This is a genomic window from Duffyella sp. Ts4, from assembly GCF_051851875.1.
GTDB lineage: Bacteria > Pseudomonadota > Gammaproteobacteria > Enterobacterales > Enterobacteriaceae > Duffyella > Duffyella gerundensis.
Window position 1 is genome coordinate 1 of sequence record NZ_JBLYPN010000001.1, and the last position, 114,161, is coordinate 114,161.

The window sequence follows — 114,161 nt, forward strand, 5'->3', positions numbered from 1 at the left end:
GCAGGTTCGAGTCGAGCGAAAGCGAGACAACGTTGCGACAGCAACGGTCCGCAGGGCAAGGCGAAGCCGGGTAATCCTGCACGACCCACCAATGTAAAAAGGCGCCCTAAAGGCGCCTTTTTGCTTTTCTGTTTTCTGGACTTACAGGATGTAAACCTGCTGCAGGTTGGGCTACCTGGCCGCGAGCTACATTAGCTGGTGCATCAACATCACCCGCAAGACGAGGCGCATAACGCGCACAAGCCTGCGCTCTTCTGCACACCCACCAGGCGCACAAAGGCTCCCTGAAGAGTTGTTTCTGCGTTTCACGCTGCGACCGCTTATCATCGCTACTTCCTGATGCCGTTTTTCCCCAGGCTGCGCCAGATGTGCATTACGGCGTAGCTGCGCCAGGGGCGCCAAACTGCCGAACGCTGCTCTGCCTGCTTCGCGGTCATGCCACCGAGATTATTACGAATCACGATATCCCCCGCCGGAAAAGCGTCCGGCCAGCGCAGCGCGCGCATGGCAACATACTGCGCCGTCCAGTCACCGATGCCCGGCAGCGCTTTAAGCTGGGCGATAATTTTTTGCGGCCATGGGCAGGCATCGAGGATCAGTGCGCCGCTGCTGCACGCTTCGGCCAGTGCGAGAATACATTTTGCCCGGGCGCTGATAATGCCCAACGAGGCGATCTCATCCAGCGTGGCGTGATGAATGCGCGTGGCGCTGGGCGGCAGTCGGCTAAGCGTCGGAAACGGCGTCTCAATCTTATCGCCAAAGGCGTTGGCAAAACGGCCACCCAGCGTGGTCGCCGCTTTTACGGTAATTTGCTGACCAAGAATAGCGCGCACCGTCAACTCAAAGCCATCAAACGCGCCGGGAATGCGCAGGCCCGGAAAATCAGCCACGCTTTTAGCCAGCAACGGATCCTGACGCAGCGCTTCATCGATACAGGCGGGTTGCGCATTCAGATCGAAAAGATTACGCAGGCGGCGCAGCAGGGCAGGCAGTACCGGCAGCAGCGAATGGGTAAACTCAACCAGCAGCACCGGCTTTTTCTGATGATGAGTAACCCGAATCCAGCCCTGATGCTGACCCAGCGCAACCGTGCGGCTGTAGCTGATATCATCAACATGCTCGATATGCAGCACCGCATGGCCCCGCAGAAAGTCGAGCATAATCTGCCAGTCAAATGGCGGACGATAGCTTAGCTCCAGCGTCGAGGTGCTGTTTAGCGGCGGCGCGTGCTCATCCACCACGGTTTTACGCAGCTGACTGGGAGACATACGATAACAGCGCTGAAACACGTCGTTAAAACGACGCAGGCTGGCGAAACCGCTGGCATAGGCGATATCGGTCACCGGCAATGCGGTCTCGGTCAGCAGCTGTTTAGCCAGCAGCAGGCGACGCGTCTGGCGCAGTTCAAGCGGCGAAACGCCCAGCTCTTTATGAACAATACGGCGCAGCTGACGCAGGCTGAGATCAAACTGCGCGGCAATCTCTTCCAGGCTTTCGGTCTCATCAATGGCGCCTTGCTCAAGCCGCTGAACCAGCAGATCGGCCACCCGATGGCTGTTATCGACCGGCGCATTTCCCGGCGCCAGTTCAGGACGACAGCGCAGGCAGGGGCGAAATTTCGCCTTCTCGGCCGCTTCAGCGTTAGCAAAAAACAGGCAGTTTTTTTGTAGCGGCGCTTTTACCGGGCAGATGGGACGGCAGTAAATCCCGGTCGAGGTGACGCCGACAAAAAACACACCGTCAAAGCGCGTGTCGCGAGAAGTAAGCGCCTGCCAGGCGATATCAGAATCGATCATGCCGTTCTCCTTGCGGCGGTAGTGCCGGACACTAAACATAGCTGGGGTTTCATCCTCGCACTCGCTGTTTTCGGACATTTAATCCTGATGACCGAAAACAGCCAGCCGGGCGAAAGAAAAAGGTAATAATAGAGGAAAAGCCCAGCAGGAGAGCACCATGTCCTATTACTACAAAATCACCACTACCCCGGTTGGCGTGCTAACGCTGATCGCCAGCGATCGTGGCCTGGCCGCGATTCTCTGGCAGGATGATTCACCGCGGCGGGTCAGGCTCGATCCCCGGATTGAAAACGCCGACCATCCGCTGCTGCTACAGGCGGAGCAGCAGCTACAGGAATATTTTGCCGGTACGCGCCAGCGTTTTGATCTGCCGCTGGATTTTGCCGGCACCGAATTTCAGCGCAAGGTGTGGGCCGCACTGGTCAGCATTCCGTTCGGTGAAACGCGCAGCTATAAGCAGATCGCCGAGCAGATTGGCCACCCCAGCGCCATGCGGGCGGTGGGCGCCGCTAACGGCAGAAATCCAGTGTCGATCATTGCGCCCTGTCATCGTGTTATCGGCGCCAATGGTAAGCTGACTGGCTTCGCTGGCGGGCTGGATATCAAAGCGTTCCTGCTCAGTCTGGAAAGCGGCGCATCGCAGGTGAAATAGCAGGACAGCACGCCATTATTTGGTTATCTTGTTTAGCATATAAAACAGTGGCGGCAAAAAACCGCATTTCAGCCACCATAAATGCCAACTTCGTTAAGTCGAAGAAACGAGAGCGCCTGATGAGCCTGATGTTTGATCCTGAATCTGCTGTCTATCCTTTTCCGCCTAAACCCGCGCGTCTGAACGCTGAGCAGAAGGCGGACTACCGCACGCGCATTAAAGCGCTGCTGAAGGCGCGAGATGCGGTAATGGTTGCCCACTATTATACCGATCCTGACATTCAGTCGCTGGCCGAAGAGACCGGCGGCTGCGTGGCGGATTCGCTGGAAATGGCGCGCTTTGGCAGCCAGCATCCCGCCAAAACGCTGCTGGTGGCGGGCGTGCGTTTTATGGGCGAAACGGCAAAAATTCTTAGCCCGGAAAAAACCGTATTGATGCCGACGCTGGCGGCAGAATGCTCGCTGGATCTGGGCTGTCCCATTGAGGCGTTCAACGCCTTCTGCGACGCGCATCCCGATCGCACCGTGGTGGTTTACGCCAACACCTCAGCGGCGGTAAAAGCACGCGCTGACTGGGTCGTTACCTCCAGCATCGCCGTTGAGCTGATTGAGCATCTCGACAGCCTCGGGCAAAAAATCATTTGGGCACCCGATCGTCATCTTGGTCGTTACGTTACGCAGCAGACGCAGGCCGACGTGCTCTGCTGGCAGGGCGCGTGTATCGTGCACGATGAGTTTAAGGTGCAGGCGCTACGACAAATGAAAGCGCTCTATCCGCAGGCCGCGGTGCTGGTGCACCCGGAGTCGCCGCAGGCGATTGTCGAACTGGCCGATGCGGTGGGTTCCACAAGCCAGCTGATTCAGGCAGCAAAGGCGCTGCCGCATCCGCAAATAATTGTGGCTACCGATCGCGGCATCTTCTACAAAATGCAGCAGGCGGTGCCGGAAAAGAAGCTGCTGGAAGCGCCAACCGCCGGAGAGGGCGCGACCTGCCGCAGCTGTGCGCACTGTCCGTGGATGGCGATGAATGGCCTACAGGCGATTGCCGACGGGCTGGAGCACGGCGGCGCGCAGCATGAAATCCATATTGATGCAGCGCTGCGCGAAAGGGCGCTGGTGCCGCTGAACCGCATGCTATCCTTTGCGGCGGAACTTAAACTCAAGGTCAAAGGCAACGCCTGAGACCCTTCTGAAGGTGCGCTATGGATTTCTTCAGCACGCAAAATATTCTTGTTCATATCCCTCTGGGCACCGGCGGCTACGATCTCTCGTGGATTGAGGCGGTCGGCACGCTGGCCGGACTGCTCTGTATCTGGCTGGCCAGTAAAGAGAAAATCATCAACTATCCGTTCGGCCTGCTGAACGTGGTGCTGTTCGCCATTATCTTTTTCCAGATTCAGCTTTACGCCAGCCTACTGCTACAGCTCTTTTTCTTCGCCGCCAACCTTTATGGCTGGTATGCCTGGAGTCGGCAAACCAGCGATAATCAGACGGCGCTGCGCATTCGCTGGCTGTCGTTGCCCAGCGCCATTGGCTGGGGTCTTGCCTGCGTGGTCGGCATCGGCCTGATGACGCGCTATATCAATCCGGTATTTGGCTTTTTGACCCGCATCGCCGTGAACCTGATGCAGGGCATGGGTATGAAGGTGGCGATGCCGACGCTGCAACCCGATGCGTTTCCGTTCTGGGATGCCTGCCTGATGGTGCTGTCGATTGTGGCAATGATTTTAATGACGCGGAAGTATGTGGAGAACTGGCTGCTGTGGGTGGTGGTCAACGTGATCAGCGTAATGATTTTTGCCCGTCAGGGCGTTTGGGCGATGTCGCTGGAATATATGATTCTCACCGTGATCGCCCTGAACGGCACACGGCTGTGGATGCAGAGCGCCCGCAAACAGGGTTCACGGGCGCTGTCGACTCAGTGATGGGCGTGGGCATGCGCATGATCGTGATGCGCATGTTCCTGCGCTGCGCCAAGGTCACAATCGTGACCGGCACAAGCCTGATACTCCATCTGCACCGTGGCATGCGCAATTTGGCAGGTTTCATGCAGGTAGTGATGAATGCGGTGCAGCAGCGCGTCATGGTCGTGCGGCGGAATCACCTGCACATGCAGCGTTAATACCGGCTTCTCGCCAACCTGCCACAAATGCAGATGGTGCACGTTACGCACTTCAGGGATATTACGCGTGATATCGCGCGCCAGTTTATCAACGTTAATCGACGCTGGTGCGCCTTCCAGCAGCTCATGCAGGCTTTCGCGCAGCAGCGCCCAGCCACTACGTAACACCAGCAGCGACACCAGAATCGACAGAATCGGATCGGCAGGCGTCCAGCCGGTGTACATGATCACCAGCGCCGCAACAATGGCACCCACCGACCCCAGCAGATCGCCCATCACATGCAGCGCCGCCGCGCGCACATTCAGGTTTTTCTCTTCACTACCGCGATGCAGCAGCCAGAAAGAGAGCAGATTAGCCAGCAGCCCGGCAATGGCGATACCGAGCATCATGCCGCCTGCTACCGGCTGAGGTTGATAAAAACGTCGAACCGCTTCCCAGACGATCAGTGCGGTAATCACCAGCAGCGCCAGCGCGTTAACAAAGGCCGCCAGCGTGGTCAGGCGCAGCATGCCAAAGGTATGACGCGCGTTGGGTTTGCGCCGGGCGAACTGCACGGCCAGCAGCGCCATCAGCAGCGCGGCGGCATCGGTAAGCATATGACCGGCATCAGCCAGCAGCGCCAGCGAGCCGGAAAGCCAGCCGCCAACCACTTCGGCAACCATAAACAAGGCGGTAACGGAAAATGCCGCCAACAGGCGTCCACGGTTAGTGTCGCCTTCACCGTGGGAATGAGTGTGCGCCATAAGACTCCAGAGTAAGTAACAATCGATCGGTTAATGATATCAGTAATTTCGCCTCTGCCTGGCTGAGGTTGTGCTGTTTAGCACAATCGATCAGCTGCTGACAGAGCCGCTCTCCCTGCGACTGGCCCAGCAGTAACCAGCTGCCTTTCATGCGGTGTGCAGCCTGTTCAATCGTCGCATAGTCGTTCTGAGCGATGGCAGCTTGCAGCGCCTCGCGGTCGGCAAGAAAGGTCTGATGCAGCGTCTGGCAAATGCGCGGAATAAATGCCTCGTTATCACTGGCCAGACGACGGATATCCGTGCTGAGATGCTGCAAAGGATCGCCAGGCAGCGTGTGCAGAATCGCCGCCAGCGCTTTCTGGCTTACGGGTTTCAGCAGCAGATGATCAACGTGCCTCATCGCCGCCGTATCATCAGGCATCTGCGCATCGGCGGTACACAGCACCAGCAGCGCGCGCTGCGTGCGCTGGCGTTCACGCCGCCGCAGCAGGGCGGCGAGCAGCAGGCCGTCGGGGCGCGGCATCATGCGATCGATAAACAGTAGATCAAACGGCTGACGAGCATCGGCGGCTAGCAGCGCACGGCCATCCGCGTAACATTCAGCATTTACGCCCAGCGCCGCCAGCTGCTGCGCCATCACCAACAGGTTGGTGGGATTATCGTCGACAATGGCGATGCGGCAGTGACTGCGGTCAGCGAATGACAACGGCGCTTCCTCTGCGGTTGGCGCCATGGCGGGAGCCAGCATCAGCGGCAGAGTCACGCTGACCTCGGTGCCGCTGCCCGGCGCGGAGGTGAGGGCGATGGTGCCACCCATGCGCGTAACCAGCTCCCGACAGATCGACAGGCCAAGCCCGCTCCCCTGCACGCGCCGGGTTTTGCCCGAGGGCGCCTGATACCAGGGTTCAAACAATCGTGCTTGTTCTTCCCGCGCAATACCAATGCCGCTGTCAACCACCCGCAGGCTGATCTGTTCATCAACACTCAGCGTCACAGTAATCGAGCCGCTACGAGTAAATTTAATCGCGTTGCCGATCAGATTCACCGCGATCTGCTGCAGTCTGGCACTGTCGATCCACACCGCAGGCGGCAGCGCTGAGCCTGGCGCAACGATCAACCGCGGGCCGTCGGCTGGCATCAGCGGCTGATAAAGATCGTTGAGCTGCTCCAGCCAGCGGCGAAGATCCACCACTTCCGGCGTCAGGCTAAAGGTGTTGCTCTCAATTTTTGCATGATCCTGCAGATCGTTCAGCAGCGTCATCAGCGAGCGGGCGCTGCTGTGCACGATCGCCAGCCGCTTGCTGGCATCTGGCTGCTGGATCTCCAGCTCCAGCAAGCCGAGAATCGCCTGCATCGGCGTGCGCAGCTCATGGCTGACCGTAGCCAGAAACTGACTTTTCATCTGGCTGGCGCGCTCCGCTTCCGCCCGCTGGCGCTCAAGGGCGAGACGCTGCTGCTGTTCCCGGCGCTGTTGCAGATAACGGCGCGCCAGCAAAATCAGCAGGATGACAATCGCCAGCAACGCAGCCAGCAGCAGCAGCTGTGATACCGAGCGCATCATGGTATCCCCGGTATTGATGCGGCTATTGTTGCTCCAGTAGTCGCGCAGGCGCTGCTGCGTATCAGCAGGCACCCGCAACAAGCCTTTATCCATAATCTGCCGCAGCAGCGGTGCCTGTGCGCTGACGCCAAAGGCGATCGGCCAGGCGGTATCGCTGGCGGCAAAAGCGAGTTGTAGCGTGGCGTTATAGCGTGCGGCAATCAGCCAGCGCGCCGATAAGACATTATCCACTACCGCATCGATCTGTCCGCTGTTCAGGGCATCATAAAGCGCGGTGGGCGTATCGAATTCACGCACCTGAATGCCCGCGGGCACCAGCTCACGTCCCAGATCGCCACGCCGCACGCCGACGCGCTGACCCTGCAAATCCTGCCAGCGCGCCGCGCGCGAGGACGGCATGCGGGTATAAACGCCCCATAACGCTCGCCACACCGGCAGGGTGGCGTTATTGCCTTCGTTGCCAGTGAGTGGGTGCATCAGCTGGAGATCGACGCGTGACTGGCTCAGCAGCTCAGCGGCCTGCTGCGGGTTATCCACCCAGTGCGGCTGAAAAGTCAGGCCGGTGGTTTGTGCGACCGCATTCAACAGCTCCACGCTGTATCCGCGCGCCATGCCGTTGCTGTCACGGTAGCTCCACGGATAATCATCGCGTAGCGCGGCATAGGTGGCCTGCGGATGCTGCTGTAACCAGTTCTGCTCCAGCGCGGTCAGCGGGCTGGTGCGGGTATCCTGATAACGCGGCTGCGGCGTGTTCCAGCGGTTTTCAATCGCGTTGACCATATCCAGCGGCAGCTGGCGTAACGTGGTATTCAGCCGCGCAATTAACGCCCGATCGCTGGCGGCCGCCACCAGATCGCGCTGACCTGGCTCGAGCGACGAGGCCAGCTGATAAATTTGCCCCTGCTGCAGCTGGCTAAGCAGAAAGCCTGCGGTGGTTTCATCGGCCACCACATAATCGCTGCGCTGATTCAGCAGCGCATAGAGCGCCTGAAGATCGTTATCAAACAGTCGCCAGTGATGGCTGGCGGCAAAGTCCGGGTTGAGCAGCGCGTAAGATTTCCGGCTGATCGCCAGCTGCGCCTCGCGCGAGTTAAACATCACCGGACGCTGATTGCTGCGGCTGCGATAGATACGCAACGGGCTGGAAAACCACGGCTGGCTGATGGCAAGCTGCGTGGGTAACAGCGGTTTGGGTACGCCGAAGATCAGATCAATTTTGCCTTGTTGCAGTGCAGCCAGCAGAGCAGGCAGGTCGGCGTAGCCGTTGATGGTGAGCTGCAGGCCGTGATGATGAGCGATGGCGTTCAGATAGTCGGCGTTGACGCCGTAAAGATCGCTGCCCACCACGATATTCCACGGTGAGCCGTTGTCCTGCAAAATGCCGACGTGCAGATTTTTCTCCGGCCAGCTGATCTTCTCCTGCGCGGGCAGCAGCATCTGTGGCGGCAGCGTGATGCTGCTCACCGCATGCAGTGCGGCCTGAGCACAGAAACACCACAGCAGGAGCAGCCAGGCAATGTGTCTCACTGCTGTGCTTTCCAGATTTCAGCCAGCTCAACCACCGAACGGGCGCCGGTTTTATCCAGAATGTTTTTCTTGTGGGTGCTAACGGTTTTATTGCTGATGTGCAGCTGTCCGGCAATTTGCAAATTAGAGAAGCCGCGGGCCAGCAGGCTAAGAATCTGCTGCTCTTTCGCGGTTAACAGCGAAGACGCCTCTTCCGGTTCAGCCAGAGGTGGAAAGGCAAGATGGCCGCCGAGCACGGCGAGAATGGCCGACAGCAGCTGCGCCATGGTCTGACTTTTTACGATATACCCGGCTGCGCCCGCCGCCATAGCGGTACGAATGGCGTGCTGATCCTGTTGGGCTGAATAGATCAGCACCTTCTGCTGTTCGTCATGCGCTTTGATGCGGCGCAGCACTTCCAGGCCATTACTGTCAGCCAGGCTGACATCCAGAATGATCAGATCAACGGCGCACGTGCTCAATACTTCACGTGCTTCAGCGGCGGTAGCCACGGAAATCAGGGTCAGCGGAACAGGAGAATGAGGCAGGGCGGCTTCTAATGCGACATGTACCAGCGGGTGATCGTCAATTAACAACAGAACGGCCATAGCGATGTTCCAGCAATCTTTGGGGCATCAGCATAGCGAAAAGCGGAGGGGCAATAAAGCAAACGGAGAGCTTGCGCTCTCCGTCGGGGAATTACTGGGTGGTGCCGTCAGTTTTGGTGTTCACTTCACCGCCGCCAACCTTGGTCTCAACCTTACGGTTGATGTTCGGGCATTTGCCATCTTTGCACTGCGCATTCTGATCGATTTCATCAGCGGTCATGTGCTTGCTGCTGTGCGTGGAGCTGCTGTGAGAAGTACCACTACCGTTGTTGATTTTGCTGTTATCAACGTTGTTCGGTGGCAGATTCTCTTTTGCGCCTGGCGCCACGGCACCGGCATCTGCAGCCTGATTAGACGTCCCGTTGTTGCCGCCTGCGGCCATCGCTGCACCACTACCCAGAGTCATTGCTGCTGCCAGACATACCATTGCAATCTTATTCATAATTATACTCCCGTTAATTATTCATTGTTGCTCTGCCAAACCCGTGCGTGCAGTTTGCCGAGAAATCAGGCGCCCAACGAGCGTATGGCCCGCTATGGCTGACAAAGAAGATAAAAGATGATTAAAACACCGTGTTCCAGAGTGCTTACGCTTAAAAGTGTAGTAAACGGCGGCAAAAGTGCAAATCAGCCTGCGAATCAACGCCGGTAAAGTGCATTTACAGCGCGGGATCGAAGAGATAAATTGAACGGGTTGTGCCCGGACGCATCGGGTAAGAAAATCAATGGAAACCCTATGAACTATCAAAACGATGACTTGCGTATCAAGGAGATAAAAGAACTTCTTCCTCCTGTTGCGTTGCTTGAAAAATTTCCCGCTTCTGATAAAGCGGCCGAAACCGTGGCGCAATCGCGACAGGCAATTCACAATATTCTGCAAAAACAGGACGATCGCCTGCTGGTGGTAATCGGTCCCTGTTCTATTCACGATACTGAGGCGGCGAAGGAGTATGGCGCGCGCCTGCTCGCACTGCGCGAGGCGCTGCGGGGCGAGCTGGAAATCGTCATGCGGGTCTATTTTGAAAAACCCCGTACCACCGTTGGCTGGAAAGGGCTGATTAACGATCCTTACATGGATGGCAGTTTTCAGATTAATGATGGCCTGCGCATCGCGCGTAAGCTACTGCTTGATATCAACGACAGCGGCTTGCCGGCAGCGGGCGAATTTCTGGATATGATCACGCCGCAGTATCTGGCCGATCTGATGAGCTGGGGCGCAATCGGCGCACGTACCACCGAATCGCAGGTGCACCGTGAGCTCTCTTCTGGCCTCTCCTGTCCGGTAGGCTTTAAAAACGGCACCGACGGCACCATCAAGGTTGCTATCGACGCCATTGGCGCCGCCAGCGCGCCGCACTGCTTTCTTTCAGTGACCAAATATGGTCATTCGGCGATTGTGGAAACCCGCGGTAATGGCGATTGCCACATCATTCTGCGCGGCGGCAAAGAGCCAAACTACAGCGCCTCTCACGTTGAAGCGGTGAAAGTGGGCCTGGAAAAAGCGGGCCTGCCGGCGCAGATCATGATCGACTTCAGCCATGCCAACAGCAGCAAGCAGTATCAGAAGCAGCTAACCGTTGCTGAAGATGTGGCGCAGCAAATTGCGGGCGGTGAGCAGGCGATCATGGGCGTGATGATCGAGAGCCATCTGGTTGAGGGTAATCAGAGCCTGGAGAGCGGTGAACCGCTGGTCTACGGTAAAAGCGTGACCGATGCTTGTATTGGCTGGCAGGATACGGAAAACGTACTGCGTCAGCTGGCGCAGGCAGTGAAACAGCGTCGGGAAGGGTAAACAGACGGGTGTTAAAAAGCGGTTGCCGGATGGCAACCGCCAGATCAATTACTTCGCTTTACCCTGATTCGCAACCGCTGCAGCGCGCGCAGCAATTTCATCGGCATCGCCAAGATAGTAGTGCTTGATCGGTTTGAAGTTTTCGTCGAACTCATACACCAACGGCACGCCGGTTGGGATATTCAGCTCAAGAATCTCTTCTTCGCTCATATCATCAAGATATTTCACCAGCGCACGCAGTGAGTTGCCGTGTGCCGCGATGATCACTTTCTCGCCGCTTTTCAGACGTGGCAGAATCGTTTCGTTCCAGTATGGCAGAACGCGATCGATAGTCAGCGCCAGGCTTTCGGTGGTTGGCAGCTGCTCAGCGCTGAGGTTAGCGTAGCGCGGGTCGTGGCCAGGGAAACGTTCGTCTCCGCGATCCAGTTCCGGTGGCGTGACCGCGAAACCACGGCGCCACTGTTTAACCTGCTCATCGCCATATTTATCAGCGGTTTCAGCTTTGTTCAGACCCTGCAGCGCACCGTAATGACGCTCGTTCAGACGCCAGGATTTTTCAACCGGCAGCCAGGCCTGATCCAGTTCGTCGAGGATGTTCCACAGCGTATGGATAGCGCGCTTCAGTACCGAGGTGTAGGCGAAATCAAAGGTAAAACCTTCTTTTTTCAGCAGTTGACCCGCGGCTTTGGCTTCAGTGCGGCCTTTGTCAGAGAGATCAACATCATACCAACCGGTAAAGCGGTTTTCGTTATTCCATTGGCTTTCGCCGTGACGAACCAGAACCAGCTTAGTTACAGCCATAGCTTCACTCCTTAATACGTGACGTTTCTATGATAACAGCACCGCCGGCATAGCCTGCCCGACAATGTTCCTGCCCGTTACCATAGCTGAAATATGCGCAAGGCGTAAGACTGTCGCCAACGCAGTGCGCGTTTTTCAACCCGTTAGCCGATCGCGATCAATTGATAGACGGTTTCTGCCTGGTACTGTTGACCTGGCTGCAGCCAGCAATCAGGCTGCGGCCAGTCGGCGTGATTCGGCGAATCTGGCAGAAATTCACTCTCCAGCGCGATGCCCTGATGCGCGGCATACTGCCCCTGTTCACGTGCTGGCGTACCGGCCAGATAATTGCCGCTGTAAAACTGCAGTGCGGGTGCCGAGGTGTGCACGCGTAGCTGCAGCTTGCCATCCGCAGAAGTGAGCTGCGCGGCGGTCTGGCTGACATTGCCGGCGCTGTCGAGCAGAAAGGCGTGATCGTAGCCTTTAACCCGGCGCTGATGCTCATCCTGCAGGAAATCGGTAGCGATAATTTTGCCATCGCGGAAATCGAAGCTGCTGTCAGCCACCGGCTGCAGGCCGCCATCAGGAATGCCGCTCTCATCCACCGGCAGATAGTGCGCGGCGTGCAGCTGCAGGTGATGCTGACGCGCATCACCGTGCTCAGCATCAAGATTGAAGTAGGCGTGATTGGTCAGGTTAACCGGGCAGGGCCGATCGACGGTGGCCTGATAGTGAATGCTGAGCCGATTTTCATCATCCAGCCGGTACCAGAGATCGACCAACAGATTACCTGGATAGCCCTGATCGCCATCTGGCGAATCCAGACGATAGTGCACTTCGCTGTCGCTCTGGCTGATCATCTGCCAGCGACGGCGATCGAACCCTTGCGGGCCGCCGTGCAGCTGATGTGGGCCCTGATTGGCGATCAGCTGAATATTTTCCTGCTCCAGACGCGCATTGGCGATGCGATTGGCATAGCGGCCTACCGTCGCGCCAAGATAGGCGGTCTGTTCCAGGTAATCAGAAGGGGTGGCGCAGCCGAGCAGCGCTTCGCGCACCTTGCCATCCTGCATCGGCACGCGGGCCGACAGCCAGGTGGCACCCCAATCCATAAACGTTGCAACCATACCGTTACGGTTGCGCAGCACCGTGATGTGCCATGGCTGGCCATCGGGTGCGTGAGAATTTAGCATTGGCCCGCTCCTGCTGACGCTTTACAGACGTAGAAGGTCTCTTTGATGCCGGTTTTCGCTTCATACTGTGCGGCCACTGCGGCTTTCACGCCTTCCACCAGCTCTTCCGGCATCAGCGCCACGACACAACCGCCGAAACCCCCGCCGGTCATGCGCACGCCGCCGCGATCGCCAATTTCCGCTTTCACAATCTCAACCAGCGTATCCACCGGCGGCACGGTGATTTCGAAATCGTCGCGCATTGAGGCGTGCGATTCCGCCATCAGTTCGCCCATACGTTTCAGATCGCCTTTGCTCAGCGCGTCGGCCGCTTCCAGCGTGCGCGCGTTCTCGGTCAGCACGTGACGCACGCGTTTGGCGACGTCGGCGTCCAGCTCATTTTCCACCGCTTTAAACTGATTGATATCGACGTCGCGCAACGCAGGCTGCGAGAAGAAGCGGGCACCGGTTTCGCACTGCTGGCGACGCGTATTGTATTCACTGCCCACCAGGCTGCGACGGAAGTTGGTGTTGATGATCACCACGGCAACGTTGTCTGGCATTGGCACCGGGCGCGTACCCAGCGTGCGGCAGTCGAGCAGCATCGCGTGATCCTGTTTGCCCAGCGCGGAGATCAGCTGATCCATGATGCCGCAGTTACAACCGACAAACTGGTTTTCCGCTTCCTGGCCATTTACCGCCACTGCCGCGCCGTCAATTGGCAGGTGCCACAGCTGTTGCAGAACGGTACCCACCGCCACTTCCAGCGAGGCGGAGGAGCTCAGACCGGCACCCTGCGGCACGTCGCCACTGATCACCATGTCCACACCGCCAACTTCCGGGCAGCGCTGCTGCATATGCTTCACCACGCCGCGCACGTAGTTGGCCCACATTGGCTCCGGCAGGCTGAGAATCGGCTCATCCAGCGAGAAGTGATCCTGCTGATTGTCGTAATCCACGGCGATAACGCGCACCTGCCGATCGTCGCGTTTCGCGCAGCTGATCACCGTCTGATAATCGATAGCGCAAGGCAACACAAAACCGTCGTTGTAATCGGTGTGCTCGCCAATCAGGTTCACGCGGCCCGGCGCCTGAATAGTGTGGGTTGGCTGATAGCCAAACTGCTCGTTAAAAATATTGTTGGTCAGGGTCTTTAAGCTCATGGTCACTCAGGCCTCGCGGAAGTGCAGATCGCTGACGGAACGCAGGCGCTCAGCTGCCTGCTCCGCCGTTAAATCACGTTGGGTTTCGGCCAGCATTTCATAGCCAACCATAAATTTACGCACCGTTGCTGAACGCAGCAGCGGCGGATAGAAATGGGCATGCAGCTGCCAGTGCTCATTCTCTTCACCGTTGAAGGGCGCGCCGTGCCAGCCCATGGAGTAGGGGAATGAACACTGGAACAGGTTGTCGTAGCGGCTGGTTAGCTTTTTCAGCGCCAGCGCCAGATCGGTGCGCTGCTCAGCGGTGAGATCGGTCAGGCGCAGAATGTGGCTTTTCGGCAGCAGAATGGTTTCAAACGGCCACGCCGCCCACCACGGCACCACGGCCAGCCAGTGATCGGTTTCCACCACGGTGCGGCTGCCGTCGGCCAGCTCGCGCGCGGCATAATCCACCAGCATTGGGCTGTTGTGTTGGGCAAAGTAGGCCCGCTGCAGATCGTCTTCACGCTGCGCTTCGTTAGGCAGGAAGCTGTTCGCCCACACCTGGCCGTGTGGATGGGGATTGGAACAGCCCATCGCGGCGCCTTTGTTTTCAAACACCTGCACCCAGGGATAGTGCTGACCCAGTTCGGCGGTCTGCTCCTGCCAGGTGCGCACCACTTCAGCCAGCGCGCTCAGCGTCAGTTCCGGCAGGGTTTTGCTGTGATCCGGCGAAAAGCAGATTACGCGGCTGGTACCACGTGCGCTTTCACAACGCATCAGCGGATCGCTGCTCTGTGGCGCATCCGGCGTATCGGTCATCAGCGCGGCAAAATCATTGGTAAACACGTAGGTGCCGCTGTACTGCGGGTTAGTGTCACCGGTGACACGGGTATTGCCCGGACAGAGGAAGCAGTCAGGATCGTGCGTGGGCAGCTGATTCTGCGACGGCGTTTCCTGAGCACCCTGCCACGGACGTTTGGCGCGGTGCGGAGAGACCAGCACCCACTGGTCAGATAACGGGTTATAACGGCGATGCGGATGATCGACCGGATTAAATTTTTCCATGAGAAATCCTGGTAACGAGCCAACTTGAGAATTATTAGGGTAAACGTAGCACAGCTATTGCCACGAAAGCGTGATCAAGCCTGGATAAATGGAATCGTTTACACAAGCTTTAATTTCTCAGAGAGAGCGATTTCAGGCTTATTCCTGGTATCTTGTGGTGAGAAGCACGGAGAAAAGTGGTAGCGCTTACATAGCGACTGGCCATGTTAAATCGCACCGCCGGGAAAGCAGCGGGCCGTAGCCCGTCGGATCAGCGAATTTTCTGCTGCTGATAACGGTAGCGCTCACCCTCTGCGATAAAGCTCAGACGATGGGTGATGCAACCAGGCGCATCTTCCGCATGGTGAGAGACAAACAGCAGTTGCGTGGCGCCTTCGCCAATCAGCACGTCGATAAACCGGCGCACCAGCTGGCGATTAATCGGATCCAGTCCCTGTAGCGGTTCATCCAGAATCAGCAGCGTCGGATGCTTTACCAGCGCGCGTGCAATCAGCACCAGCCGCTGTTGGCCCCACGACAGGCTGTGAAAGGGTGCATCGCCAAGTGTCTGCATGCCCAGCAGCGCCAGCCATTGATTACTCAGCGCCACCTGGCGATCGGAAACCGCATTGTAGAGGCCAATCGAATCAAAATAGCCAGAGAGCACCACATGGCGAACGCTGACGCTGACCCGATAATCGAGATGCAGGCTGCTGCTGACGTAGCCGATATGCTGCTTGATATCCCAGATGGTTTCGCCACTGCCGCGACGCACGCCAAACAGCGTAAGGTCGTTGCTGTAACCCTGCGGATGATCGCCGGTGACCAGGCTCAGCAGGGTGGATTTACCGGCGCCGTTGGGGCCGGTAATCTGCCAGTGCTCACCGGCGTTCACCTGCCAGCTAAGCTGATGCAGCACCGGACGATCGTTATAAGCCACCACGCCATCGCGCAGCACGATGCGCGGCGTCTCTGTGGCGAGGGCGTTAAGTGGCGTCAAATCCGCTTCCGGCAGGGTCATGCCCATCAACTGCTCACTGTGCGCCAGCTGCGCCACCAGCGCTTCGGCCAGAATAGCCTCGCGCGCACCAACATGGGTCAGGGTGCATTCGGCCAGCACGCCAACCTGCTGCACAAACGGCGGAATATCATCGAACCGGTTAAGCACCAGAACCAGCGTATAACCCTGCTCGCTGAGCCTGGCCAGTAGCTCACCCAGATTTTCACGCGAACGCTGATCGAGGCCATCAAATGGCTCATCGAGAATCAGCAGGTCGGGCTGCGCCATCAGCGCCTGACAGAGCAGCGTTTTGCGGGTCTCGCCGGTTGAAAGATATTTAAAGCGTCTGGTCAGCAGAGACGTAATGCCGAACAGGCTGGCCAGTTGCTCACAGCGCGCCGCATCTTTTACTTCCGCCTGAATAACTTCAGATGACAGCAGGCCGGTATCCTCTTCGCCTTCGCTGACCATATCGGTGTTATTACGCTGCCACTCTTCACTGACCAGCTGTTGCAGCTGCTCCAGCGATAAACGCACCGGACGCTGAAAATCGCTGCGCACCTCGCCATGCATCGCGGTCAGCTCACCAGAAAGCGCTCGCGCCAGCGAGGATTTACCGCTGGCATTGCTGCCAACAAAGGCCCAGGCGTCGCCACCTTGTAGGGTGAGATCGTGCAGAGAGAGGATTTTTGTATCACTAAGACGAAACGTGCCTTGCGTAATTTGCAACGTAGCCATGTTGTGTTCCATATTATGCACCGTACTGCTGGTTTTAACGGCTGCCTGAACGAATGTCAAACCAGCGGTCTACAGCAGCGAGGCGATAATCACCTGCTCGGCGGCAAAATACGCAATCGCCTGCATGCCGGGACGCAGCGCTTCACGGTCGACGTCGGCGTTGCTTAGCGTGGCGCACAGCACCTCGCCACCGGGCAGCGTCAGCAACAGTTCGCTGTGGCTGCTGCCGGTTTCAATCTGCGTCAGCGTGCAGGCCAGCTGATTTTCCGCCTCAACCGGTTGTGTCGTCACGCCGATCCACGGCGCCTTAATCAGTACCAGCACCTCTTTGCCAGGCTGCAGCTGTAGCCGCTCGGCACTGTGCTCGGTGATCGCCGCGTTCACCACGGTGATGCCGTCGTTGAGCATCACGGCGATATGCTGCTGCACCGGCTGGTGGTCGCGCTGCATCACGTGACCAAACAGCTGATTGCGGGCGCTGGTTTGCAGCGAAAAACGGGAAATCGCCGCCAGCAGGCTGTCGAGCGGCAGCCGATCGTCCTGCAGCACGTCAAACGCCTTTTGCTGCACCTGTTCCAGTAGCGCAAAAAGCTGAATTAGCCGCTGGCCCCAGGCGGTTACCGTGGCACCGCCGCCGCCTTTGCCGCCGGTCGCGCGTTCAACCACCGTGTGATCCGCCAGCTGGTTCATCTCATTGATCGCATCCCAGGCGCTTTTATAGCTGATGCCCGCCAGTTTTGCGCCCTGACTGATCGAGCCGGTGTGCTGAATCTGCTGCAACAGTGCGATGCGGCGCGGATCGGCAAACAGTTTCTGCCGTAGCCGAATGATAAGAGAAATGTCTGCCTGCATGGCCGCTCCAGAGGGTCGATAAAGGGCAATTGTATGGGAGCCAGAACAGGCTGTCACGGCGCGCTAAAGGGCACAAAAAGCACAGTGCACTTTTTTTCGTTGTCGCTACAATAGCTTCTTTCAGAAAAGAGTGAGGCTGGCATGCTGGAATTACTTAAAAGCCTGGCCGTCGCCGTCATTATGGTGCCGGTTGTGATGGCAATTATGCTTGGACTGATTTATGGCTTTGGCGCGTTCTTTAACGTCATTTCCAAGTTTGGTCATTCTAAAGATCACACTGCAAAAAACCGTTCGTAATCCCCGTTTTTCCATTGCCCGCCGTGCGCGGGCGATACGCTCTCCTGGCAGTTAACCCCCTGATGACTAAAGCGCATGACACCTGCAGATGCTACGCTGTATGATTCTTTATACAACGAAACCGGGAGAAGAACATGTCTGTTAACTGGAGCCGCTGGCTCGCGGGTGCGGCGCTATTGACCGCTGGCGGTCACGCCGTCGCCGCAGAAAATATTACCGTGTTTGCCGCCGCCTCGCTGACTAACGCCCTGCAGGAGATTGCGCAGCAGTATCAGCAGGATAAGCCGGAGAAAATCGTCGCCTCTTACGCTTCGTCTTCCACACTGGCGCGGCAGATTGAGCAGGGCGCGCCAGCCGATCTGTTTATCTCTGCCGATCAACAGTGGATGGATTATGCGCAGCAGAAAAATGCGCTGGATAATGCCAGCCGCACGACGTTGCTGGGCAACGATCTGGTGCTGATCGCGCCCAGCGCAGAGAAGCCGCAGCCGGTTACCCTGAACGCGCAAACCAACTGGAAAACGCTGTTGCACGGCGAACGGCTGGCAACCGGCGATCCCGATCATGTGCCGGCGGGCATCTATGCCAAAGAGGCATTGCAGACGCTGGGCGCCTGGGATCAGCTGTCACCTTCGCTGGCGCGTGCCAACAACGTGCGGGCGGCACTGGCGCTGGTGGAACGCAATGAAGCGCCTTACGGCATCGTTTATGGTTCCGATGCGGTCGCGAGTAAAAAAGTGACCGTGGTGGGCGTTTTTCCTGAATCGAGTCACAAAGCGGTGGAATATCCGCTGGCAATCGTTAAAGATCGCGGCACACCGGCCGTTACTGCTTTTTATCAGTACCTGAAAAGCCCGCAGGCTTCCGCTATTTTTAAACGTTATGGATTCACGCCTCGTAGATGATGCTTAGCGATGTTGAATGGCAGGCTGTTGCGCTCAGCCTGCAGGTTTCCCTGTTGGCGGTGGCCTGTAGCCTGCCGCTGGGGATTCTGTTCGCCTGGATTCTGGTGCGCTGCCAGTTTCCGGGCAAGGCGTTGCTCGACAGCCTGATTCACCTGCCGCTGGTGCTGCCGCCGGTGGTAGTGGGGTATTTGCTGCTGATCGCGCTGGGCAGGCGCGGATTTATCGGCAGCTGGCTGTGGGATCTGTTTGGCATTAGCTTTGCCTTTAGCTGGCGCGGCGCGGCGCTGGCCTCAGCGGTGATCGCCTTTCCGTTGCTGGTGCGCGCCATTCGTCTGGCGCTGGAAGCGGTGGATGTGCGGCTGGAGCAGGCGGCGCGCACGCTGGGCGCCGGACGGCTGCGGGTTTTCCTTACCATTACCTTGCCGCTGACCCTGCCGGGCATTATTGTCGGCACGGTGCTCGCCTTTGCCCGTTCGCTGGGCGAATTTGGCGCCACTATTACCTTTGTTTCCAATATTCCCGGCGAGACGCGCACCCTTCCGCTGGCGATGTACACGCTGATTGAAACGCCAGGCGCGGAGGGCGCGGCGGCGCGGCTCTGTGTGATTGCCATCGTGCTGGCGCTGGCCTCGCTGCTGGCCTCTGAATGGCTGGCCCGCTGGGGCCGCAAGCGGTTGGGAAATTAACATGCTTGAACTGCATTTTTCACAACGGCTTGGCGATCATCAGCTGACGCTGGATGTCAATCTGCCCGCCAGCGGCATTACCGCCATTTTTGGCGTCTCCGGCGCCGGTAAAACCTCATTAATCAACGCTATCGGCGGCCTGACGCAGCCGCAGCAGGGCTATATCCGGCTTAACGATCGCCTGCTGAGCGACAGCGAACAGCGGTTGTTTTTACCGCCGGAGAAGCGGCGCGTAGGTTATGTCTTTCAGGATGCCCGCCTTTTTCCCCATTATCGCGTGCGCGGCAACCTGCATTACGGCATGGCGGCCAGCATGAAGCCGCAGTTTGACGAGCTGGTGGCGCTGCTCGGTATCGAAGCGCTGCTGGATCGTTTTCCTGCCTCGCTCTCCGGCGGCGAGAAGCAGCGGGTGGCGATCGGTCGGGCGCTGCTCACTGCGCCCGATATTCTGCTGCTGGATGAGCCGCTGGCGTCACTGGATGTGCCGCGCAAGCGTGAGGTGCTGCCGTATCTGCAGCAGCTGGCGCGCCGCGTACAGACGCCGATGCTCTACGTGTCCCACAGCCTCGACGAAATTCTACAGCTGGCGGATAACGTGCTGGTGCTGGATCAGGGCAGGGTAAAAGCCTGGGGGCCGCTGGAACAGGTGTGGGCCAGCAGCACGATGCGTCCCTGGCTACCGCGCGCCGATCAGAGCAGTGTGCTGCGCGTGCAGCTGCTGGAGCAGCATGCCAGCTATGCGATGACCGCGCTGGCGCTGGGCGATCAGGTGCTGTGGGTCAGTCGCATTGATGCGCCGCTTAAAACGCCACTGCGCATTCGCATCAACGCGGCCGACGTCTCGCTGGTGCTTCAGCCGCCGATCAGCAGCACCATTCGCAATATTTTACCGGCTCAGGTGCTGGAGCTGATTGAGATAGACGATCAGGTCGAGGTGAAGCTGAAAACCGGCAACAGCGAGCTGTGGGCACGGATCTCGCCGTGGGCGCGTGACGAGCTCAATATCCGCGTCGGCCTGTGGCTCTGGGCGCAGATCAAAAGCGTGTCGATCAGCGCCTGATTACAGCACTTCCTGATAGAGCATCTCCGCAATACCCGGTTCCAGGTTCGTGCCGATCACCCGTTTGGCACGCGCCTGAATTGCCGCGTCGGCGTTGCCCATTGCTACGCCAAGGCCGACGTTTTCCAGCATGCTCAAATCGTTGTAGTTATCGCCAAAGGCGATGACGTCGCTCATCTGCAAACCTATGGACTCCACCCACTGCGCCAGCCGGCGGCCTTTGCTGTTGCCGCGCTGGGCGATATCCACCTGATCGTGCCATGACCATTCACAGGCGAGACCCAACTCAGCTTCCACGCCATCGGCAAACTGTTGCAGCGCCCGCGTATCAGGATGGGAGAGCGCAAACTTCCAGATAGCCGTGGCTTCCCGCGCCGCCTGCGCCAGATCCGGCACCTGAATAAAGTTCGGCCGTTGCGCTTCCGGCAGCGACTGCGCCCAGTTCAGGGTGCGCGTCACATGGCCGGTGGCGGTTTGATACAGCATGGCGTCATCGACGTAGAGCAGGCCATGAATCGCGTTCTGCGCCAGCTTGTCGATCACCTGCAACGCCTCGGGCTTGCCGAGCGGATCGGCCGCCAGCACCTTTTTCGCCTGATAATCATACAAATAGGTGCCGTTACAGCAGATAGCAGGTGTATCCAGCTGCAGCGCCTGATAAAAAGGGTGAATAGCACAATGGTGACGTCCGGTCACAATGATCACCTCCACGCCAGCCTGCTGCGCAGCGGCCAGCGCCTGCAGCGAAGCGTCAAGGATGGTTTTGTTGGGAGTGAGGAGGGTGCCGTCCAGATCGAGCGCAATAACGCGGTAACTCATCTCTTCTTACCTGTAGTGTCAGCAAAGCGTTGAGTCTACACCCGGTCACGGACGCCACCAAACCATCAGCGTACAAATCAATTTTTTCCGCCCCGGTGGCAACCAGGCTACGCTTTGCCACAGCCATTAACGAATATGAAGGAGAATTCATGAACCAGGTCGTTTATATCGCCAGCCCGGAAAGCCAGCAGATTCATGCGTGGCAGATGGATGAGCAGGGTGCATTAACGCTATTGCAGGTGGTCGACGTTGCCGGTCAGGTACAGCCGATGATCGTCAGCCCGGATAATGCCTTTCTCTATGTGGGTGCACGACCCGATTTTCGTGTTATCGCCTTCCGCATTGCGCAGGATGGCACGCTGAGCGAAGCGGGCCATGCGCCACTGCCGGGCAGCCCGACGCACATCTCCACCGATCGCGACGGAAAGTTTGTCTTCGTGGGCTCCTATAACGATGCCTGCGTCAGTGTCAGCCCGATCGGCAGTGATGGCGTGCCGCAGGCACCCGTGCAGGTCGTTAAGGATCTGGCGGGCTGCCATTCGGCGAACATCGATGCGGCAAACCAGACGCTTTACGTCCCGGCATTGAAGCAGGATCGCATCTGCCTGTTTAGCCTCGCCGCCGATGGCACGCTGACGCCGCAGTCCCAGCCGCAGGTCACCACGCCAGAAGGCGCAGGTCCGCGTCACATGACCTTCCATCCTAATCAGCAATATGCTTACTGCATCAATGAGCTCAACAGCACCGTTGATGTCTGGCAGCTGCGTAATGCGCACGGTGAAATGGCCTGCGTGCAGACGCTGGATATGATGCCCGCAGGCTTCAGTGATACCCGCTGGGCGGCGGACATTCACATCACACCTAATGGCCGCCATCTGTACGCCTGCGATCGCACCGCCAGCGTCATTGCTATTTTCAGCGTCAGTGATGACGGGGCGCTGTTAACGCTGGAAGGCCATCAGCCAACAGAACAGCAGCCGCGCGGCTTTAACATCGACCATACCGGCCGCTTCCTGGTCGCCACCGGTCAGAAATCGCATCACATTCAGGTGTATAAAATCAGCGGCGAGCAGGGGCTGTTACAGCCGATGGCGCGGTATGCCGTGGGGCAGGGTCCGATGTGGGTAGCCATTCGGCCGTTATAAGCCAGAAGATAAAAAAAAGCCCTCATACGAGGGCTTTTTTGATCAAAGGTAATACGCGGTAAGCGTGGCGCTGGCTAACGCATGGAAATGCACGTTGAAGCCCACCATGGCGCCGCTTGCGCGCTCATCGACATCAATTCTGTCGATACCCAGCGCGTGTACGCTGAAGATATAACGATGGCGCTCGCCCGGCGGCGGCGCTGCGCCACCATAGCCCGGTTTACCGAAGTCAGTGCGGCATTCCACCGCACCGGCAGGCAGCTCGGCGCTGCCTGAACCTGCGCCCTGCGGCAGCATCGTCGCGCTGCCGGGCAGGTTCGCCACCACCCAGTGCCACCAGCCTGAACCGGTTGGCGCATCGGGATCGTAGCAGGTTACAACAAAACTTTTGGTGCCCGCAGGCACCTTATCCCAGGCGAGGTGGGGCGAAAGATTGCGGCCCTTATAACCCATACCGTTAAACACATGGTTTTCCGGCAGGGTGTCACCATCGTTAAAATCCTGACTGAACAGGTTCATTACAACTCCTTGCGTTATTGATGGAGCAACTTCAATAGCGCCTCGGCGGTAACTTCTGATGATCCCGGGTTCTGTCCGGTGACCAGATGACCATCGGTAAGGGTAAACGCACCCCAGTCATCGGTACGTTCAAACTGGCCGCCAAGCCGCTTGAGCTCATCTTCAACCAAAAACGGCACCACATCCAGCAGACCCACGGCTTTTTCTTCGCTGTTGGTAAAACCAGTTACGCGTTTTCCCTGCACCAGCGGCGTGCCGTCAGGTTTGCGAACGTGACGTAAAACGCCCGGCGCATGGCAGACGGTGCCCACGGGCTTCTGATTGGCATAAAAGGTTTCGATCAGCGCAATGCTGTGTTTGTCTTCGGCTAAATCCCACAGCGGGCCGTGGCCACCCGGATAGAACACCGCATCAAACTCACTGCTGTCAATCTCAGCCAGTTTAAGGGTGTTAGCCAGTGCCTGCTGCGCGGACTCATCATTGTTAAAACGCTCGGTGACCTTACTCTGCGCTTCCGGCTGTGAGCTTTTCGGATCGAGTGGCGGTTTGCCACCGGCGGGCGAGGCCAGCACCACATCGATATCCGCATCGCGGAATACGTACCACGGCGCGGCCAGCTCCTCCAGCCAGAAACCGGTTTTTTCGCCACTGTCGCCCAGCTGGCCATGCGAGGTCAATACCATCAAAATTTTCATTATTTGCTCTCCGGTTGGTCATCAGCGATGCGCACAACCACTTTGCCAAAGTTTTTACCCGCCAGCAGGCCAATAAAGGCCGGCACGGCATTCTCCAGTCCTTCAACGATATGTTCGCGGAACACCAGACGATCTTCCTCCATCCACTGGCTCATCTGCTTAAAGAAACCGTCAAAGTCGTTCGGGTAATCCTGATTGATAATAAAGCCCTGCACGTGCAGACGCTTACGCAGAATGGCGCTCTGGAACAGCGGCAGGCGGTTTGGTCCTTCAGGCAGGTCGGCGCCGCTGTTGTAGTCAGCAATCAGCCCGCACACCGGAATACGACCTTTGGTGTTCATCAGCGGCAGCACGGCATCAAATACTTTGCCGCCAACGCTTTCGAAATAGACATCAATGCCCTGCGGACAATGCTGTTTCAGCGCATTGGCCAGATCGTCGCTGCGATGGTCGAGGCAGGCGTCAAAGCCCAGCGTCTCGGTGGCATAACGGCATTTCTCTTCGCCACCGGCGATACCAATCACCCGGCACCCTTTGATTTTGGCAATCTGGCCAACCATTGAGCCGACGGCGCCGGTGGCGGCGGCCACCACAACGGTTTCGCCCGGCTGCGGTTTGCCGATATCCAGCAGGCCCATGTAGGCGGTGAAACCGGTCATGCCCAGCATGCCCAGCGCCCAGGAAGGGTGCTTCAGCACCGGACCGCTGAGTTTATACAGGCCTTCGCCATTTGAAATGGCGTAATCCTGCCAGCCGCTCTGGCTGACGACCCAGTCGCCCGGCGCATAATCATCATGCTGCGACTGTTCGACCACGGCAACGGTGCCCGCGCCAGGCACGTCACCTATCTCGTAAGGGGCCACGTAGGAAGGGGCGTCGCTCATGCGGCCGCGCATATAAGGATCAAGCGAGAGCCAGATGGTCCGAAGCAGAATCTCTCCTTTGCCAGGCTGTGGAACCGACTGCTGCTCCTGGCGAAAATTTTCTTGTGTGGGTGCACCCTGTGGGCGCGACGCCAGCACAATTCGGCGATTCATCTCTGTTGACTGCGGCATACTTCGCTCCTTGGTTATGGTTTGCATAGAAGCGTAGTGCATACCGCTGCGCTGCGCCTGCCATTACATTTTTTGAAACAGCTGCGGGCGATCAAGTGCAGCCGCAATAGCAGCGGTCAGTGCGGTGAGCGCCTCGCGGCTGATGATGTATGGCGGCATCAAATAAATTAGCCGGCCAAAGGGGCGGATCCAGACGCCACGATCAACAAAGAACGCCTGAATCGCTGCGGTATCCACCGGCTGATGAGTCTCAATCACGCCGATGGCACCCAGCACGCGGGCATCGGCCACGGCAGGGTGATCGGCCAGCGGTAACAAGGCCTGGCGCAGCTGCGTTTCAATGGCGCTGACCTGCTGCTGCCACTGATTCTCCTGCAGCATCGCCAGGCTTTCGCTGGCCACGGCGCAGGCGAGCGGATTAGCCATAAAAGTAGGGCCGTGCATAAAGCAGCCCGCCGCGCCGTTGCTGATGGTATCCGCCACCGCGCGCGTGGTCAGCGTGGCGGAGAGCGTCATGGTGCCGCCGGTCAGCGCTTTACCGACGCAGATCAGATCCGGCACGACTGCCGCATGTTCACAGGCGAATAGCCGACCGGTACGGCCAAAGCCGGTGGCGATCTCATCGGCAATCAGCAGCACGCCATGTTGGTCGCACAGCTCGCGCACCCGTTGCAAATAGCGTGGATGATAGAAGCGCATACCACCCGCGCCCTGCACAATCGGCTCCAGAATCACCGCGGCCACCGCGCTGCCGTGCTGTTCGAGCAGCGCGGCAAAATCGTTAATGTCTTCATCGTGCCAGGCATCGCCAAAAGCGCACTGCGGCTCACGGGCAAACAGGTGCGTGGGCAGATAGCCCTCATAGAGGCTGTGCATCGAATTTTGCGGATCGCACACCGACATGGCGGCAAAGGTATCGCCGTGATAGCCGCGGCGCAGGGTCAAAAAGCGCTGCCGCCGTTCGCCGCGTGCCTGCCAGTATTGCAGCGCCATCTTCATCGCCACTTCTACCGCCACCGAGCCGGAATCGGCCAGAAACACGCACTCCAGCGGTGCGGGCGTCATCGCCACCAGTTGCCGACAGAGCGCCACCGCTGCCGGATGGGTAATGCCGCCAAACATCACGTGCGACATGGCGGCAATCTGGTTATGCATCGCTGCATTCAGCCGCGGATGGTTGTAGCCATGAATCGCCGCCCACCATGACGACATGCCATCCACCAGCTCACGGCCATCGGCGAGTTGCAGTCGGGTGTCGCGTGCGGCCACCACCGGATAGCAGGGCAGCGGTTCAGACATTGAGGTGTAAGGGTGCCAGATATGCTGGCGATCAAATGCGAGATCGGCGGGTGTCATCAGGGAGTTGTAAACCAAATTAAAAAGATTTAGTTTACAAGTATAACCACGATTGTCAGGGTTAATCACCCCTTTTCTGGAGTTCGCAATGACACAACGCTGGAGCCTGGCACAAACCCAGGCGCTGTTTAACAAACCCTTTCTTGAGCTACTTTTTGAGGCGCAACAGGTGCACCGTCAGCACTTTGATCCGCGTCAGGTGCAGGTCAGCACGCTGTTATCGATCAAGACCGGCGCCTGCCCGGAAGACTGTAAATACTGCCCGCAGAGCGCACGTTACAAAACCGGGCTGGAGTCGGAGCGGTTGATGGAAGTGGATGAGGTGCTCGCCTCGGCGCGCAAGGCCAAAGCTGCCGGATCCAGCCGTTTCTGCATGGGTGCCGCATGGAAGAATCCGCACGAACGCGACATGCCTTATCTGGAAAAAATGGTGCAGGGCGTGCGTGAACTGGGCATGGAAACCTGCATGACGCTGGGCACGCTCAGCGACCGTCAGGCGCAGCAGCTGGCCGACGCCGGACTCGATTTTTACAATCACAACCTCGATACCTCGCCGGAGTTCTATGGCAACGTCATCACTACCCGCAGCTATCAGGAACGTCTTGATACGTTGGATAAGGTGCGCGATGCCGGAATCAAAGTCTGTTCCGGTGGCATTGTGGGCCTTGGCGAAACGGTTACCGATCGGGCCGGATTGTTGATGCAGCTGGCCAACCTGCCGGTGCCACCTGAAAGCGTGCCGATCAATATGCTGGTGAAGGTCAAAGGCACGCCAATGGCGGATAACGACGACGTCGATCCCTTTGATTTCATCCGCACTATTGCGGTGGCGCGTATCATGATGCCGCGTTCTCATGTGCGGCTCTCCGCCGGGCGCGAGCAGATGAGCGAACAGACGCAGGCGATGTGCTTTATGGCCGGAGCCAACTCCATTTTTTACGGCTGCAAGCTGCTGACTACGCCTAATCCGGAAGAAGATACCGACCTGCTGCTGTTCCGCAAACTCGGCCTTAATCCGGAACACACCACCACCGTTCATGGCGACGTGGCCCAGCAGCAGCAACTTACCGAGCAGCTGACCCACGGCGACAGCGAACAGTTCTACAACGCCGCTCTGTCATGAGTTGGCAGCAGCGCATTGGCGCCGCGCTGGAGCAGCGTCAGCAGCAGCAGGCGCTGCGGCGTCGGCAGCCGACCACCGCCAGCGGCCCCGGCTGGATTGAGGCCGACGGCCAGCGGCTGCGTAATTTCTCCGCCAATGATTACCTCGGCCTGGCGCAGGATACGCGCCTTGCCGCCGCCTGGCACGACGGCGCGCTGCGCTACGGCAACGGCGCCGGCGGCTCGGCGCACGTCACTGGTTATCATCCACTGCAACAGCGCTTTGAAGCCCGGCTGGCGGAATGGCTCGGCTATCCGCGCGCGCTGCTGTTTATCTCCGGTTTTGCCGCCAATCAGGCGATCGTGGCGGCGATGATGGCCAAAGGCGATCGGCTGCTGGCGGATAAGCTGGCGCACGCGTCAATTCTGGAAGCAGCGCACCTCAGTCCGGCAGAGCTGCGCCGCTTCAGCCACAACCAGAGCGCCAGCCTCGATCGCCTGCTGGCGAAACCGTGCGCCGGAGAAACCCTGGTGATCACCGAAGGCATTTTCAGCATGGATGGCGACAGCGCGCCGCTGGCCGAACTGGCGGTCAGCACTCACGCCGCCAGCGGCTGGATGATGGTTGATGATGCGCACGGCATCGGCGTGGTCGGCGAGGGCGGACGCGGCAGCTGTTGGCAACAGCAGGTCAAGCCGGAACTGCTGGTGATCACCTTTGGCAAAGCATTTGGCTGCGGCGGCGCGGCGCTGCTGTGCAGTGAGGATGTTGCCGATTACATGTTGCAGTTTGCCCGCCATCTGATTTACAGCACTGCCATGCCGCCCGCGCAGATCTGTGCGCTGGATGCGGCGCTCAGCGCCATCAAGCTGGCCGACAGCGAACGGCAGCGCCTGCAAGACAATATTCAACATTTTCGCGCCGGTGCTGCCGAGCGCGGCCTGAGCCTGCTTGATTCCTCAAGCGCCATTCAGCCCCTGCTGGTCGGTGATAACGCCGCGGCACTGGCGCTGGCACAGCGGCTGCGTCAGGCGGGCTGCTGGGTCAGCGCGATTCGGCCGCCCACGGTGCCGCCGGGCAGCGCCCGTTTACGCATTACTTTATCCGCTGCGCATCAGCCTGCGGATATCGATTATCTTCTGGAGGCGCTTGATGCAAGCCACGATCGATAAGCGCGCGGTTGCTCGTGCTTTTGGCCGGGCGGCCAGCGCCTATGACCAGCACGCAGCGCTGCAGCGTGCGGCAGGCGAAAAGCTGATGTCGCTGGTGACCCTACCGCCTGCGCAGCGAGTGCTGGATGCAGGCTGCGGCACCGGCTGGTTCAGCCAGCGCTGGCAACAGCAGGGGCACGAGGTGATCGCACTTGATCTCTCGCCGGGCATGCTGGCGCAGGCGGCGGGTCAACAGGCGGCCAGCAGCTATCTGGCAGGTGATATTGAACAGCTGCCGCTGGCTGACCGCTGTGTTGATCTCACCTGGAGCAATCTTGCCGTACAGTGGTGCAGCGATCTGCGTCGGGCACTGGACGAGTGTCGCCGCGTCACGCGCGTCGGCGGCAAGGTGCTGTTTTCCACCCTGACCGCCGATTCACTCAGCGAGGTGCATCACGCCTGGCAAGCGGTGGATGCGGCGCCGCACGCTAACCGTTTCCTCACGCAGGCACAGATTGTCGCCCTCTGTACCGGTTTGCCGCTGCACTGGCAGCACGAAACGCTGACGCTGGCCTTTCCCGGCGTGCTGCAGGCGATGCGCTCGCTGAAAGGCATCGGCGCCACCCATTTACCGCAGGGCCGTACGCATACGCTGCTCACGCGCTCGCGCCTGCAACAGCTGGAAGCGGCATGGCCACAGGATGCCCGCGGCTATCTGCTGACCTATCATCTGTTTTATGGAGTAATTGATGGTGACTAAACGCTGGTTCGTTACCGGAACCGATACTGAAGTGGGTAAAACCGTGGCCAGCAGCGCCCTTCTGCAGGCCGCCAGCCGGGCGGGACTGCGCTGCGCGGGCTACAAACCGGTGGCTTCAGGTTGCGACATGACTGTGCAGGGGCTGCGCAACAGCGATGCGCTGGCGCTGCAACGCTACGGTTCTGTGGTGCTGAGTTACGACGAGGTTAACCCACTGGCATTTGCTGAACCTACCGCGCCGCATATTCTCAGCGCCGAAGAGCAACGCCCGATCACCGCTGCGCGGCTCTCAGCCGGGCTGGCACACATTGCTGAGCAGGCTGAATGGGTGTTGGTGGAAGGCGCAGGCGGCTGGTATACGCCGCTGGCAGAGAATTTGACCTTTGCAGACTGGGTGAAGCAGGAGCAGCTGCCGGTGATTCTGGTGGTCGGCATCAAGCTCGGCTGTATTAATCACGCGCTGTTGACCGCCGATGCCATCCGCGCCGCCGGGCTGCCGTTTGCTGGCTGGATTGCCAACGGCGTGACGCCGCCGGGCAAGCGGCATCAGGCCTATTTGCAGACGCTGCACGCGCGGCTCGCTGCACCCTGTCTGGGCGAAATTCCCTGGCTGCCAGACAGCGCACAGTTTGCGGAAGCGGGGCAGTGGCTGAGCCTGCCGCAGGCGTAAACAGCATCAGACGGCCAGCCATTTATTGATGGTGAGGTCGTCGAGCTGGGCCATTTTTCCTTGTGCCACGTTACGTCCGCGGTGCAGCAGCAGGAAGTAATCCGCCACGCGGCGAATAAATGAGAGCCGCTGTTCCAGCAGCAGAATCGTCAGGCCAAAATCGTGGTTCAGTCGGTACAGCAGGTTGCCCATCTCCTCTTCCAGCCAGGGCGACATGCCTTCGGTGGGCTCATCCAGAATCAGCAGCTTGGGTTCAAGCACCAACGCACGCGCCAGTGCCAGCTGCTGTTGCTGTTCAATCGGCAAATCACCGCCACGCTTCTGGCGCACTGAATAGAGCGTAGGGAAGAGATCGTAAACCATGGCCGGAATAGCACGGTGGCGATCGTCCTGACCGGCCAGCAGCGCAATCAGCAGGTTATCTTCCACGCTCATCTGGGAGAAGATCTGTCGCCCCTGCGGCACATAGCCAATCCCCATGCGCGCCCGTTTCTCCATCGGCAGCAGCAGCATATCTTCCGGCGGCGAATCTTTCTCCTGCCAGGTCATGCTGCCGCTGTTCACCGGCAGGTTACCCATAATGCAGTTAACCAGCGTGGTTTTCCCCATGCCGGGACGCCCTAAAATGCCGGTACAGGTGCCGGGCGGCAGTTCGAGATCAACATCCCACAGGATATGATTAGGACCGTAGAATTGATTTACCGAACGTAAACGTAGCATCAGACACCTCTCTTTCTGTTTCATGTTGAATCAGTCGCCGCTGCGTTGTGCCGTCAGGCTGCAACCTCTGCTGTCGGGCCGATGGACGCGGTTGCTGTCGCTCGTGCCAGGCTGAACCAATAGTGCAAAAACCAGGCCAATGCTGACGAGAGTATAAAACCGACGCCGCCCCGCCAGGACACGGCTGAAATGGTCAGAGAAATTTATCAATTACCGGCGTAAATAATTTCCTGCACTTTTGCGGTGCCTGGGTAATGACGCTGGTGGTGCAGTGCGGTAACAATATGGACTAAAAAAAGTGCGGTACGGGGATTGACGCCACGCTACGAATCAGTTTCAGGCCGCATGACGTATAGCATTTGGGCGGGTTACTCTGACAAGAAAGTGCAAAGAAAGACGAAAAAAAATAATTTTGCCTCGATGGCCAGGGCGGGGGAAGATTTATACACCCCATATGCCATGGGCGCTAAAATCAGTTATCCACCATTCCTGTGGATAACCATGTGCATTAGTGTCTGAAAACATTCTACAAGCGAGAGGGGACGCGGCTTCAGCCTGAAGTGGCGGGAATCTGGCCTTTAAGAACAATGCATTTTCTTTCAATATGTTAGTTAAAATCAAGCCCGTCTGAGCCGGTTAATATTCGCAGCCAGAGATCTGCTGTCACACTATTGACAAATGTTAAAAGTCCATCCCGTTTGGGGATAAGATTGCGCAACAACGCAGGTTGTGCGGTTATTCATCACGCCGGAATCAGGCACAGCCGCACGGCACAATGCAGTATGGATAAACACTGGTATTACATCCAGTATTTTTAACTGGAAAAATTTCAAATGGCGAGTAAAATTACTCTCCGGCTCGCGCATTTCATCTCCAGGTAACCCAGCAATGAGCAAAGTATTTAAACTTAATTCCGCTTTTAAACCCTCCGGCGATCAGCCAGAAGCGATTCGTCGTTTGGAAGAGGGGCTGGAATCGGGTCTTGCCCACCAAACGCTGCTTGGCGTAACCGGTTCAGGTAAAACCTTTACCGTGGCCAACGTGATCGCGGATCTCAACCGCCCGGCCATGGTTTTAGCACCCAATAAAACGCTGGCGGCCCAACTCTATGGTGAGATGAAAGAGTTTTTCCCCGATAACGCCGTGGAATACTTTGTCTCTTACTACGACTATTACCAGCCGGAAGCCTATGTGCCCAGCTCCGACACCTTTATCGAGAAAGATGCCTCGGTTAACGAACACATCGAGCAGATGCGTCTCTCAGCGACCAAAGCGTTGCTGGAACGCCGCGACGTTATTGTGGTGGCCTCGGTATCGGCAATTTACGGTCTGGGCGATCCCGATCTCTATCTGAAAATGATGCTGCACCTGACGCGCGGCATGATCATCGATCAGCGTAGCATTTTGCGCCGACTCACCGAGCTGCAATATGCGCGTAACGATCAGGCTTTCCAGCGCGGCACCTTCCGCGTGCGCGGTGAAGTTATCGACATCTTCCCGGCGGAGTCCGATGACATTGCGCTGCGCGTTGAGCTGTTTGATGAAGAGGTGGAGCGGCTGTCGCTGTTTGATCCACTGACCGGCCAGATTGAGTCGGTGGTGCCGCGTTACACTATTTATCCTAAAACGCACTACGTGACGCCGCGTGAGCGCATTTTGCAGGCGATGGAAGATATTAAAGTTGAGCTGGCCGATCGGCGGCAAACGCTGCTGGCCAACAACAAGCTGCTGGAAGAGCAGCGTATTTCCCAGCGTACCCAGTTCGACCTCGAAATGATGAATGAGCTTGGCTACTGTTCGGGCATCGAAAACTATTCGCGTTATCTCTCTGGCCGCGGACCGGGCCAGCCGCCGCCAACGCTGTTTGACTATTTGCCGGCTGACGGCCTGCTGATTGTCGATGAGTCGCACGTGACCATTCCGCAAATTGGCGGCATGTACAAAGGCGACCGGGCGCGTAAAGAGACGCTGGTGGAGTATGGCTTCCGCTTGCCGTCTGCGCTGGATAACCGTCCAATGAAGTTTGAAGAGTTTGAGGCGATGGCGCCGCAGACCATCTACGTTTCGGCCACGCCTGGTAAGTATGAACTGGAGAAGTCCGGCGACGAGGTGATCGATCAGCTGGTGCGCCCAACTGGCCTGCTGGATCCGCTCCTTGAAGTCCGCCCGGTCGCTACCCAGGTAGACGATCTGATGTCGGAGATCCGCAAGCGCGTGGCGGTTAACGAGCGTGTGCTGGTGACGGTGCTGACTAAGCGAATGGCGGAAGATCTCACGGAATACCTCGAAGAGCACGGTGAGCGCGTGCGCTATCTGCACTCCGATATCGACACCGTTGAACGTATGGAGATCATTCGCGATCTGCGCCTCGGCGAGTTTAACGTACTGGTCGGTATCAACCTGCTGCGTGAGGGGCTCGATATGCCGGAAGTGTCGCTGGTGGCCATTCTGGATGCCGATAAAGAGGGCTTCCTGCGCTCGGAGCGTTCGCTGATTCAGACCATCGGTCGTGCGGCGCGTAACATCAACGGCAAGGCCATTCTCTACGGCGATAAGATCACGCCATCGATGGCGCGCGCCATTGAAGAGACCGAACGTCGCCGTGAAAAACAGCAGCAGTACAATGCCGAAAATGGCATTACGCCGCAGGGCCTGAACAAGAAGATCACTGATATTCTGGAGCTTGGCCAGGGCATGAGCAAGCCGAAAGGCCGCGGCGGCAAAGGCACCGCCAAAGGCGCGGCAGAAACCGAAGCCAATTACCTGGCACTGACGCCGCAGGCGCTGCAGAAGAAGATTCACGAGCTGGAAGGCAAGATGCAGCAGCACGCGCAGAACCTGGAGTTCGAAGAGGCAGCACAGACGCGCGACCAGCTTCACCAGCTGCGCGATCTGTTTATTGCTGCCTCCTGACGGGGACAACGGCGGCGCAGGCGCGCCGCCGGTTTAGATCGCCTGCAATACGTGCTCCAGCGCCACGCGCAGCAGCTGGCGGTCGTGGCGATAGCGAATGTCGGCGGCTTCGAGCGGATGCTGCACGATCAGCCGATCTTCCACGCCCTGGATATCGGCGTGCGGGCTGACCACCGCGGCATCAATCACGCGTTTACCAATATATTTTTCCAGCAGCGCCAGCTTATCCGCAAGGGTCAGGCTGGCGGCGGCTGGGCTCAGCTCACGCCCCAGGTTGCCGATAAATACCATGGTGGCTGAAGTACGGCGCAGCGCCTGCGCCATTTCCGGCATCAGCAGAATCGGCATCAGGCTGGTGTAAAAACTGCCCGGCCCGATCAGAATCAGGTCCGCCTGCTTGATGGCCTCCAGCGCTTCGCGGGTGGGCTGCACCGCCGGATGCAGCATTAACTCCTGCGGCGGCTGTTTCATGGTATCGATCTCAGTTTCGCCCCAGATCATATTACCTTCCTGATCCATCGCCACCAGATCCACCGGCTGCTCCGACATCGGGATCAGAAAAGCGTCTACCTTGAGCAGGTTGCGAATGATGTTGATCGCCTCCAGCGGCCGCACGCTGAGATGATCCAGCGCCTTTAGAATCAGGTTGCCGAGGTTATGGCCCGCCAGCTCGCCGTTGCCGGTAAAACGGTACTCGAACATCGCCGAACCGACGCTGGGCTCGGTGATCAGCTGGTTGATACAGTTACGCATATCGCCCCAGGCGATACCGCCTTCGGAGCGGCGAATGCGGCCAGTTGAGCCGCCGTTATCAGTGGTGGTCACAATGCCGGTTAATCTCGATCCCAGCGGCGAGAGGGCAGACATGACGCGCCCCAAACCATGGCCGCCGCCCAGGGCAACAACGCGATCAAGATCTGCCAGTGTACGATTCATAAAACTCCTTGCCTGCGCGCATCAGGGCGTGGCGACTGAAAACTGACTGTTGTGCTTTTTGACATGCTCAGACGCGAAAAAGTGTGACAACAAGCGGTACGAAAATTCCTGGTTATCTTAACGTAACTGGCGGAGAAAATGCGTTGAAAAAGCGATATGTACATAAATATACAGCGAAAAGTCGCGTGGCGAGTCACAGAATTTAGCGCTATTATTTGTCTTCAACGTTTTTGCCCGTCGGCAATCACACTATAGCCTTCCCGCCTACGTCTTCGGATAGGGTGTGCTGGCCGCAGCCATCGAGCTGCCAGGGTGCAGAAAGAAATGCCTGCATCTCCCGAATTTGGAAAGGTGTACTGGTGCCACAATTAACTGATGCTTTTGAGCGCAAGTTTTATTACTTGCGCCTGTCGATCACGGACGTTTGTAACTTCCGTTGTACTTACTGCCTGCCTGACGGCTACAAGCCCAACGGCGCGGCCAACAAAAGTTTCCTCTCTCTGGAGGAGATCCGCCGTATTACCCGTGCGTTTGCCGAATCCGGTACGGATAAAGTGCGCCTGACCGGCGGCGAGCCTTCGATGCGGCGCGACTTTACCGACATCATCGCGGCGGTGCGTGAAAATCCCGGCATTCGTCAGATTGCGGTCACCACCAACGGTTACCGTATGGCCCGCGATGTGGCCGAGTGGCGCGATGCCGGGCTGACGTCGATTAACGTCAGCATCGACAGCCTCGATCCGCGGCAGTTCCACGCCATCACCGGCCAGGATAAGTTTCATCAGGTGATGGCCGGTATTGACGCCGCGTTCGAGGCTGGATTTGAGAAGATCAAAGTCAACAGCGTGCTGATGCGCGATCTGAACCACAACAGCCTGCAAAGCTTTTTGAACTGGATCCGCGAACGACCGATTCAGCTGCGGTTTATCGAGCTGATGGAGACCGGCGATCACAGTGCGCTGTTCCGTCGTCATCATATTTCGGGAGAAGTGATCCGTGATCAGCTGATTATGCAAGGCTGGCAGCGTCAGCCGCGCGCGCGCAGCGATGGCCCGGCGCAGGTATTTACTCATCCCGAATACCGCGGTGAGATCGGCTTGATCATGTCCTATGAGAAAGATTTCTGCGCCAGCTGCAACCGGCTGCGCGTGTCGGCGGTAGGCAATCTGCATCTCTGTCTGTTTGGCGACGGCGGCGTGCCGCTGCGCGATCTGCTTGCCTCTGACGATCAGCAGGATGAACTGCAGGCGCGCATTGCCCGCAGCCTGGGACAGAAAAAGCAGACGCACTTTCTCCATCAGGGGAATACCGGCATTACCCAGAATCTCTCTTTTATCGGTGGTTAACGCAGGAGCAAACCATGAAAGCGCCCGTTGAATTTATTCCTGTCGCCGTTGCGGTGCTGACCGTTTCCGACAGTCGCGATGCCAGTGATGACACCTCCGGCGATTACCTGCGTGCAGCGGCGAAAGAAGCGGGTCATCAGGTGGTGGATCATGCGATCGTCAAAAACGATCTCTACCGCATTCGCGCCATCGTCTCTCGCTGGATCGCCAGTGAGGATGTGCAGGTGGTGCTGATTAACGGCGGCACCGGTTTTAACCGAAAAAACACCACGCCAGAGGCGCTTTTGCCGCTGTTCGATCGGCAGATTGAGGGGTTTGGCGAAGTGTTCCGCATGCTCTCCTGGGAGGAGATCGGCAGCAGCACGCTGCAATCACGCGCGGTGGCTGGCATGGCTAACGGCACGTTGATTTTCGCTATGCCCGGCTCGGAAAGCGCCTGCCATATCGCCTGGGATCGTATCATTGTCGATCAGCTCGATGCCCGCACTAAACCCTGTCACTTTGTTTCGCATTTGAAGACGCTATAACTATGTCGCAATTTACCCATATTAACGCCTCGGGCGAGGCGCACATGGTGGATGTATCCACCAAAGCAGAAACGGTACGCGAAGCGCGCGCCGAGGCGTTTGTTGTCATGGCGCCCGCCACGCTGGCGATGATCCTGCAAGGCAGTCACCATAAAGGCGACGTCTTTGCCACCGCGCGTATTGCCGGTATTCAGGCGGCCAAACGTACCTGGGAGCTGATTCCGTTATGCCATCCGCTGATGCTCAGCAAAGTGGAGATTGCGTTGCAGGCTGAGCCAGAGAAAAATCGCGTGCGCATCGAATCGCTATGTCGACTGACCGGCAAAACCGGCGTTGAGATGGAAGCGTTAACCGCCGCCTCGGTGGCGGCGTTAACCATTTACGACATGTGCAAAGCGGTGCAGAAAGATATCACCATTGAACAGCTGCGGCTGGTGAGTAAAAGCGGCGGCAAATCAGGTGATTTCCAGGCGGTGCCTCATGATTAAGGTGCTGTTTTTTGCGCAGGTGCGTGAACTGACCGGCACCGCCAGCCTGACGGTGCCAGCGGAATATGCCACCGTGGCCGAGCTGCGCACGGCGCTGGCCGCCCGTGGCGATCGTTGGGCGCTGGCGCTCGATGCAGGCAAGCTGCTGGCGGCGGTAAACCAGACGCTGGTGTCGCCCGACCACGCTATCCGCTCGGGCGATGAGGTAGCGTTTTTCCCACCGGTGACCGGAGGCTGATATGCAAACGCGGATTCGGGTCGAGCAGGCTACTTTTGCCATGGCGGAGGAGTATCACTGGCTGGCGGCCGATGATGAAGATGGCGCCGTGGTGACCTTCACCGGCAAGGTGCGTAATCATAATCTCGGCGATGACGTTGCGGCGCTGTCGCTGGAGCACTATCCCGGCATGACCGAAAAGGCGCTGGCGGAGATTGTCGACACCGCCCGTGATCGCTGGAGGCTGGGTCGCGTCACGGTGATTCACCGCGTCGGCGAAATGTTTCCCGGCGACGAGATTGTGCTGGTTGGCGTCAGCAGCGTACACCGCGGCGACGCCTTTGCCGCCGCTGAATTTATTATGGATTATCTGAAGACCCGCGCGCCGTTCTGGAAGCGGGAAAAAACGCCGGAAGGCGAACGCTGGGTGGACGCCCGCGACAGCGACCAGCAGGCCGCTGCGCGCTGGGCGTAAATCAGTGCTGGTGGCTGTCGGCGGAGAGCTGCTCGGCCGGGCCAAAGCCGGTGCTGCCCCGTTTCTGTTCGCCTGCGCCTTTCACGCGCTGTAGCTGGTAGGTTTCGCCATCCTGCCAGGCGTTAGCGCCTTTCACCGGCGGATGCGCAATAATATCGGCACGCTGTGCCTTGATCGCCTTGCTGTCGACCTTGAAGCGCTTATCGCGGTCCGCTAACAGACGCGGATCGAGTTGACCGTCGGCGGTAAAGCCCATCATCAAGGCCGGTACGCCCAGCGGCAGCGTTTTGTCGCGATCGGTGTGCCAGGTGTGCCACGTTTTGCCGTAGGTGTTGACGATTTTTTTCATCAGCGCGTTATCAGCGACATCCGGCAGGCCAGGCGCGATCAGCGTGCCCGATTTCACCTCATACTGATGGCTGTGCCACAGCTTTTTCTCATCGTCCGGCAGCGTTTTATAGAGCCGTTCGCTGATAATGTATTCCACGCCCATTAAGCGCGCGTCGGCGGTATTGCCGTCATAGATCAGCGCCTGCATCACATCGTCATTCAACACGGTGACGTAATGGTGCGCTTCCATCTGGCCATTTTTATCGCCGCTGTAAAAATGAAAACCGTCGAGATAGGTGCTGATGGCATCAATCGGCGGACGTGACTGCATCAGCGTCGCGCCGGTAGCAAGGGTTTTCATTTTGGCTGAGGTCGGCGCACCGGGCGTGTTGACCTGTGCCGGCGTGTTGTTGGCGCCGCAGCCGCTGAGCAGAAGTGCCAGCGCCGCGGTAAGACATAGCGTTCGCATTGCATAACCTTTTGTTACCTGTTGGAACCGCTAAACATAGTTCAACTTCGGCGGCTTAACAGGCGCAACGGCAGTGAAAAATCCGTTTAATCTGCTGGATTGCGCGGCAGGGAGTGGTAAGGTTCTTCACTTTGAGCTTGCCAGGGAACAGGAATGTCATTGACCACCATAAAACGCCTTGCCGCCGTGTCCACGGTGCTGCTGCTTGCCGCCTGTAGCAGCAGTAAAAAAACGCCAGAGGCGCCCGCACGTCAGCCGCAGGATGTGAAGGCGCAGATCGAAAAGCTGCTGCCGGCAAAAGTCAGCGATAAAGCGGGCTGGGCGACCGATATCTATACCGCGTTTCGTACGCAGCAGCTGGATGCCAGCGCCAGCAATATCTGTGCGGTCATTGCGGTGGCCGATCAGGAATCGGGCATGAATGCGGAATCTTCCGTGCCGGGCCTGGGGAAAATAGCTTGGGGCGAGATTAACCGCCGCGCGGCAAAGCTGCATATTCCGGCCTTTCTGGTGCGTACCGCGCTGCAGATCCCTTCGTCAAACGGCAAAAGTTACGCCGGGCGCCTCGATAAAGTGCGCAATGAGAAAGAGCTGAGCGAAATTTTTGATGACTTTATCAATATGGTGCCGATGGGGCAGACGCTGTTTGGCAACCTGAATCCGGTGCATACCGGCGGGCCGATGCAGGTCAGCATCGCTTTTGCCGAAGCGCACGCTGCGGGCTATCCGTGGCCGGTTGACGGTTCCATTCGTCGCGAGGTGTTCAGCCGTCGCGGTGGCGTCTGGTTTGGTACCAAACATCTGCTAGGTTATCCGGTGGACTACAGCGCGCCGCTCTATCGCTTTGCTGATTTTAACGCCGGCTGGTACGCCAGCCGCAATGCGGCGTTCCAGGCCGCGGTTGCGAAGGCAACCGGCATGGATTTAGCGCTGGATGGCGACCTGATCCTCTATGACAGCGATAAGCCAGGCACCACTGAACTGGCGGTGCGCACGCTGGCGAAGCAGCTGGATATGAGCCAGAGTGAAATTCGTCGCGATCTGCAGCAGGGCGACAGCGAAAAGTTCAGCCACACCACGCTTTACAAGCAGGTTTATCTGCTGGCTGATAAAATGGCTGGCCGTAAGCTGCCGCGAGAAATGCTGCCCGGCATCAAGCTGAAGAGCCCGAAAATCACCCGAAATTTGACCACCGCCTGGTTCGCCCAGCGTGTTGATGGCCGTTATCAACAGTGCATGCAGCGACGTTAACGCTGGCTGGCGCAGGGCAGAAAAACTGTGCCACACTTAGTGCTGTTTCTCCTTAGCTAACAGAGGTGCATCATGGATCGATATCCACGTTCAAATGGTTCCGTTGCTTCACAGGCCAGTGCCGGTCTGCAAACTTATATGGCCCAGGTTTATGGCTGGATGACCTGCGGCCTGCTGCTTACCGCGTTTGTTGCCTGGTTTGCCGCCCGCACGCCAGCGGTTATGGAGCTGGTGTTTGCCAGCCGCGTGACCTTTTTTGGGCTGATTATTGCTCAGCTGGCGCTGGTTTTTGTGCTTTCCGGGCTGGTGCATAAGCTCAGCGGCGCCACCGCGACCGCCTTGTTTATGCTCTATTCAGCGCTGACCGGCGTCACCATGGCGAGCATCTTTCTCGTCTACACCTATTCATCGATTGCCAGCACCTTTGTGGTCACCGGTGGTATGTTCGGCGTGATGAGCTTTTATGGCTATACCACCAAACGCGATCTGAGCCGCATGGGCAGCCTGCTGTTTATGGCGTTGATCGGCATTGTGCTGGCGTCGCTGGTGAACATTTGGCTGAAAAGCACGCCGCTGATGTGGGCGATTACCTATATCGGCGTACTGGTGTTTGTTGGCCTGACCGCGTATGACACGCAGAAGCTGAAGAACATTGGGGAAGGCATCGACGTTGACGATCGCGAGAATCTGCGTCGTTACTCAATTCTGGGTGCGCTGACGCTTTATCTCGACTTCATCAACCTGTTCCTGATGCTGCTGCGCATTTTTGGCAACCGCCGCTAACCAGCGGGCAGGGCAGCAACAACAGAAAGGCCGGCATAATGCCGGCCTTTTTATTTACTGCGACTGCTCCATTTTCCGCTCATTATGCTGTCGCAAATGCTTCGCCCGACTCTCCAGCCAGAGATAAAGGATCAACGCCAGCAGCAGCGGCAGAATGAAGTAGAGCACGCGGTAGGCGAGCAGTGCAGCGATAATGGTGCCATGAGAGACATTCTGGCCGCTGAGCAGCGCCAGAAACACCGCTTCCAGTACGCCAATACCGGCAGGAATATGAATAATCACGCCCGCAATACTGCTGATCAGCAGCACGCCCAGCACAATCTGATAGTCCACCTTCTGGCCCAGCAGCAGCCAAATAATCGTGCCCATCACCAGCCAGTTGGCGCTGGACACCGCATACTGAAACAGCGCCATGCGCAGTGACGGCAGCGCCAGCTTTTGCCCTTTGATTACCCAGCGACGGCGTTTAGAAAAGGCGCAGAAGCCGAGATAGACCACCACGGAAATCAATAGCAGAATACCGATCAGCCGCAGCGTGCCTTCACCTACAAACCAACCGGGTGGAATCGGCACCATGCTGGCGCTAAACACCACGCCCGCCACCAGAATATAGCCCAGCCAGTTGGTAGCGATACTCAGCGAAAAGATACGCGTAATGGTGCTGCCCGACAGGCCGAGCCGCGAATAGAGGCGATAGCGCATGGCGACACCGCCCACCCAGGTGCTCAGCGTCAGGTTAAAGGCATAACAGATAAACGACACCAGCATGACCTGACTTTTTGCCAGCTTGTGGCCACAGTAGGCCTGGCCAATCAGGTCGTAAATGCCGTAGGTAAGATAGCTGACGATCACCAGCCCAACGGCGCTGAGAATGGCAATGCGGTTATAGTTGATGACGACGTTATACACGTCTTCCCAGTTTACCTTGCGGGCGTACACGACCAGCAGCACGACAACCGCGATAAAAAAGAGCCAGGTCAGAATTTTTTTGGCCACTCGCCATGTCGAATGTCTCTTTGCCATCAGGGTTTGGCTCCTTCGTTATTGGGGGTTACGCGATCCTGGGTTTCCATCTCAGGCTGCACTGGCGGATCGACCTGCGCCAGCTTCGGCGTATGCGCCGGCAGCCAGCCGGCAATCGCCGGGAAATGGCGCAGAAAATGGAATACCAGCACGCCGCGCGTGAGTTGCCACCAGTTACGCTTCGGCAGTTTTGCTTCATCGACGCGCACGCAATCCTCCGCAATCAGCCGATCGAGGTTGCTGCTCAGACGCTGGTTAAAATCGCTGTCGTGAATAATCAGGTTAGCTTCAAGGTTGAGCGACAGACTCAGTGGATCGAGGTTGCTGGAACCCACCGTCGCCCAGTGGTTATCCATAACCGCTACTTTGCCGTGCAGCGGGCGGCGAATATATTCGTATACCTCCACACCGCCTTCAACCAGATAGTTATAGAGCAGTTCTGCTCCCACTTTCACAATCGGCATATCCGGTTCGCCCTGCACCACCAGCCTTACGGTGACGCCGCGCTGCGCGGCATTGCGCATTTCGCGCAGCATGTGATAACCAGGGAAAAAGTAGGCGTTGGCGATGGTAACTGAGGTTTTGGCCTCGCGCAGCATATCGAGATAATGCTGCTCAATGTCGTCGCGATGCTCATCATTGTCGCGCCAGACAAACAGCGCCTGCGCGTCACCCGGCGTGCTATTGCGCGCGGGCCGATGGTGACGATGATAGCGCCAGCGGCGCGTAATCTGTTCGCTGCCCATCGCATCCCGGACATAGCGCGTGATGTCATCGACAATCGGGCCTTTGACCTCAATGGCGTAATCCTGTTTTGCCTCGGGGCCAAAGCTGATGTTGTGCTCGGCCGAGAAGTTAATGCCGCCAACAAAGGCGATATCGCCATCGATCGCCACGATTTTACGGTGCAGGCGTCGGAAGACGTTAGTGCGCATGCCCATCACCAGCGGTCGCGGATCGTAATAGACAAAGCGCACGCCAGCAGAGGTCAGGCTGTTGACGAATTCAGGCGAGAGATCGGGCGAGCCGTAACCGTCAACCATCATTTCTACTTTGACGCCGCGCTGTGCGGCTTCCAGCACGACTTCATGTAGCGCATTGCCAACGTTATCTTCAAACAGAATAAAGGTCTCCAGCAGCAGGAACTGCTGAGCCCGCCGGATAGCTTCAAACACGCGCGGGAAAAATTCCTCGCCGTTTTCAAGCAGGACGATACGGTTACCGTCGCGCCATTCAACACTCATAAATGGATCTCCACGGCCAGCGGGGCGTGATCGGACAGGTGTGACCAGGGTTTAGCTGGTAGCGCCCACGGATGACTGATGCCCGCATTGCGCACATAAATGCGGTCAAGACGTAAAATGGGGAAGCGGGCAGGAAAGGTGCGCGCCGGACGGCCATTGACGCGGCTGAACACCTCTTCCAACCCGGCACCGCGTTTAAGAAAAGCGTTGGCTCGTTGTTGCCAGTCATTGAAATCGCCAGCCACCACCAGCGGGGCATCGGGCGGCAGATCGGCGATCATGTCGCACATCATCTGCATCTGTGCATTGCGATGCGCGTCGCGCAGGCCGAGATGTACGCACATCACGTGCACTTCACTGTCGCGATCCGGCACCTGAATACGGCAGTGCAACACGCCGCGTTTCTCACTGTCGGGCACCGAAATGTCGCGGTTTTTATAGTCAATAATGGGAAAGCGCGACAGCACCGCGTTACCGTGATGGCCTTCGGGGTAGACCGCGTTGCGGCCGTAGGCAAAATCGTTCCACATGGTGTCAGCAAGAAATTCATAGTGTGACGCGCCTGACGGACTCTCCTCGTGCAACGGATGAATCGCCTGCGTACCCATTACTTCCTGCAAAAAAACAATGTCGGCGGAGGTGGCGCGTACTGCTTCACGCAGTTCCGGCAAAATGAACCGCCGGTTGAAAGTGGTGAAACCTTTATGCGTATTGATCGTGAGGACTTTGAACGAAAATCCCTGCGCGTTATGTGACATACCTGAGGCGCTCTCCATTTCTTTTTTAATAAGGATAGAGTGTAGCGCCCGTCACAAAAAATGCTGACCAAAGCAAATAATACGCGCGCGTTTATCCCGCGTTGAATAACGGCTCAGGGCAAATTTGGCGGACGAGTTAACCAGGGCAAATGCACAGCGGAAGAAATTTATGTCTGAATGTGGCATAATAGCGCCGCGATTTGCTGCGACCGCAGAATAAACTGTAGTGCTGCTCACAAACAGCGCACGTCGGCAGCAGAATATTGCGTATTAATCTGAATTTGCGTTAATCTGAAAAAATTCGTCATCGGCACATCCGCCGGTTGCACTTGGGCGACCCGCAGGGTCTGCCAGGAGAAACTGATGAAATGGTCTAACCGTATCCAGATTGTCACCGGACAAACTTGTGTACATATTGCCCTGCATTTGCTGCTGATTGCGGCGCTGGTTTGGGGCTGGAAACATCAGGCGCTGATTGAAGTCAGCACGGTCTTGATTTCCGCTTATGTCACGGTCTGTCTCGCGATGATTATCACCCAGCGCATTGAACACCTGCGCACCCTTGGGGACTTTCTGGAAGAGGCAACTACCACCTATTATTTTGGCGCCGCGATGCTCACGCTGTTTCTGGTATCGCATGTGGTTCACAACAACCTGCTGGTCGGCGGTTTAGGCATTATTATGCTGGCTGGCCCGGCGGTGGTCTCGCTGCTGGCAAAAGAGCCAGCGCGTCACATCGTTAAAAAACGTTCCTGACGGGTCTTTCCCGCCGTAACAAGGGCCACCATCGTGTGGCCCTTGTTGTTTCTGTTTCGCCTTCGCTGCCTGTTTTTCTCTGCGGTTTAAGAAAGTTAGCCCATCGTCCGCTTTTCTTTGACAGGACAGGGCGGCTGTACGCCGCGCCACAAACAGGGACGTTATTAAAGGGCAGCAGGCTATGGCGACAAGACACCATGCATTTACCATCCGTATTGCCATTCTCGACGATCACCCCATCGTGCGCTGGGGCATGCAAAACTTTCTCAGTATGGAAAAAGATCTGGAGCTGACCGGCAGTTTTGGTCAGTCTACGGAACTGCTGGCCGCGCTGCGTGACAGCTGCCCGGATGTCTTGCTGCTGGATTACATGCTGGAAGAGGGCGAAATCGATGGTCTGGCGCTGATTCGCAATTTGATGACGCGCTACCCACGGCTGAAAATCCTGCTGACCTCCTCGCTGGAAAGCCCGGCGGTCATCCGCATGGCGATGAAGGCGGGCATCAAGGGGTTTGTCGGCAAAAGCGAACATCCGCAAACCATCGTTAAGGCGATTCGCTACGTGGCGCAGGGAAAAATCTTTCTCACCGATATGCTCGACTGGGAGATGCAGGATGTCCGCAAAGAGATAGGCGAGCCCAGCGGCACCAGCCTGGCGGTTGCCGCGCTCAGTGCGCGTGAATCGGAGGTGCTGCGCTGTTTTCTTGATGGCATGAGCGTTGGTGAAATTGCCCTGAAATATAAACGCAGCCGCAAAACCATCAGTGGGCAGAAGCAGTCGGCGCTGCGCAAGCTCAGCATCAAAACCGACGCCGAGCTGTTTCGTTATCGCGAAAGTTTGTTTACGCAACCCTGACTCGCGGAGCGTTGCGAAAGCTGATATACTCCGTCGCTTACGCACCGTAGTTTGTGCCCCCTTTCAAACGTCAGCTCAGGCTGGCGTCATTTTTCCCCCTGGAAACTACGCCGAGAATATCGGTCAGGGCGGAGACCGGAGTTAGCCTCATTTATGTCTTTTGATTCTCTCGGCCTGAGTGCCGATATTCTGCGTGCGGTTGCCGAGCAAGGCTACCAGGAACCTACTCCTATCCAGAAGCAGGCCATTCCTGTAGTTCTGGCAGGTCGCGACCTGATGGCCAGCGCACAGACCGGCACCGGTAAAACCGCGGGTTTTACCCTGCCGCTGCTGCAACTGCTGAGCAATGCCGACGAGCAGCCAAAAGGGCGTCGTCCGGTACGCGCGTTGATCCTCACGCCAACCCGTGAGCTTGCCGCCCAGATCGGTGAAAACGTCAGCGATTACAGTAAATACCTTAACCTGCGTTCACTGGTGGTTTTCGGCGGCGTGAGCATTAACCCGCAGATGATGAAACTGCGCAGCGGCGTTGATGTGCTGGTTGCCACCCCGGGCCGTCTGCTCGATTTGGCACAGCAGAACGCCGTAGACCTGTCGAAGGTCGAAATTCTGGTGCTGGATGAAGCGGACCGTATGCTGGATATGGGCTTTATTCACGATATCCGTCGTGTGCTGTCCCGACTGCCTGCGCGTCGTCAGAACCTGCTGTTCTCCGCGACCTTCTCCGATGAGATCAAGTCACTGGCTGAGAAGCTGCTGACCAATCCTGAGGAAGTCTCGGTTGCCCGTCGCAACACCGCCTCTGAGCAGATTACCCAGAACGTGCATATGGTGGATAAGAAGCGTAAGCGCGAGCTGCTCTCTTTCCTGATTGGCCGTGATAACTGGCAGCAGGTGCTGGTGTTTACCCGCACCAAGCATGGCGCCAACCATCTGGCTGAACAGCTGAATAAAGATGGCATCACCGCCGCAGCGATCCACGGCAACAAGAGCCAGGGCGCACGTACCCGCGCATTGGCTGATTTCAAATCAGGTCAGATTCGCGTACTGGTAGCAACCGATATTGCGGCGCGTGGCCTCGATATCGAAGAGCTGCCGCACGTGGTGAACTATGAACTGCCTAACGTACCAGAAGATTACGTGCACCGTATTGGCCGTACCGGCCGTGCCGCCGCAACCGGTGAAGCGTTGTCGCTGGTATGCGTCGACGAACTGAAGCTGCTGCGTGATATTGAGCGCCTGCTGAAGCGTGAAATCCCGCGTATGGCTATCGACGGTTACGAGCCCGATCCAAGCATCAAAGCTGAGCCGATCCTTAACGGTCGCCAGCAGCGTGGCGGCGGTGGCGGTGGTAACGGCGGCGGACGCGGTCGTGCACCACAGGGCGGCGGTCGTGACCGTTCCGCTGGCGGTGAGCGTCGCAGCAGCAGCGGCGATCGCAGTGCGGCAGGCGGTGAACGTCGTGCTTCCTCCGATCGTCCGGCAGCGGCCAGCGGCCAACGTCGTGCGCCACAGGCAACGACCGCTGACGGCGCACGCCTTACGCGTCCGCGCCGTGCCGCCAACGGCAATACCGGTAACCGCGGCAACGAATAATGCGTGTTTTGCTGGCGCCGATGGAAGGCGTACTCGATTCACTGGTGCGGGAATTACTCAGCGCCGTCAACGATTATGACCTGTGCATCACCGAGTTTTTACGGGTGGTGGATCAGCTGTTGCCAGCAAAATCGTTTTATCGTCTCTGTCCGGAGCTGCATCAGCAGAGCCGGACGCCCAGCGGCACGCGGGTACGCATCCAGCTGCTTGGACAACATCCACAGTGGCTGGCTGAGAACGCCGCGCGTGCGGTTGAACTCGGTTCCTGGGGCGTCGATCTGAATTGCGGCTGTCCGTCGAAGCTGGTTAACGGCAGCGGCGGCGGCGCCACCTTACTCAAAGATCCCGAACTGATTTATCGCGGCGCAAAAGCGATGCGTGCAGCGGTACCAGCGCATCTGCCGGTCACGGTGAAAATTCGCCTTGGCTGGGATTCCGCTGCGCGGCAGTTTGAGATTGCCGATGCGGTGGAGCAGGCGGGTGCCAGCGAGCTGGTGGTGCATGGCCGGACCAAAGAAGATGGCTACCGTGCCGAACGCATCAACTGGGCAGCGATTGGCGAGATTCGTCAGCGGCTACAGATTCCGGTGATCGCCAACGGTGAGATCTGGGACTGGCAAAGCGCGCAGGATTGTCTGGCGGTCACCGGCTGCGATGCGGTGATGATTGGCCGTGGCGCGCTCAATGTGCCGAACCTCAGTCGCGTGATTAAATACCGTGAACCACCGATGGCCTGGCCAGAAGTGGTGCAGTTACTTCAGCGTTACAGCGTGCTGGAAAAGCAGGGTGACACCGGGCTTTACCACGTCGCACGCATCAAACAGTGGTTGGGCTATCTGCGTAAAAACTACGTTGAGGCAGATTCCCTGTTCACGACCATTCGCACTTTGCGCACCTCCGGCGCCATTGCGGACGCGATCAACCAAACAGCGATGCAACTCAGCAGAGAAAAATCCACGACCCATTAGTCTGCTAAGTGTATGATGGCCTTTCCTTCACACACTCATAACATCTGTTACGTTTTCGCTATGACCCAATCAGCCTTCCTCAGTAATGCCCAGCTTAACCGGCGTATTCTCTCCGTTATTATTTTTACCTTCTTCTGCTATCTCTCCGTTGGCCTGCCGTTAGCGGTATTGCCAGGTTTCGTGCATAACCAGCTTGGCTACAGCTCATTTATGGCTGGCCTGATTATCAGCATTCAATATTTTGCCACGCTTCTCAGCCGCCCGCAGTCGGGTACGCTGGCCGATAAGCTCGGGCCGAAGCGCGTGGTGATGCTGGGACTGGTCTGCTGTGGCCTCAGTGGCCTGCTGACTATCGCTGCGGCGCTGGCCGCCTCGTTGCCCGCGCTGAGCTTAGGCCTGCTGGCGCTGGGCCGCGTCTTTCTCGGCATCGGCGAAAGCTTTACCAGCACCGGTTCAACGTTGTGGGGCATGAACATTGTGGGTCCGCTGCAAACCGCACGCGTTATCTCCTGGAACGGCGTGGCGACCTATTTTGCCATGGCGCTGGGCGCACCGCTGGGGGTGTTGCTGAACACGTTTTTTGGCCTACACGGCTTCGCTGCGCTGGTGCTGCTGATGGGTGCGCTGGGTTTTGTGCTGGCCAGCGGCAAACCGGCGGTAAGCGTAGCGCTCGGGGAGCGAATTCCGTTTCACAAGGTGTTCAGCCGCGTCTGGTTTTATGGCCTCGGATTAGGTCTTGGCACCATTGGTTTTGGCGTCATCGCCACCTTTATCACCCTCTATTATGCCAGCCGCGACTGGCAGGGCGCCGCTTTTGCGCTGACGCTGTTCAGCCTGGGCTTTGTGGTAATTCGGCTGCTGCTGGGCCGCTTTATTACCCAGTATGGCGGCCTGAAGGTCTCGCTAATCTCGTTCATGGTGGAGTGCGTTGGCTTGTTGATTATCTGGCAGGCAGATGCGATCTGGCTGGTGGATTTCGGCGCTTTCCTCACTGGCGCTGGTTTTTCACTGGTCTTTCCGGCGCTGGGCGTTGAGGCGGTCAAACAGGTTGAGCAGCAGAATCAGGGATCGGCGCTCGGCACCTATTCCGCTTTCCTCGATATGGGACTGGGATTAACCGGCCCGGTTGCCGGTTTATTGATTGGCCGCTGGGGTATCGCCTCGGTCTATCTGGCCGCCGCGTTGATGGTAGTTGGCGCAATGGCGCTGATTCTGCGGCTGATGCAGCAGCAGCGTATCCTCGCTAAAAGCCACTGAAAATCAGGTAAAGCAGCGCCGCCAGCAGGATCGACACCGGTAGCGTTAACAGCCAGGCCACGGCGAGCCGACGCAGTGTCAACATTTGCAGGCCTGCACGGTTAGCCACCATGGTGCCCGCCACGCCGGACGTCAGCACGTGCGTGGTGGAAACCGGCAGACCGGCGCTGTCCGCCATGCCGATGGTCGCCATTGCCACCAGTTCAGCGCTGGCGCCCTGCGCATAGTTCAAATGCTGGCGACCGATGCGTTCGCCCACGGTAATGACGATGCGACGAAAGCCAACCACCGTACCCAGGCCCAGCGCCAGCGCCACGGAAATTTTTACCCACAGCGGAATGGCCTGGCTGGCGCGATCCATCTCAACCTTCACCTGCATCAGGCTATGTGTGGTCTCAGCGGGCAGCACCAGCGTGCTGCGCTGCAGTTTGCCAATGGTGTCACTGGCGAGCAGCATGGCATCACGCAGCGCCAGCGCTCTGTCAGGGGGGCTGTCGGCTGACGAACCAAACTCCCGCAGCTCGGCGGCGATGCGGCTGAGCAAACCCACCAGCGCAGGCAGTGTTTGTTGATCAAGGGTATCGCGCTGCAGCACGCTTTGTGGATCGCCCAACAGTAACTGATTCGGCACGACCCGGCTGAGCTGCAACTGGCTCTCCTGTACCTGTACAGCGAGCTGGCTGTTCTGTTCAGGCGAGAGTGCGGCATTCATCGACATGCCAACCGGCAGCGTGGTGGCCAGAATTAACATCATCAATCCCATGCCTTTCTGCCCGTCGTTAGAGCCGTGAGCAAAGGAGACACCGGAACAGGTAAGAATCAGCATACCGCGGATCCAGAAAGGTGGCGGCTGATTGCCCTGCGGCGCCTGAAACAGCTGGCGATCGCGTAGTACTGCTTTTCCCACCAGCAGCAGCAGCGCGGCACAGCCAAAGCCCACCAGTGGTGAAAGCAACAGTGCGTAACCCACTTTGATCGCCTGCTGCCAGTCAACGCCCTGCGCCAGGCTGTGATGGTGCAACAGCGCATTGGCCATGCCGACGCCGAGGACAGAGCCGATCAGCGCATGAGAAGAAGAAGAGGGCAGGCCAAAATACCAGGTGGCGAGGTTCCAGCTCAGCGCTGAGAACAGCAGCGCGAACACCATCGCCATGCCGTCGCCGCTGGCAGAAGCGTGCAGCATATCAGCAGGCAACAGCGCGATAATGCCGAAGGCCACCACGCCGCTGGAGAGCAGCACGCCGAGAAAGTTGCAGATACCGGACCAGATCACCGCCGCGGTGGGCGACAGCGAGCGGGTATAAATCACCGTGGCTACCGCGTTGGCGGTATCATGAAAACCGTTAACAAATTCAAAGGCCAGTGCGGTCAGCAGCGCTAACAGCATCCACGGCAGCGCGGCATTTCCGCCGCTTTGCTGCCATTCCTGCAACAGGCTGAAGGCAGCATAAAGCAGCGTGGCAATAATCAGCAGCGCAATAACGGTGGTGGAACGGCGGCGCGGCGCGGTAGCGCGTCCGGCAATCAGGCTGTACTGGCTCATCAGGACCCTTGAATTCGGTTAGCTCTGCTTCTGATACGCCTTTTTTGTGACAGTAAAATGACGCATCCAGGCCTCTGCCGCAGAGCAGAAAGCGAAACAAATTGATTTTGCTACAGTCTTTCGCTGTTTCAGATGATCTCCGCTGTCAGTTGCCGCCGGTTACTGGCAGGCTTAACGCAGCACAGCGCCGATGAGGAAACGATCCGCTAATGAGATGTTTAGTTGTTTTGACCGGCCTGTTGTTGATGGTGCTAAGCTCTGGCGTCCAGGCCGATACGGTATGGATGCGCAACGGCGATCGGATTAACGGCACCATACGCTCATTGAGCGATGGCAAGCTGGTTATGGATACCACCTACGCAGGCACGCTGTCGATTAACTGGACGGAAGTGAGCACCCTGGCGAGTAACAACGCCATTGAGCTGCGCAACTCCACCACCAAAGAAGCGTACCGCGTGCGGCTCATCGCCTCCGATCCTGGCTATATCGACGTGCAGCGCGACGATGCCATTGAAACGGTGTCGGTCAGCCGGGTGGATGAATTTATGAAGGCGAAGGTGCGCAGCGACCAGCTCAACTGGGGCGGCAATGTTGACGTCAATATCAAGCTGCTGAAAGCCTCAACCCGTACACAGGATTACAATTTTGCGCTGAATAACAAAATTACCCAGGGCCGCTGGCGGCACGATTTCGGCAGCACGTTCAATCGCGAAAAAGAGAATGACTCGATCAATACCGATAATTACAGCCTGCGTTATGCGCTGGACTATCGCTTTCGCGAGCAATATTTCTGGCAGGGCCGCCTGAACTGGCGGCGCGACTGGGTTGAAGATCTCTCGCATCAGGCGGTAACAGGCACCGGGCCGGGCTATCAGTTCTGGGATAATGAGCTGGGATCATTCTCGCTGTCATTGCTGGCCGGGGTATTCGAATATGGTTACAGCGACGGCAGCCGCGATCGCAATTTTGGCGGCACGCTGCACTGGGATTATGAGCGCTACCTTCGTGGCAAAACGCTGACGTTGTTCAGCCATGGCGACGTGACGCATTCCATCGATGAAGACGGCATTTTTACCTTAAACGGCGAAGTGGGCCTGCGTTTTGCCCTGACCAGCTGGTCAACGCTAAATGTGGGTTATGGACATAATCTGGTGAGCGGTACGCGGGATACGCTGAATGAACGACGCTTTACTACCGGGCTGGGCGTGAAGTGGTAAGGCACAGGCCTCTTCCGCGGGTGCGGAGGAGGCCGAAAAACATCAGGAAGGGTTGCTGCCGTTAAGCACTGGCGGCTGCGGCACGGTGTCTGGCGCTGCGGCGTTGCCATTGCTGACTGGCGCCGGCTGCTGGCCGTTGGTCGCTGGCGCAGGCTGTGAAGGCTGCTCACCGTTCATGACTGGCGCAGGTTGTGAAGGCTGTTCACCGTTCGTCACCGGGGCTGGCTGTTCACCGTTCATTACCGGCGCAGGCTGTGCTGGCTGATCACCGTTCATCACTGGCGCAGCATCACTGTTAATGATGTTGGCACCCTGCGTAGTGGCCGGTGTCATTGGCTGTTCCTGCGGCTGGGCGCCAGGCGCCTGCGCGACCGGAACCGGTACATTGTTGATGTCGCTGGCGGCAGCATTCACTTTCACCGGCATACCGGTACGTGCCTTCAGCGCGGCATCAATCTGAGCCTGATCAACGCTGGCATCCACCACCACTTTGCTGACCGCTGGCGTGATGCTTAACGGCACCGGCTCGCGGGAAGTGAACTGCTCTTCGGTGGTGGAGAGCGGGTTGTGCACTTCAACGTAGCGCGAACCGTCCGGCTCTACGCTGGCTTTGATCGGCTGATCGATGAACTGAACACGCGTGCCAACCGGCACATTGTCGAACAGCCATTTGATGTCGTTAGCACGCAGACGTACACAGCCGTGGCTGACGCGCAGGCCGATACCAAAGTTAGCGTTGGTACCGTGAATCGCATAGAGACGACCGATGTAGAGCGCATACAGGCCCATCGGGTTATCCGGACCAGCCGGGAAAACCGCTGGCAGCGTTTCACCGCGTGCCTGATACTCTTCGTGCATTTTTTTGGTTGGCGTCCAGGTTGGGCCATCCTTTTTACGCTGCACGGTAGTGGTCCAGTTTACTGGCGTATCTTTGCCCAGTTCACCGATACCAATCGGCAGCACCACCACGGTTTTGGTGCCTTTCGGGTAGTAGTAAAGACGCATTTCGGCGCTGTTGATCACAATGCCTTCACGCGGCGCGTCAGGCAGAATCAGCTGCTGAGGAATAATGATTTTCCGGCCAGCCTGCGGCAAATAGACATCAATACCTGGGTTGGCTTCCAGCAAGTTGCTCAGGCCCATTTGATACTGCGCAGCAAAAGCTTCCAGCGGAAGTTTGCTGTCCTGCGGAACGGTAATTTCGAGGTTATCGCCGATCAGGCGGCTGTTAGCCGGCGGAAGGGGATAAACCACTGCAAAAGCGGACTGGCTAAAAGCCAGGGCGGCGATGGCTACTGTGAAGAACGCGCGAATACTTTTTTTCATGTTTTTTCAGGTAGTTAATGCCTTTTTCAGGCTTGTTAGAGAGTCAACCCAATTTCGGCTGCTGTGACCGGCTGCACATTATATGTGCATTGAGACGCGTTGGAAATCAACAATATTAAGATCTTAAATGACTTTGCGTAAATTATCGTAAAACACCCCGAATAAACGGGGTGCAGAACGGGATTACGGCTGCCACTGCGTGGTTTCACCGCTGAGTTTACGATTGAGGAAAAACGCCGCGCTGATCAGCGCCAGGTGGGTTAATCCCTGTGGAATATTGCCCAGCGGATAACCCTGTACGTCAAACTCCTCGGCATAGAGGCCCAGCGGATTGGCATAGCTCAGCAGCTTTTCAAATTCGAAATGCGCTTCGTCGATGCGGCCCGCGCGCGCCAGGCACTCGACGTACCAGAACGAACAGGCGGCAAACGCGCCTTCACCGCCGCTAAGACCATCGGCAGGCGTTTCGTGAATGTTATAGCGCTGCACCATGCCGTCGGAGACCAGATCGCGTTTGATCGCATCCAGCGTCGCCAGCCAGGCAGGATCGGTGGCGCTAACAAACCGCACCAGCGGCATCAGCAGCATCGACGCATCAAGAAAATCGCCGTGGCGGGTAGCGGAGAAATGGCCTTTTTTCTCATTCCAGAAGTTCTGCCAGATATCATCACGGATTTCACTGCGCACACGATCCCAGCGATCGTACGGCATCGATAACGAGCGCTTCATGCCCAGTCGCAGTGCGCGATCCAGCGCCACCCAGCACATCAGTCGCGAATGAAGAAAGTGTTCCGGCTCACCGCGCATCTCCCAGATGCCGGCATCGGGCTCCTGCCAGCGCTCGCACAGATGATCGATCATCTGCACCACATAATCCCAGCCGCGATGGCTGATCGCCTCGCCATATTTATTGGCCAGATAGATGGCGTCCATCAGCTCGCCGTAAATATCGAGCTGCGTCTGATTCCAGGCTTCGTTGCCGATGCGCACCGGCGTTGAACCGGCGTAGCCAGAAAGATGCGGCAGGGTGGTTTCATGCAGCTCGGTGCCGCTGTCGATGCGGTACATCACCTGCAAATGATCGCGGTCTTTATGGCTGTTCTGAATGCAGCGTCCGACCCACTGGGTAAAGTGCTGCGCTTCCTCGGTGTAGCCCAGGCGCATCAGCGCATACATGCTGAACGAGGCGTCACGGATCCACGAGGCGCGATAGTCCCAGTTGCGCTCGCCGCCCAGCTCTTCCGGCAGACCAAAGGTCGCGGCGGCGGCAATAGAACCGTGCTGCCAGCTGGTCAGCAGCTTCAGCGCCAGCGCCGAGCGGTTGACCATCGCCTGCCAGCGGCCACGATAGTTGCTTTTTTTGCTCCAGCTCTGCCAGTAATGCAGCGTCTCCTCGAAGCAGGTCAGGGTGGTTAACTGCTCAAGATGGGCATCGCCATGGCTGCCAAACATAAAGGTGGCGTGCTCGCCCGCTTTCAGCGTGAAGGTGGCCACCGCGGCGTTATCCTCTATCGACATCGAGACCGTGGCGGAGAGTCGCAGCGTGGGCTGCTCGCTGGCGCTAAAGGCGATACTGCCGTTGACCACTTTTGCCGTGGTTTCGGCACGGGCGTAATCCATTTTAGGCGCACAATGCATCTTGTAAGTTGCCTCACCGCGCACCATTTTCACCCGACGAATAATGCGCGGCAGGGTATCTTCCTGCTGGCAAATCGGCATGTAATCGGTGATTTCCGCCACGCCCTGTTCATCCAGCCAGCGGGTTTGCAGAATATTACTTTCTGGCAGATAAATTTGCTGGCGGCGGGCATTTTTCCACTGTGGGGCGATCTGAAACAAGCCGGCTTTATCGGTATCAAGCAGCGCGGTAAACACCGATGGGCTGTCGAGATTGGGCCAGCAGAAATAGTCGATAGCACCATCGTTTGCCACCAGAGCACAGGTGCGCAGATCGCCGATGACGCCGTGATCGCCAATAGGTCGTTTTGGAGCCGTCATGATATTCCTTGCCGGAGGGAGAAAAGTTAACTATAGCCAAACAGCCACAACGGGATGTCAATGGTGGGTAAATGGTCCTGATTCCTGCACGCCAGAGGATGAAAGCGCAGGCGGCGGCGCACACCGCCTGCTGATCAAAAGTATCTCAGAACGTAACCGTGTCGCTTATTCACTGCGGCGATGGTGCCAGCGGCGAATAAAAAAGCGCACCAGCATGGCGAAAATCGCCGCCGCCACCAGCCACAGCAGCGGCTTGAGATGCTGGTCGAGCTTATGTAACCACGGGGTAACGATCTCACCAGCAAAGTAACCAAGGGTGACAAACAGTAGCGCCCAGATCGCTGCGCCAGTCACGTTGAGAATAAAGAACTTCAGCGGCTTAAGATGACTGGAGCCAATAATGATCGGCCCGACCAGGCGAAAGCCATACATAAAGCGCGCGCCAATCACAAACAGCTCCGGGCGGCGGCGAATCATCTTGTTGGCCTTGACGATTTTGTCCTGATGCTTGTGCATTTTATCCAGGATGCGCGAGCCATAGCGCCGCCCGACATAAAACAGCAGCTGATCGCCAATAATGCCGCCCGCCATCGCCGCCAGCACCACGCCGGTAAAATGTAGCAATCCCTGATGCGCCGCTACGCCGCCCAGCAGGGTAAAGGTCTCTCCCTCGGCGATACAGCCAATCACCAGCGCGATATAGCCGTACTGCGCAATAACTCCATTAATATCAATGTGCAAAATCTCTCTTCCTGTCGTTGCGCCTGAAGCAGTAAGTCTATACGCCGTCACAGGAAGCGCGCAGCGAGAGCGAAAATATTCTCTGACTGCTTTTTTTTTGCACAACAGGCGCTCCTGGCGCGCAAAAGCCGCAGCGGCTCGTATACTCAAAGAGAAGCCGCCTGGCGCCACGCCGACGGCAAGTCGTTTCAGAGGAGTGATTTTATGAATCATGTCTGGGGACTTTTAGCGCATCCCGGCCAGGAGATGCGTAGCATCAAGCAAGAAAACGAAACCGTTTCTCACCATTACACCCACCATGTTTTGTTGATGGCAGCGATTCCGGTGATCTGCGCCTTTATCGGCACCACGCAGATTGGCTGGAATCTTGGCAGTGGGCAAAACATCCCTGTTAATCTAATGACCGGCCTTGGACTCGGCGTGCTCTTTTATCTGCTTATTCTTGGCGCCGTAGCGGTAATGGGGCGGGTTATTCACTGGATGGCGCGCAGCTATCCACAGCGTCCGGGACTGGCGCGCTGCACCGTTTTTGCTGGCTATGTGGCAACACCGCTGTTTCTCAGCGGTGTTGTGGCGCTCTATCCGCTGGTCTGGCTCTGCCTGCTGGTGGGCGCGGTGGCGCTGGCCTATACCGGCTATCTGCTGTTCGTTGGCATTCCCCTGTTCCTGAATATCGATCGTGATGAAGGATTGCGCTTTTCGGGCTCGACACTGGCTATTGGCGTGCTGGTGTTTGAGGTTCTGCTGGCCCTGACCGTGGTGCTGTGGGGCTACGGCTATCACCTGGTGTAAACGCAAGGTTGCCGCCGCTCAGGCTGGCGGTAACCTGTTACCCACTGAAACAATCTCCTGTAGGAATTTACCTGGTGGCCGGAGTATGATGCCTGCGTTAGCCCCCGCCATGACTGGATTTCGGCGGTGGCGGCCTGTCTGAGACAGAGCATCATTTTAACCGGTAAAGATGTGCCACCATGCCTGCAAAAATCCGCTTTTCCCTGTTGAGCCTGGCGCTGCTGTTTGCCAGCCAGACCCTGTTGCCTTCTGCCGTGGCCGCGCCAGTTTCAGGCGATATCGCGCCGCTGAATCAGCCGCAAATTGCCTCTGGCAGCGCCATGATCATCGATCTCAACACCAACAAGGTGCTGTTCGCCAGTCATCCCGATCTGGTGCGCCCGATGGCCTCGATCACCAAATTAATGACCGCGCTGGTGGTGCTTGATGCGCATCAGTCGCTGGATGAAAAGCTGTCGGTGGATATCAGCCAGACGCCGGAAATGCGCGGCATCTATTCACGCGTGCGGCTTAACAGCGAAATCAGCCGCCGTAATATGTTGCTGCTGGCGCTGATGTCGTCAGAAAACCGCGCCGCGGCCAGTCTGGCGCACCATTATCCCGGCGGTTACAACGCCTTTATCCGCGCGATGAACGCCAAAGCGCGTGCGCTCGGCATGACCCACACGCGCTACGTTGAGCCAACCGGCCTGTCGATTCACAACGTCTCAACCGCCCGCGATTTAACGCGGCTACTGATGGCAACCAAACAGTATCCGCTGATTGGCCAGCTCAGCACCACGCGTGAAGAGATGGCGACCTTTAGCAACCCGCCTTACGTGCTGCCGTTTCGCAATACTAACCATCTGGTTTACAAAGCCGACTGGCGCATTCAGCTAACCAAAACCGGCTATACCGATGAGGCAGGACACTGCCTGGTGATGCGCACGGTGATCAACAATCGTCCGGTGGCGTTGGTGGTCATGGACGCTTTCGGCAAATATACCCACTTTGCCGATGCCAACCGTCTGCGCGACTGGCTGGAAACCGGTAAATCGGCGCCGGTGCCCGCTGCGGCGCTGGCCTATAAAAAACAGAAGGCATCGCAGGTGGTCAGCAACCGCACCGCAGGCGCTGACGGCGAGTAATGCTCTATGGCCCGCCGACGCGGGCCGTTTTCAGAACAAAAACGCTTATCGTTTCACCGCGCATTTTCACCCGTCAATCCTATAGTCTGCGCGCCGTCAGGCGCATACACTTACGCGCTTACGGCGGTGGGGGATATCGCCATTTTTTGTCACAGTTGGAATGCTTCATGACCCGGACTTTCACTTTTCTTCGACTATGCCTGCTGGCGATGCTGCTGGCAGCAGGAGTGCCCACGCTGAGCGTTGCGGCCGATGCTGACGACAGCGCCCAGACTAGCGCTGACAGCGACGCACCACCGAAAATCAATGCGGCGGTTGAACTGCCAAAAATGCAAAAAATACTCGATAAGATCAAAGGTCAGGTCTCGGGTGAAAACAACGACGCCAAGCTGGAGCCGCTTAACGAAATGGCGCTGGAGCTCTCCGGCAATGCCGATACGCTGGGTCAGACGCTGATTCCACAGCGCCAGCAGGTATTGGCTCAGCTGGCCGTTCTCGGTCCGGCTCCTCAGGCGGGCAGCGGCGTGAAAGAGACCGCCGAAGTGGTGCGTAAACGCGCCGCGCTGGAAAGCCAGAAGGCGAAACTCGACGATCAGATCAAGCAGGCCGAGGCGATCAAAAATGGCTCGCTGAACCTCTCTGGTCAAATCGTTAACCTGCGCCGTGAGGCGATCAAAAATCAGCTGGCGCTGAATTCTGGCACCATCTTCGGGCCACGTTTCTGGAGCCCGCTGTTTGGTGGCCAGGAGCTGGACGGCGCGAAAATCAGCGCCTTCGCTGATGAACTGCAGGCGACCGCTGCGCTCTCCTGGGAACCGGGCTGGCGCTTTGGCACCCTGGCCTGGACCATCGCCGCGATTCTGGTGGCGACCTTAGGCCGTCGCTATGGCGAGGAGTTTCTGGCGTGGGTCAGCATTAATAAGCTGCCGGAAGGGCATTTGCGTCGCAGCTTTTTGGCCGCGGCGATCGCCCTGACCACGCTGGCGGCGGTAGTGCTGGCCTTTAACTTCCTCGATCTCGCCTTTACGCGCCGGGCAGAAGTCTCTGACGATGTGCAGGATTTCATCAATAAGCTGGTGAAACTCAGCGTGTTCTGCGGGCTGATTGCTGGTCTGGGTCGCGCGTTTCTCTCTACCCGTCGCCCATCATGGCGGCTGCCGGCGATCTCTAATGAAGTCGCAATGGCGCTGAAGCCTTTCCCACCGATTACCGCGGTACTGGTATTTATCTTCCAGTCCATTGAGGCGTTTAATAACAGCGTCGGCACCAGCGTATCAACCACCATCATGGCCAACGGCATGACCGCCTTGCTGATTGGCCTGACGGCGGTGTCGATCAGCATGCGCATCAAGCGTGCCCGCCATCGCGCGGCGGAAAACGCCACCACTACCGAAGTGAAGTCGACCTTTGCCGGGCTGCTGCAAATCGCCATGACGCTGGTTGGCATTGCCATTCTGGTGTCGCTGGTGATCGGCTACGTCACCTTTGGCCGCTTCCTTAGCTACGAGCTGGTCTGGTTCAATATTGTAGTGGGCTCGTTCTATCTGCTCAGCCATCTGGTCAACGACTTCTGCGAAACGCTGCTGTCGACCAGTAACCCCACCGGTAAGCGTATTCAGAATCTGCTTAATCTGAACGAGCGGCATCTGCAACAGGCCGCCTCGTTGCTGGCGGCGTTGTGTAAAACCGTGCTGATCCTGGTGATGGTGGTGGCGCTGCTCAACGGCACCTTTGGTTCCTCCACACCGATTGAGCTGCTGCAGAAAGCGGCTGAGTTCTGGGGCGGCAAAGGACTGGAGTCGCTGAACATTGTACCGGCGCATCTGGTTAACGCGCTGATCTGCCTGGTGGTCGGTATCTACGTGCTGCGTTCGGTACGTCGCTGGCTGGACAACGAGTTCCTGCCAAAAACCACCATGGACACCGGCATGCGCGTGTCGCTGGTGACGCTGTTCAGTAACCTCGGCTATGTGCTGGTGATTCTGCTGACGCTTTCCACCATGGGCCTGCAGTGGAACAAACTCGCGTGGATCGTCAGCGCGCTGTCGGTGGGTATCGGTTTTGGCCTGCAGGAGATCGTGAAGAACTTTATCTCTGGCCTGATTCTGCTGACCGAGCGGCCGGTGAAAGTGGGCGATCTGGTGAGCCTCGGCAACGTCGAAGGGGATATTCGCCGTATCAACGTGCGCGCCACGGAAATTCAGCTGGGTGATAAATCCACGGTGATCGTGCCTAACTCGCAGCTCATCTCGCAGAACGTGCGCAACGCCACCATGAATAACGCGCAGGGCGTGGTCACGATTGTGCTGACTTTCCCGCTAAATATCGATCCGGTGCAGGTGCGTGAGATTCTGCTCGACGTTTACACGCAGAACGAGCGCATTCTGGAGACGCCGGAGCCCTCGGTGACCTTCAAAGATTTAACGCCGCAGGGCATCGTGCTCAGCGTCACCGGCAACGTCTCGGGTCAGCGGCAGATTGGCGGCGTTAAAAGCGATCTGCTGTTTGATATTTTGACCCGGCTGCGCAAAGAGGGCGTCGCGCTCTCCTTGCCGCAGACCATGGTTATTGAGCGCAAAGGCCAGCCGGTCGTGGTGGAAGAGGAACCGAAACCGCTTTCATGATGGTTCGGCGCTCTCCTGTTGCGGAGAGCGCCGTGCGGTTACGGCTTCAGTTTTTCTTCGCCGCAGCCGCACTCTGCCCAGTGCTTCTGCTTGCTGGTTTTGCCAATTCCCGGATTAAAACTGTTGGTGGGATCGATCTGCTGATAAAAGTGCTTCAGCGCCGGTGTCGCCGCATAGAGATGCCCGACGTTATGCTCCGCCGGGTATTCCGCACCGCGCGCATTCAGTCGCGCCAGCATCTTCTCTTTCAGGGCATGCACGTCGACGCCTTTTTTCACGATGTAATCCTGATGAAAAACATGACACAGGAAATGGCCGTAATAAAGGCGATGCAGCAGGGCGTCATTAAACTCTTCGGGCAGCACTTCAAACCAGTCGCGATCGTTGCGCCGCAGGGCGATATCCAGCGCCAGGATCTCCTCCACCTGTTGATGGTGTACGGCGTGATAGCGCACCGCCGCGCCCGCCGCCGCATAACGATGCAGAAAGGCCGCTGCGCCCTCTTTATCACTGCACAGGAAGAACTCGCCGCCGCCCTCTTTAAAGTAATCGCGCAGATAGTCGTTCGCCTCTTTCACACCGTCGCCGGACATTTTCAGCATCAGGTGATGGGCATAGCGATCGCGGTACTGCTTGATGCGCGCAGGCAGATGAGCGGGAAACAGGCCGCTGACACGCTGCAACAGCCGATCGGTCAGATGCGGCTTCACAAAGCGAAACTTCTCCAGCCAGCTGTCGACGCGGCCTTTTAAGCTGAAAAACAGCGGCATCCGCTCGGTGCCGAATTTGTCGATCATCAAAAAGGTATCTTTGCCGTAGACCTCGGCGATATCGAAAATATCGCGGTGCATGTACTCCCCAGCCACCGGCAGATGGGTGAATTCACCGAGAATATGGCGGCGTATCTCATCCAGCACCGCGGTGTCGTTGGTGCCAATGTAGAAAACCTGCTGTTCTGGCTCTTTCTCGAAGGTATCCAGCCGCACCGCAAACACCGCCAGCTTACCGGCACAGCCGCTGGCCTCATGCAGACGCCGCGCATCGGCGTTGAAACGGGAAGGGGTATCGGCATCAATGTCGCGCACCCGTTCGGCGTACTCATGATCGGAGGCGTGACGCTGGTCGTGCCGTACATCGCTGTCGCGCCAGCGCTCATCATCCAGCGCGCCGAGGATCTGCTCAGGCGTGCTGCCGAGATCGATGCCAAGGTGATTCACCAGCTGCAGCTGGCCCTGCTCAGTGACCTGCGCATAGAGCGCCATTTCGCTCCATGCCGGGCCGCGCTTCACCAGCGAGCCACCGGAATTATTGCAGATGCCGCCAATAATCGAAGCGCCAATGCAGGATGAGCCGATCACCGAATGCGGCTCGCGTCCCAGCGGCTTAAGCAGCTTCTCCAGCTGCCACAGCGTGCTGCCGGGCAGCGCCAGCACCTGTTTGCCCTGATCGATCAGCTGAATGCCGTCGAGGCGACGGGTGCTGATAATCACAATCTCCCGATCGTAATCATTACCGCTGGGCGTTGAACCTTCGGTCAGGCCGGTGTTTGCCGCCTGCATCAAAATAATGCGATCGGCCGCCACAATCAGCTGCAGCGCACGCCACAGCTCCAGCAACGTGCCGGGAAAAATCACCGCGATGGCATCGCCTTCGCCGGAGCGAAAGCCACGGCGGTAACGGGCGGTTTGCTCCGCATCGGTGAGCAAATTCGCGCCGCCGAGCAGCCGACGCAGATCGTTTATCAGGGTATGACGGGTCGTCTCTTCAGCATGTTGCATAGCATTTTCCTGTGGCTCTGATCGCTGAAACTGTAGCACGCGTAGCAAAAAGGCTGTACTGCTCCACTACCTGCTATTCTGTTCTTGTGGCACACTCAGTGGCCGCTGTTTACCCGCTTCGCATTGAAACTTAAGAGACCCCAATCTGATGAAATGGATTTACTCTGTTAGCCTTGCCGTCACGCTGGCGATGCAACCTGCGCTGGCTGAAATTGCCCACCCGTTAACTGAACAGGCACGCGACGCTTACGTCAGTGAGCTGCTGCAAAAGATGACGCTCGATGAAAAAATTGGCCAGCTGCGTCTGATAAGCGTAGGGCCGGGAACGCCAAAAGAAGCGATTCGCGAGATGATCAAACAGGGCCAGGTGGGGGCGATTTTCAACACCGTGACGCGGCAGGATATCCGCGCGATGCAGGATCAGGTGATGCAGCTCAGCCGCCTGAAAATTCCGTTGTTCTTTGCCTATGACGTGGTGCACGGCCAGCGCACGGTGTTCCCGATTCCGCTGGGCATGGCTGCCAGCTGGGATCTTGATGCGGTTGCGGAAGTGGGTCGTGTGTCAGCGTATGAAGCGGCGGACGACGGGCTGAACATGACCTGGGCACCCATGGTCGATGTCAGCCGTGAGCCGCGCTGGGGCCGGGTCTCCGAAGGCTTCGGCGAAGATACCTATTTGACCTCAGAAATGGGGCGCACCATGGTGGAAGCGATGCAGGGAAAAAGTCCTGCCGATCGTTACGCCGTGATGACCAGCGTTAAACACTTTGCTCTCTATGGCGCAGTGGAAGGCGGGCGTGATTACAACACCGTTGATATGAGCCCGCAACGCATGTTCCAGGACTATCTGCCGCCGTACAAGGCGTCACTGGATGCAGGCAGCGGCGGCGTCATGGTGTCGCTGAACGCCATTAACGGCGTGCCGGCCACCGCAGACAGCTGGCTGCTGAAAGATCTGCTGCGTGACGAATGGAAATTCAAAGGCATTACCATCAGCGATCACGGTGCCATCAAAGAGCTGATCAAGCATGGCGTTGCCAGCGATCCGCAGGAAGCGGTGCGCATTGCGCTGAAATCCGGCATCGACATGAGCATGAGCGACGAGTATTACAGCAAATACCTGCCGGATCTGGTGAAAAGCGGCGCGGTCAGCAAGGCGGAAATCGATGACGCCGCGCGCCACGTGCTGAACGTCAAATACGATATGGGCTTGTTTAACGATCCCTACAGCCACTTAGGCGCGAAAGAAACCGATCCGGCTGATACCAATGCCGAAAGCCGCCTGCACCGCGCCGAAGCGCGTGACGTGGCGCGTAAAAGCATGGTGCTGTTGAAGAATGAGCAGGACACCCTGCCGCTGAAAAAATCGGGCACCATCGCACTGGTCGGGCCGCTGGCCGACAGTCAGCGTGACATCATGGGCAGCTGGTCAGCCGCCGGTCTTGCCCGTCAGTCGGTGACCCTGCTGCAGGGCATGAAAAATGCCACTGCCGGCAACGCGACGGTAATCTACGCCAAAGGCGCCAACATCAGCGACAACAAATCCATTCAGGATTTCCTCAACCTTTATGAGCAGGCGGTCAGCGTTGACAGCCGCACGCCTCAGCAGATGATTGATGAAGCCGTTGCCGCCGCGCAAAAAGCGGATGTGGTGGTGGCCGCGGTAGGCGAAGCGCAGGGCATGGCGCATGAAGCGTCGAGCCGCAGCGAACTGACCATTCCAGCCAGCCAGCAGAAGCTGTTGGCCGCGCTGAAAGCCACCGGCAAACCGCTGGTAATCGTGCTGATGAATGGCCGCCCACTGACGCTGGCAACAGAAGATGCGCAGGCCAGCGCGCTGCTGGAAACCTGGTTCAGCGGCACCGAAGGCGGCAACGCCATCGCGGACGTGCTGTTTGGCGAATACAACCCATCAGGCAAGCTGCCGGTCTCCTTCCCACGTTCAGTGGGTCAGATTCCAATCTATTACAACCACTTGCCTACCGGTCGCCCGTACAATCCGGCTAAGCCGAATAAATACACGTCGCACTATTACGATGCGCTTAACGGCCCGCTTTATCCGTTCGGTTACGGCCTGAGCTACACCACCTTTACCGTTTCGCCGGTGACGCTGTCATCAAAAACCCTGGCGCGTAACGGTAAGCTGGATGCCAGCGTTACCGTGACCAACAGCGGTAAACGCGACGGCGCCACGGTGGTGCAGCTCTATCTGAACGATCCGGTTGCCAGCATGAGTCGTCCGGTGCAGGAGCTGAAGTCGTTTAAATGCATTATGCTGAAAGCGGGCGAATCGCAGACGGTGAGCTTCCCGATTGACGGCAACGCGCTGAAATTCTGGAATGCAAAAATGCAGTACGTCATGGAACCAGGCAAAATCAACGTGATGATTGGCCTCGATTCTGTGCATACGCAGGATACCTCGTTCGACGCCCTTTAATACCCCCGCGCGGCAGAGCCAGCCTCTGCCGCGCCAGAGAAAATCGTGTCACGCCTATGCAATCACTCCGTAACCGTATTCAACAACAGGTCTTTCGTCTGAATGGCCTCTCTCTCAACGAGTTTGACCTGTCGCAGCCGCCTGGCGATCCGGGACTGTTTGGCCCGGACAGCGTGATTTGGCGCGTTCACGGCGACTTTACCTCCATGCTCTGCGGCGGCATCAGCGCGCTGCTGATGCAGATGCTGCATCCCTCGGCGCTGGCGGGCGTTTGGGATCACTCCAGTTTTCGCGAAGATATGATGGGCCGCCTGCGACGCACCAGCCAGTTTATCGCCGTTACCACCTTCGGTAATCGTTCTGATGCCAACACGCTGCTCGAGCGGGTTAAACGCATCCATCTGCAGGTTTCGGGGGTAGATGCTTACGGCACGCCGTATCAGGCCAGCGATCCGCAGCTGCTCACCTGGGTGCACGTCGCGGAAACCAGCCGCTTTCTGGCGGCGCATCTGCGCTACAAAAACCGGCTACTCAGCGGGGCAGAACAGGATCGTTACTACGCCGAAGCCGCGGTCGTGGCGGAAGCGCTGGGTGCAGAACAGGTGCCGAAAAGCCGTCAGGCGGTGGCGGACTATCTTGTCGCCATGCGTCCGCAACTGCGTTACGACGAGCGTACCGCGGAGGTGACGCGCCTGCTGATGAGCGCGCCTGCGCCGAGCTGGCAGGCAAAACCGGCGATGAAAACCATGATGCTGGCGGGCATCGGCCTGCTGCCGGAATGGGCTCAGGCGCAGTCCGGCTATCACTTTACGCCGCTAAAGCGCTGGCAAATTGATCGGCAGATTGACCTGCTGGCTGTTGGGTTGCGCTGGTCGATTAGCCAGGGCGCACACCATCGCGCCATGGCTCGCGTTGGCCGGTCACTTTGAGAGTTTTACCCTTGTTCGGCCGTGGCGGCGTGCGGCATCCTGCACTACTCTCGGGATAAGTATCCCTGCCCAGGACGTCGAGGCATTATGACCTATTCACACCGGATTGCTGAGGTTGCTAATCAGCAAAACACGCTGATTGCCACCGTCGAGCAGGATGAGCGCACCGCCTATTTTTATATCTGGCCCGCCGAAGCATTTCGCGGTCAGTATGCTGTACGCGGCTGCTGGCTGCGCAATCTGCTGCCCGCGCCGGCGCAGGAAGACAATGATGCGCTGGAGCAGGGTGTGCCACCGCTGTTAAGCGCGGCTTTCTGCCGTACGCTGGAAGCGGAGCCGCCGCTGGATAGCGCTGGACTGCAGGTGCTGTGGGAACCCACCGACGATGGCGCCGCGCTCTGGTATCAGGGACAGCTGTTGGCAGTGATTCCCGGCTGGAGCCTGTATCAGAACAAGCAGGTCAGCTTTTCGGCCAGTTGTATCAAAGAGAATCGCCTGACGGCGCCGCTCGGCTCCGCTTCCACCAATGAACACTACGCGCAGGCGGAGAAATTTCGCCACTTCTGGCGTGACTGGCACGATGGCCATCTCTGGCCGCTGGTGGAGCATGAGTTTCTCAGCTGCTATCAGCAGCAGTATGGCGAGTCGCTGAAGTATTACAGCATCGATCAGTCGGGCTGGCCGCCGATGGCAATTTCTCAGCATTACCATGAGGGCATCTGGTATTTCCTGACCCTCGGCATGAGCACGCGCGCCATGCCGTGGGTTGATCATCTCTACGCCGATCTCGCGCCACAGCACCGGCGAATCGAGCTGGGCATGGCGATCGATGCACAGGTGATGAGCGAAGAGAATGCGGTGCAGATGGCGAGTGCGCTGGCCAGTTTTGCCCATTTTCCCTGGGCGCAGCTCAACTGGCTGGGGGAAGGGCATCTGCTCTCTTCCGATGTGGCACCGGTCGGCTTTGACGCCTTTCTAATCAGCGGCGAGTTGGCCAGCAGCAGCGGCCAGTTTTTGCTGCCCAAACGCGACGGTGAGCGGCCGCGATTGCTGTGGACCACGCCGGTGACACCAGCGGAGCGGGAATTTGCCGCTGCCAGCAGCAGCGGCGGCACCGAACTGGTAGCGCTGCTGCGCGAACAGGCGTGCGATCATATCTTTCGTCCGCGTCAGCAGGTGGTGGCAGAACCGGTGTAACGGTGGCGATAGTTACGTTGCGAAATTTTTTACATCATTTTCACATTTTGCTCTCAAGATCTCTTCTTCCGCGCCGTTAATTCGGATCAGGCAATCACGCCTGTTCCGAGTTAAGTGGTGCTCCCATGCTAAAAACAACCCAGGCCCGCTTTACCGCTGCACTTATCGGCTTTTTTGCATTGCTGATGATCGTCACCGTGGTGGTAATTAATCTTTTTGTCGCACCGCAGCTCACGGCGAATGAAAGCCGTCTGGTGCGCTATGAAGTTGACTCGCTGGCGGCACGCATCGTCGAACAGATGAACCGTGTGCAGGCGCAGCAACGTACGATCACCGAAACGGTCAGCGCCCTCGACAGCGCCAGTATTGACACGTTACTGCCGACGCTGGTTAACCAGTATCAGGACAGCAACGTGTTTGGCGGCGGCATCTGGCCACTGCCCAATGTGCGCGATCCGGCACGGGCTAAATTCAGCACCTTCTTTGCTCGCGACGCCAACAACGAACTGAAAGTTAACACTTACTGGAACAGCGACGCGGCCGACAATTACTACGATCAGGCGTGGCATAAAGCGGGTCAGGCAGCGCCGAAGGGGCAGTGCGCCTGGGCCAATGCCTATCAGGATGCTGCCAGCCCGCAGCCGCGCACCAACTGTGCGATGGCGATCTGGCGCGACGGCAAAGTGTGGGGCGTTTCCACCATCGACGTGACGTTGGGCTTCTTTAACCATCTGGCCAAAGAGATGGGCGAGGCAATCAAAGGCAACGTCCTGATCGTTGAAGCGGACGGCAAAATTGTCGGTAACGCTGCGCTGGTAGATGGCACGCCTAAATTGGAATACCTCAGCGATCTGAAAAACGGCATGGCCGCACCGCTGAAAGCATTGCTGAGCACGGCCAGCGACAAGCCGATGGAAAGCCGCTATCAGGGCGACGATGGCGATCACACGCTGTTTGTGCAGCAGATCAGCGGCAGCCCGTGGTATTTGGCCAGCGACGTACCAACCAGCCTGTTAATGGCGCAAACCAACGGCATGCTGATGCGTCTGGGCCTGGTGCAGATCCCGCTTGCGTTGGTGCTGTTGCTGGTGCTGCTGGGCTTTATTCGTACCACCATGGGCCAGCTGCGCGGACTGAACGATAACATTGTTGCGCTCTCCACCGGCGGTGCTGATTTAACCCAGCGCCTGCCTGCCAGCAAGAGTCCGGAGTTCAACGCGGTGGCGCAGAGCTTCAACCAGTTTATTGAGTATTTGCAGGGGCTGATGCGTCAGGTTGGCAGCAGCGCGCTGGCGATTACGGCCGCGTCACGCGAAATCGCCAGCGGCAACTCCGATCTCTCTTCACGCACGGAAGATCAGGCCAGCTCGATCGTCGAAACCGCTGCCAGCATGGAAGAGTTAACCGGCACCGTGCGCCAGAATGCCGATAACGCTACGCATGCTAACCAGCTGGCAGGTGACGCCTCTAAAGTGGCTGAACGCGGCACGCGCGTGGTGCGCGAAGTGGTTGCTACCATGGGCGCAATCAATACCTCATCGCGTAAGGTGGTTGATATCATCAGCGTGATCGACAGCATCGCTTTCCAGACCAATATTTTGGCGCTGAACGCCGCGGTGGAAGCCGCACGCGCCGGTGAGCAGGGTCGTGGCTTTGCGGTAGTCGCCTCCGAAGTGCGTAACCTTGCTCAGCGTTCGGCCAACTCAGCACGTGAAATCAAGAAGCTGATTGAAGAGTCGGTGGCCAATATTGACGCCGGTAGCGGACTGGTGGAACAGGCCGGTCAGACCATGGATGAGCTGATGCAGGGCGTCAGCAGCGTTACCACGCTGATGAGCGAGATCATGTCCGCCAGCCGTGAACAGAGCATGGGCATCGATCAGGTTAACGTGGCGATTACCCAACTCGACAGCACCACCCAGCAGAACGCTGCGCTGGTGGAGCAGGTCTCTTCCGCCGCCCAGGCGATGGAAGAGCAGAGCGTCCAGCTGGAGCTGGTGGTGAATAGTTTTAAACTGTAAGGGGGGCCGTTGCGCAACGGTGGGGGCGTTTTGCCTGGCAGGCGGCTTTAAGGTCAACGTCTTGAGGTCAACGTCTTGAGGTCAACGACTTGAGGTCAACGTCTTGAGGTCAACGTCTTTAAGGTCAACGTCTTAAGGTCAAAGGCTATTTCGTTCTGCCTAAAGGCAGCCCGAGCAGGGCCGGCAGTCGCCCCGGCCCTGCACCCGCGCTATCCGGCAAACACAACCGCCCGCCACAGGCGGGTACCTTCGTCGGTTCACATTTCTTCACGGACCGCTCGCGATTCGCTCCTGCTCAGCGCTCCCTTGTCCCGCCATCCATGGCGGGCCATCCTGAAATGTTCACCTCCTCAGCGGTGGTGATGCCTCCTCAACGTCAACACCCAGGCCAAAACCCAAAACAGAAACCAAAAAATCTCTAAAACAAAGCCAAAGCCAAAGCCAAAGCCAAAGCCAAAGCCAAAGCCAAAGCCAAAGCCAATTCGATTTTCCAGATTTTGGGTTTTGGGTTTCCTTTTTATATTTTGGGTTTTCTTTTAGATTTTGGTTTTAGTCTTTTCGGTTTTGACGTTGACCTTGAGGAGGCATCACAAACGCCGAGGCAAAAGCGTTTTCCAGGGCGAGCCGCAGGGATGCGGCGAGAAGGTGCGTTGAGCAGGAGCGAATCGCGCCTGGTCCGTCAGGAAAACGCTTTTGCTGAGGGCACCCGCGCAGCGGGCGGTTGTGTTTGCCGGATAGCGCGGGTGCAGGGCCGGGGCGACTGCCGGCCCTGCTCGGGCTGCCTTCAGGCAGAACGAAATCGCCTTTGACCTTGACCTGGGTTTTGACCTTGAGGAGGCATCACAAACGCCGAGGCAAAAGCGTTTTCCAGGACGAGCCGCAGGGATGCGGCGAGAGGGCGCGTTGAGCTGGGAGCGAATCGCGTCCGGTCCGTCAGGAAAATGCTTTTGCTGAGGGAACCCGCCTGTGGCGGGCGGTTGTGTTTGCCGGATAGCCGGGGTGCAGGGGCGGGGCGACTGCCGCCCCTGCTCGGCCGCCTGAAAGGCGGAAGAAATCGCTTTTGACCTAAGCGCCTTTGACCTAAACGCTTTTGACCTTAAAAGCGCCCGGCAATCGCCATTGTTTAAAGCGCCCGGCAATTGCCATTGCCTAAAAGCGCCCGGCAATCGCCATTGCCCAAAGCGTCCGGCAATCGCCATTGCCTCAACGCGCTGCTGCCGTTATTTATTCAGCCGGTAATAGAGATCGTTCCAGCGCAGCGTATCTTTAAACCCGTGCATGGTAGTGTGTTCGTCGATCACCACAATCTCAATGTTATGCATCTCGGCATACAGACGCATATCGTCAAGATCCAGCGCCTGGCTGAACACCGTGTGGTGCGCGCCGCCGCCGACAATCCAGGCTTCTGATGCGGTGGCCAGGGAAGGCTGAGCACGCCACAGGGCGCGGGCGACCGGCAGCTTCGGCAGAGGCTGTGGCTGATCGATGGCATCCACCACGTTAACCAGCAGGCGGAAACGATCGCCGAGGTCGATTACGCTGGCGTTCACCGCACGGCCCGCTGGTGCGGAGAAGATCATGCGCGCCGGATCGGCTTTATTACCGATGCCAAGGAACTGCACATCAATCAACGGCTTCTTCTCTTTGGCGATGGAAGGACAGACTTCCAGCATGTGCGAGCCCAACACCAGATCGTTACCCGGCGAGAAGTGGTAGGTGTAATCTTCCATAAAGGAGGTGCCGCCAGGACGATCGCCAGCCAGCACTTTGAACACGCGCAGCAGCGCGGCGGTTTTCCAGTCGCCTTCACCGGCAAAGCCGTAACCCTGCGCCATCAGGCGCTGTACCGCCAGCCCCGGCAGCTGCGTCATGCCGTGCAGCGTCTGGAAGTTGGTGGTAAATGCCTGGCAATCTTCCGCTTCTAAAAAACGCTTCAGGCCCAGCTCGATACGCGCTGCATCCAGCACGTTCTGACGCTTTTCGCCGTTAACTGCTGCTACCGCGCTGAATTCGTACAGGCCTTCATATTCGTCAATCAGCGCATTGACGTCGCCATCGCTGACCTGATTGATCACCTCAACCAGATCGCCGACGCCCCAGCCGTTCACCGCATAGCCGAACTGAATCTGCGCGGAAACCTTGTTGCCTTCGGTCACCGCCACTTCGCGCATGTTGTCGCCAAAACGGGCAACCTTCAGCTGTTGGCTCGCCTGTTTGGCTATCGCGGCGCGCATCCATTTGGCGATACGTGCCAGACTGGCACTATCCTGCCAGTGGCCGGTCACAACGCTGTGCTGCAAACCCATGCGGGCGCCGATGAAGCCAAACTCACGGCCGCCGTGCGCGGTCTGATTCAGGTTCATAAAGTCCATGTCCATGGAATCCCACGGGATCTCGGCGTTGAACTGGGTATGAAACTGCATCAGCGGCTTGTTCAGCACGCTCAGACCGCCAATCCACATTTTGGCTGGCGAAAAGGTGTGCAGCCAGGTAATGATGCCGACGCAGCTGTTATCGTGATTAGCATCTCGGCAGAGCGCCAGCGCTTCATCCGGGCTTTTCACCAGCGGTTTTACCACCAGTTTTAGCGGCAGCGCCGACTGCTGATTCATACCATCCACCACCTGCTGAGCATGCTGCTCAACCTGGCGCAGCGTCTCCGGGCCGTAAAGATGTTGCGTGCCAATAACAAACCAGACGCTCAGGGAATCGAGAGAGTGCATAAAAACTCCTTAAAGTTCAGTGGAAGGGCGCGGCGCATATTGTGGTTCAGCAGCGGCACACCAATGTTGATAACGTTCATAAAGCGCCTGATAGCGCGGCACGCGGCTGGCATCGGGTTGCAGTGTACGTTCAACCGCACAGGCCATGCTCTGCTGCGCGGTAGGCACATCCGGATGCACGCCCGCGGCGACGGCGGCGAAAATGGCCGCGCCGAGCGCGCAGCACTCATCCGAGGCGACGATATCCAGCGGACGGTTCATCACGTCGCAGCAGACCTGCATAATCGCCGGTGACTTACGGGCGATGCCGCCCAGCGCCAGGATGTTCTCGACCGGAATCTGCTGGCGCTCAAAACATTCCATAATGGCGCGAGCACCAAAGGCGGTGGCCGCAATCAGGCCGCCAAACAGCGTAGGCGCATCGGTACCGAGGTTGATATCGGTGATCACGCCTTTCAGGCGCTGGTTGGCATCCGGCGTACGACGACCGTTAAACCAGTCGAGCACCACCGGCAGATGATCGAGCTGCGGATTGGCGATCCAGGCATCGGTAAGCTGACGCAGCAGATTTTGCTGCAGCGCGTTGAGTTCGGGTGCCAGATGCGGATGCTGTTGTGCCGCCTGTTGCAGCGGCCAGCTGAGCAGCCGGTTATACCAGGCGTAAATGTCGCCAAAGGCGGACTGGCCCGCTTCGAGGCCGATGGTGCCCGGCGTCACGCTGCCATCCACCTGACCGCAAATGCCGCTGATAGCGCGATCGCCAACCTGCTGGCTGTCGGCAATCAGAATGTCGCAGGTTGAGGTGCCGATCACTTTCACCAGCGTATAAGGCTGCGCACCGGCGCCGACCGCGCCCATGTGGCAGTCAAAGGCGCCGCCCGACAGCGTTACCGCGGTGGAGAGGCCCAGACGCTGCGCCCATTCTGCGGTCAGCGTGCCGACCGCAATATCCGCCGTCCAGGTATTGTGGAACAGCGGGAAATCGAGATCGCGGGTGAGCAGGGGATCGAGCGCATTGAGGAACGCGGCGTCCGGCAGGCCGTCCCACTGCGGATGCCACAGGGATTTGTGTCCGGCGGCGCAGCGGCCACGACGAATGGCCGCGGGCGCGGTAGTGCCGCTCAGCAGTGCCGGTACCCAGTCGCACAGCTCAATCCAGGAGCTGGCTGCTTCACGCACCGCGGCATCTTCGCGCGACACGTGCAAAATTTTTGCCCAGAACCACTCCGAAGAGTAGATGCCGCCGATGTAGCGGCTGTAATCGGGAAACTCGCCGCTGTGGCACAGGCGGTTGATCTCCTCGGCCTCTTCAATGGCGGTATGGTCTTTCCACAACACAAACATCGCGTTGGGATTGTTGGCAAACTCCGGACGCAGCGCCAGCACGCGACCTTCTGCATCGATCGGTGCTGGCGTCGAGCCGGTACTGTCGACGCCGATTCCAGTGACGTTGTCACGTTGTTCCGGCGTTAAGGCGCTCACCACGCTGACAATCGCCTGCTCAAAAGCATCAATGTAATCCTGCGGATGGTGGCGAAAGCGGTTACGAGCGGGATCGCAAAATAATCCCTGCTGCCAGCGGGAATAGTTCACCACCGCCTTCTGTAATTCCACGCCGCTCTGGCAATCGACCGCCAGCGCGCGCACCGAGTCGCTGCCGAAATCGAGACCAATGGTAATTGCACCTGCGCGCATCGTTTATCTCCCTCATGAACGTTTTCCACATCCTGAGCGGGTTACGCCAGGCGAGTTAGTCCGCGTTGGCTGCAAATATGCACTTTTCTGTCATCTGCAAAGAAAGCGTGACCCCGTTCAAAAGTTAATGGTTGGTTAAATTTGCTAAATCTATGGACGAAATTGCCGAATGCTGACGATGTGATAGCGCTCTACATTTTGTAAGGCGATTGCGGATAAAACTAGCGCTGCATTAATGCTGCTGGCGTGAGAGACAGGGTTAACATCTTGATTTCAGGCTTGCGCAGCGAAAAGAAGCACGCTGAAACCGTTTACACAGAACTGCCGATACGACCCTGAAAACATCATTGAGCCGGAGAGCATCATGCATAAATTCACTAAAGCGTTAGTCGCCGTCGGGCTGGCTGCCGTTATGTCACAATCCGCTATCGCCGAGACCATGAAACTCGGTTTCCTCGTCAAACAACCGGAAGAACCCTGGTTCCAGACCGAGTGGAAATTTGCCGATAAAGCAGGCAAGGATCTGGGATTTGACGTGATCAAAATTGCCGTACCCGATGGTGAAAAAACGCTGAACGCTATCGACAGCCTGGCCGCCAGCGGTGCAAAAGGCTTCGTTATCTGTACGCCCGATCCCAAACTCGGTTCGGCGATTATGGCCAAAGCGCGCAGCTACGATATGAAAGTGATTGCGGTTGATGACCAGTTTGTCACCGCCAAGGGCAAACCGATGACCACGGTGCCGCTGGTGATGATGGCTGCCACCAAAATCGGTGAGCGTCAGGGTCAGGAACTCTATAAAGAGATGCAGAAACGCGGCTGGGATGCGAAAGAGACCGCGGTGATGGCGATTACCGCTAACGAACTTGATACCGCCCGTCGCCGTACCGGTGGTGCCATGGACGCGCTGAAGGCAGCGGGTTTCCCGGAAAAACAGATTTATCAGGTTCCCACCAAATCCAACGATATCCCGGGCGCCTTTGATGCCGGCAACTCGCTGCTGGTTCAACATCCTGAAGTGAAACACTGGCTGATCGTTGGCATGAATGACAACACCGTGCTGGGCGGCGTGCGCGCCACCGAAGGCCAGGGCTTTAAAGCACCGAACGTCATCGGCATCGGCATCAACGGCGTTGACGCCATCAGCGAACTGTCGAAAGGCCAGGCCACCGGCTTCTACGGCTCACTGCTGCCAAGCCCGGATGTCCACGGCTACAAAAGTATCCAGATGCTCTACAACTGGGCCAATAAAGGCGAAGAACCTGCCAAATTCACTGAAGTCACCGATGTGGTGCTGATCACCCGCGATAACTTCAAAACTGAACTGGCGAAAAAAGGCCTGATGTAAGGCACAACGGGAGGCTCCATGAGCACTGATTCTGCATTTCTGTCGTTTCATGGCATCAGCAAAACCTTTCCCGGCGTCAAAGCGTTGCAGGAGATTAGCTTCTCCTGCAATGCAGGCGAGGTGCATGCGCTGATGGGTGAGAATGGCGCCGGTAAATCGACGCTGTTGAAAATATTGAGCGGCAGCTACCAGCCGACCGCTGGTGAAATCCACATTCGGGGAGAGGCGCAGCGCTTCTCCCATACCACCGACGCGCTCGACGCCGGTGTCGCCATCATCTATCAGGAGCTGCATCTGGTACCTGAAATGAGCGTGGCGGAAAACATCTATCTTGGCCAGCTGCCACGCAAGCACGGCATGGTTAATCGCAAGCTGCTGCGCTACGAAGCGGGGCTGCAACTGAAAAACCTCGGCATGGATATCGATCCCGATATGCCGTTGAAATACCTGTCGCTGGGTCAGTGGCAGATGGTGGAGATCGCCAAGGCGCTGGCACGTAACGCCAAAATTATCGCCTTTGATGAGCCCACCAGTTCGCTCTCATCGCGGGAAATTGAACAGCTGTTCCGGGTGATTCGCCAGCTGCGCGCGGAAGGGCGCGTGGTGCTTTATGTCTCACACCGCATGGAAGAGATTTTTGCCCTCAGCGACGCCATTACCGTATTTAAAGATGGCCGCTACGTGCGCACCTTCACCGATATGCAGCAGGTCGATCACGATCAGCTGGTGCAGGCGATGGTTGGGCGCGGCATTGAGGATATTTATGGTTACAGCCCGCGTCCTACCGGCGCGGTGCGTCTGCAACTGGAGAATGTTGAGGCGGTTGGCGTGCGTAAGCCGATCTCCTTGCAGGTCAAAGCGGGCGAAATTGTCGGATTATTTGGCCTGGTCGGGGCGGGCCGCAGCGAGCTGATGAAAGGGCTGTTTGGCGCCACCAAACTCAAAGCGGGACAGGTGTTTCTCGACGGTGAGCCGCTGCGCATCACCGCGCCGATTGACGCCATTCGCGCCGGTATCATGCTCTGCCCGGAAGATCGCAAAGCGGACGGCATCATTCCGGTGCACTCGGTGCGCGACAACATCAACATCAGCGCGCGGCGTCACAACCTGCACGCGGGCTGCCTGATAAACAACGGCTGGGAAAGCGATAACGCGCAGAGCCACATTCGCTCGCTGAACATCAAAACGCCGTCGGCGGATCAGCTGATCATGAACCTTTCCGGCGGCAACCAGCAGAAGGCGATTCTCGGCCGCTGGCTGTCGGAAGAGATGAAGGTGATCCTGCTGGACGAGCCGACGCGCGGCATCGACGTGGGCGCCAAGCATGAGATTTACACGCTGATTTACGCGCTGGCCAGCCAAGGCATCGCAGTGCTGTTTGCCTCCAGCGATCTGCCGGAAGTGATGGGGCTGGCGGACCGGATTCTGGTGATGCGCGAAGGGGAAATTGCTGGCGAACTGCTTCATGACGAGGCCACCGAACAACGCACGCTCAGTATGGCGATGCCAAAAACTACACAACAGGCCGCTGTGGCCTGATGCAGGAGAATAACATTATGTCCACGTCCACAACCTCGAATACGCCACCGGCGGCCCGCGGCGGCCTGAAGCTCGGGCGCATCTGGGATAATTTCGGCATGCTGGTGGTGTTTGCGCTGCTGTTTATCTGCTGCACGATCTTCGTGCCGAACTTTGGCTCGTTTATCAATATGAAAGGCCTGGGGCTGGCGATGTCGATGTCAGGCATGGTGGCCTGCGGCATGCTGTTCTGCCTGGCCTCCGGCGATTTTGACCTGTCGGTGGCGTCGGTTATCGCCTGCGCTGGCGTGGTCACCGCGGTGGTGATCAACATGACGGAAAGCCTGTGGATTGGCATTACCGCGGGTCTGCTGCTCGGCATGGCCTGCGGTTTCATCAACGGCTTTGTCATCGCCAAACTGAAAATCAATGCGCTGATCACTACGCTGGCGACCATGCAGATTGTGCGCGGCCTGGCGTATATCTTCTCCGACGGTAAAGCGGTGGGTATCGAAGATGAGCGCTTTTTTGCGCTGGGTTATGCCACCTGGTTTGGCCTGCCGGCACCGATCTGGCTGACCGTGGGCACGATGATTGTGTTTGGTTTCCTGCTGAACAAAACCACCTTTGGCCGCAATACGCTGGCGATCGGCGGCAATGAAGAGGCGGCGCGTCTGGCGGGTGTACCGGTGGTGCGCACGCGCATTATCATCTTTATTCTCTCTGGCCTGGTATCAGCGGCGGCGGGCATTATTCTGGCATCGCGTATGACCAGCGGCCAGCCGATGACCTCGCTGGGCTATGAGCTGATCGTGATCTCTGCCTGCGTGCTGGGCGGCGTGTCGCTGAAAGGCGGTATCGGCAAAATTTCTTACGTGGTGGCGGGGGTATTAATTCTCGGTACGGTAGAGAATGCGATGAATTTATTGAATATCTCGCCTTTCTCACAGTATGTCGTGCGCGGTTTGATATTGTTGGCGGCGGTGATTTTTGACCGTTACAAACAGAAAGGCAAGGTCTGATCGCGGCGTTGCTCTCTCTGCCGTTTGCCGCTTTCCCCCCGGAAGGCGGCAAGAGAGCAATGAAAACCCCACTGAACATTCTGAGGCTGCTATGTATCATCGACAACTGCCTGTGGCGCAGCAAAATCCCCTGCTGCCCGGTTATCCTTTTAACGCCTGGCTGGTTGCCGGGCTGACGCCGGTCAGCGCCGACGGTCCGCTCGACTTTTTTGTCGATCGCCCGCACGGCATGAAGGGCTATATTCTCAACCTCACCATTAAAGGCCAGGGTAGGGTATTCGAAGGCGAAAATGCCTTTGACTGCCGCCCTGGCGATCTGCTGTTGTTCCAGCCAAAAACCGCCCACTATTATGGTCGTTCACCGGAAAGCGACTGCTGGTTTCACCGCTGGGTCTATTTTCGGCCGCGCGCCTACTGGAGCGACTGGCTGCAGTGGCAGGACTTGCATCAGGGCGTTGGCCGTTTGCGCCTGTCGGAAACCCTGCTGGCGGAATTCGATCGCCTGTTCGCCAGCATTGAACAGACACATACCTCGGGCCGCCGCTTTGCCGAAGAGCTGGCGATGAATCTGCTGGAACGCTTGCTGCTGCGCGCGGTGGAAGAAGATCCACGCAGCCATCAGCAGGTACGCGATCCGCGCGTGATCGAAGCCTGCCAGTATCTGACCAGCCAGCTGGCCAGCGAAGTGAAAATAGAAGAGGTGGCGCGCTATGTTTGCCTGTCGCCCTCGAGGCTGGCGCACCTGTTCCGCGAGCAGATGGGGGTCAATCTGCTGCGCTGGCGCGAAGACCAGCGTGTCATTCGGGCGCGTCTGTTGCTGCAAACCACGCAGGAGCCGATAGCGGCGATCGGCCGTCAGGTCGGCTACGACGATCAGCTCTATTTTTCGCGTGTATTTCGCAAACGGGTCGGCATCAGCCCCAGTGATTTTCGCCGCCGAAATCAGGATGCGCACGACGAACTTGTGCAGCAGGAAACATTTATGGCAAAAGGCGCCTGAAATTAGGGGGATTCCACCTTGTCCTCGACCGATTAATCAACTTAAATCTGTCAGGTAAATGGACAAGAGGAAGAACCAATGAGTGAAAAAATTCGTGTTGGCCTGGTCGGTTACGGCTTTGCCAGTAAGACCTTTCATGCGCCGCTGATTGCCGGTACCGCCGAACTGGAACTCGCGGCGGTCTCCAGCAGCGATGCAGCCAAGGTTCACGCCGACTGGCCCTCTGTTGATGTGGTAGCGGAAGCCCAGACCCTGTTTGACGATCCTTCATTACACCTGATTGTTATTCCAACCCCTAACGACACCCACTTTCCGCTGGCCAAAGCCGCGCTGAATGCCGGTAAACACGTGGTGGTGGACAAGCCGTTCACCGTGACGTTGTCACAGGCTCGCGAGCTGGATGCGCTGGCTAAAGCCAAAGGGCTGATGCTGTCGGTGTTTCATAACCGCCGCTGGGACAGTGATTTTCTGACTCTGCAAGGGCTGATCAACGAAGGTCGCCTTGGCGAAGTTCGCTACTTTGAATCGCACTTTGATCGCTTTCGTCCAGAAGTGCGTCAGCGCTGGCGTGAGCAGAAAGGCGCCGGCAGCGGCATCTGGTTTGACCTCGGCCCGCACCTGATCGATCAGGCGCTGCAGCTGTTTGGCCCGCCGGTCTCCATCTATGTTGATCTGGCCGAGCTGCGTCCTGGTGCGCAAACCACCGACTATTTCCATGCCATTTTGACCTATCCGCAACGCCGCGTGGTGCTGCACGGCAGCATGCTGGTGGCTGCTGAATCGGCGCGCTATCAGGTACACGGCACGCTGGGCAGCTTTGTGAAATATGGCCTCGACCCGCAGGAAGATCGCCTGAAGGCGGGCGAGCGTCCGCCGCAGGAAAACTGGGGTTACGATATGCGCGACGGCACGCTGACGCTGGCCGATGGTGAAGGCGTGAAGGAAGAGACGCTGCTGAGCGTGCCGGGCAATTACCCGGCTTATTACGCCGCCATTCGCGACGCCATTAACGGTAACGGCAAAAACCCGGTCTCTGCCGAAGAGGCGATTCAGGTGATGGAGCTGATTGAGCTCGGCCTGCAATCTGCAGAAAAGCGTCAGGCCGTTTCGATGAAAGGGCTGTAACCAGCCAGTTGCACGCGGTTAAAAACGGGCCATCTGGCCCGTTTTTTTATGCGTGGCGCTGACGCACTTTTTCGCGAATGGCCGCTTTTTCACTGTCGCTGAGGAAGGCGATGGTCAGTCCGTTTTCCTGCGCGCGACGCAGATGTTCGCTGTTAAGACCGGCCTGCGGGGCGGCAACCTGATATTCATGTGCCAGTTCGATACCCTGAACCGCCGGGTCGTCGGTGTTCAGCGTGGCCAGAATGCCGTGATCGAGGAACTTCACCAGCGGATGCTGTGCCAGACTGGCCACGGTGCTGGTCTGAATATTTGAGGTCAGACAGGATTCAATACCGATACCTTGCTCTGCGAGGAAATCCATCAGCGCAGCATCGTCAATCGCCTTCACGCCGTGACCGATGCGCTCGGCACCCAGTTCACGGATCGCCTGCCAGATGCTTTCGGCACCTGCCGCTTCACCGGCGTGGACGGTCACGCGGAAACCGGCGTCGCGGGCGCGGGTAAAGTGGCTTAAAAATTCACTGCCGGGAAAGCCCAGTTCATCGCCGGCCAGATCCACAGCAACGATGCCGTCGCGGTGCGCCAGAAAACCGTCGAGTTCCTGCAGGCAGGCTTCTTCGCCAAAGGTGCGGCTCATGATACCAATCAAACGTACGTCGATATCATGCTGCTGGCGACCCGCGCGGATACCGTCAATCACCGCTTCGACCACACCGGCAATCGGCAGGTTATGGGTCATGGCCATGTAGCCAGGTGAAAAACGCAGCTCGGCATAATCAATTCCGGCACGCGCCGCATCTTCAACGTTTTCCATGGCGATGCGTCGGCAGGCGTCCAGCGAACCCAGCACTTTCACGCCCCAGTCCAGCTTCTGTAAAAAGCTCACCAGGTCCGGCTCATTTTTGGTCACCTGAACGTGCGGGCGCAGCGCAGTGAGATCGTCAGCGGGCAGGGCGAGGTTAAACTGGCGACCCAGATCAAGAATGGTCTGGGCGCGAATGTTGCCATCAAGGTGACGGTGAATATCGGTTACGGGCAGGTGGGAATTGAACATGGCGCACTCACTTAATTATTCGTCTGGTAAAGTGCAGAGCAGTATAAAAACATCTTGCGCAACAGCGCCAGCAGTTTGCGCAAACCAGCATGCCGGATGCTGACAATTTACGCGGTCAGCCAGTAAAATCGGAAACGTGAGCTAAGCGACAACCCCAACATATACCCGGCCCGTGAAGGGCTGATAACCGATCGGGCAGGGCAGGTCACCTATACTGTAATGACCCATAAGGGTAACTGGAGGTGAGTATGTCAGAACGTCCTGAACCAACCGATCCGTTAACGGATGATGAACCGGTGCCGCAAACTCCCGAGGATATTGGTGAAGATGACGATGAGGACGATCCCTTATCGGATGACGAGCGCGGGCCTGACCCGACCACCATTGTCTGAGCCATCACCTAAACCGCCCACCGGGCGGTTTTTTTATGTCCCGCAGAGCGATTTTTCTCCCGCCATGGCTGCATCCAGTGCAATAAAACCGCCTTATTACTTTGGTTTTACCGCTTCGCTGCGGTAAAAAAATCACCAATAGATTCAACGATTATTATTTTGGTAAAACGTTTTACCTGAGCTGCGATATTTCAAATTCCTTATTAGCGTGTATTATAATTTTATTAATAAATTCAGCGTGGTGTAACGTTTTACCACCTGTTATCAAGGCAGGAATTTGCGCTTATGTCACTGAAAAAAACCACAATTAATGATGTTGCCGCGCAGGCGGGTGTCTCAGTCACTACCGTGTCGATGGTGTTGTCAGGTAAAGGCCGAATCTCTTCGGTGACCTCAGAACGGGTTCACGAAGCGATCGAATTACTCGGTTATGTGCCTAACCGCTCCGCCACCATGCTGCGTGGCGGCGGCAGCGGTGCGGTGGGATTGATCGTGCGTGACCTGTGCACGCCGTTTTATGCCGAGATGATTGCCGGTCTTAGCGATGCGCTGGAACAACAGGGCAAGCTGCTGGTGTTGGCGCAGAGCGGTGCAGAAGGCCATCAGCTGCAACGCAGCTTTGATATGCTGGTGGCGCAGGGCGTGGAAGGCATTGTGCTGGCAGGCGGCGTGGAGGGCGCTGGCGAACTGAGTCTGCGTGCTCAGGAGCTGGGTGTGGCCATGGTTTGCGCCTCGCGGGCCAGTACGCTGGAAGAGTTGGACGCTATTCGTCCCGACAACATGCAGGCCGCCAAAATGGCAACGGAATATCTGATCAAACGCGGCCATCGCGCTATCGCCTGGCTCGGTGGCAGCGCGGGCTCAGTAACGCGCGCCGAACGCGTTGGCGGCTACTGCTCAACGCTGATGCAGCACGGTTTGCCGCTGCGGAGCGAATGGGTTATCGAATGCGCCGACCAGCAGCGCGACGCCGCCGAGCGGGCGCATACTCTGCTTCAGCACCATCCGGCGATTACCGCCGTGCTCTGCTATAACGCCGCGGTGGCGATGGGCTGCTATTTTGGTGCGCAGCGGGCGGGACGTCGCATCGGCGGTGAGGTGTCTGCCGCCTCGCTGGCGCTGGTAGGATTTGGCGATGCGCCGGAAGCGGAGCTGACCGACCCGCCGCTGACCTTTATCACCAGCTCGGCGCGTGAAATTGGTCGCAACGCTGCTATCCGCCTGCTGCGTCGCATTCAGGATCCGCTGGAGCCGGTGCAGAACGTTATCGTACCGGCGCGGCTGGTGGAGCGCCTGTCGGCGTAAAGCGGGCGGTGAAGCATAAAAAAGGGTCGCCTGAGCGACCCTTTTTGTTGCAGCGAACCGAAATGGCTTACTGCGGCATGCCAGCGGGAATACCCAGCATGTAATGGGCGAGGAACTGATCGAGCGGCATTTTGTCGCCGTTCATCGTCACCTGACCGGTGGCATATTGCAGGCTGGTGACAATGTTGTCGTCCTGCTGGGTGGTCAGACGGAACATCTGGCCCATCGCGGCAAAACCTTTTACCTGCTGCTCAGCCAGCTTGTTGGCATCGGCTTCATTGTAACCCTGAGACATGCCGACGCGGCGCATCACTTCGGTGGCCATATCCATATTGATCACCAGCTTGCCATCCACGGTTTTCAGCACGCGATCCACGGCATCACCCAGCGTCTGCGGTTCGCCAGTCACGGTAGCCGGATCTTTGAAATTCACAGCAAAGTTAAGCGTGCTTTCGCCTTTGCTGTTTTTCCAGCTCAGCGGGGCGACGTTGACCACCGGGCTGCCTTTCAACAGCAGCGGCAGGTTATTCGCCAGCACCTGGCGTACGCCCAGCTGATAACGCAGCGGATCCTGCGCGATGCCCGGCTGGTTCATCAGCTGTTCCATCTGCGCGTTGTAGCTGGTCTGGAACGCCTTGAATGCGTCACCATCAAGCTGTGACAGTTTCAGCGTCAGCTTAGCCTGGCCGAAATCCTGATTCAGCAACATGATTTTGTCTGCGGCCAGATCGGTATCACCGGCGATCAGGTTATCTTTAGCATCAAACGCCGATTTCAGTTTCACGCCCTGTAACGCAAACGCATCCTGACCGTTGACGCTGGCGGTGAGTTTATCCAGCTTGAGGTTCTGATCGCCAATGCGCACGCCCTGCGCGGTCAGATGAGTGTTACCGGACATCTCCATACCGTTAAGGGTAAACAGCACCGGCTGGTCCATCTGGTTTTTACTGGTCACTGCCAGGCTGCCAATCGAGCTGTCGAAAGAGACTTTATCGCCTTTGCTGTCAGCGCTGATGTTGAACTGACCGCCGTTGGTGGCCAGGCGCTCGCCGCTCTGCGCGTTCTGGTAATCCACCGGCAGCATATTCACGGCGGTATCGGTCGCGCCACTGTAGCCAATACGCGTTTCAGCCTGCACCAGCGATTTGCCCTGGGTCAGCTCAAACAGGCGTTTTAGCGCTTCGGTGTTTTCCAGCTGGCTGTGTACCGACGCCATGCTGGGAATCAGGTTAAACTTTTTCAGCTGGGCAAAAGGAAAGGGGCCGTGATCGATATTTTCATTGAGCACGATGCTCTGGCCCGGGCGCAGAAAGGCGTTATCTTCGGTCTGTGAACTGGCCTGAATCACCACTTTGGCCTGGCTGCTGAACACGCCGCGCTGATAATCCTGATAGCTCACCTTGAGGCGGCTCAACGGGGCGATCTGATTCAGCTGGGCGTTGGCCTGCTGCACCAGCTCATCGCGATGATTTTCCAGCTGCTTGCCGGTGAACCAGGCGGCGCCTGTCCATACCACGCCGAGCGCAACGATCACGCCAACGGCTATTTTGCTTTTGTTCATGGATTCATCCTTTTACCGTGTCATTCGCCCGCTGGCTGCCGTTGGGCGAAGAAAAGCGCCCCAGGGGCGCTTAGTTAATTTCTTGAATAATAATAGCATTTGGCAGGCAGACAGTCAGCCGCCGTCAGCAATCATTATAGACCTGTGCCAGACGACCACTGCCGCTGACTGAAACGGGCCAGTGGTTGGCCGCTACGAAGCAGGATTCACCCGCTTTCAGCGTGATGTTGCCGTGCTGCGCGGTCAGCGTCGCCTCGCCTTCGATGCAGAACAGAATCGCTGCGCTGTGCAGGCTAACAGCCTGCGGCTGCGTGTTCAGCGTGTGAATCGCAAAGGCGAAATCGTCCACCGGAATCGGGAAATGCAGGCTGTTGCCCTGCGCCTGCGGCGTGGTCAACAGCGTCGTGGCCGGGCTGGCGCTGAACCTGACGTTGGCCAGCAGCTCGGGAATATCGATGAACTTGGGGGTCAGTCCGGCACGCAACACGTTATCGGAGTTAGCCATCACCTCCAGCGCCATACCGTGCAGGTAGGCGTGCGGCGTTTCCGCAAACAGAAACATCGCTTCGCCCGGCTGCAGCTCAATCACGTTGAGCAGCAGCGGCGAAAACAGGCCGCTGTCATCGGGATATTCGTCGTCGATAAAGGCGATCGCCTGCCACGGCTGACCCTGATGGTTAAGCAGCGCCGATTTCAGCACCGCCAGCGCGCGCGATTTTTCCTCATCGCGCAGCGACAGCAGGCGGGAGAACAGCTCAGCCAGATGCTTCTCGTTGGGCTGCTGCAAAAAATGGGCGATGGCAGGGTGCGCGCCCGCCACCGGCTGCAGCAGCGAAACCATCTCAGGCAGTTCGCGAAAGCCGTTCATCGCCAGGAACGGCGTCAGGGCATAAACCAGCTCCGGCTTGTGGTTGGCATCTTTGTAATTACGATGGGCGGCATCAATCGGCACGCCCTCGTGATCCTCTTTGGCAAAACCGGCTTCCGCGGCGGCTTTGCTCGGATGCACCTGAATCGACAGCGGCTTGTCGGCGCACAGCACCTTAAACAGAAAAGGCAGTTCGCCAAAACGTTTTGCCACGGTATCGCCCAGCATCGATGACCTGTCGTTATCGATCAGCGTGCGCAGCGACGTGGGCTGACCGTTGATTTCAACCTGCGACGGGCTCTTTGGATGGGCACCCATCCAGAGTTCCGCCACCGGCTGCTGCTGAGGATTGGCTATGCCGTAGCGTTTAGCCAGCGCCGTTTTGCTGCCCCATGCGTAATGTTGCAGCGTATTGATCATTTTTTGCATCACAACTCCCTCGTAACCGATTTTTCTGGCGTTATTAAAGCAGAAAGCCAGATGAAAAAACCTGACTAAATGCAATAAGGACGAGCGGCTCGCATAATGTTAAATTATTGTATGTAACACTCATGCCCGCCCGTGGGGCAGAGAATCAGGAACACCACCCTCAGACCGTACAAAAGGAGACGTAGTCATGGCAGCCAACCGCATTGAAAAAGATTCAATGGGCCCAATCGACGTACCGGATGATAAATTATGGGGCGCGCAAACCCAGCGTTCACTTGAGCATTTTCGTATCTCCACCGAGAAGATGCCGGTCGAACTGGTGCATGCGCTGGCGCTGACCAAGCGTGCTGCCGCAAAAGTAAACAGTGACCTGGGATTGTTACCGCAGGAGCGCGCCGAAGCGATTATTCAGGCCGCCGATGAAGTGCTGGCTAACCAGCATAAAGATGAGTTTCCGCTGGCGATCTGGCAGACCGGTTCCGGCACGCAAACCAACATGAACATGAATGAAGTCCTCGCTAACCGCGCCAGCGAAATTCTTGGCGGCGAGCGCGGCATGTCGCGGCTAGTGCATCCCAACGATGACGTTAACAAGAGCCAGAGCTCCAACGACGTTTTCCCGACCGCTATGCACGTTGCCGCGGTCATTGCGGTGCGCGAACATCTGATTCCGCAGCTGCAGGTGCTGAAGCAAACCCTGCACAGCAAGGCAGAGGCGTTCAAGGATATCGTGAAAATTGGCCGTACTCACCTGCAGGACGCCACGCCGCTGACCCTCGGCCAGGAGATTTCCGGCTGGGTCGCGATGCTCGAGCACAATCTCAAACATATCGAACAGAGCATTCCGCACGTTGCTGAGTTAGCGCTGGGCGGCACCGCAGTGGGCACCGGGCTGAACACCCATCCGGAATATGCGGTACGCGTGGCCAAAGAGCTGGCAGAGCTGACGAAACAGCCGTTTGTCACCGCACCGAACAAATTTGAAGCACTGGCCACCTGCGACGCGCTGGTGCATGGGCACGGTGCGCTGAAAGGACTGGCAGCCTCGCTGATGAAAATTGCCAACGATGTGCGCTGGCTTTCATCAGGCCCGCGCTGCGGCATTGGCGAAATTGCCATTCCCGAAAATGAGCCAGGCAGCTCAATCATGCCGGGTAAAGTCAACCCGACGCAGTGCGAAGCGTTGACCATGCTCTGCTGTCAGGTGATGGGTAACGATGTCGCGGTGAATATCGGCGGCGCCTCCGGTAACTTTGAACTGAACGTGTTCCGTCCAATGGTTATTCATAACTTCCTGCAATCCATTCGCCTGTTGGCTGACGGCATGGACAGCTTTAATCACCATTGCGCCGTGGGCATCGAACCTAATCACGACCGTATCAGCCAGCTGCTGAACGAATCGCTGATGCTGGTGACCGCGCTGAACACGCACATTGGCTACGATAAAGCGGCGGAAATCGCCAAGCAGGCGCATAAACAAGGCCTGACGCTGAAGGCCTCTGCCCTGAAGCTGGGCTATCTCAGCGAAGAGGAGTTCGACCGCTGGGTGCGTCCGGAAGAGATGGTTGGCAGCATGAAGCAGTAACGCTGATTCTGCTGATAATGGCGGCCTGCGGGCCGCCTTTTTTTATGCTAAAACGGTTGCTCACTGAAGAGGTAAAGCCGCGGAATCAGGCTGTATAGCGGAATCGACTGCGGTTTATGCCGATGCTGCACGTTGGCGGCATCGTAATCCAGCAGCTCGCCCGGTACCGGCACGCGGCTGCGATCCGGACAGAGGATCAGCAACGGAGAAGGGCAGGCAAACTGCGTCTGTTTTTGCTGGTCGGCATGCCAGATGCGGGCAATCGGCTGCACCTTGACCGGCCGTTTGATTTTCAGGCGCGCGGTTTTCGGCAGCGCCTTCACCAGCGCCAGCTCCTGTTGCACCTTCTCAGCCCACTGCTCTTTGCTCCACGGCGCCCGGGCGCGGCCCGCCTTCAGGCTTTTCTCCAGCTGAGTGATAATCTCATCGCGGCTAACGTTCTTAATGATGTGCTTGTTAGCCCAGCCAAAGCGCACGCTATCCGGCGCATCCAGCAGGGTGATGGTGCGATAGGCATTGAGCGTAATCAGGCCAGGAAAATGCTGGTGAACAAATTCAAAGCGCGCCTCAGAGGGCAGGCCAGCATCGACGGTAATCAGCTGCTCAAAGCGCGCCTTGAGTTGATTAATGCTGGCGACCTGCTGATGCAGCAGGGTGGCTGCCGGACCGCTGCTCTCAAAGCAGATTACACCGGGCAAGCGCACCGCGGCTTTGGTGCTGAGCTTCTCCGACTGCTGCTGCATGAACAGGCGGCAGTAGTGTTGCAGGGCGATATCGCGGGCCTTTTGCCCCAACTGCTGTTCGACGTGAATCTGCGTAATTTCCGCATGTTCGGTGCCTTTCTCTATCGGCGGCAGGGTAAATACCCGCGCCATGAGCAGCGGTAAATGCTGTAAATCGTCGCGCAGTGCGGCCAGCTCGGTTTCCAGCTGGCTCAGGCACTGACGCATATCTTCCACCAGATCGTAACGCGACATACGGATTCCTTAGTTACAACACACTAATAAGCACTATAGCAGAAGTAACGCGATCTATTAATAGTTACAACATACAAATTAATTATTATCATATGCAAACATCAGGCATCGTGCAACGTTTGGTCTGGCAGAAAAGAAGGCAGCAGGCAGCAACATCACCGCCTGCGTCGTGATTACAGCTTGCGTAATAGCAGTCGCCAGCCGGTAAACAGCGCCAGCAACAACAGGGCGCTGATAAACAAGGTAATGCCCATCCAGCCGTAGTTATGCCAGAACACACCCCCCAGGGTTCCGGCCACGCTGGAACCTACGTAATAGCTGAACAGATAAAGTGAGGAGGCCTGGCCTTTTGCACGACGTGCCCGGGCACCAATCCAGCCGCTCGCCACAGCATGCGCGGCAAAGAAGCCTGCGGCAAACAGCATCATGCCCACCAGAATCAGCCAGATTGAGGTGAATGCCGTAATCAACAGGCCACAAAACATGATCGCCGTGGCGCCGAGCATCACCGGGCCGCGGCCATATTTTGCGGTGAGCGCGCCTGCTTTTGGCGAACTCCATGAGCCGGTCAGATAGACCACCGAGAGCAGCCCAACCACAGCCTGGCTTAGCGACCAGGGCGCGTTGAGCAGACGATAACCGATGTAGTTAAACAGCGTCACAAACGCGCCCATTAACAGAAAACCTTCGGCAAACAGCAGCGGCAATCCCTGATCGCGCCAGTGCAGGCGGAAATTAATCAGCAGATTGCGCGGGCGCAGCGAAGCCGGGCGGAAATGGCGTGAAGCCGGTAATATCTTCCAGAACATCAACGCCGAGGCGAGGGCGAAGCAGCCAATCGCCATTACCGCCACGCGCCATGAGGAAAAGTCGGTGATCACGCCGCTAAGCAGGCGTCCGCTCATGCCGCCAATTGAATTGCCGCTGATGTAGAGGCCCATCGAAAAGGCGACCACGCTGGGGTGAATCTCTTCGCTCAGGTAGGTCATGCCTACCGCGGCCACGCCGCTCAGCGAGAGGCCAATCAGCGCGCGCATAATCAGGATGGCATGCCAGCTGGTCATCATCGCCGAAAGCAGGGTGAAAATCGCTGCCAGCAGCAGCGCCACCACCATCACAGATTTGCGGCCAACCGCATCGGACAGCGGCCCGGTAAACAGCAGACCTACAGCCATCAGGCCGGTAGAAATAGAGAGCGAAAAGCTGCTTTCGGCGGGCGATACGCCAAACTCCTGCGACAGCACCGGCAGAATCGGCTGCACGCAGTAGAGCAGGGCAAAAGTGGCGAGACCAGCGGAAAACAGCGCCAGCGTGACGCGCATAAATTGTGGCGTGCCGCGTTTAATGAACAGCGACGGCGATGGCGCGGCGGAGGTAGCGCGTTGACGAGGCAGGTCCGCAGTCGCGGAAGATCGGTTCACACCCGGTTCCTTACAGTGGCTGAATGAAACTGCACTCTAGGAAATTGGCATTGAGCTGTCTAATATATTAATAATCTCAAATGATATGTTTAAAATATGAATATCGAACTTCGTCATCTCCGTTATTTTGTCGCCGTCGCCGAAGAGCTACATTTTGGCCGCGCCGCGCTGCGCCTGAACATCTCACAACCGCCGCTCAGTCAGCAGATTCAAATCCTCGAGCGCGAGATCAACGCCACGCTGTTTGCCCGTACCAACCGCAGCGTCCAACTCACCGCCGCGGGGAAACAGTTTCTGCACGATGCGCGACAGATTCTGCAAAATGTTGAGGATGCCGCCGGGCTGGCCGCGCGGTTGCATCACGGCGATGAAGGCGAACTGCGCATCGGTTTCACCTCCTCGTCGCCATTTATCTCCTCGGTTTCGGCGGCGCTTTATCGGTTTCGTCAGCGCTATCCGCAGGTGCATCTGCAAATGCAGGAGATCAATACTCGTCAGCAGCTGGCACCGCTGAGCGATGGCCGCCTCGATCTCGGTATCATGCGCAATACGCCGTTACCAGAGCCGTTAAACTGGCAGCTGCTGCTGCGCGAGCCGCTTTACGCGCTGGTTCACCGTGAACATCCGCTGGCCCGCGCCGACAGCCTCTCTGTGGAAGCCTTGCGCCGCGAGCCGTTTGTCTTCTTCGATCCGCAGGTCGGCACCGCGCTTTACAGCGACATTCTCAGTCTGTTGCAGCGTTACGATATCGCGCCTTACATCACCCAGGAAGCGGGGGAAGCGATGACCATTATTGGGCTGGTTGCCACCGGACTTGGCGTGTCGATTCTGCCCGCCTCGTTTCAGCGAGTGCGCCTGATTGACGTGGTGTGGATCCCGCTGCAGGAAACCGACGCCATTACCGAAGTCTGGCTGGTATGGTCAAAACAGCGCGAACTGTCCGCCGCGGCCAAAAACATGCGGGCGCTGCTGCTGCAATATCCAGCGGAACAGGCAGGCGGCTGAGCTTTTGTGTGCAGTAAATCACATTCCGAATCAAATATTTGACGGCGAACTTTTACTGCTCCACCATACCTGCTGTTTATTTAGAAGCGCGAAAATAAGCGGGAGCAGGGTTGTGTTAACGGACAGTCAGCCTGGCCATATTGACCAGATCAAACAGACCAACGCAGGCGTGGTCTATCGTCTGATCGACAGATTTGGCCCGATATCCCGTATCGAGCTTTCCCGCCTTGCGCAGTTGGCGCCCGCCAGCATCACCAAAATCGTTCGTGAAATGCTGGAAGCCCATCTGGTGCAGGAGACGGAGTTTCAGGATCCCGGCAGCCGCGGACGTCCGGCGGTAGGACTGATTCTTGATACCATCGCCTGGCACTTTCTCGCCGCCCGCATTCATCAGGGAAAGCTCACGCTGGCGCTGCGCGACCTCAGCAGCAAACTGGTGCTTGAAGAGCAGGTCGCGCTGGAAACGGCGAGCAGTGAGCCGCTGCTGTCCCGCATCATTCAGCAAATCGACGCCTTTTTCATTCGCCATCAGAAGAAGCTGGAGCGACTAACGGCGATTGCCATTACGCTGCCCGGCATTGTCGATACGCGCGCTGGCGTGGTGCATCGTATGCCGTGGTATGACGTCACCGACATGGCACTGGGCGACGCGCTGGAGCAGCGTACCGGTCTGCCGGTCTATATTCAGCATGATATTCCCGCCTGGACCTTAGCGGAGTCGCTGTTTGGCGATGCGCAGGAGGCGAAGGATGTCATTCAGGTGGTGATTGACGACAACGTCGGCGCCGGCATCATCACCCATGGTCAGTTGCTGCATCGTGGCAGCAGCGCGCTGGTTGAGATTGGTCACACCCAGGTCGATCCCTGGGGCGGCGCCTGTTACTGCGGCAATCACGGCTGTCTGGAAACGGTTGCCAGCATTACCAGCCTGTTAGCCCTAACCCAACAGCGGCTGCAGGCGATGCCGGGTAGTACGCTGCATCATCAACCGTTAACCATTGAAAGCCTGTGCGATGCTGCACTCACCGGTGACTCGCTGGCGCGCGACGTGATCACCGGCGTAGGCGGGCACATTGGCCGCACGCTGGCGCTGATGGTCAATATCTTTGCCCCGCAAAAAATTCTGATCGGCTCACCGCTCAACCGCGCCGCCGATATTCTCTATCCGGCGATGCTTACCGCCATTCGCCAGCAGGCGCTGCCCGCCTATAGCCAGAGCCTGACGCTCGGGCCGACCCGCTATCACGATGCCGGTACCATGCCCGGTGCCGCGTTGGTCAAAGATGCGATGTACAGCGGCACACTGTTAGTGAAACTGTTACAGGGCTAATCAATCTCGATAAAGCTTGCGTTAGCGCAAGCTCAACCACCAGCCGCTTACATACACTTTCCCCTCACCGTGCACCGCACCTGTCAACCAGGGGGAATCACCTGATGAATTGTTTGTTTGTCACCGGAACCGATACAGCGGTTGGGAAAACCGTTGTCAGCAGGGCGCTGCTGCAAAAATTCGCCGCCAGCTGGCCGCGCGTGGTGGGCTACAAACCCGTGGCCAAGGGCAGCAAGCTGACCGATGAAGGATGGCGCAATAAAGACGCGCTGGTGCTGCAAAGCGCGTCTTCCGTCGCGTTACCCTACGAAAAAATTAATCCCTTTCCGCTCCCGGAAGAGGAGATCAGCGCGCATCAGTCTGCCCGCATCGATTTCCAGCAGCTCACCGCCGGACTGGCAACGTTACAGCAGCAGGCTGACGTGGTGGTGGTGGAGGGTACCGGCGGCTGGCGCAGCCTGATGAGCGACCGGCAACCGCTTTCCAGCTGGGTAATCGCACAGAATATACCGGTGGTGCTGGTGATAGGTATCAAACCGGGCTGCATCAGCCATGCGCTACTGACCGCCGAAGCGATCACCGGCGACGGCCTGCCGCTGATTGGCTGGGTCGCCAACCGTATTAACCCGTGTTTACCGCACTATGCCGAGATGATCGCCGTGCTGCAGGAGCGCATTGCTGCGCCGATGCTGGGCGAGATCCCCTATCTGCCACGCGCCGAGCAGCGCGATCTGGCGGATTACCTCGATCTGTCACCGTTACAACTGGCAGCAACCGCCTGAAAAAAAGGCTGGCGCATTGGCCAGCCTTCTCGTTTACGGGTTCAGCTTACGTCGCGTGCGTCCGGAGCTGAGATAATCGGCAATGTAATCCTGCGAGATTTCTCCGCTATAGCGACCCTCTTCGTCAACAATCGGCATCCACACCAGATTGTGCTCATACAATTTGGACAGCACCACGCGCAGGTTCTCCTCCGCTTTGCCGGTCACGCTGAAGTGATGCAGACGATCCTCACAGTTGCCGCTGACCCCACGCGCCTCGCGACGCTTCACAAAGCCCAGCGGCTTACCGTCGTTGTCCACCACGGTGATCGAGCGCATATCATTCTCATCCATCATGCCAAAGGCGTCGGCCAGCGGCGTGGTTCGGCGCACGGTAATGGTCGGCTGTTGATCGGTAACGTCGCCAGCCTGCACCAGCAACAGGCGTTTCAGGGTGCGATCCTGACCGACAAAGGATCCAACAAATTCATTGGCCGGTTTGGCTAAAAGCTCATCCGGGCTGGCGCACTGCACAATTTTGCCCTGACCAAACACTGCGATGCGGTCGCCCAGCTTCAGCGCCTCATCGATGTCGTGGCTCACCAGCATCACCGTTTTCTTTAACTGGCGCTGCATATCGAGAAACTCATTCTGAATCACTTCGCGGTTGATCGGGTCAACGGCGCCAAAGGGCTCATCCATCAGCAGCACTGGCGGGTCCGCCGCCAGCGCACGGATAACGCCGATGCGCTGCTGCTGACCGCCGGACATTTCACGCGGATAGCGGTGCAGGAAGGTTTTTGGCTCCAGCGCGACCATGCTCATCAGTTCGGTGGCGCGGGCGTGACAGCGCTTTTTATCCCAGCCCAGCATGCGCGGCACCACGGTGATGTTCTCTTCGATGGTCATGTTGGGAAACAGGCCTATCTGCTGAATGACGTAGCCGATGTTGCGCCGCAGCGTCACCGTGTCCTGGGTGCTGGTATCTTCACCGTTGATCAGGATCCGGCCGCTGCTGGCGGGGATCAGGCGGTTGATCATTTTCAGCGTGGTGCTTTTGCCGCAGCCGGATGGGCCGAGCAGCACGCACATTTCGCCTTCCGGCACGTTCAGGCTGACATTATCCACCGCATTTATCGCGGTGCCGTTTTTCTGGGTAAAGGTTTTCGTCAGGTTTTCCAGCGTAATCATTATCGAATTCCCCGGGGAGTCAGCGCCAGCTGCAGGCGGTGCAGCAGCCAGTCAAGAATAATAGCCAGCAGACAGATCATCAGCGCACCAGCAATCAACATACGAATATCACTGCCGCTGATGCCGTCCAGCAGCAGCAGGCCGAGGCCACCGGCGCCAATCACTGCGGCGATCGCCATCACGCCAACGTTCATCACTACGGCGGTGCGAATGCCGCCAAAAATCACCGGCAGCGCCATCGGAATTTCCACCCAGCGCAGGCGCTGCCAGAAGGTCATGCCGATGCCGCGACCCGCTTCACGCAGGCCCGGCGGGATGTTTTCCAGTGCAGTGTGGGTATTACGCACGATGGGCAGCAGCGAATAGAGAAACACGGCGGTAATCGCTGGCAGCACGCCAATGCCCTGGCCAATTAATGAAAACAGCGGAATCATCAGGCCAAACAGGGCGATAGACGGGATGGTCAGCACGATGGTGGCGATGCCGAGCACCGGCGTCGCCAGCCATTTGAAGCGCACGATCAGCACGCCCAGCGGCACGCCCACCAGAATGGCGCAGCCCACCGCCAGACCCACCAGCCAGAGATGCTGTACGCTCAGCGTCAGCAAATAGGGCCAGTTATCAACAATATAATGCAGGGTATCCACGGTGCCTCCTTAAAGCAGGTTCTTGGATTTCAGGAAGTCGCGTGCGACCTGCTGAGGAGATTGATGATCGATATCGACGCGCTTGTTCATCTCGGTAATCGCGTCATCGGTGATGAACGGCGTCAGCGTGTTCAGCGCCTCTGCCAGCCCTGGATGCGCATCAAGCACATCCTGGCGTAACACCGGCGTGACGTTGTAACCAGGAAAGAACTGCTTGTCATCTTTCAACACCCGTAAATCAAATCCCTTTACCCGGCCATCGGTGGTGTAAACCAGTCCGGCATCGACAAAACCTTCACGAATGGCATCATAAACCAGCCCCGGATCCATCTGTCTGATCTGCGGACGATCCAGCGGCATGTTGTAGGTCTGCTGTAGCGGCTTCAGCCCGTCAGAACGGCCTGCAAACTCTAAGTCGAGCCCGAGCATCCAGTTGTGGTCGGGATCCTGTTGGCGCACCTGCTCAATCTTCGCCGCCAGCTGCGACAGGGTGCTGATGTGCTCTTTCTCTGCCCGCTCACGCTTCATGGCAAAGGCGTAGGTGTTGTTCATCGGCGCTGGATTCAGCCAGATCAGGCCCAGCTTCGCGTCCAGCTTTTTCACCGTGTCGTAGGCTTCTTCGGTGGTCATCGGCTTTTTGATGTGGTTGAAAATGATCAGCGAGGTCCCGGTGTATTCCCACATCATGTCGATCTGCTTATTGAGCATGGCGTTGCGGCTGATGGTGGTGGCGAGATTGGTTTTTGGCACCACCTGAAAGCCTTTTTTCTCCAGGTAAAGCACGCTCAGCGCGGAAAGAATGTGCTGCTCGGTAAAGCTCTTGGTTGCCATCACAATGGGCGTGGCGGCGTGCGCCACGGTGCTCATGGCCAGCGTGGCGCTCAGCGCCAGTGCTGTACCGCGTAGCCAGGTAGAAAACATCTTCATCATTTCTCCAGGGCCGGTTCAGGCGGCAGTGTGGGGGCTTAACCAGCGGCCTAAACCCGCCAGCAGCATATCGAGGATCAGGGCGAACAGCGCCGTGGCCACCGCGCCAAGGATCAGCGTCGGAAAGTCGTTCAGGTAGATGCCGGGAAAAATCAGTTCGCCGTAGCTGCTGGCGCCGATCAAAAAGGCCAGCGGCGCGGTACCGACGTTGATGGCGGTGGCGACCCGCACGCCGGAAAGGATCACCGGCAGCGCGTTGGGCAGCTCAACCTGGCGCAGACGCTGCGCTTTGGTCATGCCGATGCCGTTTGCTGCCTCAAGCAGCGAGGGCGGCACGGCGCAGAGTCCGGCATAGGTGTTGCGCACGATCGGCAGCAGCGACGCAAGAAACAACGCAATGATCGCCGGCCGATCGCCGATGCCAATTGCCACCATAGCCAGCGCCAGCACCGCCAGCGGTGGCAGGGTGTTGCCGACATTAAAGATCTGCATGACATATTCTGCCCAGCGACGGGCAAACGGGCGGCTCAGCAGAATGCCGCTGGGAATGCCGACCAGCAGGGCAAACAGCATCGACCAGAACACCAGGAACATGTGCTGCTTACCGAGATAAATCAGATCGACCTGGCGCGCCCTGAGCGTATCCAGGCCGAGGCCCCAGACCACCAGCGCGATAATAACAACGACAGCCAGCACGGCCAGCAGCGCGCGCCGACCCAGTGAAGCACTGTGCATGATAGATATTCTCCCTGGTACAGGTTGGGCATCGCTTCCGGGAGAGAAGCATCAGCCCTTGTTATGATGACGTGGCGACAAACGGGCAGAAGCGGTCATAAGGCATAACGTCTGTCGCTACATTTGCTAAACTCATGACTTCGCAGCAAATTTCATTCGAGTGCCGGAAAAGTCCTGGTTATCTATAGCAGCGGTACGCGCAGGTTGCTACTTTTGCGTAACTATTTCATGACGTCAGAAATGACAAAAAACCGGCGTAGCCCGCGTCAAAACTGGCTATTCTGGACGTAGCGATAAAAACGTACCGCCTTGGTGACAACGTCACAACTTGCGCGTTATTCACCGGTTTAGCAGATAAAACCGTCCTCGCCGCGGCGCGTTGCGCCAGCCTTAAGGAAAAAACAACAGGGAACTTATGACCGATACCGCTTTTTCACCGCCGCGTCGCCGCCCACTGATCCTCATCGCCTGCATGTTAGCGATGTTTATGGCGGCCATTGAGGTGACCATTATTGCCACCGCGATGCCGACCATTATTGCTTCGCTGGGCGGCTTCAGCTATTTCGGCTGGGTGTTTTCCGTTTACCTGCTGACGCAGGCGATCAGCGTGCCGATCTATGGCCGGCTGGCGGATCTTTGGGGACGGAAATCGGTATTATTTACCGGCATCAGCCTGTTTTTACTGGGATCGGTATTATGTGGGTTTGCGCACGGCATGGTGTGGCTGGTGCTGTTTCGGGCGATTCAGGGACTGGGCGCTGGCGCCATTATGCCGCTCACGTCCACCATCGTGGCTGACATTTATTCGCCGCGCGAACGGGCAGGCATCCAGGGCTGGCTCTCCAGCGTCTGGGGCGTGGCCGCCATCGTCGGGCCGCTGACCGGGGCCTGGCTGGTACAACATTTCCACTGGGCTGCGGTATTCTGGGTCAACGTGCCGATCGGCATTGTGGCAATGCTGATGCTGGCGCGCTGGTTACCGGCGCATCCCACCGCGGCGCGTGAGCGGCTCAATCTTACTGGCAGCGGCTGGCTGGCGATCTGTATCAGCGCGCTGCTGATTGCGCTGCTGCAGGGCGAAATGCTCGGCTACTGGCTGCTGGCGTTTTTGCTGCTGGCGCTGGTCGCGGGCTACTTTTTGCAGCGCCATGAGCGGCGGGCGGCGAATCCACTGTTTCCGCTGGCGATCTGGCGTAACAAGGTGATCATCGCGGGCAATATGGGCAACATTATCCTGGGCGCCTCAATGATGGGCATCAGCGCCTTTTTGCCGACGTGGATTCAGGGTATTAATAACGGTTCGCCGCTGCAGGCGGGCAGCGCGCTGGCGATGATGTCAATTGGCTGGCCGCTGGCCAGTACATTGAGCGGCCACCTGATGCTGCGCACCTCCTACCGGTTTACCGCGCAGCTTGGCGCTTTGCTGCTGGTTGCGGGCAGCGCCATGCTGTTGTTGCTACACGCGCAGAGCCCCATCTGGCAGGCAGGGCTGTCAGCCTTTGTGGTTGGCACCGGCATGGGCATGACCAGCACCACCTTTTTGATTTCCGTGCAGAACAGCGCCGACTATCAGATCCGCGGCATCTGCACCGCCTCGATCATGTTCAGCCGCCTGCTCGGTTCGGCACTGGGCACGGCACTGATGGGCGCGGTACTGAACTGGAATTTGATGCACCGTCTGCCGGATAGCCACGAGCCAGTACAGCTGCTGATGTCCGATGAACGGCACACGCTTTCCAGCGATAGCCTGGCGCATCTGGTGAGTGAGATTGCCCGATCGCTGCACTGGGTATTTGTGGCAGCCCTGTTAATTGCGTTTACCAGCCTGTGGGTGGCGCGCAGAATGCCAAAAGCGCGGCCTGATTAAGCCGATCGGTGTGGGAGAGAGTGAATAAAAGAAGAAAGCCGCATCGATGATGCGGCCGCACGGCAAAAATCAGGGTGAAGGGGCATCCTGCGCGCTGCCCGCATTGGCAGGTACGCGGGCGTCATCGCCGCCATTTTTCTGGTAGACGATTTTCTGACTGTCGTTTTCACAATGCCCGACGACCTGGCCAGCGGTTTGATTTGCCTGATCGTTTGGCACGATCTCCAGCGTAAATGCCGACTCCGGCAGGCCGTTGGCAACGATTTTCTGAGAAATATCCGCTTTCACCGTTTCGCAGGAGGCCTGTGCCAGCATCGGCAGGGCAGCAACCACGGCAGTCACACACCACAGCACTTTTTTCATTTACTCTTCCTTTTTAATGAACCCAGCTTAACTATAGCAGCAGCTGGGCTTACGGCAGTACCGGACGGCCGGTGCGGCGATCCAGACAGCGCAGCGTATTCGGTTCCCAGTAGGCGTTCAGGTTATAGCTGGTTTCGCAGGAGTCGCGGGTATCAAAGGCGCGATCGGCTTTATCGAACTCTTTCTCTTCGCGGCTGAACACTTTTTTACGCAGCATGCGCGTATCGTTGAACACTTCTTTGCTCTGGCGGGCACTTTCATTGCCCACGGCGCTGTTGCCATTTTCGATAATCAGGCGGTCCGTCTTCGCCTGCGCGGCGGGCAGCGCCAGCATCAGCGCCACGGCGCAGAGAATGGATGAAGAAAAACGGATAAATTTCATAGCAGATCCCTCGGGTTATCGCCGTATGGCGCGCTGTAGACAGCAACCACTTTAGTATATCATCGCCGCTTATTTCCTCACCAGCGGGCAGCCGCCTGTTTGCGATCCTGAGAGCCGACGTTGATGTTTATCAAAACCACTTTGCTGTTTTTTATCACCGCACTGGCGGAAATTATCGGCTGCTTTCTGCCGTGGCTGTGGCTGCGTAAAGGCGGCAGCATCTGGCTGCTGTTACCGGCGACGCTCAGCCTGGCATTGTTTGTCTGGCTGCTAACGCTGCATCCGGCAGCCAGCGGACGGGTTTATGCGGCGTACGGCGGGGTTTATGTGCTGACCGCACTGCTGTGGTTGCGCGTGGTGGATGGCGTCAGGCTGACGCTGTTTGACTGGACCGGCGCGCTGGTGGCGCTGTGCGGCATGTTGATTATCGTGGCGGGCTGGGGAAAAGCCTGAGGAGCGACTCCTCAGGCGGGACATTAGCCTTTATTGATCTTCAGACCGGCGGTGGTCTGGCTTACCGGCATCATCTCCAGGCTGTTAATATTGACATGCGCTGGCAGCGTGGCCACCCAGAACACCGCGTCGGTCACATCTTCCGGCGACAGCGCGGTGGTGTCGGCATAGACCTGGCCCGCTTTGTTGTCGTCGCCCTTGAAACGCACGTTGGAAAACTCGGTGCCGCCTACCAGACCTGGCTCAATATTGGTAACGCGCAGGGCGGTGCCGTGCAGGTCGGTGCGTAAATTGAGGCTGAACTGACGCACAAACGCCTTGGTAGCACCATAAACATTGCCGCCAGCGTAAGGCCAGTTACCGGCAACCGAACCAATATTGATAATGTGCCCGATGTTACGCGCCACCATTGCGGGCAGCACCGCATGGGTCATGTACACCAGACCTTTATTATTGGTATCGATCATGTTTTCCCAGTCTTCGACGCTGGCCTTTTGCGCCGGTTCAATGCCCAGCGCCAGGCCGGCATTGTTCACCAGCACGTCAATATCACGCCATTCCGCTGGCAGCGAGGCGATCGCCTGTTCGATATCCGCGCGATTGCGCACGTCCAGCTGCAGCGGCAGCAGGTTATCGCCATATTCCGCCTGCAGCGCCTGTAAACGTTCAGCACGACGGCCGGTAGCGATAACTTTATGACCCGTTTCAATAAAGCGGCGGGTGATACTTTGACCAAAACCGGCGGTGGCACCGGTAACAAAAATAATCATCTCACTGTTCCTCAACGGATTTTCGACTCAAATTACCTTAGCACCTGATGGCGAAGCTGAATAGCGTTGCGCCTTATTTGCTGAAAATCGCCTGTCAGGCACTTTTCTGGTGCAGTACTGCGCCGCAATGGGGCAGCGCGGGTTAACCCGAAAACCGGCCTGTTTCTGCCGGTAAAACCGATAATTTTGCAGGCAAACGGTTGCCAGCGTTAGCAACCGATTGCGCATTCGGTTGCCAGGTATTCCTGCCCGGGCTTTGCCAGACTGAGATAACTTGTTGAAATCGATGAAAATCATTTCTTCCTCTGGCACAGGGCTTGCAACGTCTGCTCATCAACAGCGTGAGCCAGGCTCGCTAATTCAGGAATTGTTATGTCCGCACATCACGTTACCGCCTTACGCGGCAGTTTTTTTGATATCACCGCCGTTACCGATTGCCCGGAAACGCTGGCCAACAATGCACGCTATCTGGAAGATGGTCTGCTGGTGATTGAGCAGGGCAAAATTGTCCGGCTCAGCAGCTGGCAGGAGGGCGTCTCGCGCTTGCCGCCGGGCTGTGAGCGTCTCGACTACCGCGGCAAGCTGATTGTGCCAGGCTTTATCGATTGCCACATTCACTATCCGCAGACCGAAATGGTAGCGGCCTATGGCGAACAGCTGCTGCAGTGGCTGGAGCAGTACACTTTTCCGGTAGAGAGCCAATATCACTGCCCGCAGCATGCGGCGGCAATGTCTGACTTCTTTTTGCAGCAGTTGCTCAGCAACGGCACCACCACCGCGCTGGTGTTTGGCACCGTGCATCCGGAATCGGTTGAGGCGCTGTTCAGCGCGGCGGAGCAGCGGGAGATGCGGCTGATCGCTGGCAAGGTGATGATGGATCGCAACGCGCCCGCCGCGCTGCTGGAAACCCCGGAGCAGAGCTATCAACAGAGCCGGGCGCTGCTGCAACGCTGGCACAACCGCGGTCGCCTGGGCTATGCGCTGACGCCGCGCTTTGCGCCGACCTCGTCACCGGCGCTGCTGGAGCAGGTACAACGGCTACGCGAGGAGTTTCCCGACGCCTGGCTGCATACCCACCTCAGCGAAAACCCACAGGAGGTCGCCTGGGTAAAAGCGCTGTTTCCGGAGCACGCCAGCTATCTGGACGTTTACCACCATTATCAGCTGACCGGCAAACGCAGCGTGTTTGCCCACGGCCTGCATCTTGAAGAGCAAGAGTGGCGCTGTCTGCATCATACCGATTCCGCCATCGCCTTTTGCCCGACCTCCAACCTGTTTCTTGGCAGCGGGCTGTTTAACCTGCAACGCAGCTGGCAGGAGAAGGTGAAGATTGGCATCGGCACCGATATCGGCGCGGGTACTACGTTTAATCTGCTGCAAACGCTGGGCGAAGCCTACAAAGTATCGCAGCTGCAGCAATACCGTCTCAGCGCCTGCGAAGCGTTTTACCACGCCACGCTCGGCGGCGCCCGGGCGCTGGATCTCGATCATCTGCTGGGCAACTTCACCCCGGGTAAAGAGGCCGATTTCGTGGTGCTGGATCCGGCGGTGTCGCCGCTGCAGCAGCTGCGCATGCACAACAGCACCGATATCTGGCAGCAGCTGTTTGTGCTGATGACGCTCGGCGACGATCGCAACATTGCGCAAACCTGGGTCAACGGCAAATCGGCGTGGCGGCGTGAAGAGAAGGAGAATGCAGCATGATTCAGTTTTTGCTTAACCAGACGCTGATTACCGAAGAGGCGATCGATCCCAATATGACCGTGCTGAACTATCTGCGTCAGACGCAACGGCGCTGCGGCACCAAAGAGGGGTGCGCCACCGGCGATTGCGGCGCCTGCACGGTCACGCTGGGCAAGGTCCGACAGGGCAAGATGCAGTATGAAACCGTTAACAGCTGCATGACGCTGATGAGCAGCCTGAACGGCACCCAGTTGCTGACGGTGGAAGATCTGCGCGAGGGCGATGCGCTGCACAGCGTGCAGCAGGCGATGGTTGAATGCCACGGCTCGCAGTGCGGATTCTGTACGCCTGGTTTTGTGATGTCGCTGTTTACCCTGCAAAAAAATAGCGCAGGCTGGGATCGCCATCAGGCGGAACTGGCGCTGGCGGGCAATCTGTGCCGCTGTACCGGCTATCGGCCAATCATGGCGGCGGCAGAACAGGCCTGTCAGACACCGCAGACCGATCGCTTCAGCGCGCAGCAGCAGCAGGTCGCTCAGCGGCTGATGGCGCTACACAGCGATGCGGTACAGGAGATTGCGCTGGCTGGCCATCGCTGCCTGCTGCCGAAAACCCTTGATCAGCTGGCCACGCTTTATCAGGCCCATCCACAGGCGACGCTGCTGGCCGGTGGCACCGATCTCACGCTGCACATCACGCAGCGCTACCGGCTAATTCCGCTGCTGATTGCGCTGGCGCAGGTCAGCGAGCTGGCGGAATGCCGTCGTGACGGCAACCGGCTTACGCTGGGCGCGGGCGCCACGCTTAATGCCATAACGCCGTTCATGCAGCAGCATCTGCCGCCGTTTGCCGCCATCCTGCAGCGCTTTGCTTCATTACAGGTGCGCAATCAGGGCACGCTGGGCGGCAATATCGCCAACGCCTCACCGATCGGCGACTGTGCCCCGATGCTACTGGCGCTGGATGCTGTGCTGCTGCTGCAGTGTGGCCAGCAACAGCGTACGCTGCCGCTGGCGGATTTCTTTACCGGCTATCGCCAGACACAGCTCCAGCCAGGCGAGTTTATCCGCGCGGTGGTAGTGGAAAATGTGACAGCGTCACCTAATTTTACCGCCTGGAAGGTATCAAAACGGCTGGAAGATGATATCTCAGCGGTGTTTGCCGCCTTTTCCCTGCGGATGGAAGACGGCGTGATTGCCGGTGCGCGCGTGGCGTTTGGCGGCATGGCCGCAGTACCCGCCCGGGCGCTGGCCTGCGAAGCGGCGCTCAATGGACAGCCGCTGACGCCGCAAACGCTGAGCCAGGCCTGTCGGGCGCTGGCTGAAGATTTTCAGCCGCTGAGCGATTTCCGTGCCAGCGCCGATTACCGTTTGCAGGTGGCAAAAAACCTGCTGCGCCGTTATTTCCACCAGCTCAGCGGTGAGCTGCAGATCACAGAGGTATCGCGCTATGTCTCATAATCGTCCCCGGCAGGCAGAAGAGGTGATCGCCCGGCAGTATCAGGCAGGCATCCAAAGCGGCGTCGGCCGCAGCAATCACCATGAAAGTGCCGCTAAACACGTCACCGGCGAGGCGCAGTTTATTGACGACCGGCTGGAGTTTCCCAATCAGCTGCACCTGTGTCCGCGGCTGAGCGAACATGCTCATGCACGCATTGTGCAGATCGACACCGCACCCTGTTATGCGGTGCCGGGCGTGGCGCGTGTGCTTACCTGGCAGGATGTGCCGGGCGAGCTGGATATCGGCCCGCTGGAACCGGGTGATCCGCTGATGGCCAAAGAGAAGGTGGAGTACGCCGGACAGATTGTGCTGGTGGTCGCCGCCGATTCACCCGCCGCCGCGCGTCAGGCCGCTGAGGCAGCGATTATTGAGTATGCGCCGCTGACGCCAGTGCTGGATGTGGAAGCGGCGCTGGCCGCCGGTGATTTTGTCCAGCAGCCACACGTGCACCAGCGCGGCGATGCCGATGCCGCCCTGACGCGCGCACCGCACCGCATTCAGGGATCTTTTCATATCGGCGGTCAGGAGCACTTCTACCTTGAAACCCAGGTGGCGCTGGTGATCCCCGGCGAAGATCGCACACTACAGGTCTTTTCCTCCACGCAAAACCCCACCGAAGTGCAGAAGCTGGTGGCGTCGGTGATGGGCATCAGCATGAATAACGTCACTATCGATATGCGGCGCATGGGCGGCGGCTTCGGTGGTAAAGAGACGCAGGCAGCGGGCGTGGCCTGCCTCTGTGCGCTGGCGGCGCGACTTACCGGCCGACCCGCGAAAATGCGGCTTTCACGGCGCGACGACATGCAGATCACCGGCAAACGTCATCCGTTCTTTGTGCGCTATGACGTGGGCTTCGACGACGCGGGAGTGTTGTGCGGTGTGAAAATCGATCTGGCGGCCAACTGCGGCTATTCACTGGATCTCTCGGGCTCGATTGTCGATCGGGCAATGTTCCACGCGGACAACGCCTATTACCTTGGCGATGCGTTGATCACCGGTTACCGTTGCCGCACCAATACCGCCTCGAATACCGCCTACCGCGGCTTTGGCGGCCCGCAGGGCATGGTGGCGATTGAACAAATCATGGATCGCATCGCCCGCGAACGCGGCCTCGATCCGCTGACCCTGCGCAAGCGTAACTATTATGGCAAGCAGGATCGCAACATCACCCATTATCATCAGCGCGTGCAGGATAACCTGCTGGATGAGATGACCGAACAGCTGGAGCTCAGCGCGGATTACACCGCGCGGCGGGCGGCAATCCGCGCGTTCAATGCCGCCAGCCCGTTGCTGAAGCGCGGCCTGGCGCTGACGCCGGTGAAGTTTGGTATCTCCTTTACCTCCAGCTTTCTCAATCAGGCCGGTGCGCTGATCCTGATTTATACCGACGGCACGGTACAGCTTAACCACGGCGGCACCGAGATGGGCCAGGGTCTGAACACCAAGGTGGCGCAGATTGTGGCGGAAGTGCTGCAAATCGACGTCGATCAGATTCAAATCACCGCCACCGATACCGGTAAAGTGCCCAACACGTCGCCTACGGCGGCCTCCAGCGGTACCGATCTCAACGGCAAAGCGGCGCAAAATGCCGCGGAAATTCTGCGTCAGCGCCTGACCAACATGCTCTGCACTCTTTACCACTGCGGCGCAGAGCAGGTGAGCTTCAGCAACGGCATCGTGCGCGTCGGCGAACAGCACTTTACCTTCCCGGACGTGGCGCAAATGGCGTGGCTCAATCAGGTGCCGCTCTCGGCCACCGGTTATTACCGCGTGCCGGGCGTGCATTACGATCGTCAGGCCGGACGCGGTGAGCCGTTCTACTACTTTTCTTACGGTGCGGCCTGCTGCGAGGTGATCATCGACACGCTGACCGGCGAGTATCGTCTGCTGCGCGCCGACATCCTTCACGACGTTGGCGCCTCGCTGAATCCGGCCATCGATATTGGTCAGGTGGAAGGCGGCTTTATTCAGGGCGCAGGCTGGCTGACCAGCGAAGAGCTGGTGTGGAGCGAACAGGGACGGCTGCTGACCGACGGTCCGATGGGCTACAAGATCCCAGCCATCAGCGATGTGCCGGCAGATCTGCGGGTGACGCTGGTGGAGAACCGTAAAAACCCCAAAGATACCGTGTTCCATTCCAAAGCGGTGGGCGAGCCGCCGTTTATGCTGGGCATTGCCGCTTGGTGCGCGCTGCAGGATGCGGTAGCCAGCGTCGCCGATTATCAGCAGCATCCGCACATCGACGCGCCGGCCACGCCGGAGCGGGTTTTCTGGGCGGCGCAGCGTTTACGGGCAGGTGTTGATGATTTTTCATGACTGGATCGCCACGCTGCATCAGCTTCGCCAGCAGCGCACGCCCTGTGTGTTGATCACCGTGCTGAGCGAACGCGGCTCGGTGCCGCGCGACAGCGGTAGCAAGATGATTGTCACCGCCAGCGGCTGTTTTCAGACCATCGGCGGCGGCCACCTGGAGTATGAGTGCATCGCCATGGCGCGTCGCATGCTGACCGCGAAACAGACCGCCGTGCACAGCGAAACCTTTTCACTCGGCGCGCGGCTGGGGCAGTGCTGCGGCGGCATGACGACCATTCTGTTTGAGCCGTTGTTGCAACCCCAGCCGCAGATCCTGCTGTTTGGTGCCGGGCATGTCGGCCAGGCACTGGTCAGGGTGCTGGCAACGTTACCCTGTCACATCCGCTGGATTGATGAGCGTGACAATCTTTTTGGCGCAGCGCCTGAGGGCGTAAGCTGCTGTCAGCTGGAGGATCCGCTGGATGCGGTGCTGGAGGCGGCGCCGGACAGCTACTTTATTATCATGACCCACGACCATCAGCGCGATCTGGCGTTGTGTGAGGCGATTTTACGCCGCGGTGATTTTCGCTGGTTTGGTGTTATCGGTTCGCAGACAAAACGTGACCGCTTTGTCTATCGCCTGCAGGGCAAAGGCTTCAGCGAACAGCAGCTGGCGACCATGCGCTGTCCGATTGGTTTGCCTGCGGTGACCGGCAAACTACCGGCGGAAATCGCCGTGGCGGTAGCGGCAGAGATTATCAGTCATTATCAGGCCGTTGCGTCATCAGAAAGGAGCGCCTAAGCTGGCACTATCTATCCTGAGGAGCCTTTACCATGTCAGAGAATCCCTTCAGCCAGCCATCCTCGTTGCCGATGCAGGCACCGCCATTCGATCGCATTGAAGAGCAGCACTATCTGCCAGCGCTACGCGCGGGCATCGCTGAAAAGCGCCGCCAGGTCAACGCCATCGCCGACTGGAAAGAGCCAGCCAGCTTCAGCAACACCTTTGAAGCACTGGAGCGCAGCGGCGCACTGTTGAATCGGGTAAACGCGGTGTTCAGCGCCATGACCTCGGCCAATACCAGCCCGGCGTTGCAGGAGATTGATGAAACGATTTCACCGGAGCTGGCGGCGCTGGATGATGAGATCATGCTCAACAGCAAGCTATTTGCCCGGCTCGACAGCGTTTATCAGCAGCGCCATCAGCTGGCGCTCGATCCGGAATCGCTGCGGCTGACCGAGGTGGTGTGGCGCGCGTTTCAGCTGGCCGGTGCGTCGCTGAGTGAGCAGCAAAAAACCGAACTTAAAGCGCTGAATCAGGAAGCTGCTACCCTGAGCACCCGTTTTGGTAATCGCCTGCTGGCGGCCACCAAGGCCGGCGGACTGACGGTAAACGATGCCGCGATGCTGGCGAGTCTCAGCCCTTCAGAACTGGCCGCCGCTGCCGAAGCCGCAACGGCTAAAGGGCTGCACGGTCAGTGGCTATTGGCGCTGCAAAACACCACCCAGCAGCCGCTGTTACAGTCGCTGTCGCGCCGTGATACCCGTGAAGCGCTGTTTACCGCGGCATGGCATCGGGCAGAAAAGGGCGATGATAACGATACGCAGCAGACGCTGATCCGCCTGGCGCAGGTGCGGGCGAAGCAGGCCGCGCTGCTCGGCTACGGCAGCTACGCAGAGTGGAAGTTGCAGGATCAGATGGCGAAAACCCCGGCGGCCGCGCTGGAATTTATGCGCAACATCGTTCCGGCGGCCACCGCGCGCGCCCGTCGTGAAGCGGCAGATATTCAGGCGGTGATCGACGCACAACCGCAGCCCTTCAAGCTGGCCGCCTGGGACTGGAATTTTTACGCCGCGCAGGTGCGTAAGGCGAAATATGACCTCGATGAAAGCGAAATTCGGCCTTACTTCGAACTGGAAAATGTGATGCAAAACGGCGTGTTCTACGCCGCGCATCAGCTCTACGGTATTCGCCTGCAGCAGCGCCACGATCTGCCGGTCTATCATCCAGACGTCAAGGTGTATGACATTTTTGATACCGACGGCGCGCCGCTGGCGCTGTTTTACACCGACCTGTTTAAGCGCGATAACAAAGGCGGCGGTGCCTGGATGGGCAACTTTGTTGATCAGTCCACGCTGCTGGGCAGCCAGCCGGTAATCTACAACGTCAGTAATATCAACAAGCCACCGGCAGGCGAGCCGGTGTTGCTGAGCTGGGATGAGGTGATCACGCTGTTTCATGAGTTTGGTCATGCGCTGCATGGGATGTTCGCCAGCCAGCGCTATCCGAGCCTCTCCGGCACCGCCACGCCGCGCGACTTTGTCGAATTTCCGTCGCAGCTCAACGAGCACTGGGCCAGCAACCCCGAGGTGTTCCGGCATTTTGCCCGCCATTATCAGAGCGGCGAGGTGATGCCATCGGCGCTGCATGACAAAGTCATCAACGCCGAACGTTTCAATAAGGGCTACGACATGACCGAACTGCTGGCCGCGGCGCTGCTCGATCAGCACTGGCATTCGCTCGCGGTGGGTCAGACGCCCGATTCAGTGACTGCGTTTGAGCAGCAGTCGCTGAGCGCTGACCATATCCTGCTGGCAGAGGTGCCGCCGCGCTACCGCTCCAGCTATTTTCAGCATATCTGGGGCGGTGGCTATGCCGCAGGCTATTACGCCTATCTCTGGACACAGATGCTGGCCGATGATGGTTTCATGTGGTTCCGTGAGCATGGCGAGCTGACGCGTGAGAATGGCGATCGCTTCCGGCGGATGGTGCTGTCACGTGGCAACAGCGCTGACCTGGCCGTGGTCTATGAGCGCTGGCGCGGCAAAGCGGCTGAGATTGGCCCGATGCTGAAGAATCGCGGCCTGAGCGAGGCGTAATCGGGCAGGGCGACGCCATGTCGCCCTGCTTATTTTCTAGTTCAGTGGCCCACCGTTGATGGTTTCAATCATTCCCGCCAGCACGTGTTCCCCGGTTTCCCGCGCCAGCGACTGATACCACGCCTGCGTTTGCAGCGGATCTTTCCCATGGGTGATATCACAGCGCTTGCGTGCCTTCAGCACCAGATCTTTCACTCGTCCGACTCGCTGCTCCTGATAGTGCTCCAGCCGCTGCGCCACGCTGGCCGCCTGATTTTGCAGGCAGTGGGCCAGCACGATGGCATCTTCCATAGCGGCGCAGCCACCCTGACCGATATCCGGCGTGGTGCTGTGCGCTGCGTCGCCCAGCAGTGCAATGCGGCCACTGACCAGCTGGCTAAAGGGTTCGATATCGTGAATCTCAACCCGGTTGGTGGTATTGGGATCGATCTGCGCAATCAGCCGTTGCACCGGCTCTGCCCAGCCGCTGAAATAACGCGACAAATCGGCGCGCAGTGAATCGCGATCTTCCGCCAGGCCTTTCGGTAGCGGCACATCGAAAAAGAAGTAGAAGCGATTGCCGCTGACCGGCATCAGGGAGACGCGTTTGCCTTCGCCTACAAAGGTGGTCCATTGATCCGCCGGGGCAATCTGCTCATCGATGGTCACCAGGCCGTTCCAGTTAACGTAACCGGCATAGCGGCGCGGCGTCGGGTAGCCCAGCACCTCAGCGCGCACCACGGAATGGGTGCCGTCGGCGGCGATCAGCAGATCGCCGGTTGCCGAACTGCCATCCTCAAACCAGGCGGTTACGCCGTGCGCATCCTGCGCCACGCGGGCGACGCGTTTACCAAACTGCACGTGCTCGCGACCGTAAGTGTCGAGCAGCATCGCCTGCAGTTCTGCGCGGGCAACCGGGCAGGGACGTTCACCCACCGCGTCCACCAGCGGTGCCATGCTGAACCGGGTCAGTTCGCTGCCGTAAAGATGATCGCGATAGGCCATTGAGGCCATGTTGCCTGCCAGCGCACGCAGCGGCGCCGCCATGCCCAGCGCATTCAGGCACTTTACGCCGTTGGGCCAGATTGAAATCGCCGCGCCTACCGGTTTTATCACTTTTACCGCTTCATAAACTTCCGTGCTAATTCCTGATCGCTGTAACGCGATGGCGGCGCAGGCTCCGCCGATTCCGCCACCAATAATTATCGCTTTCATCATGTTCTCCTGTGACATTTTGCTTTAGCGCTGCAACTTTTGTACCAACGCCGCACAGCCGCTGGCGCCGCGGTTTTAGCGGGCGAGCGCAGAAAATCAGGGGGATTTCAGCGCCCGGACAGGGTGCAATGCACCGTAAAAGCGCGCTGCAATGAAACGAAAAAACCATCTGTGCGTATAACGCAATAATCAATATTGAGGTTTTCTTCGTCGTGAACCGAAAGTTTCATCACCTGCAATGACCTTGCGATTGTGGCGGTTAGCCAGGCTACACTATGGGCGTGGCCGCGTTTACTGAATGGACATCACATGAAAATCAGATTTTTATCAGCGAATGAACAGAAGCTGCTTGAGGTGCGTAAAATCCTCGAGCCGGTTGGCGTTGACGTTATGCCGGTGGCGCGCAAGATTGCCGAGATTCAGACCGAAAATGAAGTGGAGCTGGTGCGCGATAAACTCACCAAGGCGTTCTCAATCATTGGCCGCCCGCTGTTTGTTGAGCATACCGGCCTCTATCTTGATGGCCTGAACGGTTTGCCGGCCGGGCTGACGCGCATCTTCTGGAACCGGCTGGAGGCGGAACGCTTCGTCTCGCTGGTGCAGGGACTGGATACCAACTGCGTGACGGCCAAAACCCTGCTCGGCTACTGTGACGGGCGGAAAATGACGCTGTTCGAAGGACAGGTGCGCGGCACCATCGCCTCGCGTCCGGCGGGCAGTGATGGTTTTCAGTGGGACTGCGTTTTTATTCCCGACGGCTATTCACAAACCTTTGCCGAGATGGGCGAACACAAGCACGAAATTTCCATGCGTCGGCTGGCACTCAATAAGCTGGCGACGCATTTAAAACGCACGCGGGGAATCTGATGAAACCTGAACTGAAAAGGGCCTACAACTCCGGCAAGCTGATTCTTTTTGCCGGTGCCGGCCTTTCCCGCAACCTTGGGCTGCCGGAATGGCATGAGTTGATTGCTCATCTGGCGAAAGAGCTGGGCTACGATCCGCAAATCTTTAACTCCTACGGCAATCATCTGTCACTGGCGGAATACTATAAGCAGGTAAAAGGTTCACTGGGTCCGCTGCGCAGCTGGATGGACCGGGAATGGCATCGCCCCGATATCGATGTGCGGTCATCGGAAATTCATACGCTGATTACTCAGGGTGATTTTTCACGCATCTACACCACCAACTACGATCGCTGGCTGGAAGTGGCGCATGATGCGCACAACGTGCCCTACAGCAAGGTGGCCAACGCGGCGGATCTGGTATCGCTCACCGAAGAGAAGCGCCATATCATCAAACTGCATGGTGATTTCGACGACGATACCTCTATTGTGCTCGATGAAAGCAGTTACTTCGAGCGGCTCTATTTTGACTCGCCGCTGGATATCAAGCTGACCCACGACGTTATGGGCAATTCGGTGCTGTTTATCGGCTACAGCATCAGCGATTTTAACATTCGCCTGCTGTTTTATCGTTTAACCAAGATGTGGGGCCGCACCGGTCTTGCCACCGCGCGGCCTAAATCTTATCTGTTTACCAACCGCAATAACCCGGTTGCCCAGGAAGTACTGGGACAGTGGGGCATCGAGATGATCGTCTCCGAAGAGGATGACCCGCGTAAGGCGCTGAAGGACTTTCTCACCGAGCTGATCGACCGTTAAGGCCCGCATCCATTTGCAGGCCAGTCGTCGAGGCTACCTTGCCAGCCGATAATATTGAAACACACCGTCGGGTTGGCTGCTGCGCCCGACGGTGCCCAACAGCTGCAATCCCTGCTGGTGGCAAAAATCGGGCACGTCACAGGCAACCGGCGTATGACCAAAGAGAATGATCTGGCCGGTTTCGCTGACGATCTCCACCATCCGGCGTAGCACCTGTTGCGCCGCCAGGCTCGACATCACCTCATGATTGATAAAACGGCAAATCACAATGTCGTAAGGCTGCGCATGCGGCAACGTCATCACATCGCCAACCACCGCATCTGGAATAGTGCGCCGTGTCTCGGCCACCATCGCCGCGGAACGGTCAGAGGCGATGCAGCGGCTCTGCGGAAAATGGTGCTGTAGCGAACTGATGAATTCACCGGTGGAGCAGGCGGGATCGTAAATCCGGCAGCCGGGAGTCACGAGGGTTTTGAGCTGCTCCAGGGTGTGCGCACGAAAATGTGCCTCCTGATCGTTCAGCCGCTGTGGCGTCGCCGCCTGGCAATTCCAGTAGCTCTCCGGGCAGACAAACTCTCCTCCGCTGGCGTCTCGTGGCGGCCAGGGAAAGTGAATATCGTCGCCGTGAAAAAGCCCGTCGCGCCACGTCGCATCGTCCGGTACGCGAACCACGCAGCGCAACTGCGCCGCCTGCTCTTCGCAGTGAATCAGTTCGCCCTTGAGCATCGCCTTTTCCAGAATGCTGTAACGGCTCTGTGCATGCAGCCGCTGGCGCAGGCCGAGCAGATGCTGATGTTTATTTCTGACCAGGAAAAGATTGTGCTGCTGCGCCGGGGCAACCAGCAGCTCCTTATAGAAAGCCATGGCGTTTACTCCCCGTAGCATTGGGTAGGAATCACGTAATTGCCCAGAGAGACAATAGAGAATCGCTCCATGGCGGGCATCACGGCGCAGGCGATGCTGATGCCTGCCGGATCGTCCTCAATGGCTTTCACCCACACCGGCAGATCCTGTTTGTCACACAGCGTAATCAACAGGGAGAGCTGACCTTCCAGTGAAAGCCGATCGGGATCGGCGGGCAGCGGACGGCGGGTGACGATCTTGTCGCGAATATCCGCCACCAGACAGCGCAGCAGCTTCGGGTATTTTTCCAGATGACGATAGTGTCGCCGCCACTCGTTCTGTACGAAAGGTACGCCTTTCTCAATGGCATGCTGCTGCACCAGCTCTTTGATGGCGCGTGCGGCGGCATGGCTCGGATAGATGGAACACCCGGCGCCAAACACATGCACGCCGGAGAGCGGGCGCGCAGGGCAGCTGGCAATACAGACCGTGGGTAAACCAGGCTGACTGATATTAAATACCCTGACCGCGCTCTCAAGGCAGGCTTCCGCATCGCGCAGAGTGGAAAAGAGATCCTCAGGTAACGAGTCCGGTTCAATTTCAATAAGCTGATAAGGCAGCTGGTGGAAGAATACCCTCGCCAGAAAAGTGCCTACGCAATGCCGCTCAATAACTTCGCTGATAGCATGAATAGCGGCTTCGGTATAACCCACGCCCGCAGCAAAACCGGTGCCGCAGGAATAACGGCGAGCCGAGCGATAATCGGCATCATCGCCAGCGGAACGCTTCTTCACATAATTATAATCAATTAAAAACGACGGCCATAACAGCGAGCCGCGATGCTCATAACCGTCTGGCGGCGAAAAAGGAATAACGGAAAGGGTGGTTGGCTGTCCGCTGCTTATTATTTTTAATGGCAGAAAGTCGCGCATATAAGGCTGATTAATGACGGCAGAAAAGGGCGCCAGCGCGCGATGTTTACGTAAACAAATTAATCCCTGATGATGTTCCCAGGCTTCAAACTTTGCGCCGACCTGCGCTTCCTGTTCATAGCCTTTGCCGCAGCCGACGCATGGCGCTTCTGCCGTGCCGGTAAAATTCAGGGTGGCTACCGTGCTGGATAAGGGCGTGCCGAAGCGTTCAATATCTACAGCGATATTATTCCGGCGGAAATAATCATCTATTTTATTTTCGGCAATTTTCAGAGACACTTTTCTTTCGATAATGGCATTCATTACTCACCTCCCTGTCAAAAAAAGCGGCATAAACTATGCCGCTTTTTTTACTGCTTATGCGTTAATTGCGTCGATCTCGTCTTGCGACAATTTCGATTCAATTACGCCTTCCGTGGTTTTTTCTTCAGAAACCACTTCGTTTTCTTCATAATCATTTGTATACATACAGTTCATATAGCCCATGATAATTCTCCATCTATCTATTCAATGCCGCCACATCATTGTGCCAGCAACAGCAGAATATAATAAAGCGTAACGTGACGTCGTATTTAATAGTAAACCCAGGATCCAGATCACAATAAAGTAATAACCACCTCGAGAGTTTATTTATATTTTATATAACAATTAATTTTTCTATATTTATATTTAATGCTGCACTGTACTGAATAGAATAAATAGTCATTACCTGTGAGATAGATGCACTTTTTTATTAATTACCGATTATTTATTTCCCCGCTTCGCGCGCGCCGCTTGTTAAAGTCAACCATAAGGTTATAATCAAAATACCAAATGGAGGTTTCTGTGAAAAAGTTTACCTTACCTGCACGGCATCACTCGCCAGAACGCCTCTGGCAGGTTGCCGGGCTGAACAGCGCTGACGGCGTGATGCTAATGGGGCAGATCGATCGCGGGCTGGAAGGCGCGGTGGCCACCCGTATTATTTCGTGGGCGCTGATGACCCAAGCCGATTTGCGTCACGTGACCGGCATTCCTGCCACCACCTTTAACCGCGGCATGAAAGATCGCTTTACCGCCGAGCAGAGCGAGCGCCTGGTGCGCTTTATTCGCGTGATGGATCGCGCCGTTGAGCTGTTTGAAGGCGATAAACACAAGGCGCAGCAGTGGCTGAATGAGCCAGCAAGGGCGCTTGATAACAAAAAGCCTGCCGACCTGGTTTCATCGGAAACCGGCGCCTATGAGGTACTGAAGCTGATTACCCGGCTTGAGCACGGTGTCTATTCGTGAAGTTGTACCGCCTGACCAAAACGCGCTATCTGAGTTCTGCCTGGAGCGGTTACGGTGCCAGGGAAGGCGGCGGGCGATGGAATAACGTGGGCGTGTCGATGGTCTATGCGTCGGAAACCGCATCGCTGACCATGCTGGAAATCCTGGTGCATTTACAAAGTGCCGCCACGCTGGATGCCTATACCTTGCTTTGTGTTGAGGTGCCCGGTGAGCTGATTCAGTGGATTGATGTGACGCAGTTACCGGAAAACTGGCGGGCGGCCGAAGCCCCGGCGGCGCTGCGTGAGATTGGTGATGCCTGGATCAGTAGCGGCGAGTCGGTGGCGCTGCGCATACCCAGCGCACTGTCGCCGGTGGAACATAACTTTTTGCTTAATCCGGATCATCCCGCCTTTATGGAGCTGGTCAGCCGCGCCAGCCATATTCCGTTTATGTTTGATTCACGCTTTGGTACGGCGCATTCCTGATGGTTCGCGTCAGCCAGACAGCCTGCGGCACACTTGCCACAGGCTGAGAGGGTTAGCGGGAAGTGTGCGCGCGAACCAGCTTCACGCTTCTCTCCCTGTGGCTTTTACGGTGCAGCACCAGGCTGGTGGCAATAATCAGCAGCGTCAGGCCGCCGGTCGCCAGCAGTTCAACCCGATGCTGGGCATTGAACAGCATCACGACCAGAACGGTGACAATAAACAGCATGGTCAGCCAGGTCAGGCCGGGAAACAGCCACATACGGTAGGTCAGCACGTCGCCCGCCTTTTCCCGTTTTTTGCGTAACACCAGATGCGAAGCGGCGATTACCAGGTAAACCAGCAGCGCGATAGCGCCTGAGCTGGCCAGCAGAAACTCAAACACCACGCTGGGCGCCAGATAGTTGGCTATCACCGCGATAAAGGCGGCGGCGGTGGAGAGTAGCACCGCCACCCACGGCGTGCCGCTACGATTGGTGCGCGAAGCGGCGGCAGGCGCATCCTTGCGGCGCGACAGCGAGTAGAGCATGCGCGATGAGGTATAGAGCGCCGAGTTGAGACAGCTGCACACCGCCATCAAGACCACCGCATCAACAATCAGTTTCGCATGCG

The 114,161-nt window shown here is 57.8% G+C and carries 102 protein-coding genes, 1 other RNA gene and 1 riboswitch (1 of these 104 running past the window's edge); of the genes, 57 read left to right on the forward strand and 46 right to left on the reverse strand.

From position 1 onward, the window contains the following. Positions 1 to 91: non-coding RNA, RtT sRNA (locus tag ACJY2L_RS00005), on the forward strand; the annotation flags it as partial. Between the two features lie 238 nt (positions 92 to 329). Here ACJY2L_RS00005 and ACJY2L_RS00010 read toward each other — a convergent pair. Then, positions 330 to 1,796, reverse strand: coding sequence for an AlkA N-terminal domain-containing protein (locus ACJY2L_RS00010; RefSeq protein WP_187487910.1), 1,467 nt, complete (start codon positions 1,794 to 1,796; stop codon positions 330 to 332). Between the two features lie 157 nt (positions 1,797 to 1,953). Between ACJY2L_RS00010 and ACJY2L_RS00015 the strand changes: the two genes are divergently transcribed. The 3 genes from ACJY2L_RS00015 (at position 1,954) to pnuC (ending at position 4,372) form a co-directional block, all read left to right on the forward strand. Further along, positions 1,954 to 2,448, forward strand: coding sequence for a methylated-DNA--[protein]-cysteine S-methyltransferase (locus ACJY2L_RS00015; RefSeq protein WP_439212817.1), 495 nt, complete (start codon positions 1,954 to 1,956; stop codon positions 2,446 to 2,448). 119 nt (positions 2,449 to 2,567) lie between these two features. Then, complete coding sequence (gene nadA / locus ACJY2L_RS00020; RefSeq protein ID WP_439212818.1) at positions 2,568 to 3,629, forward strand: quinolinate synthase NadA; 1,062 nt, start codon at positions 2,568 to 2,570, stop codon at positions 3,627 to 3,629. 20 nt (positions 3,630 to 3,649) lie between these two features. Further along, the gene (pnuC, locus tag ACJY2L_RS00025; RefSeq protein ID WP_439212819.1) at positions 3,650 to 4,372 is read left to right on the forward strand and encodes a nicotinamide riboside transporter PnuC; all 723 of its coding nucleotides are present in this window, start codon (positions 3,650 to 3,652) and stop codon (positions 4,370 to 4,372) included. On the opposite strand, the gene zitB is transcribed toward pnuC, so the two are convergent. The 4 genes from zitB to ACJY2L_RS00045 form a co-directional block, all read right to left on the reverse strand. After that, positions 4,366 to 5,313 carry a CDF family zinc transporter ZitB gene (zitB, locus tag ACJY2L_RS00030; protein WP_439212820.1) on the reverse strand — a complete coding sequence of 316 codons (948 nt, stop codon included), beginning with the start codon at positions 5,311 to 5,313 and terminating at the stop codon, positions 4,366 to 4,368. The two genes, pnuC and zitB, sit on opposite strands and share 7 nt — an antisense overlap. Next, a complete protein-coding gene (locus ACJY2L_RS00035; RefSeq protein ID WP_439212821.1) occupies positions 5,288 to 8,401 on the reverse strand; it encodes an ATP-binding protein in 3,114 nt (1,037 codons plus the stop codon). The genes zitB and ACJY2L_RS00035 overlap by 26 nt, the downstream gene beginning before the upstream one ends. Continuing rightward, on the reverse strand, positions 8,398 to 8,988 hold the full coding sequence (locus tag ACJY2L_RS00040; RefSeq protein WP_439212822.1) for a response regulator: 591 nt from the start codon (positions 8,986 to 8,988) through the stop codon (positions 8,398 to 8,400). The genes ACJY2L_RS00035 and ACJY2L_RS00040 overlap by 4 nt, the downstream gene beginning before the upstream one ends. Positions 8,989 to 9,079: 91 nt before the next feature. After that, the gene (locus ACJY2L_RS00045) at positions 9,080 to 9,430 is read right to left on the reverse strand and encodes a YbgS-like family protein (protein ID WP_439212823.1); all 351 of its coding nucleotides are present in this window, start codon (positions 9,428 to 9,430) and stop codon (positions 9,080 to 9,082) included. Between the two features lie 294 nt (positions 9,431 to 9,724). Between ACJY2L_RS00045 and aroG the strand changes: the two genes are divergently transcribed. Further along, positions 9,725 to 10,780 (forward strand): 3-deoxy-7-phosphoheptulonate synthase AroG, encoded by a 1,056-nt coding sequence (gene aroG / locus ACJY2L_RS00050; protein ID WP_439212824.1) that lies wholly within the window; start codon positions 9,725 to 9,727, stop codon positions 10,778 to 10,780. 48 nt (positions 10,781 to 10,828) lie between these two features. Here aroG and gpmA read toward each other — a convergent pair whose 3' ends face one another. The 6 genes from gpmA to modE all read right to left on the reverse strand — a co-directional run bounded on the left by gpmA (position 10,829) and on the right by modE (position 17,511). Then, on the reverse strand, positions 10,829 to 11,581 hold the full coding sequence (gene gpmA, locus ACJY2L_RS00055; protein ID WP_067428832.1) for a 2,3-diphosphoglycerate-dependent phosphoglycerate mutase: 753 nt from the start codon (positions 11,579 to 11,581) through the stop codon (positions 10,829 to 10,831). 143 nt (positions 11,582 to 11,724) lie between these two features. Further along, positions 11,725 to 12,753, reverse strand: coding sequence for a galactose-1-epimerase (gene galM, locus ACJY2L_RS00060; protein ID WP_439212825.1), 1,029 nt, complete (start codon positions 12,751 to 12,753; stop codon positions 11,725 to 11,727). After that, the gene (gene galK, locus ACJY2L_RS00065) at positions 12,747 to 13,895 is read right to left on the reverse strand and encodes a galactokinase (RefSeq protein WP_439212826.1); all 1,149 of its coding nucleotides are present in this window, start codon (positions 13,893 to 13,895) and stop codon (positions 12,747 to 12,749) included. Before galK ends, galM begins: the two co-directional genes overlap by 7 nt. Before the next feature lie 6 nt (positions 13,896 to 13,901). Next, entirely contained in the window at positions 13,902 to 14,942 is a 1,041-nt protein-coding gene (gene galT, locus ACJY2L_RS00070; RefSeq protein WP_067428837.1) for a galactose-1-phosphate uridylyltransferase, read from the reverse strand. Between the two features lie 250 nt (positions 14,943 to 15,192). After that, positions 15,193 to 16,659, reverse strand: coding sequence for a molybdate ABC transporter ATP-binding protein ModF (gene modF / locus ACJY2L_RS00075; protein WP_439212827.1), 1,467 nt, complete (start codon positions 16,657 to 16,659; stop codon positions 15,193 to 15,195). Positions 16,660 to 16,728: 69 nt separating this feature from the next. Continuing rightward, the gene (gene modE, locus ACJY2L_RS00080; protein ID WP_439212828.1) at positions 16,729 to 17,511 is read right to left on the reverse strand and encodes a molybdenum-dependent transcriptional regulator; all 783 of its coding nucleotides are present in this window, start codon (positions 17,509 to 17,511) and stop codon (positions 16,729 to 16,731) included. A gap of 141 nt (positions 17,512 to 17,652) precedes the next feature. Here modE and ACJY2L_RS00085 point away from each other — a divergent pair, with 141 nt between their 5' ends. The 4 genes from ACJY2L_RS00085 to modC all read left to right on the forward strand — a co-directional run bounded on the left by ACJY2L_RS00085 (position 17,653) and on the right by modC (position 20,459). Further along, positions 17,653 to 17,808 (forward strand): AcrZ family multidrug efflux pump-associated protein, encoded by a 156-nt coding sequence (locus tag ACJY2L_RS00085; protein WP_071852491.1) that lies wholly within the window; start codon positions 17,653 to 17,655, stop codon positions 17,806 to 17,808. Between the two features lie 134 nt (positions 17,809 to 17,942). Beyond that, positions 17,943 to 18,713 (forward strand): molybdate ABC transporter substrate-binding protein, encoded by a 771-nt coding sequence (gene modA, locus ACJY2L_RS00090; protein ID WP_439212829.1) that lies wholly within the window; start codon positions 17,943 to 17,945, stop codon positions 18,711 to 18,713. Then, positions 18,710 to 19,399: a molybdate ABC transporter permease subunit gene (gene modB, locus ACJY2L_RS00095; RefSeq protein WP_439212830.1), complete on the forward strand. Its 690-nt coding sequence runs from the start codon at positions 18,710 to 18,712 to the stop codon at positions 19,397 to 19,399. Before modA ends, modB begins: the two co-directional genes overlap by 4 nt. A 1-nt stretch (position 19,400) precedes the next feature. After that, the gene (gene modC / locus ACJY2L_RS00100; protein ID WP_439212831.1) at positions 19,401 to 20,459 is read left to right on the forward strand and encodes a molybdenum ABC transporter ATP-binding protein ModC; all 1,059 of its coding nucleotides are present in this window, start codon (positions 19,401 to 19,403) and stop codon (positions 20,457 to 20,459) included. Here the strand turns inward: modC and ACJY2L_RS00105 are convergent, their stop codons facing one another. Next, entirely contained in the window at positions 20,460 to 21,278 is an 819-nt protein-coding gene (locus ACJY2L_RS00105; protein WP_439212832.1) for a pyridoxal phosphatase, read from the reverse strand. A 149-nt stretch (positions 21,279 to 21,427) separates the two neighbouring features. On the opposite strand from ACJY2L_RS00105, the gene pgl reads away from it, so the two are divergent. Then, the gene (gene pgl / locus ACJY2L_RS00110) at positions 21,428 to 22,423 is read left to right on the forward strand and encodes a 6-phosphogluconolactonase (protein WP_439212833.1); all 996 of its coding nucleotides are present in this window, start codon (positions 21,428 to 21,430) and stop codon (positions 22,421 to 22,423) included. 42 nt (positions 22,424 to 22,465) lie between these two features. Here pgl and ACJY2L_RS00115 read toward each other — a convergent pair whose 3' ends face one another. The 4 genes from ACJY2L_RS00115 to bioA form a co-directional block, all read right to left on the reverse strand. Continuing rightward, positions 22,466 to 22,942 carry a kinase inhibitor gene (locus ACJY2L_RS00115; protein WP_439212834.1) on the reverse strand — a complete coding sequence of 159 codons (477 nt, stop codon included), beginning with the start codon at positions 22,940 to 22,942 and terminating at the stop codon, positions 22,466 to 22,468. Between the two features lie 14 nt (positions 22,943 to 22,956). Then, positions 22,957 to 23,637: a type 1 glutamine amidotransferase domain-containing protein gene (locus ACJY2L_RS00120; protein WP_439212835.1), complete on the reverse strand. Its 681-nt coding sequence runs from the start codon at positions 23,635 to 23,637 to the stop codon at positions 22,957 to 22,959. Further along, positions 23,637 to 24,692, reverse strand: a complete 1,056-nt coding sequence (locus ACJY2L_RS00125) for an NADP-dependent oxidoreductase (RefSeq protein WP_439212836.1) — start codon at positions 24,690 to 24,692, stop codon at positions 23,637 to 23,639. Before ACJY2L_RS00125 ends, ACJY2L_RS00120 begins: the two co-directional genes overlap by 1 nt. Before the next feature lie 63 nt (positions 24,693 to 24,755). Beyond that, positions 24,756 to 26,048 carry an adenosylmethionine--8-amino-7-oxononanoate transaminase gene (gene bioA, locus ACJY2L_RS00130; RefSeq protein WP_439212837.1) on the reverse strand — a complete coding sequence of 431 codons (1,293 nt, stop codon included), beginning with the start codon at positions 26,046 to 26,048 and terminating at the stop codon, positions 24,756 to 24,758. A gap of 88 nt (positions 26,049 to 26,136) precedes the next feature. Here bioA and bioB point away from each other — a divergent pair, with 88 nt between their 5' ends. The 4 genes from bioB to bioD (ACJY2L_RS00150) are packed head-to-tail and all read left to right on the forward strand — an operon-like array spanning position 26,137 to position 29,731. Then, entirely contained in the window at positions 26,137 to 27,171 is a 1,035-nt protein-coding gene (bioB, locus tag ACJY2L_RS00135) for a biotin synthase BioB (protein ID WP_067428871.1), read from the forward strand. Then, positions 27,168 to 28,322, forward strand: a complete 1,155-nt coding sequence (gene bioF, locus ACJY2L_RS00140; RefSeq protein ID WP_439212838.1) for an 8-amino-7-oxononanoate synthase — start codon at positions 27,168 to 27,170, stop codon at positions 28,320 to 28,322. The genes bioB and bioF overlap by 4 nt, the downstream gene beginning before the upstream one ends. Further along, positions 28,303 to 29,061, forward strand: coding sequence for a malonyl-ACP O-methyltransferase BioC (bioC, locus tag ACJY2L_RS00145; protein WP_439212839.1), 759 nt, complete (start codon positions 28,303 to 28,305; stop codon positions 29,059 to 29,061). The genes bioF and bioC overlap by 20 nt, the downstream gene beginning before the upstream one ends. Beyond that, positions 29,054 to 29,731 carry a dethiobiotin synthase gene (gene bioD / locus ACJY2L_RS00150; RefSeq protein WP_439213093.1) on the forward strand — a complete coding sequence of 226 codons (678 nt, stop codon included), beginning with the start codon at positions 29,054 to 29,056 and terminating at the stop codon, positions 29,729 to 29,731. The genes bioC and bioD (ACJY2L_RS00150) overlap by 8 nt, the downstream gene beginning before the upstream one ends. 6 nt (positions 29,732 to 29,737) lie before the next feature. On the opposite strand, the gene ACJY2L_RS00155 is transcribed toward bioD (ACJY2L_RS00150), so the two are convergent. Next, positions 29,738 to 30,451: an ATP-binding cassette domain-containing protein gene (locus ACJY2L_RS00155; protein ID WP_067428883.1), complete on the reverse strand. Its 714-nt coding sequence runs from the start codon at positions 30,449 to 30,451 to the stop codon at positions 29,738 to 29,740. A gap of 888 nt (positions 30,452 to 31,339) precedes the next feature. Between ACJY2L_RS00155 and uvrB the strand changes: the two genes are divergently transcribed. Further along, positions 31,340 to 33,364 (forward strand): excinuclease ABC subunit UvrB, encoded by a 2,025-nt coding sequence (gene uvrB / locus ACJY2L_RS00160; protein WP_439212840.1) that lies wholly within the window; start codon positions 31,340 to 31,342, stop codon positions 33,362 to 33,364. A 33-nt stretch (positions 33,365 to 33,397) separates the two neighbouring features. On the opposite strand, the gene ACJY2L_RS00165 is transcribed toward uvrB, so the two are convergent. Further along, the gene (locus ACJY2L_RS00165) at positions 33,398 to 34,300 is read right to left on the reverse strand and encodes a gluconeogenesis factor YvcK family protein (RefSeq protein ID WP_067428888.1); all 903 of its coding nucleotides are present in this window, start codon (positions 34,298 to 34,300) and stop codon (positions 33,398 to 33,400) included. A 237-nt stretch (positions 34,301 to 34,537) separates the two neighbouring features. After that, positions 34,538 to 34,670, forward strand: a riboswitch (molybdenum cofactor riboswitch). Between ACJY2L_RS00165 and moaA the strand changes: the two genes are divergently transcribed. The 5 genes from moaA (at position 34,657) to moaE (ending at position 37,353) form a co-directional block, all read left to right on the forward strand. After that, positions 34,657 to 35,646, forward strand: coding sequence for a GTP 3',8-cyclase MoaA (gene moaA, locus ACJY2L_RS00170; protein ID WP_439213094.1), 990 nt, complete (start codon positions 34,657 to 34,659; stop codon positions 35,644 to 35,646). Its footprint overlaps the riboswitch before it by 14 nt. 14 nt (positions 35,647 to 35,660) lie before the next feature. Further along, positions 35,661 to 36,173 carry a molybdenum cofactor biosynthesis protein B gene (moaB, locus tag ACJY2L_RS00175; protein ID WP_439212841.1) on the forward strand — a complete coding sequence of 171 codons (513 nt, stop codon included), beginning with the start codon at positions 35,661 to 35,663 and terminating at the stop codon, positions 36,171 to 36,173. Between the two features lie 2 nt (positions 36,174 to 36,175). Further along, complete coding sequence (gene moaC, locus ACJY2L_RS00180; RefSeq protein ID WP_187486123.1) at positions 36,176 to 36,661, forward strand: cyclic pyranopterin monophosphate synthase MoaC; 486 nt, start codon at positions 36,176 to 36,178, stop codon at positions 36,659 to 36,661. Beyond that, complete coding sequence (gene moaD / locus ACJY2L_RS00185; protein WP_439212842.1) at positions 36,654 to 36,899, forward strand: molybdopterin synthase sulfur carrier subunit; 246 nt, start codon at positions 36,654 to 36,656, stop codon at positions 36,897 to 36,899. Before moaC ends, moaD begins: the two co-directional genes overlap by 8 nt. A 1-nt stretch (position 36,900) precedes the next feature. Next, the gene (gene moaE, locus ACJY2L_RS00190) at positions 36,901 to 37,353 is read left to right on the forward strand and encodes a molybdopterin synthase catalytic subunit MoaE (protein ID WP_439212843.1); all 453 of its coding nucleotides are present in this window, start codon (positions 36,901 to 36,903) and stop codon (positions 37,351 to 37,353) included. A gap of 1 nt (position 37,354) precedes the next feature. Here the strand turns inward: moaE and ACJY2L_RS00195 are convergent, their stop codons facing one another. Then, positions 37,355 to 38,152, reverse strand: a complete 798-nt coding sequence (locus tag ACJY2L_RS00195) for an OBAP family protein (RefSeq protein WP_439212844.1) — start codon at positions 38,150 to 38,152, stop codon at positions 37,355 to 37,357. A 153-nt stretch (positions 38,153 to 38,305) separates the two neighbouring features. On the opposite strand from ACJY2L_RS00195, the gene ACJY2L_RS00200 reads away from it, so the two are divergent. Both ACJY2L_RS00200 and ACJY2L_RS00205 read left to right on the forward strand, forming a co-directional pair. Next, positions 38,306 to 39,403 carry a DUF1615 domain-containing protein gene (locus ACJY2L_RS00200; RefSeq protein WP_439212845.1) on the forward strand — a complete coding sequence of 366 codons (1,098 nt, stop codon included), beginning with the start codon at positions 38,306 to 38,308 and terminating at the stop codon, positions 39,401 to 39,403. A 72-nt stretch (positions 39,404 to 39,475) separates the two neighbouring features. Further along, entirely contained in the window at positions 39,476 to 40,186 is a 711-nt protein-coding gene (locus ACJY2L_RS00205; protein WP_067428909.1) for a Bax inhibitor-1/YccA family protein, read from the forward strand. A gap of 54 nt (positions 40,187 to 40,240) precedes the next feature. Here ACJY2L_RS00205 and ACJY2L_RS00210 read toward each other — a convergent pair whose 3' ends face one another. From ACJY2L_RS00210 to ACJY2L_RS00220, 3 genes are read right to left on the reverse strand one after another with little or no spacing between them, the layout of a single operon-like run. Further along, entirely contained in the window at positions 40,241 to 41,209 is a 969-nt protein-coding gene (locus ACJY2L_RS00210) for a lysylphosphatidylglycerol synthase domain-containing protein (protein ID WP_439212846.1), read from the reverse strand. Next, positions 41,209 to 42,453, reverse strand: coding sequence for a cardiolipin synthase ClsB (gene clsB, locus ACJY2L_RS00215; protein ID WP_439212847.1), 1,245 nt, complete (start codon positions 42,451 to 42,453; stop codon positions 41,209 to 41,211). Before clsB ends, ACJY2L_RS00210 begins: the two co-directional genes overlap by 1 nt. Beyond that, positions 42,450 to 43,211, reverse strand: coding sequence for an endonuclease/exonuclease/phosphatase family protein (locus ACJY2L_RS00220; RefSeq protein ID WP_439212848.1), 762 nt, complete (start codon positions 43,209 to 43,211; stop codon positions 42,450 to 42,452). The genes clsB and ACJY2L_RS00220 overlap by 4 nt, the downstream gene beginning before the upstream one ends. A 363-nt stretch (positions 43,212 to 43,574) precedes the next feature. Between ACJY2L_RS00220 and ACJY2L_RS00225 the strand changes: the two genes are divergently transcribed. From ACJY2L_RS00225 to ACJY2L_RS00245, 5 genes are all read left to right on the forward strand, one after another. Beyond that, entirely contained in the window at positions 43,575 to 43,967 is a 393-nt protein-coding gene (locus tag ACJY2L_RS00225; RefSeq protein WP_439212849.1) for a YbhQ family protein, read from the forward strand. Between the two features lie 181 nt (positions 43,968 to 44,148). Further along, entirely contained in the window at positions 44,149 to 44,823 is a 675-nt protein-coding gene (locus tag ACJY2L_RS00230) for a response regulator (protein ID WP_439212850.1), read from the forward strand. A 153-nt stretch (positions 44,824 to 44,976) separates the two neighbouring features. Further along, positions 44,977 to 46,419, forward strand: a complete 1,443-nt coding sequence (gene rhlE / locus ACJY2L_RS00235) for an ATP-dependent RNA helicase RhlE (protein WP_439212851.1) — start codon at positions 44,977 to 44,979, stop codon at positions 46,417 to 46,419. Then, positions 46,419 to 47,387, forward strand: coding sequence for a tRNA dihydrouridine(16) synthase DusC (dusC, locus tag ACJY2L_RS00240; RefSeq protein WP_439212852.1), 969 nt, complete (start codon positions 46,419 to 46,421; stop codon positions 47,385 to 47,387). Before rhlE ends, dusC begins: the two co-directional genes overlap by 1 nt. A 60-nt stretch (positions 47,388 to 47,447) precedes the next feature. Continuing rightward, positions 47,448 to 48,644 carry an MFS transporter gene (locus ACJY2L_RS00245; RefSeq protein ID WP_439212853.1) on the forward strand — a complete coding sequence of 399 codons (1,197 nt, stop codon included), beginning with the start codon at positions 47,448 to 47,450 and terminating at the stop codon, positions 48,642 to 48,644. On the opposite strand, the gene ACJY2L_RS00250 is transcribed toward ACJY2L_RS00245, so the two are convergent. After that, positions 48,631 to 50,187, reverse strand: coding sequence for an inorganic phosphate transporter (locus ACJY2L_RS00250; protein ID WP_439212854.1), 1,557 nt, complete (start codon positions 50,185 to 50,187; stop codon positions 48,631 to 48,633). The two genes, ACJY2L_RS00245 and ACJY2L_RS00250, sit on opposite strands and share 14 nt — an antisense overlap. Positions 50,188 to 50,396: 209 nt before the next feature. Between ACJY2L_RS00250 and ACJY2L_RS00255 the strand changes: the two genes are divergently transcribed. Continuing rightward, the gene (locus tag ACJY2L_RS00255) at positions 50,397 to 51,404 is read left to right on the forward strand and encodes a DUF481 domain-containing protein (RefSeq protein WP_439212855.1); all 1,008 of its coding nucleotides are present in this window, start codon (positions 50,397 to 50,399) and stop codon (positions 51,402 to 51,404) included. A 42-nt stretch (positions 51,405 to 51,446) separates the two neighbouring features. Here the strand turns inward: ACJY2L_RS00255 and ACJY2L_RS00260 are convergent, their stop codons facing one another. The 3 genes from ACJY2L_RS00260 to ACJY2L_RS00270 form a co-directional block, all read right to left on the reverse strand. Then, positions 51,447 to 52,730 (reverse strand): L,D-transpeptidase family protein, encoded by a 1,284-nt coding sequence (locus ACJY2L_RS00260; RefSeq protein ID WP_439212856.1) that lies wholly within the window; start codon positions 52,728 to 52,730, stop codon positions 51,447 to 51,449. A 183-nt stretch (positions 52,731 to 52,913) separates the two neighbouring features. Next, positions 52,914 to 54,728, reverse strand: coding sequence for a glycoside hydrolase family 15 protein (locus tag ACJY2L_RS00265; RefSeq protein WP_439212857.1), 1,815 nt, complete (start codon positions 54,726 to 54,728; stop codon positions 52,914 to 52,916). Positions 54,729 to 54,893: 165 nt separating this feature from the next. After that, positions 54,894 to 55,469: a DedA family protein gene (locus ACJY2L_RS00270; protein ID WP_439212858.1), complete on the reverse strand. Its 576-nt coding sequence runs from the start codon at positions 55,467 to 55,469 to the stop codon at positions 54,894 to 54,896. A 204-nt stretch (positions 55,470 to 55,673) separates the two neighbouring features. Between ACJY2L_RS00270 and ACJY2L_RS00275 the strand changes: the two genes are divergently transcribed. From ACJY2L_RS00275 to ACJY2L_RS00285, 3 genes are all read left to right on the forward strand, one after another. Beyond that, positions 55,674 to 56,261, forward strand: a complete 588-nt coding sequence (locus tag ACJY2L_RS00275; RefSeq protein ID WP_439212859.1) for a Yip1 family protein — start codon at positions 55,674 to 55,676, stop codon at positions 56,259 to 56,261. A gap of 179 nt (positions 56,262 to 56,440) precedes the next feature. Then, a complete protein-coding gene (gene pbpG / locus ACJY2L_RS00280) occupies positions 56,441 to 57,388 on the forward strand; it encodes a D-alanyl-D-alanine endopeptidase (protein WP_067428957.1) in 948 nt (315 codons plus the stop codon). Between the two features lie 167 nt (positions 57,389 to 57,555). Beyond that, positions 57,556 to 60,012 carry a DUF3772 domain-containing protein gene (locus ACJY2L_RS00285; RefSeq protein ID WP_439212860.1) on the forward strand — a complete coding sequence of 819 codons (2,457 nt, stop codon included), beginning with the start codon at positions 57,556 to 57,558 and terminating at the stop codon, positions 60,010 to 60,012. 38 nt (positions 60,013 to 60,050) lie between these two features. Here the strand turns inward: ACJY2L_RS00285 and dld are convergent, their stop codons facing one another. After that, a complete protein-coding gene (gene dld / locus ACJY2L_RS00290) occupies positions 60,051 to 61,790 on the reverse strand; it encodes a D-lactate dehydrogenase (RefSeq protein ID WP_439212861.1) in 1,740 nt (579 codons plus the stop codon). 148 nt (positions 61,791 to 61,938) lie between these two features. Here dld and bglX point away from each other — a divergent pair, with 148 nt between their 5' ends. The 4 genes from bglX to ACJY2L_RS00310 all read left to right on the forward strand — a co-directional run bounded on the left by bglX (position 61,939) and on the right by ACJY2L_RS00310 (position 68,374). Continuing rightward, positions 61,939 to 64,227 (forward strand): beta-glucosidase BglX, encoded by a 2,289-nt coding sequence (gene bglX / locus ACJY2L_RS00295; protein ID WP_439212862.1) that lies wholly within the window; start codon positions 61,939 to 61,941, stop codon positions 64,225 to 64,227. A 56-nt stretch (positions 64,228 to 64,283) separates the two neighbouring features. Then, the gene (locus tag ACJY2L_RS00300; RefSeq protein ID WP_439212863.1) at positions 64,284 to 65,156 is read left to right on the forward strand and encodes an oxygenase MpaB family protein; all 873 of its coding nucleotides are present in this window, start codon (positions 64,284 to 64,286) and stop codon (positions 65,154 to 65,156) included. 87 nt (positions 65,157 to 65,243) lie between these two features. Continuing rightward, the gene (locus tag ACJY2L_RS00305; RefSeq protein WP_439212864.1) at positions 65,244 to 66,353 is read left to right on the forward strand and encodes a suppressor of fused domain protein; all 1,110 of its coding nucleotides are present in this window, start codon (positions 65,244 to 65,246) and stop codon (positions 66,351 to 66,353) included. Positions 66,354 to 66,478: 125 nt separating this feature from the next. Further along, positions 66,479 to 68,374: a methyl-accepting chemotaxis protein gene (locus tag ACJY2L_RS00310; protein WP_439212865.1), complete on the forward strand. Its 1,896-nt coding sequence runs from the start codon at positions 66,479 to 66,481 to the stop codon at positions 68,372 to 68,374. A gap of 1,220 nt (positions 68,375 to 69,594) precedes the next feature. On the opposite strand, the gene araA is transcribed toward ACJY2L_RS00310, so the two are convergent. Both araA and ACJY2L_RS00320 read right to left on the reverse strand, forming a co-directional pair. Further along, a complete protein-coding gene (gene araA, locus ACJY2L_RS00315) occupies positions 69,595 to 71,097 on the reverse strand; it encodes an L-arabinose isomerase (RefSeq protein WP_264272754.1) in 1,503 nt (500 codons plus the stop codon). A 9-nt stretch (positions 71,098 to 71,106) separates the two neighbouring features. Beyond that, positions 71,107 to 72,792, reverse strand: a complete 1,686-nt coding sequence (locus tag ACJY2L_RS00320) for a ribulokinase (protein ID WP_439212003.1) — start codon at positions 72,790 to 72,792, stop codon at positions 71,107 to 71,109. Positions 72,793 to 73,156: 364 nt separating this feature from the next. Between ACJY2L_RS00320 and ACJY2L_RS00325 the strand changes: the two genes are divergently transcribed. From ACJY2L_RS00325 to ACJY2L_RS00345, 5 genes are all read left to right on the forward strand, one after another. Further along, the gene (locus ACJY2L_RS00325) at positions 73,157 to 74,140 is read left to right on the forward strand and encodes an arabinose ABC transporter substrate-binding protein (protein ID WP_067430416.1); all 984 of its coding nucleotides are present in this window, start codon (positions 73,157 to 73,159) and stop codon (positions 74,138 to 74,140) included. A gap of 18 nt (positions 74,141 to 74,158) precedes the next feature. Next, the gene (araG, locus tag ACJY2L_RS00330; protein ID WP_439212005.1) at positions 74,159 to 75,679 is read left to right on the forward strand and encodes an L-arabinose ABC transporter ATP-binding protein AraG; all 1,521 of its coding nucleotides are present in this window, start codon (positions 74,159 to 74,161) and stop codon (positions 75,677 to 75,679) included. Between the two features lie 17 nt (positions 75,680 to 75,696). Further along, complete coding sequence (araH, locus tag ACJY2L_RS00335) at positions 75,697 to 76,680, forward strand: L-arabinose ABC transporter permease AraH (protein WP_067430421.1); 984 nt, start codon at positions 75,697 to 75,699, stop codon at positions 76,678 to 76,680. A gap of 91 nt (positions 76,681 to 76,771) precedes the next feature. Beyond that, entirely contained in the window at positions 76,772 to 77,680 is a 909-nt protein-coding gene (gene araC / locus ACJY2L_RS00340; protein WP_439212007.1) for an arabinose operon transcriptional regulator AraC, read from the forward strand. Between the two features lie 78 nt (positions 77,681 to 77,758). After that, the gene (locus tag ACJY2L_RS00345) at positions 77,759 to 78,805 is read left to right on the forward strand and encodes an oxidoreductase (protein ID WP_067430426.1); all 1,047 of its coding nucleotides are present in this window, start codon (positions 77,759 to 77,761) and stop codon (positions 78,803 to 78,805) included. Between the two features lie 46 nt (positions 78,806 to 78,851). On the opposite strand, the gene add is transcribed toward ACJY2L_RS00345, so the two are convergent. Next, entirely contained in the window at positions 78,852 to 79,859 is a 1,008-nt protein-coding gene (add, locus tag ACJY2L_RS00350) for an adenosine deaminase (RefSeq protein ID WP_225701709.1), read from the reverse strand. Between the two features lie 248 nt (positions 79,860 to 80,107). Between add and ACJY2L_RS00355 the strand changes: the two genes are divergently transcribed. Together ACJY2L_RS00355 and malI are read left to right on the forward strand one after the other, a co-directional pair. Then, positions 80,108 to 80,251, forward strand: coding sequence for a hypothetical protein (locus ACJY2L_RS00355; RefSeq protein WP_173645362.1), 144 nt, complete (start codon positions 80,108 to 80,110; stop codon positions 80,249 to 80,251). A 285-nt stretch (positions 80,252 to 80,536) separates the two neighbouring features. Beyond that, positions 80,537 to 81,556 (forward strand): Mal regulon transcriptional regulator MalI, encoded by a 1,020-nt coding sequence (gene malI, locus ACJY2L_RS00360; protein WP_067430433.1) that lies wholly within the window; start codon positions 80,537 to 80,539, stop codon positions 81,554 to 81,556. A 67-nt stretch (positions 81,557 to 81,623) separates the two neighbouring features. Here malI and ACJY2L_RS00365 read toward each other — a convergent pair whose 3' ends face one another. Both ACJY2L_RS00365 and manA read right to left on the reverse strand, forming a co-directional pair. Further along, positions 81,624 to 83,117 carry a YdgA family protein gene (locus ACJY2L_RS00365; protein ID WP_439212010.1) on the reverse strand — a complete coding sequence of 498 codons (1,494 nt, stop codon included), beginning with the start codon at positions 83,115 to 83,117 and terminating at the stop codon, positions 81,624 to 81,626. Between the two features lie 124 nt (positions 83,118 to 83,241). Next, entirely contained in the window at positions 83,242 to 84,414 is a 1,173-nt protein-coding gene (manA, locus tag ACJY2L_RS00370; protein WP_439212011.1) for a mannose-6-phosphate isomerase, read from the reverse strand. Positions 84,415 to 84,601: 187 nt separating this feature from the next. Between manA and fumC the strand changes: the two genes are divergently transcribed. Continuing rightward, positions 84,602 to 85,999 carry a class II fumarate hydratase gene (fumC, locus tag ACJY2L_RS00375; RefSeq protein ID WP_209502136.1) on the forward strand — a complete coding sequence of 466 codons (1,398 nt, stop codon included), beginning with the start codon at positions 84,602 to 84,604 and terminating at the stop codon, positions 85,997 to 85,999. Positions 86,000 to 86,046: 47 nt separating this feature from the next. Here fumC and tus read toward each other — a convergent pair whose 3' ends face one another. Together tus and ACJY2L_RS00385 are read right to left on the reverse strand one after the other, a co-directional pair. Then, positions 86,047 to 86,976, reverse strand: a complete 930-nt coding sequence (tus, locus tag ACJY2L_RS00380) for a DNA replication terminus site-binding protein (RefSeq protein WP_225701705.1) — start codon at positions 86,974 to 86,976, stop codon at positions 86,047 to 86,049. A gap of 173 nt (positions 86,977 to 87,149) precedes the next feature. Further along, entirely contained in the window at positions 87,150 to 88,397 is a 1,248-nt protein-coding gene (locus ACJY2L_RS00385; RefSeq protein WP_439212012.1) for an MFS transporter, read from the reverse strand. A gap of 96 nt (positions 88,398 to 88,493) precedes the next feature. Here ACJY2L_RS00385 and ACJY2L_RS00390 point away from each other — a divergent pair, with 96 nt between their 5' ends. The 3 genes from ACJY2L_RS00390 to bioD (ACJY2L_RS00400) all read left to right on the forward strand — a co-directional run bounded on the left by ACJY2L_RS00390 (position 88,494) and on the right by bioD (ACJY2L_RS00400) (position 91,514). Further along, positions 88,494 to 89,402, forward strand: a complete 909-nt coding sequence (locus ACJY2L_RS00390) for a LysR family transcriptional regulator (protein ID WP_067430451.1) — start codon at positions 88,494 to 88,496, stop codon at positions 89,400 to 89,402. A 112-nt stretch (positions 89,403 to 89,514) separates the two neighbouring features. Next, a complete protein-coding gene (gene mlc / locus ACJY2L_RS00395) occupies positions 89,515 to 90,732 on the forward strand; it encodes a sugar metabolism global transcriptional regulator Mlc (RefSeq protein WP_439212013.1) in 1,218 nt (405 codons plus the stop codon). A gap of 104 nt (positions 90,733 to 90,836) precedes the next feature. Then, positions 90,837 to 91,514 (forward strand): dethiobiotin synthase, encoded by a 678-nt coding sequence (bioD, locus tag ACJY2L_RS00400; RefSeq protein ID WP_187485928.1) that lies wholly within the window; start codon positions 90,837 to 90,839, stop codon positions 91,512 to 91,514. Positions 91,515 to 91,547: 33 nt separating this feature from the next. Here the strand turns inward: bioD (ACJY2L_RS00400) and osmV are convergent, their stop codons facing one another. From osmV to ACJY2L_RS00420, 4 genes are read right to left on the reverse strand one after another with little or no spacing between them, the layout of a single operon-like run. Further along, the gene (osmV, locus tag ACJY2L_RS00405) at positions 91,548 to 92,684 is read right to left on the reverse strand and encodes an osmoprotectant ABC transporter ATP-binding protein OsmV (protein ID WP_067430463.1); all 1,137 of its coding nucleotides are present in this window, start codon (positions 92,682 to 92,684) and stop codon (positions 91,548 to 91,550) included. Further along, positions 92,684 to 93,331, reverse strand: coding sequence for an osmoprotectant ABC transporter permease OsmW (gene osmW / locus ACJY2L_RS00410; RefSeq protein WP_067430466.1), 648 nt, complete (start codon positions 93,329 to 93,331; stop codon positions 92,684 to 92,686). The genes osmV and osmW overlap by 1 nt, the downstream gene beginning before the upstream one ends. Before the next feature lie 9 nt (positions 93,332 to 93,340). Continuing rightward, entirely contained in the window at positions 93,341 to 94,258 is a 918-nt protein-coding gene (locus ACJY2L_RS00415) for a glycine betaine ABC transporter substrate-binding protein (RefSeq protein ID WP_419470726.1), read from the reverse strand. Positions 94,259 to 94,276: 18 nt separating this feature from the next. Beyond that, complete coding sequence (locus ACJY2L_RS00420; protein ID WP_067430469.1) at positions 94,277 to 94,993, reverse strand: ABC transporter permease; 717 nt, start codon at positions 94,991 to 94,993, stop codon at positions 94,277 to 94,279. Positions 94,994 to 95,408: 415 nt separating this feature from the next. Between ACJY2L_RS00420 and ACJY2L_RS00425 the strand changes: the two genes are divergently transcribed. Beyond that, entirely contained in the window at positions 95,409 to 96,860 is a 1,452-nt protein-coding gene (locus ACJY2L_RS00425; protein WP_067430472.1) for an MDR family MFS transporter, read from the forward strand. A gap of 69 nt (positions 96,861 to 96,929) precedes the next feature. Here the strand turns inward: ACJY2L_RS00425 and ACJY2L_RS00430 are convergent, their stop codons facing one another. Continuing rightward, positions 96,930 to 97,223, reverse strand: coding sequence for a DUF1161 domain-containing protein (locus ACJY2L_RS00430; protein WP_067430475.1), 294 nt, complete (start codon positions 97,221 to 97,223; stop codon positions 96,930 to 96,932). Between the two features lie 49 nt (positions 97,224 to 97,272). Continuing rightward, positions 97,273 to 97,605: a DUF1283 family protein gene (locus ACJY2L_RS00435; protein ID WP_439212014.1), complete on the reverse strand. Its 333-nt coding sequence runs from the start codon at positions 97,603 to 97,605 to the stop codon at positions 97,273 to 97,275. Between the two features lie 123 nt (positions 97,606 to 97,728). Between ACJY2L_RS00435 and ACJY2L_RS00440 the strand changes: the two genes are divergently transcribed. Next, positions 97,729 to 98,058 carry a YnfA family protein gene (locus tag ACJY2L_RS00440; protein ID WP_067430480.1) on the forward strand — a complete coding sequence of 110 codons (330 nt, stop codon included), beginning with the start codon at positions 97,729 to 97,731 and terminating at the stop codon, positions 98,056 to 98,058. A 23-nt stretch (positions 98,059 to 98,081) separates the two neighbouring features. On the opposite strand, the gene ydfG is transcribed toward ACJY2L_RS00440, so the two are convergent. Next, complete coding sequence (ydfG, locus tag ACJY2L_RS00445) at positions 98,082 to 98,828, reverse strand: bifunctional NADP-dependent 3-hydroxy acid dehydrogenase/3-hydroxypropionate dehydrogenase YdfG (RefSeq protein ID WP_067430483.1); 747 nt, start codon at positions 98,826 to 98,828, stop codon at positions 98,082 to 98,084. Positions 98,829 to 98,855: 27 nt separating this feature from the next. Further along, on the reverse strand, positions 98,856 to 99,125 hold the full coding sequence (locus ACJY2L_RS00450) for a hypothetical protein (protein WP_439212015.1): 270 nt from the start codon (positions 99,123 to 99,125) through the stop codon (positions 98,856 to 98,858). Between the two features lie 75 nt (positions 99,126 to 99,200). Here ACJY2L_RS00450 and guaD point away from each other — a divergent pair, with 75 nt between their 5' ends. The 5 genes from guaD to dcp are packed head-to-tail and all read left to right on the forward strand — an operon-like array spanning position 99,201 to position 107,183. Further along, a complete protein-coding gene (guaD, locus tag ACJY2L_RS00455) occupies positions 99,201 to 100,532 on the forward strand; it encodes a guanine deaminase (RefSeq protein WP_439212016.1) in 1,332 nt (443 codons plus the stop codon). Continuing rightward, on the forward strand, positions 100,529 to 101,971 hold the full coding sequence (xdhA, locus tag ACJY2L_RS00460; RefSeq protein WP_439212017.1) for a xanthine dehydrogenase small subunit: 1,443 nt from the start codon (positions 100,529 to 100,531) through the stop codon (positions 101,969 to 101,971). The genes guaD and xdhA overlap by 4 nt, the downstream gene beginning before the upstream one ends. Further along, a complete protein-coding gene (gene xdhB / locus ACJY2L_RS00465) occupies positions 101,961 to 104,327 on the forward strand; it encodes a xanthine dehydrogenase molybdopterin binding subunit (RefSeq protein ID WP_439212019.1) in 2,367 nt (788 codons plus the stop codon). The genes xdhA and xdhB overlap by 11 nt, the downstream gene beginning before the upstream one ends. After that, positions 104,314 to 105,105, forward strand: a complete 792-nt coding sequence (xdhC, locus tag ACJY2L_RS00470; protein ID WP_439212021.1) for a xanthine dehydrogenase accessory protein XdhC — start codon at positions 104,314 to 104,316, stop codon at positions 105,103 to 105,105. The genes xdhB and xdhC overlap by 14 nt, the downstream gene beginning before the upstream one ends. Positions 105,106 to 105,137: 32 nt before the next feature. Further along, positions 105,138 to 107,183, forward strand: a complete 2,046-nt coding sequence (gene dcp / locus ACJY2L_RS00475; RefSeq protein WP_439212023.1) for a peptidyl-dipeptidase Dcp — start codon at positions 105,138 to 105,140, stop codon at positions 107,181 to 107,183. A 36-nt stretch (positions 107,184 to 107,219) separates the two neighbouring features. Here dcp and hpxO read toward each other — a convergent pair whose 3' ends face one another. Then, positions 107,220 to 108,377 (reverse strand): FAD-dependent urate hydroxylase HpxO, encoded by a 1,158-nt coding sequence (gene hpxO / locus ACJY2L_RS00480; RefSeq protein WP_439212646.1) that lies wholly within the window; start codon positions 108,375 to 108,377, stop codon positions 107,220 to 107,222. Between the two features lie 309 nt (positions 108,378 to 108,686). Between hpxO and ACJY2L_RS00485 the strand changes: the two genes are divergently transcribed. Continuing rightward, positions 108,687 to 109,244 carry a non-canonical purine NTP pyrophosphatase gene (locus ACJY2L_RS00485; RefSeq protein WP_439212024.1) on the forward strand — a complete coding sequence of 186 codons (558 nt, stop codon included), beginning with the start codon at positions 108,687 to 108,689 and terminating at the stop codon, positions 109,242 to 109,244. Then, complete coding sequence (locus tag ACJY2L_RS00490; RefSeq protein WP_067430508.1) at positions 109,244 to 110,041, forward strand: SIR2 family protein; 798 nt, start codon at positions 109,244 to 109,246, stop codon at positions 110,039 to 110,041. The genes ACJY2L_RS00485 and ACJY2L_RS00490 overlap by 1 nt, the downstream gene beginning before the upstream one ends. A 33-nt stretch (positions 110,042 to 110,074) precedes the next feature. Here ACJY2L_RS00490 and ACJY2L_RS00495 read toward each other — a convergent pair whose 3' ends face one another. Together ACJY2L_RS00495 and ACJY2L_RS00500 are read right to left on the reverse strand one after the other, a co-directional pair. Continuing rightward, a complete protein-coding gene (locus ACJY2L_RS00495) occupies positions 110,075 to 110,905 on the reverse strand; it encodes a class I SAM-dependent methyltransferase (protein WP_439212025.1) in 831 nt (276 codons plus the stop codon). A gap of 5 nt (positions 110,906 to 110,910) precedes the next feature. Beyond that, positions 110,911 to 112,119, reverse strand: coding sequence for a YcaO-like family protein (locus tag ACJY2L_RS00500; RefSeq protein WP_439212026.1), 1,209 nt, complete (start codon positions 112,117 to 112,119; stop codon positions 110,911 to 110,913). A gap of 522 nt (positions 112,120 to 112,641) precedes the next feature. Here ACJY2L_RS00500 and parS point away from each other — a divergent pair. Beyond that, positions 112,642 to 113,085: a type II RES/Xre toxin-antitoxin system antitoxin gene (gene parS / locus ACJY2L_RS00505; RefSeq protein ID WP_439212027.1), complete on the forward strand. Its 444-nt coding sequence runs from the start codon at positions 112,642 to 112,644 to the stop codon at positions 113,083 to 113,085. Beyond that, the gene (locus ACJY2L_RS00510) at positions 113,082 to 113,552 is read left to right on the forward strand and encodes an RES family NAD+ phosphorylase (RefSeq protein ID WP_439212028.1); all 471 of its coding nucleotides are present in this window, start codon (positions 113,082 to 113,084) and stop codon (positions 113,550 to 113,552) included. Before parS ends, ACJY2L_RS00510 begins: the two co-directional genes overlap by 4 nt. 52 nt (positions 113,553 to 113,604) lie before the next feature. Here ACJY2L_RS00510 and gabP read toward each other — a convergent pair whose 3' ends face one another. Next, positions 113,605 to 114,161: the 3' portion of a GABA permease gene (gene gabP / locus ACJY2L_RS00515; protein ID WP_187485939.1), read on the reverse strand. The gene runs 850 nt beyond the window's last position; 557 of the gene's 1,407 nt are visible here — the last part of the coding sequence; its start codon lies beyond the right edge, outside the window; it ends in the stop codon at positions 113,605 to 113,607.

Excerpts from the sequence above, each read along its gene's own strand:
- ACJY2L_RS00010 (WP_187487910.1), bottom strand. The coding sequence starts at position 1,796 with ATGATCGATTCTGATATCGCCTGGCAGGCGCTTACTTCTCGCGACACG.
- ACJY2L_RS00015 (WP_439212817.1), top strand. The coding sequence starts at position 1,954 with ATGTCCTATTACTACAAAATCACCACTACCCCGGTTGGCGTGCTAACG.
- nadA (WP_439212818.1), top strand. The coding sequence starts at position 2,568 with ATGAGCCTGATGTTTGATCCTGAATCTGCTGTCTATCCTTTTCCGCCT.
- pnuC (WP_439212819.1), top strand. The coding sequence starts at position 3,650 with ATGGATTTCTTCAGCACGCAAAATATTCTTGTTCATATCCCTCTGGGC.
- zitB (WP_439212820.1), bottom strand. The coding sequence starts at position 5,313 with ATGGCGCACACTCATTCCCACGGTGAAGGCGACACTAACCGTGGACGC.
- ACJY2L_RS00040 (WP_439212822.1), bottom strand. The coding sequence starts at position 8,988 with ATGGCCGTTCTGTTGTTAATTGACGATCACCCGCTGGTACATGTCGCA.
- ACJY2L_RS00045 (WP_439212823.1), bottom strand. The coding sequence starts at position 9,430 with ATGAATAAGATTGCAATGGTATGTCTGGCAGCAGCAATGACTCTGGGT.
- aroG (WP_439212824.1), top strand. The coding sequence starts at position 9,725 with ATGAACTATCAAAACGATGACTTGCGTATCAAGGAGATAAAAGAACTT.
- gpmA (WP_067428832.1), bottom strand. The coding sequence starts at position 11,581 with ATGGCTGTAACTAAGCTGGTTCTGGTTCGTCACGGCGAAAGCCAATGG.
- galM (WP_439212825.1), bottom strand. The coding sequence starts at position 12,753 with ATGCTAAATTCTCACGCACCCGATGGCCAGCCATGGCACATCACGGTG.
- galK (WP_439212826.1), bottom strand. The coding sequence starts at position 13,895 with ATGAGCTTAAAGACCCTGACCAACAATATTTTTAACGAGCAGTTTGGC.
- galT (WP_067428837.1), bottom strand. The coding sequence starts at position 14,942 with ATGGAAAAATTTAATCCGGTCGATCATCCGCATCGCCGTTATAACCCG.
- modF (WP_439212827.1), bottom strand. The coding sequence starts at position 16,659 with ATGGCTACGTTGCAAATTACGCAAGGCACGTTTCGTCTTAGTGATACA.
- modE (WP_439212828.1), bottom strand. The coding sequence starts at position 17,511 with ATGCAGGCAGACATTTCTCTTATCATTCGGCTACGGCAGAAACTGTTT.
- ACJY2L_RS00085 (WP_071852491.1), top strand. The coding sequence starts at position 17,653 with ATGCTGGAATTACTTAAAAGCCTGGCCGTCGCCGTCATTATGGTGCCG.
- modA (WP_439212829.1), top strand. The coding sequence starts at position 17,943 with ATGTCTGTTAACTGGAGCCGCTGGCTCGCGGGTGCGGCGCTATTGACC.
- modB (WP_439212830.1), top strand. The coding sequence starts at position 18,710 with ATGATGCTTAGCGATGTTGAATGGCAGGCTGTTGCGCTCAGCCTGCAG.
- modC (WP_439212831.1), top strand. The coding sequence starts at position 19,401 with ATGCTTGAACTGCATTTTTCACAACGGCTTGGCGATCATCAGCTGACG.
- ACJY2L_RS00105 (WP_439212832.1), bottom strand. The coding sequence starts at position 21,278 with ATGAGTTACCGCGTTATTGCGCTCGATCTGGACGGCACCCTCCTCACT.
- pgl (WP_439212833.1), top strand. The coding sequence starts at position 21,428 with ATGAACCAGGTCGTTTATATCGCCAGCCCGGAAAGCCAGCAGATTCAT.
- ACJY2L_RS00115 (WP_439212834.1), bottom strand. The coding sequence starts at position 22,942 with ATGAACCTGTTCAGTCAGGATTTTAACGATGGTGACACCCTGCCGGAA.
- ACJY2L_RS00120 (WP_439212835.1), bottom strand. The coding sequence starts at position 23,637 with ATGAAAATTTTGATGGTATTGACCTCGCATGGCCAGCTGGGCGACAGT.
- ACJY2L_RS00125 (WP_439212836.1), bottom strand. The coding sequence starts at position 24,692 with ATGCCGCAGTCAACAGAGATGAATCGCCGAATTGTGCTGGCGTCGCGC.
- bioA (WP_439212837.1), bottom strand. The coding sequence starts at position 26,048 with ATGACACCCGCCGATCTCGCATTTGATCGCCAGCATATCTGGCACCCT.
- bioB (WP_067428871.1), top strand. The coding sequence starts at position 26,137 with ATGACACAACGCTGGAGCCTGGCACAAACCCAGGCGCTGTTTAACAAA.
- bioF (WP_439212838.1), top strand. The coding sequence starts at position 27,168 with ATGAGTTGGCAGCAGCGCATTGGCGCCGCGCTGGAGCAGCGTCAGCAG.
- bioC (WP_439212839.1), top strand. The coding sequence starts at position 28,303 with ATGCAAGCCACGATCGATAAGCGCGCGGTTGCTCGTGCTTTTGGCCGG.
- ACJY2L_RS00155 (WP_067428883.1), bottom strand. The coding sequence starts at position 30,451 with ATGCTACGTTTACGTTCGGTAAATCAATTCTACGGTCCTAATCATATC.
- uvrB (WP_439212840.1), top strand. The coding sequence starts at position 31,340 with ATGAGCAAAGTATTTAAACTTAATTCCGCTTTTAAACCCTCCGGCGAT.
- ACJY2L_RS00165 (WP_067428888.1), bottom strand. The coding sequence starts at position 34,300 with ATGAATCGTACACTGGCAGATCTTGATCGCGTTGTTGCCCTGGGCGGC.
- moaB (WP_439212841.1), top strand. The coding sequence starts at position 35,661 with ATGAAAGCGCCCGTTGAATTTATTCCTGTCGCCGTTGCGGTGCTGACC.
- moaC (WP_187486123.1), top strand. The coding sequence starts at position 36,176 with ATGTCGCAATTTACCCATATTAACGCCTCGGGCGAGGCGCACATGGTG.
- moaD (WP_439212842.1), top strand. The coding sequence starts at position 36,654 with ATGATTAAGGTGCTGTTTTTTGCGCAGGTGCGTGAACTGACCGGCACC.
- moaE (WP_439212843.1), top strand. The coding sequence starts at position 36,901 with ATGCAAACGCGGATTCGGGTCGAGCAGGCTACTTTTGCCATGGCGGAG.
- ACJY2L_RS00195 (WP_439212844.1), bottom strand. The coding sequence starts at position 38,152 with ATGCGAACGCTATGTCTTACCGCGGCGCTGGCACTTCTGCTCAGCGGC.
- ACJY2L_RS00200 (WP_439212845.1), top strand. The coding sequence starts at position 38,306 with ATGTCATTGACCACCATAAAACGCCTTGCCGCCGTGTCCACGGTGCTG.
- ACJY2L_RS00205 (WP_067428909.1), top strand. The coding sequence starts at position 39,476 with ATGGATCGATATCCACGTTCAAATGGTTCCGTTGCTTCACAGGCCAGT.
- ACJY2L_RS00210 (WP_439212846.1), bottom strand. The coding sequence starts at position 41,209 with ATGGCAAAGAGACATTCGACATGGCGAGTGGCCAAAAAAATTCTGACC.
- clsB (WP_439212847.1), bottom strand. The coding sequence starts at position 42,453 with ATGAGTGTTGAATGGCGCGACGGTAACCGTATCGTCCTGCTTGAAAAC.
- ACJY2L_RS00220 (WP_439212848.1), bottom strand. The coding sequence starts at position 43,211 with ATGTCACATAACGCGCAGGGATTTTCGTTCAAAGTCCTCACGATCAAT.
- ACJY2L_RS00225 (WP_439212849.1), top strand. The coding sequence starts at position 43,575 with ATGAAATGGTCTAACCGTATCCAGATTGTCACCGGACAAACTTGTGTA.
- ACJY2L_RS00230 (WP_439212850.1), top strand. The coding sequence starts at position 44,149 with ATGGCGACAAGACACCATGCATTTACCATCCGTATTGCCATTCTCGAC.
- rhlE (WP_439212851.1), top strand. The coding sequence starts at position 44,977 with ATGTCTTTTGATTCTCTCGGCCTGAGTGCCGATATTCTGCGTGCGGTT.
- dusC (WP_439212852.1), top strand. The coding sequence starts at position 46,419 with ATGCGTGTTTTGCTGGCGCCGATGGAAGGCGTACTCGATTCACTGGTG.
- ACJY2L_RS00245 (WP_439212853.1), top strand. The coding sequence starts at position 47,448 with ATGACCCAATCAGCCTTCCTCAGTAATGCCCAGCTTAACCGGCGTATT.
- ACJY2L_RS00250 (WP_439212854.1), bottom strand. The coding sequence starts at position 50,187 with ATGAGCCAGTACAGCCTGATTGCCGGACGCGCTACCGCGCCGCGCCGC.
- ACJY2L_RS00255 (WP_439212855.1), top strand. The coding sequence starts at position 50,397 with ATGAGATGTTTAGTTGTTTTGACCGGCCTGTTGTTGATGGTGCTAAGC.
- ACJY2L_RS00260 (WP_439212856.1), bottom strand. The coding sequence starts at position 52,730 with ATGAAAAAAAGTATTCGCGCGTTCTTCACAGTAGCCATCGCCGCCCTG.
- ACJY2L_RS00265 (WP_439212857.1), bottom strand. The coding sequence starts at position 54,728 with ATGACGGCTCCAAAACGACCTATTGGCGATCACGGCGTCATCGGCGAT.
- ACJY2L_RS00275 (WP_439212859.1), top strand. The coding sequence starts at position 55,674 with ATGAATCATGTCTGGGGACTTTTAGCGCATCCCGGCCAGGAGATGCGT.
- pbpG (WP_067428957.1), top strand. The coding sequence starts at position 56,441 with ATGCCTGCAAAAATCCGCTTTTCCCTGTTGAGCCTGGCGCTGCTGTTT.
- ACJY2L_RS00285 (WP_439212860.1), top strand. The coding sequence starts at position 57,556 with ATGACCCGGACTTTCACTTTTCTTCGACTATGCCTGCTGGCGATGCTG.
- dld (WP_439212861.1), bottom strand. The coding sequence starts at position 61,790 with ATGCAACATGCTGAAGAGACGACCCGTCATACCCTGATAAACGATCTG.
- bglX (WP_439212862.1), top strand. The coding sequence starts at position 61,939 with ATGAAATGGATTTACTCTGTTAGCCTTGCCGTCACGCTGGCGATGCAA.
- ACJY2L_RS00300 (WP_439212863.1), top strand. The coding sequence starts at position 64,284 with ATGCAATCACTCCGTAACCGTATTCAACAACAGGTCTTTCGTCTGAAT.
- ACJY2L_RS00305 (WP_439212864.1), top strand. The coding sequence starts at position 65,244 with ATGACCTATTCACACCGGATTGCTGAGGTTGCTAATCAGCAAAACACG.
- ACJY2L_RS00310 (WP_439212865.1), top strand. The coding sequence starts at position 66,479 with ATGCTAAAAACAACCCAGGCCCGCTTTACCGCTGCACTTATCGGCTTT.
- araA (WP_264272754.1), bottom strand. The coding sequence starts at position 71,097 with ATGCACTCTCTCGATTCCCTGAGCGTCTGGTTTGTTATTGGCACGCAA.
- ACJY2L_RS00320 (WP_439212003.1), bottom strand. The coding sequence starts at position 72,792 with ATGCGCGCAGGTGCAATTACCATTGGTCTCGATTTCGGCAGCGACTCG.
- ACJY2L_RS00325 (WP_067430416.1), top strand. The coding sequence starts at position 73,157 with ATGCATAAATTCACTAAAGCGTTAGTCGCCGTCGGGCTGGCTGCCGTT.
- araG (WP_439212005.1), top strand. The coding sequence starts at position 74,159 with ATGAGCACTGATTCTGCATTTCTGTCGTTTCATGGCATCAGCAAAACC.
- araH (WP_067430421.1), top strand. The coding sequence starts at position 75,697 with ATGTCCACGTCCACAACCTCGAATACGCCACCGGCGGCCCGCGGCGGC.
- araC (WP_439212007.1), top strand. The coding sequence starts at position 76,772 with ATGTATCATCGACAACTGCCTGTGGCGCAGCAAAATCCCCTGCTGCCC.
- ACJY2L_RS00345 (WP_067430426.1), top strand. The coding sequence starts at position 77,759 with ATGAGTGAAAAAATTCGTGTTGGCCTGGTCGGTTACGGCTTTGCCAGT.
- add (WP_225701709.1), bottom strand. The coding sequence starts at position 79,859 with ATGTTCAATTCCCACCTGCCCGTAACCGATATTCACCGTCACCTTGAT.
- ACJY2L_RS00355 (WP_173645362.1), top strand. The coding sequence starts at position 80,108 with ATGTCAGAACGTCCTGAACCAACCGATCCGTTAACGGATGATGAACCG.
- malI (WP_067430433.1), top strand. The coding sequence starts at position 80,537 with ATGTCACTGAAAAAAACCACAATTAATGATGTTGCCGCGCAGGCGGGT.
- ACJY2L_RS00365 (WP_439212010.1), bottom strand. The coding sequence starts at position 83,117 with ATGAACAAAAGCAAAATAGCCGTTGGCGTGATCGTTGCGCTCGGCGTG.
- manA (WP_439212011.1), bottom strand. The coding sequence starts at position 84,414 with ATGCAAAAAATGATCAATACGCTGCAACATTACGCATGGGGCAGCAAA.
- fumC (WP_209502136.1), top strand. The coding sequence starts at position 84,602 with ATGGCAGCCAACCGCATTGAAAAAGATTCAATGGGCCCAATCGACGTA.
- tus (WP_225701705.1), bottom strand. The coding sequence starts at position 86,976 with ATGTCGCGTTACGATCTGGTGGAAGATATGCGTCAGTGCCTGAGCCAG.
- ACJY2L_RS00390 (WP_067430451.1), top strand. The coding sequence starts at position 88,494 with ATGAATATCGAACTTCGTCATCTCCGTTATTTTGTCGCCGTCGCCGAA.
- bioD (WP_187485928.1), top strand. The coding sequence starts at position 90,837 with ATGAATTGTTTGTTTGTCACCGGAACCGATACAGCGGTTGGGAAAACC.
- osmV (WP_067430463.1), bottom strand. The coding sequence starts at position 92,684 with ATGATTACGCTGGAAAACCTGACGAAAACCTTTACCCAGAAAAACGGC.
- ACJY2L_RS00415 (WP_419470726.1), bottom strand. The coding sequence starts at position 94,258 with ATGAAGATGTTTTCTACCTGGCTACGCGGTACAGCACTGGCGCTGAGC.
- ACJY2L_RS00420 (WP_067430469.1), bottom strand. The coding sequence starts at position 94,993 with ATGCACAGTGCTTCACTGGGTCGGCGCGCGCTGCTGGCCGTGCTGGCT.
- ACJY2L_RS00425 (WP_067430472.1), top strand. The coding sequence starts at position 95,409 with ATGACCGATACCGCTTTTTCACCGCCGCGTCGCCGCCCACTGATCCTC.
- ACJY2L_RS00430 (WP_067430475.1), bottom strand. The coding sequence starts at position 97,223 with ATGAAAAAAGTGCTGTGGTGTGTGACTGCCGTGGTTGCTGCCCTGCCG.
- ACJY2L_RS00435 (WP_439212014.1), bottom strand. The coding sequence starts at position 97,605 with ATGAAATTTATCCGTTTTTCTTCATCCATTCTCTGCGCCGTGGCGCTG.
- ACJY2L_RS00440 (WP_067430480.1), top strand. The coding sequence starts at position 97,729 with ATGTTTATCAAAACCACTTTGCTGTTTTTTATCACCGCACTGGCGGAA.
- ydfG (WP_067430483.1), bottom strand. The coding sequence starts at position 98,828 with ATGATTATTTTTGTTACCGGTGCCACCGCCGGTTTTGGTCAAAGTATC.
- ACJY2L_RS00450 (WP_439212015.1), bottom strand. The coding sequence starts at position 99,125 with ATGATTTTCATCGATTTCAACAAGTTATCTCAGTCTGGCAAAGCCCGG.
- guaD (WP_439212016.1), top strand. The coding sequence starts at position 99,201 with ATGTCCGCACATCACGTTACCGCCTTACGCGGCAGTTTTTTTGATATC.
- xdhA (WP_439212017.1), top strand. The coding sequence starts at position 100,529 with ATGATTCAGTTTTTGCTTAACCAGACGCTGATTACCGAAGAGGCGATC.
- xdhB (WP_439212019.1), top strand. The coding sequence starts at position 101,961 with ATGTCTCATAATCGTCCCCGGCAGGCAGAAGAGGTGATCGCCCGGCAG.
- xdhC (WP_439212021.1), top strand. The coding sequence starts at position 104,314 with ATGATTTTTCATGACTGGATCGCCACGCTGCATCAGCTTCGCCAGCAG.
- dcp (WP_439212023.1), top strand. The coding sequence starts at position 105,138 with ATGTCAGAGAATCCCTTCAGCCAGCCATCCTCGTTGCCGATGCAGGCA.
- hpxO (WP_439212646.1), bottom strand. The coding sequence starts at position 108,377 with ATGAAAGCGATAATTATTGGTGGCGGAATCGGCGGAGCCTGCGCCGCC.
- ACJY2L_RS00485 (WP_439212024.1), top strand. The coding sequence starts at position 108,687 with ATGAAAATCAGATTTTTATCAGCGAATGAACAGAAGCTGCTTGAGGTG.
- ACJY2L_RS00490 (WP_067430508.1), top strand. The coding sequence starts at position 109,244 with ATGAAACCTGAACTGAAAAGGGCCTACAACTCCGGCAAGCTGATTCTT.
- ACJY2L_RS00495 (WP_439212025.1), bottom strand. The coding sequence starts at position 110,905 with ATGGCTTTCTATAAGGAGCTGCTGGTTGCCCCGGCGCAGCAGCACAAT.
- ACJY2L_RS00500 (WP_439212026.1), bottom strand. The coding sequence starts at position 112,119 with ATGAATGCCATTATCGAAAGAAAAGTGTCTCTGAAAATTGCCGAAAAT.